Below are 115343 nucleotides of genomic sequence, written 5' to 3'. Positions count from 1 at the left end.
GACGAAGCGCAGACGCTCGACGTGCTCGCTGCGGTGGAAGGTTCGCTCACGGTCACGCTGTGGGGCGCGCAAGCCGATACGCCGGCCAATCGCGCGCTCGCCGTTGCTGCGCAACGTATCGCAGGTCGTGTGCTGTTTGGCGGCGTGCCAACGGGCGTCGCCGTGTGCGATGCGCAGCAGCACGGCGGCCCGTGGCCCGCTTCGACGCAGCCGCAAACCACCTCGGTCGGCTATGCGGCGATCGAGCGCTTCCTGCGCCCCGTAGCGTTGCAGGATGCGCCGCAGTGGGCGATTGCCGCGACGAGCGGAACGGCAGCGGCATAAGACGCCACGCGCACGATTGAAGCGGTAAAAAAGCGGAGACCGGATTGCGAATCCGGTCTCCGCTTTTCACTTTCAGCCTTGAGACTTTATCTTCCGAGCGACGCCGCCCCTTTTTTAGTGAATCTGGCGATCAAACCGCCATGCACAGGTACTTGATGACGAGATAGTCATCAATGCCGTAGTGCGACCCTTCCCTGCCCAGGCCCGATTGCTTCACGCCGCCAAACGGCGCCACCTCGTTCGAGATCAATCCGGTATTGATGCCCACCATGCCGTATTCGAGTTGCTCGGCCACGCGCCAGATGCGGCCGATATCGCGGCTGTAGAAGTAGGCGGCGAGTCCGAACTCCGTGTCGTTAGCGAATTTCACGACTTCTTCGTCGCTCGAGAAACGGAACAGCGGCGCGAGCGGGCCGAACGTCTCCTCTCTCGCGACATCCATTTGCGCGGTGACGCCGGTCAGCACCGTGGGCTCGAAAAAGCCGTGGCCGAGCGCGTGACGCGTTCCGCCCGTGGCGAGCGTCGCGCCTTTACCCACCGCATCGGCGATATGCGCTTCGACCTTCCTGACCGCCGCCTCGTCGATGAGCGGTCCCAGCGTGACGCCGCCCTCCGTGCCATGGCCGACCTTCAGCCCCTTCACGGCCGTCGCCAGCTTCGCGGCGAACGCGTCATAAACCCGCTCGTGCACGTAGAAGCGATTCGTGCAGACGCACGTTTGCCCGTTGTTGCGGTACTTCGAGGCGATGGCGCCTTCCACCGCGGCGTCGAGATCGGCGTCGTCAAACACGATGAAGGGCGCGTTGCCGCCGAGTTCGAGCGTCACCTTTTTCACCGTGGGCGCGCTTTGCGCCATCAGCAATCGCCCCACCCCCGTCGAACCGGTAAACGACAGCTTGCGAACCACAGGACTGCTGGTCATCGCGCCGCCAATCGCCTTGGGGTCACCGGTGACGATGTTGAGCACGCCCCGGGGCACGCCGGCGCGCTCCGCCAGCACCGCGAGCGCCAGTGCGGAGAACGGCGTGGCTTCCGCGGGCTTCACGACGATCGGGCAGCCTGCCGCGAGCGCCGGGCCCACCTTGCGGGTGATCATGGCCGTGGGGAAATTCCACGGCGTGATGGCGGCGCAAACCCCGATCGGCTCCTTGATGACCACGAGCCGCTTGTCCGACGCAGGCGTGGCGAGCGTGTCGCCCGCCACACGCTTGCCTTCCTCGGCGAACCATTCGATGAACGACGCGCCGTAGGCAATTTCGCCTTTCGCTTCCGCGAGCGGCTTGCCCTGTTCCGCGGTCAGGATCAGCGCGAGGTCATCGGCGTGCTCGATCATCAGTTCGTACCAGCGGCGCATCACGAACGCCCGCTCCTTTGCCGTGCGCGCTCGCCATGCTGGCCACGCGGCATCGGCCGCCTCGATGGCCCGCGCCGTTTCGGCCTCTCCCATCAAAGGAACGCTGCCGAGCGGCGCGCCCGTTGCCGGGTCGAACACGTCGAAACTCGCGCCCGAGTCCGCGGGGCACCATTGCCCGTCGATATAAGCTTGATGGCGCAACAGCGCCGCGTCCTTCAACAGGGTCTTCAATTCCACGTGACTTTCCTTCGATGCAAAAAATTCGGGTTGATGCCGCGCTCCGCCAGAAGCAAATCGCTCCGGCAGAGCGCGCTAACAATCAGTACCGCCAGGCGCTGCTATCCCGCCTGACGCCACGACGCATGCTCGTGCCCTTCCGCCAGCAGATTGCGGGCGATCTCGGCCACTCTGTCCACATGCGCGATCGCGGCTGCGCGTGCAGCGGCCGCGTTTCCGGCCTGAATGGCGCGGAGGATCCGGTGCATTTCATCGACGGCCTGGCGGCCGCGGTCGTCGGAAGCGATCGTCAGCGCTCTCAAGCGGTTGATACGCGCCGTCAACGACTGCACGATTTCCCAGGCCACGCGCTTTTGACCGGCAACGAACATGCGCTCGTAGAAGGCCGTCGTGAGCGCCCTCACGGCCGGATGGTCCTGCGCTTCGAAGGCCGCCTGAATCCGATCGATGAAGGCAGCGAGATCCGCGACGGTGCGCTCGTCGGCATGCTGCGCGCACGCCATGGCGGCTTCGCCTTCGAGCAGCGCGCGTATTTCGTAGATCTCTGCCGCCGTCTCGAAGTCGAGCACGGCGACGATCGGCCCCTGGTTCGGAATTGAGTCGACCAGACCCTCCGTTTCCAGATGCCGCAAAACCTCTCGCACCACGGTGCGGCTCACGCCGAGAATCTCGCACAGCGAGCGCTCGACCAGCCGCTCGCCTGGATGAAAATGCGCCTCCAGAATGGCCGTGCGCATTTTTTCGAGTGCGAGTTCCCGCAACGTGGCCGTGGGGCGTTCGACCCGCAGCGATGGCAGTGCGTCATTCATGACAGCCGCCGTCAAGCTTGCGCGAACAGGCGCACGTCGCGCACGTCCCAGTCGACGAGCGCCTGCGTGCCGATCATGATGCCGCCATCGTGGCGATGCGCCACCGGCATGCGGATCGAGATCTCCTGCTGCCACGGCGTGGCCACCGCGTAGTGCATGGCGTCGCCGAGATAGGTGACGTCGCGCACGGTCACGGGCAAACCCGTCGTGCCGTTTGCGCCCTGCAGCGCGCTGAGACGCATCTGCTCCGGGCGGATCATCAGCGTGCCGTCGTCGCCGGCGCTGAGTGCCGGATTGAAGGCGTCCGACGCGATCTCATGGCCGTTGGGGAACACGCCGTTCATGCGGCCTTCGCTATTCTTCGTCACCTTCACGGGCAGAAAATTCGAATTGCCGATGAAGCTCGCGACAAAGCGCGAAGCCGGGTTCGCGTAAAGCTCCTCGCCCGTGCCGACCTGCTCGATGCGGCCTTTGTTGAACACGGCGATGCGGTCGGAAAGGCGCAGCGCTTCCTCCTGGTCGTGCGTGACATAGAGAATCGTCACGCCCGTTTCCTGGTGAATGCGGCGCAATTCGAGCTGGATTTCCTCGCGCAGCTTCTTGTCGAGCGCGGAGAGCGGTTCGTCCATCAGCAACACGGGCGGATCGTAGGCCAGCGCGCGCGCAATCGCCACGCGTTGCTGTTGCCCGCCCGAGAGCTGCGCGGGCATGCGGTCGCGGCACTCGGACAGATGCACGAGCTTGAGCATCTTCTCCACTTTCGCCTTGACTTCGGCTTCAGGGCGGCGGCGTACGCGCAGCGGAAACGCTACGTTCTCGCCCACCGTGAGATGCGGAAAGAGCGTATAGCGCTGAAACACCATGCCGATGTTGCGCTTGTTAGGCGCTACCGCCAGCAGCGGCTTGCCGTCGAGCAGCACGCGCCCGTCCGTCGGCTCCTGGAAGCCCGCGACGATATAGAGCGTCGTGCTCTTGCCCGACCCCGACGGTCCGAGGAAGGTCATGAATTCGCCCTTGCGCACATCGAGCGACACCTGATCGATGGCGACGACGTCGTCGTAGGTCTTGCGCAGGCGCTGGATTTGCAGGAATGCAGTCATGGCTTGTTTACCTCGATTAGCGGCCGCGGCGCACTACGGCGCCCGCCAGCATCAATAACGTTGTCAACGCGACGAGCAGCGAAGACGCCGCGGCAACGACAGGCGTGAGATCCTGGCGCAGCGTGGACCAGATCCGCACGGGCAGCGTCTGCAGCGTCGGGCTCGACATGAAGATGGACACGACCACCTCGTCCCACGAAGCGAGGAACGAAAAGATCGCCGCGGCGTAGAGACCGAGCCGGATGGCCGGCAACGTCACCTTCAGCTTCACCATGAACGGCGAGGCGCCGCAAATGAGCGCCGCGTCTTCCAGCGACGTGTCGAAGCTCACGAGCGAATTGCTGATCGAGATGATCGAGAACGGCAAGGCGATGATCAGGTGGCCGATCACGAAGCCCGACATCGTGCCGTTCATGCCGATGCGCAGAACGAACGCATAGAGCGCGACGGCGAGCACCACGACCGGCAGCACCATCGGCGTGATGAAGAAGGCCTGCACCGCGCTGCGCCCGCGAAACTTGCCGCGTACGAGCGCAAGCGAAGCGAGAAAGCCGATTGAGACGGACAGCACCGTGACGATCACGGCGAGCTTCGCGCTCGTGAGCAGCGAGTCGATCCAGCCCGGATCGGTGAAGAGCTGCCGGTACCACTCGAGCGTCCAGCCCGGCGGCGGAAAAATGAGCCACTGCGAGTCGCCGAACGAGAGCGCGACGATAAAGACAATCGGCAGCAGGAGAAAGAGCGCGACGGCGCCGCCCACGGCCAGCAACATCCAGCGCAGCGCGCCCAGACGATCGAAATCGAGCAACATGTCAGCGCCCTCCGAGACTTGCGCGTGCATGGCGCGTGAAGCGCAGTTGCAGCGCGTAGAGCGAGAGCGTCACGGCGAGCAGCACGAAGGCGGCGGCGCCGGCGAGGCCCCAGTTCAAGAGTTCCTGTACGAGCTGTGCAATCAGTTCCGCGAGCATCATGTACGAGGGGCCGCCCAGCAGCGCGGGCGTGACGAAGTAGCCCAGCGCCATCACGAACACCATGAGCGCGCCCGAGGCGACGCCCGGCATGGCGAGCGGCACGAGAATGCGCCAGAAGGCCTGCCAGCGGCTCGCACCACACACGGCGGCGGCGCGCAGCGTCGAAGGGTCGATGCTGCGCAGCGTGGCGTGCAACGGCATCACGAGAAACGGCAGCATGATGTAAGTCATGCCGATCGTCACGCCAGTGAGGTTGTTGACGAGCGAGAGCGGCTCATGGATCGCGCCGATCGCCATCAACATGCGGTTGATCGGTCCCGTTTCCTGCAGCAACACCATCCACGCGAAGGTTCGTGCGAGCAGGTTGGTCCACATCGACAGCAGCAGGATCGCGAAGAACACGGCGCTGACCTTGCGCGGCGCGATGGCGAGCAGCCACGCCATCGGAAAGCCCACGAGCAGCGTGACGAGCGTCACGACCGTCGCCACGAGAAACGTATTGCCGAACACGCGCAAATACGTGGTCGAGCCGAGCAGCTGCTGGTAGTTGTGCAGGCCAGGTGTCGGCTCCAGCACGCTGCGCAGCAGCAGCGAGAGTACCGGCAGCAGGAAGAAGATCACGAGCAGCAGCATGGCGGGCGCCAGCAGCCGCATGCTGCGCCAGTCGCGCCGTTTGCGCGTGGCCGCCGCGGCTGGTTGTGCGACGGTACTCAATACGTTGGGCATGATGTTTCCTTTTGAACCGGTCAGCGACGTCGGGTCTGGCTTACTTCGATTGCCACGCGTACCAGCGCTTCGCAATCGCATCGCGGTTCTCGGCCCAGTACTTCATGTCGAGATTGATCTGCGATGCCTTGTATTGATCGGGCAGCGTCTTCGCCATGGCCGGCGACATCAGCGCGGCCGACTTCACGTTGATCGGCGCGTAACCCGTATCGGCCGCGAATTTGGCCTGGGCCTGCGGGCTCGTCGCTGCGGCGAGATACTTCATCGCCGCGTCGCGGTGCTTCGCGCCCTTCGGGATCACGAGCATGTCGGCGGCGGTGAGGTTCTCATTCCACGAAATGCCGACGGGCACGCCGGTTTGCGCGAGCGCGTGCAGGCGGCCGTTCCAGAACATGCCGATCGGCGCCTCGCCCGAAGCGAGCAGCTGCTGCGACTGCGCGCCGCCGCTCCACCACACGATGTCGCTCTTGATCGTGTCGAGCTTCTTGAACGCGCGGTCGAGGTCGAGCGGATAGAGCTTGTTCGGCGGCACGCCGTCGGCGAGCAGCGCGATTTCGAGCACGCCCGGCGCCGACCACTTGTAGAACGTGCGCTTGCCGGGGAAGCGTTTGGTGTCGAAGAGATCCGCCCACGTTTGCGGCTGTGCGCCCGTGTACTTCGCCTTGTTGTAGCCGAGCACGAACGAGTAGTAGAAGCTGCCCACTGCGCCCGGCGACGCGAAGCGCGGGTCCAGCTCGTCCTTCTTCACCACCGAATAGTCGATCGGCTCGATCAGCCCGGCCTTCTGCGCGGCATAGGCGAAGTCGCCCTCCACATCCACGACGTCCCAGCTCACGTTGCCGCTGTCGACCATCGCCTTGAGCTTGCCGTAGTCGGTCGGGCCGTCCATCAGCACGGTGATGCCGCTCGCCTGCGTGAACGGCTGCGCCCAGTCCTTCTGTTGCGACGATTGCGTGGTGCCGCCCCAGCTCGTGAAGACGATGGGGTCCGCGGCCAGTGCGGGTGCTGCTGCGAGTGTCGCTGCGCACGCAACGAACATCGGCGCGATAAACGAGGTGCTTCTGCTGCTCATGGCTATCTCCGGGGATACGGTGGGTTGTCGCTTCGTCAGGCCGGCTGCGGGAAGACGCGCCGGCTTCTTCATGGTTGTCTTCTGTTTCGTGCTGTCAATGCGCGAGGGCGAGCGGCTGCACCGTGCCGGCTTCGCTGTCGCCCACGTAAATGCCGAACGCGTCCTGCTTGCGTTCGCGCACGTAGCGTTCGAGCATCGAGCGCACGGCATCGTCGCTCACTTCGTCCCAGGGGATCTGCGAGAGCGGCACGATGCGGATGCTGCTGTCGAGCCAGGGCGAGCCGTTGTGGATCACGCGGCCGCGGTAATAGATGTGCTCGCCCGGCCCTTTGCCGCTGCCGTCTTCGAACACGGCGAACAGAAAGTCGAGATGCGCGCGCAGGCCGAGTTTCGCGAGCACGCCGCGCAGGCTCCCCGCGTCGCTTGCCGGTTCGAGCTTGACGCCCGTTGGCAACGCGACGCCATCGGGCGTGTCGATGAGCACGAGACCGTCGCGGTGCTCGAGAATCGCGCCCACTTTCGCGCGCACACCGGCTGCGGCCAGCGCGTCCTGCGAGAGGCTGAAGTTCACGTACGCGCCGCGGCAGTAGCCAAGCGGCGTCGAACTCGTTTGCACGAAGTCCACCACGCGGCCGATCAGGATGATGTGGTCGCCCGCGTCCACGACTCCGTGCGTCGTGCAGTCGAAGCTCGCCGCCGCGCCGTCCATCACGGGCGCACCGGTTTTGCGCGTGCTCCAGGGCACTTGCGCAAACTTGTCCGCGGCCTTTGAAGCGAACACGCCCGAAACCGGCTGCTGGTCTTCGGCGAGCACGCTCACGGCGAAGCGGCGCGTTTGCGAGAACCCCGCATAGCTCGACGCCGTCTTCGCGATGCACACCAGAATGAGCGGCGGGTCGAGCGACACCGAGGTGAACGAGTTGGCCGTGAAGCCGCGCGGCGACCCGTCGGGCTGGATCGTCGTGACGACGGTCACGCCCGTCACGAACGCGCCCAGCGCGCGGCGAAATTCGGCGATATCGAAAGCCGGTTGCGCGGGGTGGGCAGTCATCAGCTCAGCCATGGCGTTCTCCTGTGTTTGCGGCGGTATTGGCCGCATGCGTTGCCGACGCAACGGCCAGGAACGCGAGCAGGCTTGCGTTGACGCGTTCCGGGTCGGTGACGTTCATCATGTGGCGCGCGTTCGCAATGACTTCCGCGCGGGCGCGGGGCGCGACAGCCGCCATCGCGTGCGACATCTGCCCGCTCGAATTCGGATCGCACTCGCCAGTGAGGAAGAGCGCGGGCACCTCCAGATTCGCGAGACGCCCCACGTGCGCGGCGTCGGAAGATGCGAAAAGACGGTAGGTGCGCGCGTAGCCCACGGGATCGACGGCAAGCAGCAGCGCACGCACCGCCTGCGCCGCCTGGGTCAGATGCCCCGGAATCGGGTCGCCGAACCAGCGCGAAAGCGTCGCGTCCACGCCGCTCGCGGCAGGCGCGTCGCCGAGACTGGCTGCGCGCGTCATCACCGCTTCGCGCTGCGCCGGCGTGCGGTCGTAGACCGCGTTCAGCGCGACCACGCTCAACGTGCGCGGCGCATTGAGCAGCGCGAATTCGAGCGCGACGAGCGCGCCCATCGAATGCCCCACCACATGTGCGCGCTCGACCTGGATGGCGTCGAGCAGCGACTCGAGCTGCGCCGCGTATTCGTCGAGCGTGGGCTGGGCGCTCGGCAGCGCGCTCTCGCCGTGACCCAGCATGTCGTAGGCGACGACACGAAACGATTCGGACAACGCATCGATCTGCGGCGCCCACACGCTCTGGTTCATGCCCACGCCATGGATCAGCACCACGGTTTCGCACGCAGCGCTCGATTGCGGCCCGTACACGCTGTAGCAGGTGCCCGCGGTTTGACCGCGCTGAGCGCGCGAGACGGCACGTTCTGGGGCGAAATCAGACTTCATGGAATTCAGGCTCCATCCGACGATTCGGGCGATGCGGAAAGTCGCCGGAGATCGTGTTCGATGAGATTATGGTATGCCATCTTATGGCCCACAACAATGCATTGCGTATTATGGAATACCATGAGATCACCCGCGGGCGCGCTGGCATGGTTTAGGCGGCGCCCGATCGACCTGAATGAACAGACAAAAGAAAAGGCCGCCGGCGTGTGCCGGCGGCCTTTTTAGACTGGCAAGCTAGCTAAGGCGTCAGGCGTCGCCGAGCCCCTCGTTCTGCTGGGCGAGCGCCGAGAGCGCCAGTTCGGAGACCCGCTTGATATGCGCGATCGACGCCGCCGAGGCCGCTTCGCCGTCGCGCCGCTCGATCGCGTCGAGCAGCAGGTTCATCTCGCGGTTGGAGTCGCCGCCGCGCCCCGGCATCGCGATGGTCAAGGCGCGCAAGCGGTTGATGCGCGCGTTGAGCGTCTTGACGACCGTGAGCGACACCTGCTTGTTGGCGGCTTCGAACAGCGTTTCATAGAAGCGCTCGGTGTGCTCCACCACGCGCGGCAGATCGCGCTTTTCGAACGCGTCCTCGATGATCGCGCGGACCGCGCGCAGCTGCTGCACGACTTCGGGCGTGGCGTTCTCGGCGCAGGCCCGGGCGGCGTTGGCTTCGAGCAGCCCGCGCAACTCGTAGATCTCGCCCACTTGCGCGGGATCGAGCCGCGCCACGATCGGCCCCTGGCGCGCGACGATCTCGACCAGCCCTTCGGTCTCGAGATGGCGGAGGACCTCGCGCACCACCGTGCGGCTCACGCCAAGCTCGTCGCACAGCGTGCGTTCGACGAGCCGCGTGCCCGGCCGGAAATACCCCTGGACTATCGCGCCGCGCAGTTTGTCGAGCGTGAGCTCACGCAGGGTCTTGGCATTGCGATCGATTTTGAGGTCTTGCATAGGCGGCAACAGGAGATGGACGAAAGCCCGCGCACAAGGGCGCGGACATGGAATGCCATATTATGACGCAACTGACGTCCAGCTTTCCTTCTGCCTGCGCTTTCGCCCCGCTTTTACGACCAGCCGCACGGCCTGGTCAGCCCGTCAGCCCCTCGACGATCGTGACCTGCGCCACGCAATGCCCATCGCGCTTCGCCTTGGCCGCCTGATATTCCGGCGAGCGGTAGCAGTCGAGCGCCGTTTGCATGTCGGCGAACTGGATCACGACGTGTCGCGCGAACGACTCGCCTTCCAGCACCTGCGCTGCGCCTCCCCGCGCGAGAAAGACGGCGCCGAACTTCTTGAACGCCAGCGGTGCGATGTCCGTGTAGTCCTTGTATTTCACGGGATCCAGCACGGTGACATGGGCGATCCAGTATGCAGTCATCTCTCCTCCTCGTTTTTCATCGTCGGATTCATCCAGAAAAAGCGGCAATCCCTTGGCAGACGCGGCTCACCGTGAGCCATCGGGTTAACACTCATGGCATGCCGTAACATGGTATACCACAATGCTTCACACAATCAACGTACGAAGGAAGTTGCCATGAGCCTGATTCGCAAATCCATCCTCCATGTCGAGAACGTTTTCGTAGACGGCGACAAGGCCGCAGCGAAGCCGCTGAAGATGATCGGCGCAGTCGCAGTGATCAAGAATCCGTGGGCGGGCCGCGGTTATGTGGAAGATCTCTCGCCCGAGATTCGCGCACTCGCGCCGCAACTGAGCGAGCACCTCACGAAGCTCATCATCGACGAGGCCGGTTCGGGCGAAGCCGTCGAAGCATTCGGCAAGAGCGCCATCGTGGGTCTTTCGGGCGAACTGGAGCATGCGTCCGCCCTCATCCACACGCTGCACTTTGGCAATACCTATCGCTCGGCTGTGGGCGCGAAGTCGTATCTCGCGTTCAACAACACGCGCGGCCCGGCCAATGCGCCGCTGCTCATCCCGATGATGGACAAGAACGACGAAGGCCGCCGCTCGCACTACCTCACGCTCCAGTTCTCGATTGCCGATGCACCGGCCGCCGACGAACTCGTCATCGCCATTGGCGCCGCAACGGGTGGCCGTCCGCATCACCGCATTGGCGATCGCTACCAGGACCTCGCAGAGCTCGGAAATGACGTCAAGAACCCTGCAGCTGTCAAATAAGCGCGTCGCGCACTATCTGGAGCAGGGCGCGGGCGAACCACTCGTCCTGATTCACGGCGTGGGCATGCAGGCGAGCGCGTGGTATCCGCAGATCGAAGACCTCTCGGCCGAATTCCGTGTGATCTCGGTCGACATGCCGGGCCACGGTCGAAGCGATGCGCTCGAGGCGGGCGCCGGTTTGCCGCAGTTCGTTGAGTGGGCGACGCGTTTCATCGAAGCGCTGAATGTCGGCCCCGTCAATCTGGCGGGACACTCGATGGGTTCGCTGATCGCGGCCGGGGTCGCGGTCACGCGCCCCGATCGGGTCAAGCGTGTGGCAGTCCTGAACGGTGTGTACCGGCGCACCGGGCAGGCGCGCGAAGCCGTGCTGCAGCGTGCCGCCGAGCTGCGCTCGGGCACCATCGACGTGGATACGCCGCTGCGGCGCTGGTTCAACGCCGGGGAAGCGCAGCAAGTCGCGGCGCAAAAGGTCGAGTCGTGGCTGAAGTCGGTGAACCTTGCGGGCTATGCCGCGGCCTATACGGCGTTTGCGGGTGGCGACGAAGTGTATGCCGACGGCTGGCACACGATTCGCTGCCCTGCCCTCGTCCTGACTGGCTCCGACGATCCGAACTCGACGCCGGAGATGGCAAGGCAGATGGCGCAAGCCGCGCACAACGGCACGGCCGTGGTGATCGAAAACGAGCGCCACATGGTGAACCTCACTGCGCCTGACGAAGTCAATCGCGCGCTGCGGGCCTGGTTGCAAACGGAGCCGCAGGCCGAAAACCACGAAGTGGAAGTGTGAAATGAGCCAAGACACGAGCCAGGTAGTTAACCCGCAAGCCGCGAAGATCAACACGCGCGAGCTGCGCGACGCGTTCGGCGCGTTCATGACGGGTGTGACGATCGTGACGACCGCAACGGACGACGGCAAGCCGCTCGGCTTCACCGCCAATTCGTTTTCGTCCGTTTCGCTCGACCCCGCTCTGCTGCTGGTGAGCATTGCGAAGACGTCGAGCAATTACCAGACGTTTTCCACCGCGGGCCACTTCGCCATCAACATCCTCGCGGAAGGCCAAAAAGAGTTGTCCAACACGTTCGCGCGGCCAAGCGACGATCGCTTCGCCAACGTGAACTGGCAATTGAGCGCCAAGCGCAACCCGCTCATCAGCGATGTGAGCGCCTGGTTCGACTGCACGACGCACGCCGTGATCGACGCGGGCGACCACGCGCTCATCGTCGGCCGGGTCGAGGCGTTTCATTCCGCGGGATTCGCGGGCCTCGGCTACTACCGGGGCGGTTATTTCACGCCGGCCAAGGTATCGGCGGAGGTCATCGCGGGGCCGAAGGTCATCGTGAGCGCGATCATCGCGCGCGAGGACAAGGTGCTCCTCGTGAAGACCGCCGACGGCAAATGGGGACTGCCTTCGAAGGAGATCGGCAAGGAAGGCGCCGACAAGGCGCTTGCCGAGATCTTCACGAAGTACCAGCCCGACGCATCGGCAAGCTTCATTTATTCGGTCTACAACAATACCGAAACCCATTACCAGTACATCTCGTTCCTGTGTAGCGCACCGGACGAACTCGCCGGCGCGGGCGACGCTTCGGCCCAATTCGTCAGCCTGGAAGACGTGCAAACGCAAGCGTTCCAGGACGGCGCACTCGCCAGCATGCTCCAACGCTACCGCAAGGAAAGCGAATTGAAGAGCTACGGGATGTACTTCGGCGACCATAGCAACGGCACAGTCCGCCCGCTTCATTCCTGAAAGGTTCCATCATGCGATTTTCGCTTTTCGTTCACATGGAGCGCGTCTCCGACCAGACCAGTCAAAAGCAGCTGTATGACGAAATGGTCGAACTGTGCCAGATCGCCGATCGCGGCGGCATGCACGCCGTCTGGACCGGCGAGCACCACGGCATGGACTTCACGATCGCGCCGAATCCGTTCCTCAACCTCGTCGACCTCGCCAACAAGACGAAGCACGTGAGGCTCGGCACGGGCACGGTCATTGCACCGTTCTGGCATCCGATCAAGCTCGCCGGCGAAGCCGCGATGACCGACATCATCACGAATGGCCGTCTGGATCTGGGCATCGCGCGAGGCGCGTACTCGTTCGAATACGAACGCCTGATGCCGGGGCTCGACGCGTGGGGCGCTGGCCAGCGCATGCGCGAACTCATTCCGGCCGTGAAAAAGCTATGGGAAGGCGATTACGCGCACGAAGGCGAATTCTGGAAATTCCCCTCGACCACGTCGTCGCCATTGCCGCTGCAGCGCCCGCATCCGCCGATCTGGGTGGCCGCGCGCGACCCGAACAGCCACGAATTCGCCGTGTCCAACGGTTGCAACGTGCAGGTCACGCCGCTGCATTTCGGCGACGAAGAGGTCGAGAAGCTCGTCGGCCACTTCAACGCCGCTTGCGAGAAGTTCAGCAACGTGCCGCGCCCGCAAATCATGTTGCTGCGCCACACGTACGTGGCGAGCAGCGAGGACGACGCGCAGATCGCGGCCGACGAGGTGAACACGTTCTACAACTACTTCGGCGCGTGGTTCAAGAACGAGCGGCCCGTGAGCCGCGGCATGATCAAGCCGCTCACGAAGGAAGAGATGGCCGCTCACCCGTTCTACACGCCCGAGGCGATGCGCAGGAACAACGTCATCGGCACGCCCGAGGAAGTGATCGGGCGCCTGCGGGCCTACGAGAAACTCGGCTTCGACGAGTACTCGTTCTGGATCGATACCGGCATGAGCTTCGAGCGCAAGAAGGCGTCGCTCGAGCGCATGATCAACGACGTCATGCCTGCATTCAGGTAAGGGGCGGATTCCATGGATTTTCATTTTCAGCTGTATATCGACGGCCAGTTCGAACCGGGCGCCGCGACGTTCGACAGCGTGAACCCGGCCACGGGCAACGTGTGGGCGCAAATGCCCGAAGCGCGCACGGAGCAGGTCAACCGTGCCGTCGAGGCGGCCAACCGCGCGCTGACCGATTCCGCGTGGGCCGGCCTCACCGCCTCGGCGCGCGGCAAGCTGCTGCACAAGCTGGCCGGGCTCGTCGAAAAGGCTGCGCCGCGACTCGCTGAAATTGAAACGAACGACACCGGCAAGATCATTCGCGAGACGTCGAGCCAGATCGCTTATGTGGCCGAGTACTACCGCTACTACGCCGGGATCGCCGACAAGATCGAAGGGAGCCACGTTCCCGTCGACAAGCCGGACATGCAGGTGTGGCTCGAACGGCAGCCCGTCGGCGTGGTCGCGGCCATCGTCCCATGGAACAGCCAGTTGTTCCTTTCCGCCGTGAAGGTCGGGCCGGCGCTCGCCGCCGGTTGCACGGTCGTGCTGAAGGCTTCCGAAGAGGCGCCCGGCCCGCTGCTTGAATTCGCGAGGCTCGTGCACGAGGCAGGATTTCCGCCGGGCGTCGTCAACGTAATCACCGGCTTCGGGCCGGAATGCGGCGCGGTGCTCAGCAGCCATCCCAAGGTCGACAAGGTGGCCTTCACGGGCGGCCCTGAAACCGCGCGGCATATCGTCAGGAACACCTCGAACAATCTCGCGAAGGTCTCGCTGGAACTGGGCGGCAAGTCGCCGTTCATCGTGTTCGCCGATACCGATATCCAGAGCGCGGTGAATGCGCAAGTCGCAGCGATTTTCGCGGCAAGCGGCCAAAGCTGCGTGGCGGGCTCGCGTCTCTTGATCGAGGCATCCGTCAAGGACCGGTTCCTCGAGTTGCTCGTCGAGCGCGTCTCGCGCATTCGCGTGGGCTCGCCCAACGAGATGACGACGGAATACGGGCCGCTCTGCACCGAAAGACAACTGCGCACCATCGAGAAGATCGTCGCGAGTTCCGTGAGCCAGGGGGCCAAGGTGGTCGCTGGCGGCAAGGCGCTGGAGCGCGACGGCTACTACTACGCGCCCACGATTCTGGACTGCACGGGCGTGAGCAACGCGGACAGCATCACGACGGAGCTTTTCGGACCAGTGCTTTCGGTGGATACGTTCTCTTCCGAACAGGAAGCCATCGAGAAGGCGAATAGCACCGCCTACGGACTCGCCGCGGGCATCTTCACCACCAACCTCACCCGCGCGCATCGCGTTTCGCGCCGTGTGCGCTCGGGGATCGTCTGGATCAACACCTATCGGGCGGTTTCGCCGCTCGTGCCGTTCGGCGGGTTCGGGCTTTCCGGGCACGGTCGCGAGGGCGGCATGGCTGCCGCGCTCGAATACACGACGACGAAATCCGTGTGGCTGCGCACTTCGGACGAGCCGATCAGCGATCCGTTCGTGATGCGCTGATCCGTTCCGCTGTACCGATTCAAAGCCACTTCAAAGCCGCTTCAAAGCCGTTCAAGGCGATGCCGCGCCACCTTCGTGGCGCGGCTCGGCCTGTGCAATAACGATGGAGACACTATGAAAAACCCGGCGAACGACAACAGCGTTCTGACCATTGAAAGCAACTCGATCGAGTATGTCGCTGCCGAGAATCGGCATGGCAAGCCAGTCGATCTGTTCACGTTGTGGTTCTGCACGAATGTCGCGCCGCTTGCCGTGATATCCGGCGCGACTTCGGTCCTGGTCTTTCACCTCGACGTGATGAGCGCGATTCTCGCCATCGTCGCCGGGCAATTCTTCGGCGCCATTTTCCACGCCCTCACCTCTGCGCAAGGCCCGCTCGTCGGCGTGCCGCAGATGATTCAAAGCCGCGCGCAATTCGGCCGCTATGGGTCGCTGCTCGTGGTCAGTTTCACCACGCTGATCTATCTCGGCTTCTTCGTCTCGAACATCATCCTCGCGGGCAAGACGCTCCACACCGCTGCGCCTGTGGTGCCTGTTCCGGTGGGCACCGTGCTCGGCGCGATTCTCGCGACGCTCGTCGGCGTAATCGGCTATCACTTCATCCACCGCTTCAACAAGGTGGGCGCGTGGTTCATGGGCGGCGCGCTGCTGATCGGCATGATCATGATGGCGCCCGGCCTCAGCGCTGAAATCTTGCAGCAGGGCCATTTCGACGTCTCGAACTGGTTCGCGATGTTCGGGCTTTGCGCCGTCTGGCAAATCAGCTTCGCGCCTTACACGTCCGATTATTCGCGCTACCTGCCAACCTCGGCGGGCTTTGCAAAGACCTTCGCGTTCACGTATTTCGGCACCTCACTCGGCACGATCTTTGCGTTTCTCTTCGGCGTGCTCGCGGTCAGCACCGGTCATTCCACCGACGCCATGCAAGCCATCCGCACGCAAACGGGCATGTTCGGCTATGTGCTGATCTTCCTCTTTCTGGTCAACATCATTGGCCACAACGGCATGAATCTGTACGGCGGGGTGTTGTCCTTCATTACCGCCGCGCAGACCTTCCGTCCCGACTGGGTGCCGGGCCGCACCGTGCGCATCGTCTTTTCGAGCGTACTGCTGGTCGCCTCTACCGTCACTGCGTTGTGGGCCTCAAGCAATTTCATCGCGATCTTCCTGACGGCGATCTTCGCCATGCGCATCGTGCTCGCGCCCTGGATAGCGATCAATCTGGTCGACTTCTATCTGATCAACCACCGGCGCTATCGCGTCGCGGAAATCGTGAGCAGCCACGGCGGCGTGTACGGGTCCTTCAATTTCAAGGCCATCGCCATTTACCTCTTCGGTATCGCCGTTCAGGTGCCGTTCATGGCAGAAAGCTTTTTCCACGGCCCGCTGGCGTCGATCGTCGGCGGTGCCGATGTTTCGTGGATGGTTGGCCTCGTCGCGACTGCGCTGACCTACTACGTGTTCGCTTCGAAGGACGGTTCGCGTTCGTCCCAGCGGTCGCCGGCAGGGGCCGCGGTTTCTGAGTGAAATGCGCCGCAGACGCGCAAAACGAAAAGGAAGAGCCGCGGCTCTTCCTTTCGCCCTGCGCGTGACTCATACCCGTCAGTCGTAAAGCACCGCTGCGATCTTCGGGTCGCTCATATTGGTCTTGTCGTACCAGTAAAAGCCCGTGTCGATTTTCTTGGGCAGCGTTTCGCCCTTCAACGCCTTCGCCGCGGAATCGACAACGCACTTGCCGATGCCGACCGGGTTCTGCGTAATCGCGCCCGCCATCAGGCCGGACATGATGGCCTCCTTTTGCTCCTTGCCCGAGTCGAAGCCGATCAGCACCAGCTTCTTGCCCGACTCCTTCACGCCGATCGCCGCGCCTTCCGCCGAGCCTTCATTGGCGCCGAAAATGCCCTTGAGGTTCGGGTTCGCCTGAATCATGGCCTTGGCGATTTCCGCCGACTTCAGGTGGTCGCCCGCGCCGTACTGCACGGAAACGATCTTGATGCCCGGGTGCTTCGTCTTCATCTCGTTGAGGAAGCCGTCACGCCGGTCGATACCCGTGCGGCTCGTCTGGTCATGCACGATCACAGCGACTTCGCCGGAATTGCCGATCATCTCCGCCATCTTGTCGGCGGCGAGCGCGGCGGCGGCGAGGTTGTCCGTGGCGCAGGTCGTGAGCGGAATATCGCTGTCGACGCCGGAGTCGAACGCGATCACAGGGATCTTGCTGGACTGCGCGCGTTTGAGCAGCGGAACGGCGGCCTTGCTGTCGAGCGCGGCGATGCCGAGCGCCTGTGGCTTCTTGGCGAGCGCCGCCGAAAGCATGTCGATCTGCTTGTCGACCATGGCCTCGGTTTCAGGGCCTTCGAACGTGATCCTGACGTTGTTCGCCTTCGCCGACTGTTCCGCGCCGGATTTCACGGCTTGCCAGAACTGATGCTGGAAGCCCTTCGAAATGACCGGAATGTAGGGTTCCTCAGCATATGTCAAGCTCGACGCGCCCACGAGCGCACCCACTCCGACTACGGCACTGATCAGTTTTCTTTTCAACATGACATTTCTCCTCCTAAGGTGGGCCATAGACCTCCAGCCGTTGAGGGAGCCTTGTTTTACTCCCCGTTCTTTCCGTGCTCCTTCCGTCTCCACTTAACTCTTTTTGCGGCGCAAGATATCCGCGTAAACCGCGAGGATGATGATGAGACCCGTCACCACGATCTGCCATTCCTGCGCGACCGACATGATGCGCAGGCCGTTGGTCAGCACGCTCATGATGAACGCGCCGATGATGGTGCCGAGTATCGTGCCCGAGCCGCCGCTCAGCGACGTGCCGCCGATCACCACGGCCGCGATGGCTTCCAGCTCGTAGCCCTGACCAAGCGCCGGTTGCGCCGAGTTCAGGCGCGAAGCAATCAAGAGCCCTGCAATGCCGCAAATCGCGCCGCCGAGGCCATAAATCGCAATCTTCCAGCGATCGACATTCACGCCGGAAAGGCGCACGGCCTCCTCATTGCTGCCGAGCGCGAACGTATAGCGCCCGAGCGCGGTGCGGTTCAGCGTGATCGAACTCACAATCGCGAGCACGAACAGAATCAGCACGGCGTTCGGAATGGGCACGCTGGGCAGCAAATAGCCGATCAGCGAGTCCTGCGAAATCATGTAGAAGTTTTCGGTGTCGGTGAAATAGATCGGCTTGTCGGAAGAGACGACAAGCGAGAGCCCCTTGAGCAGCAGCATCATGCCGAGCGTGGCGATGAACGGCGGGATTTTCATCTTCGCCGTGAGCGTGCCCGACACGGTTCCGCACACCGCCCCCGTGCCGATGGCGGCGAGCACGCCGATCCACATCGGCAAATGCCAATAGGTCAGAAATACGCCGCAAATCACGGCAGTAAAGGTCATCAAGGTGCCGACCGACAAATCGATGCCGCCCGTGATGATGACGAACGTGCTGGCAATGGCGAGCACGCCGTTCACGGCGGTTGCCTGCAGAATGCCGAGGATATTGTCCATCTGCATGAATGCGGGCGAAGCGAAGCTGAAAAAGATCAGCAGCAGGATCAGGCTGGCGAACGCGAGCATTTTCTGCAGCGCAGTGGGCGAGAAAATGCGCGCCTTCAGGCCGGACGACCGTTTCTGGTCGGCCAGCGCCGCAGTATCCGATTGCATAGTCATGGGTTCGACCTCTTGAGGCTCATGCCGCTTGCAGGGTTTCGCGCTGGGTCGCGAGATGCATGATGCGCTCCTGGGTCGCCTCGCTGGCGGAGAGTTCGCCAGTGATACGGCCTTCGCACATCACTACGATCCGGTCGCTCATACGCAGGATTTCCGGAAGTTCCGACGAGATCATCACGATCGCCTTGCCTTGCTCGGCCAGCGCGCGCAACAGCTTGTAGATCTCGCTTTTCGCGCCGACGTCGATGCCGCGCGTGGGCTCGTCGAAGAAAAGCACATCGCAATCGCGCTCCAGCCACTTCGCAACGACGATCTTCTGCTGGTTGCCGCCCGAAAGCAGACGCACCGGCTGCGTGGCGGAAGGCGTGCGGATGGCGAGCAGACTGATGAAATGCGCCGCCGTCTTGCGGATCTGCATGCGGCGCAGAAACAGGTTCAGCGAGAGGAATTTGCCGAGATTGGACATCACGATGTTCGATTCGACGTCCATGCCGGTCGCGAGACCAAAGCGCTTGCGGTCCTCGGAGAGATATCCGATGCTGTGCGCGACCGCATCGCTCGGCGTCTTGATCGAGGCCTTCGCGCCTTTCACGAAGATGTCGCCGGATTCGACCGGGTCCGCGCCGAACACGGCGCGCGCGACCTCGGTGCGGCCCGCGCCCATGAGTCCCGCAAAGCCCAGTATTTCGCCTTTGCGCAACGCAAAGCTCACGTCCCTCACGAGCGGGCCCGCGTTCAGATGCTTCACTTCGAGCGCGACTTCGCCCTGGTGCGCCGGACCCTGATACGGTGCGACATCGGCGAGCGTTCTGCCGACCATCATGCCGATGATGGCCTGCACGCTCGTATCGGCGGCGGCGACGGTGGCGACGTACTCGCCATCGCGCAGCACGGTGACGCGATCGGCAATCTGCTTGAGCTCATCCATTTTGTGCGAGATGTAGATGATCCCAACGCCGCGCTCTTTCAACTGGTGAATGATGCGGAAAAGCTCGGCGATTTCTGCGTCGTTGAGCGCGGAAGTCGGCTCGTCCATGATGAGCACGCGCGAATCGAACGACAGGGCCTTGGCGATCTCGACCATCTGCTGGCTTGCGACCGTGAGCGAGCCGACCACGGTGCGCGGGTCGAGCTGCACGTGCATGCGGGCGAGAATCGCGCGTGCCTGCGCATTGAGTTTGTCTTCGTCGAGAAAGAGCCCGAGACGCCCGCGCGGTTCGCGGCCGATGAACATGTTCTGCGCGACGGTCAGATGATTCATCAGCTGGAGTTCCTGATGAATGATGCCGACGCCCACGGCCTGGGCCTCGCCCGGACTCGCGAACGCTACGGGTTGGCCATCGTAGAGAATGTCACCCGAGTCGCGCGTATACACGCCCGCGAGAATCTTCATCAAGGTCGACTTGCCCGCGCCGTTCTCTCCCATCAGCGCGTGCACCTCGCCTGCCATGAGCTCGAATTGCACTTCGTGAAGCGCTCTCACACCGGGGAAACTCTTGCTCAGCTTGTTGACGGAGATGAGCGGCGTCATGGCGCTGATCCGCGAAGAAAAGCCAGACACATTACCGGGGCCCCTTGATTGCGTGCGCGGCGTGGCTTGCAGCGCTGCACGGAGGTGGTTGGAGTACGGGCGTTGCTCGACGTAAGACGAAAGCGCTTAAGGTGCAAAGAGATCCGGCCGCTCTTTCGCGGACCGGCGCAATTCCTCGATCACCTGATCGAGATGGTCGTGCATCGCTTTTGCCGCTGCGTCGGCACGGCCGGCGCGAATGGCCTCGAAAATCCGTTCGTGCTCGTCGAGCGTGTGCACGAGACGCTCGGGACTTGCCAGCAATTGCCTCGCGCGATCCAGCGCGTTGCGCGACACCGCGACGATCTCTTTCACACGCGGCAGGTTCACCGCGTCGAGCAGGATTTCATGAAACGCCAGATCGAGCTCATGAAACACGAGACGCTGGCCATTCCCGGCGACCTTGCGCTGCTCGTCGAGATTGGCCGCCAGTGCGTCGATCGTGGCGCTGTCCTTCATGCGCGCGACACCGCGCACAGTTTCGACTTCGAGCGCGCTGCGAATGAACAGATGCTGGCGGATATCGTCGAGCGCGATCGGTTTGACGCGCGTGCCGCGCTGCGGCAAAACCTCGACGAGCCCCGCATGCGCGAGCTTCGCCAGCGCGGCGGAAACCGGAAAACGCGACACGCCCATGCGTTCGCAGACCGCCATCTTGTCGATCATCATTCCGGGTTCCAGCGCGAGCGTCACGATCGCTTCTCTCAGCGCGTGCTCGACGGCATCGGTCAGGCTGCCGCGCTCGCCGCCCCTAATCTTTTGCAGTGCGACATAAGGATTGCCGGCGACACTCGCCACTTCGGATGAAGAGTTCACGGCGCGCTTGATTTTGAGAAGACATGCTAGCATGCTAGGTAGCAGATTCAGCGTTGTCAACGCGTGCAAACGCCTGGTTTTCCCCTACCCGAAAGCCGTCCCTTCCAGAGGGAGTTCGAATGACCACGATCAGCAGGCTGTCCGTTCGCGATATCCGCTTTCCCACTTCGCGTTCGCTCGACGGTTCCGACGCCATGAACGCCGCGCCGGACTATTCCGCGACTTACGTGACGCTCGAAACCGATTCCCCAGACAAATTCACAGGGCACGGCCTCACGTTCACCATCGGGCGTGGCAATGAAATCTGCGTGACGGCGGTCAATGCGCTGGCGCCACTCATCGTCGGCAAGCGGCTCGAAGACATAACCGCGAACATGGGCGCATTCTGGCGCGCATTTACTTCGGATAGCCAATTACGCTGGATCGGCCCGGACAAGGGTGCGATTCATCTGGCTACGGCGGCAGTCGTCAATGCGGTGTGGGATCTGTGGGCCAAATCGGTTGGCAAGCCCGTATGGAAACTGCTTGCGGACATGAGCCCCGAAGAACTCGTGCGCTGCCTCGATTTTCGCTACGTGACCGATGCGATCACACCGTATGAAGCGTTGGCCATCCTGCACCGCCACGCGAAGACCAAGGGCGCGCGCGAAGCGGAAATGCTCGCGCAGGGCTATCCCGCCTATACGACCTCGGCTGGCTGGCTGGGCTACGACGACGACAAGATCCGGCGCCTCGCGCGGGAAGGCGTCGCGCTGGGCTGGACGCATTTCAAGCAGAAAGTGGGCGGAAATCTCGACGAAGACGTGCGGCGCGCACGCATACTGCGCGAGGAAATCGGCGAGAACCTGAAGCTGATGATGGACGCCAACCAGGTGTGGGACGTGGACGAAGCGGTGGTGAACATGCGGCGGCTCGCGGAGTTCGATCCGTGGTGGATCGAGGAGCCGACGAGCCCAGACGATGTTCTCGGCCACGCGGAGATTCGCCGGCGTTTGGGGTCGATTGGGGTGGCCACGGGCGAGCACTGTCACAATCGTGTGATGTTCAAACAGTTGCTGCAGGCGCAGGCGATCGATTTCTGTCAGGTCGATGCCTGTCGGTTAGGTGGGCTCAACGAAGTGATCGTCGTGTTGCTGATGGCGGCGAAGTTCGGTGTGCCAGTTTGTCCGCATGCGGGTGGCGTTGGGCTTTGCGAGTATGTGCAGCATATTTCGCTGTTCGATTATTTGTGTGTTTCGGCTTCGCTCGAGAATCGCGTGCTCGAGTATGTCGATCATTTGCATGAGCATTTTGTTGATCCTGTTGTGATTCGGAATGGGCGGTATATGCCGCCTCAGTGGCCTGGTTATAGCATTGAGATGATTGCGGAATCTCTGGATAAGTATCATTTCCCTGCGGGGGAGGCCTGGCGGGGTTAGTGGTCGCTTTGGCCTTTCCTTGTTTTCGTGTCGGTCTGCCTGGGTTGCCCCTGTGCGGGGCGGCACCTACTTTCTTTGCAGCGGCAAAGAAAGTAGGCAAAGAAAGCCGCTTAAACCGCTAGTGTCTGCCACGGTTCACATCTCGCCGTAAATGGTGAATGGCTCCGGAGCGTCTGTCACCTCGCGCCTTTAAAGTGAGTGACAAGGCGCTCATCCCTCCGGCGGCGCTGCGCGCGCCGTGGGGCATAACCCAAAACAGTTGGTGCGCGTGCATTCTCGCGAATCCTGATTCCTCCCATTGGGTTTCCCTTGCAGACCCGACCGCAGCGCGCGTAGCGAGCAGCGGGATGCATGACTGCCTTGTCACTCACTTTGGTGGTGCGAGGTGACAGACGCTCCGGAGCCATTAACCATTTACGGCGAGATGTGAACCGTGGCAGGCATTAGCGGTGTGAGCGGCTTTCTTTGCCTCCTTTCTTTGCCGCGGCAAAGAAAGGAGGTGCCGCCCCGCACAGGGGCAACACTGGCAGACCGACACGAAAACAAGCATGCCCAGTCGGTGTTAACAGGAGCCCAAAAGAACCACTACACATCCCCGCGCTCGGGCAGCAACCCAAGCGCCGCCCCCAACGCCCTGCCCCGTTCACCGGCCATCAGCTCAGCGAGCAGTTCGGGCAACGGCTTCCCACCCCAGTCAAGCGCCCGCTTGAGCATATAAGGCACAGGACTATGCGGCTCATAGCGCATGAGGTACTCCGCAACAATAGCGAGCAACCGATACGCCTCATCGCGCGACTGAGGTGCATCCAGTCTCCTCGGCCCAGCGGGCTCCAGCACCGCGCCAGCCGCAGCAACCTGACCCGCTGCCGGTTCGACCACCGCCTGTTCCTGAATCGATGCAGCCTCAACCATCGGTACATCCTCCCACTCGGGATGCGTCGTGAGCCAGTCGCGCAACACGCTCTCCATGCGCTCCAGCGTCTCCAGTAGCGCTCCGAACGACGGCGCCTCCGCGCCGAGCCGCTGCGTGCACCACGAATCGAGTTTCGCGATGGGCGCGCGAGCCGCGCGCAGCGCCTGCAACTCGTCGCGCAACGCGGCAGGCTCCGCCGCATGCGCGGCCTGTGCCAATGCCTGCGCGACGCGTGCAGCCTCCTCGCGCTTCGCGGCCGGCACATCTTTGCGGTCTTTCAGCGCAACCGCTTCGCGCTGCGCGCCCTGCCAGCGCGCAAGCGTCAGCGCTGATCCGTCAGGCCCCGCGCACAACGCAATCCGGCCGCCGAGCAAGGTCGGATACTGCTGGGCCACCCACGCGAGCGGCGCAGCACGAAAGCCCAGGTCGCCGTCGCGCGGCAACGGATGAATGTCGTCCCAATAGCGCGCACACAATTCGCTCAGCAAGACGAAGCAATCCGGCAATGCAACACATCCATATCGATACAGCCAGCTCTCGCCCAGCCATGCGGCAAGCGTCAAATCCTTGCTACGGCGGGCCAGGAGGTCCTCGCAGCCCGCTTCGACGGCGGCCCAGTCGGCGACCTTGAGCGTGGTTTGCCAAATGCCCGCGGGCAATGCCGGATCGTCCTCGCGTCGCGCCGCCTTGATCGCGTCGAACGCGGCGTCATGCAGGAGCGAGACACCGGCTGGCGCGCCGCCCGGTATCGGTTGAACGAGTGCTTCGATGTCGAATGCCGGGTTCATCCGCGCCCCGCCTGTGTGCTCGACGGATACGGTCCATAGGTGACCGCAGGGGTGCCGTATGCGCTGTAGCCCGGCGCCGCGTACGGCAGGTCGGGCCACGCGAGCGCCGTTTTCGATGCACCCGTCATGCCCACACGCATGAACATCCGCGCGGTTTGGGTGCCGCCGTTACGATCGCGCACCGGCACGCTCAGCACCATACGCGCGTTGCCCGCCCCCGCGCCGGTATCCACGCCGTCGTCGGGCACCGCGTGCAGGCGCACGAGGCGCAATAGCGACCACGTGTCGTTTGCCGCCCATGTGGCCGCTTCGCCGTCGACCGAGAGCGTCGGCTGCGAGGCGTCCTGCATGGGCCGCCACGGACCGTCCTTCGCCCAGCGCAGGCTCAGCGCGGCGGGCTGGCCCGGCGCCCAGCGCAGCGGCGTGCCCGCCGTGGCGGGCCAGGCGAGCGTCTGGCTGCCGCTCGCGAGCGACCACTGGATGACCTGGTCCGCACCGGCTTCGTCGGCGCGATCGATGCGCCAATCCACCGCCACGTCCACGCCCACGAGCGCCCCGTCCGCACCGCGCGCCACCAGCGCGTCGAGCCAGGGCTTCGCGCGCGCGAGCTTCGCCAGAAACTGCTGCGCGCCCGCTTGCGGGCCGCCGCTCGCGGCCGCGGCGCTCATGCCGCGTTGCGCGTCCGCGAGCTTCGCGTCGAGCAGCGCGACGAAGGCCGCCGTCTGCCGCAGGTCGGCGGCCTGCGCGTTCGCATCCGCGGAAAACGGGAAGCGGCCCGCCAGGTAGCGAGCAAAATAGTTGCGCAGCTGTTCGTAGGCCTCCCCACCAGTGCCAATCTGCAGCCGGTAGCAGCGCTCGCGCGCGGACGAGACGAGCCGCATGCCCGCGCTCGCGACGATGTCGCCCGAGCCCGGCACGTCCACCTGCGCAAGCGAGGCGCTACACGTGTCGAGGTCCATCTTGTCGAGCTGATTGGAGATGATCGACGGCACTGCCACCAGCGCGCTCGCCGGGCTGCGCGCGCGGTATTGCGCGAGGTCCGCGAAGAGCGCCTTCCAGCGCGCCACGAGCCGTGCGTCCGCGGTGGAGAGAGGCGGGTTCTGCGTGGTCAGCCAGTCCAGTGCGCTCGACGCGAGCGTGGCCGTGTCCGCCACCGCACTCGACTGCGCGGCAAGGTAAGTTTGCAGCGCTTCGGGCGTGGCGGCGCCGAATGCGCGCATCGATCCGCCGGCGTTGCCGTTCCACGCCGAGAAGTCGCCGCGCAGCGGTCGAAACGGTTCGAGCGATTGCAGCTGGACATCGGTCGAGCGCAGCACGTCCAGCGCGGCGTCGCTCACGCGCAGGGCGACCGCTTGCGCGAGATCGGCGCGGCCGAGCGAGTCGAACGCTTCCACGAGATCGGTCGCGTTCTTGCGCAGCGTGTCGAAGGACGCGCCCTGCGTTGGCGGCGCGTAGGCGACGTTGCGCGCCCCGCCCGCCGATGTTGCCGCCGTTGCAACTGGTGCCGAAAGCGCGGCCACCATGCTGTGCACGGTCGCGTTGCCCGCCGCGGCGAGCAGCGCGCCGCGCCACGCTTCCGGCGCCTGCGCGAGAAGGCCGGCGGAGTATTGCTTGTAGGCGGGCAGGATCGCCAGCGCGCGCTGCGCCGAGTCGGCATCCACGCCGCGGATTTCGGCCGTCGCGTTGCCCTCGCCCGCGACGAACGACTGGCCGAGCAGCGTGCGCAACGCGTCGCGCAGCGGCAGCAGGTCCGAAGCCAGTTGCAGCCCTGTGGTGGGATTGGAGGCCAGCACGCCAGGCAGGTTGCCGCTCGCGAGCCAGCGCGCCGCGAACGCGCTTTGTTCGCTCTGTTCGTGCTCCAGCACGCTCGCCACGGGCGTCGCGCCGATCAGGCGCAGCCCCTTTGCGGTGTCGAAGGTCGCCGTGAGTCCCGGCACGAGTTCCTGGCCGTGCGTGCCCGCCCAGCCGTGGTCCGCGGTGTCGACCTGGATCGCGAGCGTGTCGATGCGCGTGGCCAGCTCGGAGAGCGAAGCGGTGGTGGGCACAGCGCCGGGCGCCTTGAGATCGGCGAGCATGGCCTGGATCTGCGCCGCGTTCGTCGTGAGCGAGGAGTCCTGATAAATGTCGTCGAACCAGCGGTCGAAGGTCTCCTCGAAGCACACGCTCGCACGCGCTTGCGCGGCGCGCGCCTCGGTGCCGTCGAACGACAGTTGGCCGCCTTCCACCGCGGTCGCGCGCACGGCGTCGTCCAGCCCCGCGCGGTCGGCCACATGATCGGGCGAAAAGCTCACGCCCACCGCGCCGCGCATGAGCTGAGCGAGCATCACGGTGTTGCCCGAATCGCGTTCCACCAGTTCGTTGTAGTTCGTGATCAGCCGCTCGGTCTGCGCCGCGTTCGTGACGAGCCGTGTGCCCTGTGTGTATTCGGGCAGGTCCTGGGGACGCCGCGCGGCGGCCGCGAGGCTCGCGTTGTCGCCCGACCCGGCGGCGCCGTCACAGTTCAGATCGGCGAGACGGCTGACGAGCCGCGCGCGCAGCGGCGTGAACACGAGCCCGCTCAGCACGTGGTATTGCGCGTCGTCGAGCCGGCGCCGCAGGCCGAAATACGAAAGCGGCATGAACGGCGTAGCGAGCTGCCAGCGCGGCACCTTGACGAAGGCGTTCGCGGCGCTGCCCAGCGCGTTCGCCGCCGCCGTTTCGCTCGTGCTCGCGCCCGCTTCGTGCCAGGCGACGCTGGCGAGAGCGAGCGCGTCGTAGCTGCTCGCGAGCGAGCGTGCGTCGCTGCGCACGTGCCAGGTGGTGATGCCCAGGCCCACGCACCAGCACACGCCCAGCGCGATCGCGCCGAACGTGGCGATACGGTAGCGCCGCATGCGCAGCGCGAGCACGCGCGGAATGGCGAGCGCGAGTCCCTGCCCCGGCATCAGCAGGTCGTGCCAGAGACGCGACGCGAACGCCGGCGCCGCCGCCGCGCGCGCCTCCCTGCGCGCCGCGGTCGTGATGGCGGGCTCCTCGCGCTCCTGCGCCTGCGGCATCGCACCTACGCACCAGATGCCGCGCAGGAGCGGCGCGGTGCCGTCCGCAGCGCCGCGCAAGGTGGGCTCGATGTGCTCGCGCAACGGTTCGCGCAGGGTGTCGATCCGCTGCGGCAGCAGGAATACGTCGCCGTCCAGCGCGCCGTCCAGCGTGCCCATTTCGGTGACCGTCGCCGCGAGCGCGCGGCTCATGTCGGCGAAGGCTTCATCCACCCACGCGGGTTCGAAGGCGCGCCGCGGCGCATACGGCGAGGCCCAGCCCAGCGGCGTTTCGATGCGCTCGCGGCGCAGCCTGGCCGCGAGCGCATCGAAGCCCGGCAGCGCGTCGCAGCCCGTGACCACCACGTAGAGCGGCAGCATCTGACCCAGTTGACGCTGCAGTGCGAGCACCGTGCGCGAGGCTTCGAGCGCCGCGTCGGTGTCCGCGCGCGCGGTCCCGTTTTCGTCGATGAGCGTATCGAGCGCGATCACCCACACGAGCGCGTCGAGCGGTCGGCCCGGCCGGTTGCGCAGCAGGCCGCGCAGCAAACGCCCGCCGGTCGAGCCGCGCCGGCGCTCGGCGGCCGCACGCGCGCCGAGCGACTCGCCTGGCTCCGCGATCAGAATGCCTTCGGCGTCGTGCCAGAGCCTGCCGAACCACGCCGGCTCGCCAACGGGCGTGAGGCGCCAGCTGAGCGCCAGCGCGTCGAGCGCAGCGGGTGCTCCGGTTGCCAGCACGCGCGGCACCGAGTACGGATCGCGCACGCCCATCGCGTTGTGCGCCGTGCGCATCATCGCGGAGAAGTTGCGCAGCGGTCTGCGTTCGTCGCGCCCGCGCACCCAGCGCACGACGAGCCCGGCCGCGAGCCCCACGATCAACAGCGCGATGAGGACGATCAGGACGACTATGAGTGTGGTCGTCATGGCCGTGCTCCGCGTGGCGTGGCGTCCGGGCTGTCTTCGCTGGCTTCGTCGGCGTTCTGTGCGCTCACCGTGACGATGCGCCGTGCCGCGAGCGCGAGCGTGGCACGAGGCGTCGTCGAGACCGTCGGCGCCGCGGGTGTGTCCTGAGTTTGCGCCATGGCCTGAACGTCGGTGGGCGGAGCCAGTGGCCGCAGTCTGCGCACCGCCCGTGCGCGCGGCAGCACCATGCCCGTGGTGCTCGTATGGTTCACCTGCGCCGGACGCCCTTGCGCCAACGACACCGTTTCGAACTGTTCGAGCGATGGCCGCACGGGCGCCGTCGCATAGAGCCACAGCAGCTGCGACATGCCGAGCAGCGCCGCGAATCCGCCACCCACGAACAGGGCGAGGCGTGCGCGGTCTGGAAACATCTGCGTGAGCGGACGAGTTTCGCGCGGCGCCAGCGCGGCGCGTTCGAGCGGCGCGCCAAGCCGGTCCGGCTCGGGGTCGCGCTGCATGGCGAACGCGAACAGCGCGTGGCGCAACTGGTCGTGACGCAAGGCGCCCGCCTCGCCGCGCAGGCGGCCGCGAAAGCCTAACGTGAGGCAGGCGAGATAGACGTTGGCAAGATCGCGCTGCGCCGGATCGCGTTGCGCGAGCAAGGTTTCGATGGCGGCCGGAATGCGCTCGCCCGCCGCACGCGTGCCGAAAATGCGTGCTTCGAGCGGATACGTTTCCCACGCGCTCGCGCCATTCCACGCCGAAAACAGCAGCAATTCGTCGAGCAGCGCGACATAGGCGTACTGCGCGGCGGCAATGTCCGCTTCGCCTGCCGCGCCGGTCCAGGCCATCGCGTCGCGCGCGAGCTTACGTGTGGCGGACTGCAACTGCGTGGCGAGCGCGTCGGCATCGCGCTGGGGATCGGCGGGCGTCTCTGTGCTCGCGGCGTTCGCCGCGCTGGCTGCATTCGCCGCCTGTGCGACCGCGCGCAGGCGCGCGTTCTCCGCGAACGCGAACGCCACGACGAACGCGCGCATGAGCGGCAGGCGCTCGTCGCTCGGGTCGCTGGCATCAAACATGATCGGCTCCCGCCTGGCGTGCGTCGTCGGCGGCGTCGCCAGTGGGCGTGAAGAGTTGCACAGCCCAGGGCGCGCGCCCCGGCACGGTCGTGCGGACCTCGATGCACAACGGCTGCGCGCGGTCGAACCACGCGTCCTCCACGGCCACCGCGAAGAGCGTCGTGTCGTCGCCCGTGGCGTACGCTGCGCGCTCTTCGCGCGCGAGCCGCCGCCGCGCGAGGCCGCGCATGCGTTGCCGCGCGAGCGTGGGCACATAGGGCCGTGATGCGACGACGGCATGATCGAGCCACATGCTCGCGTCGTGCTCGCCCGCGTCGGGCGGCATGCGCAAGCCGATCACGAGCTCGCGCGCCACGTTGCCGCCGCTTTCGAACGGCGGCGCGATCCAGAAGCTGCCGCCCTCCTCGGTGAACGCGCGCACGCGATATCCCTGGCGGATCGTCGCGAGCGCTTCGTCGGCCCATTGGAGCAGCGGATCGAACGACGCGAGCAGCGCCATGTAATCGAACGTCGCGAATGCGGGCACGCCGCGCGCGGGACGCAGCGCCGCGAGCGCGCCCGTCATGCCGGCAACGACGCGATACAGTTCGGTGGGATGCGCGATGCCGGTGACGAGCGTCGCCTCCACTTCGGGCAGCCGGCTCCAGAGCGCGCAAAGCTGGCGCTCGATCTGGGCCGCGTCGTCGCGCTCTTCCGCGCGTTGCGCCGCCTGCAAACGCCCGGCGAGGAACACGCATTTTTCGCGCACGCGCAGCAGCAGTTGCATCACGCGTTGACCGAGCACCGAGTCGGCGCGCACGAACGGACACGGCGGCGCGTAGTCCGCAATCGCGACGCCGCCGCCCTGCTGCCTCACGCGCATGAGCGGCAAGCGGTCGAATTCGTGACGGCCGAGATCCGTCATGAGGTGCAGGCGCGGCGTCCAGGTCGTGATCGAAGCCGGCTCGCCGCCCGAGACAAGATCGGGAACGTCCGGACTCTCGCGCTGGGTGTAGCGCCCGGCCTGCGGATCGAGTTGCCCGCCGCGATACAGGGGCGGCACCGCGAGATAGATCGTGACCTCCTCGTCCGGTGCGCTGAATGCGTGGCTCACGTCGATCTCCAGCACGGGATCGTGCGGCGTATGGCGAATGGCGAGGCCATCGGCCAGAATCGCCTCCAGCGCGCTGATGCGCACGAGCCCCTGGGCGAGCCCCGCGGCGTCGTGCTCCAGCGCGAGCACGCCCCAGTAATGCGCGCGCGCGGCGCCGGCGAGCAAGGCCGCGTGCCCCGCCGCGTGCAGCGCCTGGGTCTGGAAGTGCTGCGGCAGCAAGGGCATGCCGTCGAACCAGCAGACCGGATCGGGAAACGAAGTTCGCATGATGTGTTTGCTTTCTATTGCTAAACGTTTCGTCGTTCAGTGTTGCCGCGGCGTCGTGCGACACCGTCGTGCGACACCGTTGCGTCACACAGTCTCGTTGCTCAATGCGCGGCCTGCACGCTCAGATCCTGGTCGCCGAGCAGCAGCAGCGCGTGAGCGGGCCCCGTGTCGAGCCTCACGCGGTGCGCGCCCGGTGTCTGGTAGTCAGCAAATACCACCACGCCTGCGCCCCGCTTGCCGCCGAACGGAAACGGCGCCGCCGCGATCTGCTGGCCCGGCACGACTTCGAACGACACGACCGTGATGTCCTCGGGATGATCGCGGCGCCATTGATCGCGCTGCGCGAACCACTTCGCCGAAGGCAGGCCGAGCAATGCGTCGAGCAGTTGCGGGTTGCGCACGAGCACGGCGTCCACGGCAATGGGCGTGTCCTGATTCGCTTGAGTGGAAACGGCAATCGCCAGGGTATCTACCTGTACCTTGGGCAGCGACGAGCACGCCGCGAGCCCCTGCGCGAGCGCGAACGCCAGCGTGGCGGCACGCCAGCCGTACGGCTTCGCGGCGCGCGACGCGCCGGCGAATAACGTGGTGATCACTGCGCAATCCCCATTGTGTGCGCCGCCTCTTGTCCGCGATGCCTCCTGCCCGCGCGCAGGAGAATTCATGCTAGTTCGTATTTCTAATCAAGACGCATGTTCCGCTGCGCAAGCTGTTTCGCGCGTAGTCTACAAGCGCCCCGCGCGTCATTGCAATAACGATTTTTTAATCGATCAATTCAAAAACAATGCGTAAATAAACTTGAAAGGAAATAAGTCTATGCGCCGTAAATATACTTTGAAATTCCGCGTTTACTGTCCTAAAGTCCTGACCGTCTATCTTCACGACGTGCGCGACGAAGGAAAAGGTGAAGCCGCACGCAGCGCGAACGCTTGACGCCGTGAATGCTCTCGTCTGACGAATCCGGGGCATGCTTTAGCTGTGTTTTTTCTGAAGGACCGGGAATGCACCTGGCAATCGTTTAATTACGTTTTGCGGGGCATTGTCGTCTTAAAGAAAACGCATCGTGAAAAGGGCAGATTGACGACAAACGCGCATCTCTCCCGTTACACAATGCAATAGAAGAACGACCGCCACCGAGGTGACCATGGCCGACAGTACCCAGCACTGGTTCGAACGGAACCGACCGCCGCGTGTTCAGATCACGTACGACGTCGAAACAGGCAATGCCATCGAAAAGCGCGAGCTGCCGCTCGTCGTGGGCATTCTTGCCGACCTGTCCGGCAAGCCTGTCGAGCCGTTGCCGAAAATGACGGAGCGCCGCTTCGTCGACATCGACCGCGACAATTTCAACGACGTGATGAAGTCGATCGGGCCGCGCGTGACGCTGCAGGTCGACAACACGCTCGCCGCCGACGGCAGCAAGGTCAACGTCGAGCTGAAGTTCGAGCATATCGACGACTTCGATCCCGTGAGCATCGTTCAGCAGATCGGTCCGCTCAAGCAGCTCTACGACGCGCGGCTGCGCCTGCGCGACCTCCTCACCAAGCTCGACGGCAACGACGAGCTGGACAAGCTCCTCCAGGAAGTGGTGCATGACCCGAAGGGGTTGAGCGAAATCCGTTCGGCGCACCCGCAGGACACGCCGACTGCGCAGCTGCCGCCGCCAGTGGGCGACGCCGCTGCACCCGCCAGCCCTTCCAGTGACACGCCGGCCAGCTAAGCCCAACGCGAGGAGACGATCATGTCCGACATTCAGGCCGCCGCGACCGCGCAGGCGGGTACGGTCACGCTGCTCGACCGCATCGTGCACGAAGGACGCATGGCGCAATACGAGGAGCAGCAGCAGCATGCGCGCGAGCTGCTCGCCGAGTTCGCGCTGCAGGTGCTCGACAAGAACATGACCATCAGCCGCGACACGGTGGCGATGATCAACGATCACATCCGCAAGATCGACGAGCTGATCAGCGAGCAGCTCAACGAGGTACTGCACCATCCCGACATGCAGGCGCTGGAGTCGTCGTGGCGCGGGCTGCACTTTCTGGTGAAAGGCTCTGAAACGGGCACGCGCCTGAAACTGCGCCTCCTGAACGCTTCGAAGAAAGACCTGCAGAACGATCTGGAGAAGGCCATCGACGTCGACACGAGCGCGCTCTTCAAGAAGATCTACGAAGAGGAATACGGCACGTTCGGCGGTTTTCCGTTCAGCGTGCTGGTGGGCGACTACTACTTCACGCGCCAGACGCCCGACGTGAGCCTGCTCGAAAAGCTCGCCTCGGTGGCCGCCGCCGCACACGCGCCGTTCATTTCGGCCGCGCACCCGCAGCTGTTCGACATGTCGAGCTTCACGGAGCTAGGCGTGCCGCGCGATCTCTCCAAGGTCTTCGAGACGATCGACATGGCCCGCTGGCGCGAATTCCGCAAGAGCGAAGACTCGCGCTATGTCGCGCTCACACTCCCGCACATCCTGATGCGTCGTCCTTATCATCCGGACAGCAATCCGGTGGAGGGCATGAACTTCTTCGAGGACGTCGACGGCACCGACCACTCGAAGTATCTCTGGGGCAACTCCGCCTTCGCCCTGGCGCAACGCATCACCAACGCGTTCGCGCAGTACAGCTGGTGCGCCGCAATTCGCGGCGTGGAAGGCGGTGGCGCGGTCGAGCGCTTGCCGGATCACATTTTCCAGACGGCTTCGGGCGACAAGGCGATGAAGTGCCCCACGGAAGTGGCGATCACCGACCGCCGCGAAAAGGAGCTCGACTCGCTCGGCTTCATTGCGCTCGTGCACAAGAAGAACGAAGGGTTCGCGGTGTTCTTCGGCGGCCAGACCGCCTGCAAGCCAGCGCTCTACAACACGCCCGAGGCCACGGCGAACGCGCGCATTTCGGCCATGCTGCCGTATATCCTCGCGGCGTCGCGCTTTGCGCACTACATCAAGGCGATCATGCGCGACAAGGTCGGCAGCTTCATGACGCGCGAAAACGTGCGCAGCTATCTCAACACGTGGATTGCCGACTACGTGCTCGTGAACGACAACGCGCCGCAGGAAATCAAGGCCCAGTATCCGCTGCGCGAGGCGCGCGTGGACGTGACCGATGTGCCGGGCAAACCCGGCGCGTACCGCGCGACGGTGTTCCTGCGGCCGCACTTCCAGCTCGAGGAACTCACTGCCTCGATCCGGCTCGTGGCGACGCTGCCGCCGCCGGCGGCCGCCTGATCCACCGGCAAAGAAAGCGATTCGATGAAGAGACGACGGCCAGGCGGCGCATGAGCGCCCCTGGTCCCTGAACGCGCCCGGCGCCGCGCACGCGGCCCGCGTAGTTCTTTACTGCTTCGGGAGCAGCAAATCATGGATTCGATCATTCTCGACCTGGGCGGCGACATCAAAGGCGAGTGCACGCTGGAAGGCTATACCGACAAGATCGAGTTGATGTCGTACAGCCACAACGTGGCGATGCAGGTCACCAACGACGTCAGCAACTCGGAGCGCACGTCGGGCAAGCCCCATCTCGGCGAATTCACCGTGACGAAGTTCGTTGACGTCGCCACGCCCACGCTCAACGAATATTGCTGCTCCGGCAAAGCCATCGCGAGCGCGACCGTCGTGGTGGGCCGCAACGCCGCCGAAAGCGACGGCAAGATCATGCCGTTCATCACCTATACGCTGAACAACGTCGTGCTGAGCAACGTGAGCGTGTCGGGCGGCGCGGGTGGCAAGCCCGTGGAAACGCTCTCGCTGAACTTCACGAAGATCAAGTGGGAACTCACCGCGCAGAAGGACGACGCCACCAAGGAAGGCACGGCGGCCACGACGTGGGACCTGGCCGCGAACAAGGTCGTGAAGGCGGCAAGCTAGCGCGCACCGCCTATGGCGAACGTCCGCGCCTTCATCGCCATCGCGCCCATGCCGCTCTTCGAGCGGCTGGCCGACGACGCGCCTTTCGACGCGCATGAGTCCGTTGACGAGCTCGCCGCGCGCACGCTGGACGCGGCCGGCTTGCGCGCGTCGGTCCGCGCGGAGTTACTGCGCCTTCTCAACACGCGCCGCGGCGCGCCGCGCATGCCGCGCGCGCCGGACGTCCTGCTCTACGGCCTGCCCGACTGGAGCGGTCAAAGCGCGGCTCGCGCGGAAGACCGGGCGGTGATTGAGCGTGAGGTGGCCGAAGCCATCCGCGCGTTCGAGCCGCGCCTTCGCGACCCGCGCGTGAAAATCGAAGCGGACGCTGCCGCGCCATGGCGGCTGTGCCTGCGCATTCAGGGAACGCTGCGCGGCAGCGACGGCGTGGAGCACGTCGTCACCTACGTCGCCGGGCAGGACGGCGAAACGCAGTCCATCGGGATCATCGATGAACGACTCGCTTGATGCGCAACTGCTCGACTACTACCAGCGGGAGCTGACTTATCTGCGCCGCGCGAGCGAAGGCTTTGCGCAGCGGTATCCGAAGATCGCCCGGCGGCTCGAACTCGGCCCCGGCGAGAGCGCCGACCCAAACGTCGAACGTCTGATCGAAAGCTTCGCGGTGCTGACCGCTCGCATCCAGCGCACGCTCGACGACGAATACACCACGCTCACGGACGGACTGCTCGAACAGTTCTATCCCTACGCGTCGCGACCCGTGCCTTCCATGACGATCGTGCAGTTCGAGCCGGACCCTACGCAAGGTAGCATCGCCGCAGGGTATCGCGTGCCGCGCGACACGCCTCTCATGCACGTGGATGCGAGCGGCGCGACGGTCTACTGGCGCACGAGCAGCGACGTCACGCTCTGGCCGATCACCCTCGCCGCGGCCCAGTTGCTCGACGCCGAGGAAGCCCAGGCGCTCACCGGCAATGCGTCGCTGCAATCGGCGCTGCGGCTCACGTTGCGGGGCATCGGGCCGCACAAGCTGGGCACGTTGCCGATCGAGCGCTTGCGCGTGCGCCTCACGGGGTCGCCCGTCACCTCCGCCGCGCTCTACGACCTGCTCGGCGCGCACAGCGCCGCCACCTGGCTGCAGACGCCAGAGGGTACCTTGCACGCGCAACGCGGGCTGCCGTCCCCGGTCGGCTTCGATGAAGAAAACGCGCTCCTGCCGCTCGAAGACGGCGCGCATCCGGCCTGCCGTCTGCTGGTCGAGTACTTCGCATTCCCCGAGAAGTTCGCGTTCTTCGATCTGCCGTTCAAGCCGCCCGCCAATGCACTCGACAGCGTCGATCTCGTGATCGGCTTCACGGCGGCTCCGCGCGGGCGCTTCACGTTGCATACGCACGATATCCAGCTCGGCTGCGCACCCGCGCTCAATTTGTTCGCGCGCACTTCCGAACCCTTGCGGCCCGACGGCACGGCGCGCGAAATGCGCGTGAGTCCCGACGCGCACCGCGAATCGAGCACCGAGATCTACGCCGTGCGCAACGTGCGCGCCGTGGCGGGCCGCACGGTGACGGACGTGCCGCCCTGGTACGGCTCGATGCACGGCGCGGATTCGGCTGTCTACTGGTACGCGCGGCGCGTGAGCGGCCTGCATCCGTCGCGCCCCGGCAGCGACGTCATGCTCACGTTCGTCGATACGCGCTTCAATCCCGCCGCGCCCGCGACGCGCACGCTCACCGCGGACCTGCTGTGCACCAATCGCCATCTGGCGCACCGGCTCGCGCCGGGCGCCGCGCTGTCGTTCGAAGTGCCGGGCCCGGTGGCGAGCGTGCGCATTGCACATCGGCCCACGCCGCAGATCGTGGCCGCACTCGACGGCACGTCGCGCTGGCGCCTCGTGTCGCAGCTCGTCCTCAATCACACGTCGATCGTGGAAGGCCCGCAGGCGCTGCAGTCGCTGCGCGAAATGCTCATGCTCCACAATCTCGGCGCACATGCCCCCTCGCAGCGCCAGATCGCGGGACTTCTGGCCGTGTCGAGCGAACCCATCGTCGCGCATGTCGGGACGGACCGCTGGCGCGGGTGGCGCAACGGACTCGGCGTGCGTATCGAACTCGACGAAGCGAGCTTTGTGGGCGCGAGCACCGTGCTCTTTTCCGGCGTGCTTGCGCAATTCTTCTCGCTCTATGCGAGCGTCAACCGTTTCGTACAGACCTCGCTCGTGCGCGACGGTCGGGAGATCCGCACATGGCGGCCGACGATGGGCAGCCCGCTCGTTCTCTGACGCAGCGGCTGTTCGACGAACCGCACGCGTTCGAATTCACGCAGGCGGTGCGTCTGCTCGAGTTGTTGCAGCCGCACGCGCAGCCGCTCGGCACCGGGCTCGACCCCGGCCAGGAAGCACTCGCGTTGAGCGGCAATCTTTCTCCCGCGTTTCCGGCGAGCGCGCTCGGGCCATTGCGGCGCGGCTTGCCGCGCTCGCTCGCTTTTGCGCCCCAGCCGGGCGAAGAACCATCCGCAGCATCCGTCCATGCGGGACCGCCCCAGCTGCAGGTCAACGCGTTCGCGCTGGGCGGCCCGAACGGCCCGCTGCCCGGTGCATGGCAGGAATGGCTGCAGGACCGTCTGCGCCGCAAGGACCGCTCGGCAGCGGCGTTTCTCGACATCTTCCAGCACCGGCTGCTGGCGCTGCTGTATCGTGCGCAGCGCAAGTACCGCAGCGCCGAGCCGCTGCCCGCCACGGCGCAGCGTTCAGCCGACGTCGTGCTGCGCGCGCTGACGGGCAACGCCTCGCTGAATTCGCGCGCCTCGTACAACCGCGTGGCGCAAGAAGCGCCAGCGCCGCCCGAGCCGCTCGACCTGCGCGCCGTGCTGGCGCGCGCGGGGCTCTTCGCGAACCGCCGGCGTTCGCTTGCGGGCTTCGACGTCATGGTGCTCCATCATTTCCGCGTGCACGTGCGCTCCACGCCATTCGCGGGCGGCTGGCGCACGCTGCCCCCGGCGAGCCGCACGGCGATCGGCTCCGGCGGGCGCAACCGGCGGCTCGGCCAGGATGCCGTTGCGGGCACGAGGATCTGGGACGAACACCAGGGCATACGCGTGCGGCTCGGTCCGCTCAGGCGTGAGCAGTACGAAGCATTCCTGCCGGGCGCGCCTGCCCACGAAGCGCTGCATTCGCTGGCCGCCGAGTGGTTCGGCGCCGAACTGAAGGTGCATCTCGAACTGCAGCTCGCCGCAGGCGAATTGCCGCGCGCGCGCCTCTCGCGGCGCGCGCCGCTGAGGCTCGGCTGGACCGCCTGGGCCGGCGCGGCGGAATCGGCGCCCGCGCGCCTCACGCGCCTTGCGCCCGACGACATACAGGGGCGTACCGGGCCGTGACGCTCGATCTCAAGACGCTCGTTGCGCGCCTCGAGCGCGAGCCGCGCGAAGCCCTCGAACGCGCCGCGCAGCAATGCCTGCGCGAAACGCATTTCGTGGTCGAACTCGAGCACTGGCTGCTCGCGCTCGCCGAACCCGAGGGCGGCGATTTCGCGTGCGTGCTGCCGCACTTCGGCGTGGACCGCGCCGCGCTCAGCGCCGAGATCCGCATGGCGATCGCGCGCTTCAAGCGCGGCAACACGGGCATGCCGTCGTTCTCGCCTGACCTGCTCGTGTGGCTCCAGGACGCCCTCGTACAATCCACCGTCGTGCTCCAGCAGCCGCGCGTGCGCGCGGCGACGCTGCTCATCGCCCTGCTCGAGAACGACGCGCTGCGCGCACGCGCCGTGCATGGGGCACCCACGCTGCTGCGCGTGGCGAGCGCCGCGCTGCGTGCCAATTTCTCCGATTGGCTCGCACCGATCGAAGCGGGCGCATCGCTTGCGCCGCTGACTCCGGTCGCCCCCCTCGAACCGGCCATAGACGACGCGACCCTTCCCGCGTTCGCGAGTGCGCTTGAGTCCGCTACGCCATCACCCGCCCTGCTCGACCAATACACGCTCGATCTCACCGCCGAAGCACGGGCCGGCCGCATCGACCCGATCGTCGGACGCAATGCGGAGATTCGCCAGACGCTCGACATCCTGTTGCGGCGGCGGCAGAACAACCCCTTGCTCGTGGGCGCGCCGGGCGTGGGCAAAACGGCCGTGGTCGAAGGTCTCGCGCTGCGCATCGCGGCGGGCGACGTGCCGCCGCCGCTTGCCGAGGTCTCGCTGCGCATGCTCGACCTCGCGCTGCTGCAGGCGGGCGCGGGCTTGAAAGGCGAGTTCGAGCGGCGCCTGCGCGCGGTGATCGACGAGGCGCGGCATTCGCCACGGCCCGTGGTGCTCTTCATCGACGAGGCGCATACGATGATCGGCGCAGGCGGCGCGGAAGGCGGCAGCGACGCCGCAAACCTGCTCAAGCCTGCGCTTGCGCGCGGCGAGCTGCGCACCATCGCGGCCACGACGTGGCTCGAATACAAGAAGTACTTCGAGCGCGACCCCGCACTCGCGCGGCGCTTCCAGCTCGTGCAGATCGAAGCGCCCGACGAGCCCACGGCCATCGCCATGCTGCGCGCGCTCGCGCAAAAGTTCGAGGCGCATCACAACGTGACGATCCTCGACGCCGCCATCGTCGACGCGGTGAAACTCTCGCATCGGTACATCTCCGCGCGCCAGTTGCCCGACAAGGCGATCGCCGTGCTCGACACCGCGTGCGCGCGCGTGGCGCTCGCGCAGCACGACACGCCGCCACAACTCGAAGCCGCCAGGCACCGGCAGCGCGCGCTCGACGACGAACTGCTGCGCCTGCGCACGGAAACGGTGCTCGGCGCGAACCACACGCAGCGCCTTGCCACGCTCGAAGCCGAACATGCGCACAACGCCACGCTCGTCGAGACGCTGGAGGCGCGCTGGCGTGACGAGGCGGCTGCCGTGCGCGAGATTCTCGCGGTACGCGCGCGCCTGGCCGCGCTCGACGCAGCGCCTCTCGATGCATTCAACCGCGGCGCGCAAGAGCCGCCAGATAGCGCGGACGCGAGCGAGAACGAAAACGAGAACAGCGAGGTCGCCGATCCGCGCGAAGACCTCGCCGCCGAGCTGGCGCGCCTCGAAAGCGGCCTCGAAGCGATTCGCGACGACGATCCCATGGTGCCGGTTTGCGTGGACTCGAAAACCATCGCCGCCGTGATCGCGAGCTGGACCGGCATTCCCGTGGGCAAGATGCTCGCCGACGAAGCCCACGCCGTGCGCACGCTCAAGGGCCGTCTCGCGCAGCGCATCGTCGGGCAAGACGCAGCGCTCGACCGCATCGCCATGCGCATCCAGGCGTGGCGCGCGGGACTCGCCGACCCGTTGCGCCCGGTAGGCGTCTTCCTGCTCGTGGGCCCGACGGGCGTGGGCAAGACCGAGACGGCCTATGCCCTTGCGGATGCGCTCTACGGCGGCGAGCGCAATCTCATCGTGATCGACCTCGCCGCGTATCAGGAAGCACACGCCGTCTCGCAGCTGCGCGGCGCGCCTCCGGGCTACGTGGGCTATGCGAGTGGCGGCCAGCTCACAGAAGCGGTGCGTAGGCGTCCTTATAGCGTGGTCCTGCTCGACGAAATCGAAAAAGCGCATGTCGACGTGCTCGAAGCGTTCTACAACGTCTTCGACAAGGGTGTAATGGAAGACGGCACCGGGCTTGTGGTGGATTTTCGCAACACGGTGATCCTCGCCACCAGCAACGTGGGCGCCGAGCTGCTGCTCAATACGCCCGCCGCAACGCTTGCCACCGACGCCTTTGCGCGGCGGCTGCACGATGAACTGCTGCACGCGTTTCGTCCGGCGTTCCTCGCGCGCATGACCGCCGTGCCTTATGCCGCGCTCGACGACACGGTGCTGCGCGCCATCATCGAAAAGAAGCTCGAACAACTGCGCATGCGCTACCGCGACGCGACGGGCAAACAGTTCGCCTTCGACAGCAGAATCATCGACGCCGTGCTTGCGCGCTGCCGCGCCGCGGGCGGTGCGCGCGAGATCGACAATGTGCTCATGAACGAGCTGGTCGGCACGCTCGCGCAGTGGGCGCTCGAATGACGACGCGCGGGACCCGCCACACCGCATTTCACTCAACATACTCCTCGCGATGAACCGCCCCATTTCCGCCGACACCGATGCGCGCATCAGCCTCACCGGCGACGCGTTCAGCACGCTCTTTCCCGCCCGCTTCGATGCGCGCGAGGCGCTGGATGCACCCACCACGCTGACGCTGCACGCCCACGGCGGATTGCCGCCGCCCGCCCCCTCGGGCATGACGGGCAACCATGCAACGCTCTCGCTCGCGTGGGGCGAGTCGCCTCGGCTCATCGACGCCGTTTGCACGCGCGCCGCGCAGTTGCCCTCGACGATAGACGCCAGCCACTTCACCCTGGAGCTGCGTTCGTGGTTGTGGCTGCTCACGCTCTCGCGAAACAACCGGATATTTCAGGGCAAAAACGCCCAGGAGATCATCCAGGCCGTATTCGGGGGGCACAGCTTGACGGACTACTCCTTCTCCATCACGGGCACGCCGGCTACGCGCGAATGGTGCGTGCAGTACGCGGAGTCCGACCTCGCGTTCGTGAGCCGCCTTTGCGAAGAGGAAGGCTGGTTCTATTTCTTCCGGCACGATACGGGCAGCCACACGCTCGTCATTGCCGACAGTAACGACGCCTTCACGCCCCTGCCCGGCGACGCGACACTGCATTACACGGGCGGCACGAGCGGCGCGCGAGAATCGACGCAGATCGTCCACTGCGAGGTCGTCGAAGAGACGGCCACCGGTCTCTTCTCGCATACCGACTACGCGTGGGAGACGCCGACCGCGCAACTTTATTCGCAGGCACAGGCGGCATCGAACGGACACAGCGTCTACGAATATCCGGGGCGCTACGCCACCAGCGGCGATGGCTCCACGCTCTCCAAGCACCGTGTGGACGCGCTGCGTGCGCCTACACGGATCCTCATTGGCGAAAGCGATTGCCGCGCGCTCGCGCCGGGCTGCCGCTTTACGCTGGCAGATCACGAATCGAGCGACGCCAATATCGAATGGGTCGTGCGCAGCGTGATTCACGAAGCCGATCACAACCGCTATCGCAACCGTTTCGAAGCGTTTCCGTTCGCGACGACCTGGCGGCCCGCGCGGACGACGCCGCGCACTTTCATGCCGACGCAGACCGCGACGGTGGTGGGCAAGAGCGGCGAGGAATTGTGGACGGATCAGTACGGCCGCGTAAAGGTTCAGTTTCACTGGGACCGCGATGGCCAGAACGACGAACAGAGTTCGTGCTGGATTCGCGTGGCGCAGCCCTGGGCGAGCAAGCGCTTTGGCATGCAGTTCATGCCGCGTGTCGGTGACGAGGTCGTGGTGACCTTCATCGACGGCGATCCGGACCGGCCGCTCATCACGGGCAGCGTCTACAACGGCGCGAATCTGCCGCCCTATACGTTGCCCGACAACCAGACGCAGTCCGGCATCAAGACGAATACCTCCAAAGGCGGCAACGGCTTCAACGAACTGCGCTTCGAAGACAAGCAGGACAGCGAGGAAATCTTCCTGCAGGCGCAAAAGGACCTCAACGCCAAGGTGCTCAACGACGCCACGTGGACCATAGACCACAACGAAACGAGCACGATCAAGAACGACCGCGCGCATACGATCAAGGAAGGCAACGATACCCTCACGGTCGAACAGGGCAACCGCAGCACGACGGTCAAGACCGGCGACGAAACCGTCGACATCAAAGGCGCACGCACCGTGAAAGCCGGCGGCAACGAGACGCGCACGGTGGGCGGCAATCTCGATCAAACAGTGACCGGTAACATGACGCTGACCGTGGACGGCAACCTCACCATCAAGGTGAGCGGCACGCTAACGCTGCAAAGCACGGGAAATCTCACGGCGAAGAGCGACGCGTCGCTTACCAATCAGGCCGGCGTGTCGCTCACGAATCAGGCCGGGACGTCGCTGACCAACAAGTCGGATGGCACGCTTTCGAACGAGGCGCAGAGCGTGACGAACAAGGGCGCCGTGCAGCAGACGGTGGACGGCGGCGGCATGCTGGTGGTCAAGGGCGGCATAGTGAAGATCAATTGAGGCGAGCATGGAGACGATTCAGCCGGTCACGATAGAACGCGACGACACGCGCATTGAAGGGGCGACGCTGGGCGGCGCGCTACACGGACCCGTGCGCATCGAGACGGAAGGACGTCCCGTTGCGATGATTCGTTATACGAATGGCGTGCTCAGCGGCCCGGCCACCTATTTCTATCCAGAGGGTAACCTCTCGGCGCAGGTGCAGTATGCGAGCGGCAAGCTCGACGGCAAGGCGCTTTTTTACTACCCCGATGGGAAGATCCAGCGCGAGGCGCACTACGCCAACGGCGTGCTGCACGGCGTTTCGCGCACCTGGTTGGCCGACGGCACGCTGCTCGAAGAAGCGCATTACCGCAACGGCAAGCTCCATGGTGTCCTGCAGCGCTTCCATCCAAATGGCTGCCTGGCGCTGCGGCAACCGTTCAACGCTGGAAAGCCGCTCGAAGCTGCGAAACGCTATACCGATGACCGCCGCCCGCTAGCGGCGGACGGCAAACCGCTGCCGCGCTGGAAGCAATGGTGGCAATCGCTCGCGAATCCGTCTTCCGCTTGATTCGGGCGCACGCAACACATAAGGAGACACACGATGACCAGTCCGCAAGTCTGCGCCGGCGCCACACTGCAATGCTCGTTTGGCGGCGCGCCGGGCACGCTCAACGTTCTCCCCGTCAATCGCGTGCTCGTGAGCGGTGTGCCCGCCGCGACGATTGCGGACTCGATTCCGATCGCCAATGTCACGCCGTTCGCGCTGTGCCAAAGCCCGGCGAACCCTACGGTGATCGCCGCGACTGCTGCGGCACTGGGCGTGTTCACGCCCATGCCCTGCGTTCCGGCTACACCGTCGCCCTGGATTCCCGGCGGTGCGCCAACTGTGACGCTCGGTGCGATGCCCGCTCTGGATGCTCAGGCAACGCTCGTTTGTATTTGGGGCGGCGTGATCAAGGTGGTTCAGCCGGGGCAGGTAACTACGCTTGTGCCGTAGCCATTGCTACTTTTTTTTGAAATGCTGCAACGAATAGCGTGGAGCTTGCAGATGTTTAATTACATAAGCTCACAACACTCTGGCAAGCGCCAGTGCGAATTCTTCATAAAGCGCTTCACTGGAAAATTGTTCCCACAACCAGTAGCAAACGCCGAATTCGTTTACCTATACTCGTTTGACTCTGCAAGGCAGCCCCATTTTCCGGACACCAACAAAAACGGAGCGTGAAATGCGAGGAGCGATGCTTAAGACGGGTTTGGTACTGCTGACTTTCCTTTTGTCGAGTGCCAGTGTCGTCGTGCAGGCGGGATCGACATGCAGCGGGTTGAGCTGCTTTTTCCGCGGCCAGCTAGTCGAGCAGAGAACGAGCTTGCGCCTGAGCGCAGGTGACTTCACCAAGCTGCTGGGGACGAACGCAACCGGTCAGCAATTGCTGCAGATTGCCGGCACGCCGCGCTGCGACATCGAAATCAAGTACTTCCGCTACCTCACGATAGGCGGCGCGGGCGAACCCACGATGTCCAGCGCCGCGCTGATGATCCCTGGCGGCGGCGCGTCCTGTACGGGGCCGCGCCCCCTCATGCTGTACGCACACGGCACCACGACCTACCGCAACTACAACATCGCCGACATCACGCAAACGGACCCGGCCAACGGTGACGGCGCAGGCGAAGGCATTGCCGTGGCGGCGATCTACGCGGCTCAAGGGTATCTCGTCGTGGCGAGCAACTATGCCGGCTATTCGGGCTCCCCCTTGCCGTACCACCCTTATCTGAACGGCGACCAGCAATCGGCCGATGTGATCGATTCGTTGCGCGCGGCTCGCTTCGCCATGACGCTTCCCGACCCGGCAAACAAGACGCGTGAGAACGGCAAGCTGTTCGTCACTGGTTACTCGCAGGGCGGTTACGTGGCGCTCGCCACACACCGCGCGCTGCAGGCAGCCGGCATCAACGTCACCGCCTCCGCGCCCGGCTCGGGTCCCTATGCGCTCGGCGCCATGGCCGACGCACTGGTCCAGGGCGAGGTCGACCTCGGCTCGACGATCTTTACCGTGCTGGTGACCACGAGCTACCAGCATGCGTATGGCAACATCTATCGCAAACCAGGCGACTTTTTCGAAGCGGCCTACGCCCCTGGCATAGAGAACCTGCTGCCGAGCGTCACGTCCATGGACACGTTGTTCGCTAAAGGCAAACTGCCCGCAACGCAGCTCTTCAGCAGCACGCCGCCTGCGCCACAGTTCGCCTCATTGACGCCGCCTCTTGCGCCGCCGCTGGCGCCCGCCGAATTGACGCCGCTATTTGCGTTGGGATTCGGCACCGCGAATCTCGTGCGCAACACTTATCGTTTGAGCATGCTCGAAGACGCCATCGCCAATCCGGATGGCGCCTTTCCCACGCCGACCGCCGCGATGGCCACCGCTGCCAGTCCGGCCCAGCCGCTACGGCAGGCGTTCAGGCGCAACGATCTGCGTAACTGGGTGCCGCGCTCGCCCGTGCTGCTATGCGGCGGCCACCTCGACCCGACCGTGTTCTTTTTCAATGCGGCGATCGAGCAGGCCTACTGGAAGAACGCCAACGTCGCGCCGGGCCTGACGAGCGTGCTCGACGTCGATTCCGCGCGGGGCGCGAACGATCCGTTTGCCGCGGTGAAGACGGGTTTCGCCCAGACCAAGGCGGCGGTCGCCGCGCAGGCGGTTCAGGCGGGTGCAACGGATGGTGGCATGTCTGCCGTCCTTCAGGCCTACCACGCCGACATCGTCGCGCCGTTCTGCATGGTCGCGGCGCGCGGGTTCTTCGGCAATTTTTGATTGGCGGCCGCGATCGAGCCCGCAAGTCAGCAATCGCAGCGGAGATTTTCAAATGCCATTACACGTCACCACGAAAGCCACGTTAATTGTAGCGCGCAAATTGATCGAGAACGCGATCAAGGGCAATCCGGCGTTCAAGCCTTATAAGGGCGAGCATGGCCAGGCATCCTGGTTTCTGATTGAGGGCAACCCGCATACCGGTGTAGCAAATCAGGGTAAAGACGTTGTCATCCATGCGGAAATCGATGAGGCGTTTGTCCAGAAAGATGAGACGCTGGTTCAAGATCAAATCGCCGAGATCAATCGTAACAATGAAGGCATGGTAAATTCGCGTCCAAAGGAATTCGATCTTGCCGTATGGAATGCAATTGGAAGAATCTGTTCCGCGCGCACCAAGGCCACCAATTTGAAGGTGCCTAAATGTAAGCTTTCAGCCAATCCAGGCCGGTTTCTCGTCTTGCCACCGGCTGTTTCACATGCGTTGCATATCGACTTCTCAAGATTCGATAGTGACAATCTGACTTTGTTTTCCGCCGAGAGATTCTCTTACGAAGCCTATAAAAGGGAACGTGAAGAATACGAAAGCCAAAAGGATGCGCGTCTCGACCGGGTAATCACGCTTTGGATTGGACCGTACCGGGGGCCAGCAGATCAGGCAGCCAAACACATCGATCCCGTCTATGCAGCAGTCAAGAAAGACGTGGGAAGCCCGGAGATCGAGGAAAAATTTTACTATCGAATTTTCAATTTCAAGAAAAGCGGCTGGGGTGAGCAGCCCACCGAACAGATAGACGGCTACTACCGTGCTGTTAGCCTTACCTATCCGAGTTACCGTGAAGCTAGAAACGCTTTCAAGCGCATCCTGTCGAACCATAGTCAAAACGCCAAGGTCCATTGCTTTGCGGGTACGAATTGGCATGACTCGAAAAAGCACGAAACCGTTTCAGTCTCCGGCGTTAAATATAGTGGTGCCGTTGAGGCCGACATTCTTGGCGAGACCTATACCAACTTTTAGTCGAGAGCTGCTTGACATATTTCTTCATCGGTCCCTCAGACCAGACATAGGGCGCTTGCAGCCGACAAGCCGCCATGCGCCCCTTTCCATGGGCTAGACGGCCTTGCACGCCTCATGCAGCACATTGAGCCTGAGCGTTCGACGGCACCAGCGACCCGAAGCGGCACGAAGGCGCTTGACCCGACTACCGTAGTCACCTTCACGATCGATACCGTGTTCAACAAACAGGGTATCGATCGAGATGGAAACGACCCGCGATCTCAGTGACGACGCCTTCCTCGAAGCCTTTCTCGCCTGCCGGTTGCCACCGGCTGCGTTCAATCATCGCAATCATCTGCGCGTGGCGTGGATACACTTGCAGCGTTTCCCTCTGGACGAGGCGATCGAGCGCACCTGTGCCGGTATCGCGCGATACGCCACGCATCTCGGCGCGCCGGGCCGGTTCCACCGTACAATCACGGAGGCGCTGATCCGGCTCATGGCGCATGCGGGCGCATCGGATCCATTGCACTCGTTCGATGAGTTTCTCGCACACGCACCGGCCTTTTCCAGCGATTGCCGCGCGCTTGTCGCCGCGTACTATTCGCCCGACAAGCTGAGCCGGCCCGAAGCGCGCGTGTTCTTTCTCTCACCCGATAGACTTCCTTTGCCGTCATGACACGTCTCACTCGTCTCACTTTAGGGCGACTGGCACGCGAGGCGGGACTTTCGCGTTCCTCGCTGCTGCACTACGAAGCGCTAGGCTTGCTCGTGCCGGTCGCACGCAGCACCGCGGGGTACCGGCTCTACGATGAGACGCAACGCGAGCGTCTACGCACAATCTGTGCGTACCGGGCCGCCGGGTTGCCACTAGCCGCAATACGCGACGTCCTCGCGAACGAAGCAGACGCAGCCGCCCAGATCCTTGAAACGCATTTGATGGTGTTGACGGAGGAAATCGCGCGTCTCAAGCAGCGTCAGAATGCGATCGCCACGTTGCTCGCGCAACCATTGTTTCGTCGGCGAGGAAAGAAGCGCGGCAAAGGCTCATGGGTTGCGTTGCTGCGCAGCGCCGGCTTCGACGAAGCGGAGATGGACAGGTGGCATGCAGAGTTCGAGGCTGAAAACCCCGACTCGCACGCAGCGTTTCTGGCTTCGCTTGGACTCGAACGGGAAGAGGTGAAGGCAATCCGCCGACGCGCGAAACTCACAGGCAACCCACCCTCCCGGCATGTGGCCTCGTGAAGGTCATTGAGCGTCAAAGCCCCGAATGTGCGCCACCGCACGTTCTCGCGCGACTCTGGCGCACGTCTTTATGTTTGCCCACCTACTCTGCAGCAACCGGCCTCACTTCCCAACCTCGCCAGCCAGGAGACGTCCATTCCATGCACGAAACAAGCGATATTGTTCGCGCGTTTATCGAGGAAGTCCTGAATCAAGGGCAGATCGACGCCGCGGAGCGGTTTTTCTGGGAGGACATGGTCGAGCAGGTGCCGTTCCCCGGCCAGGGTCCCGGTATCGAGGGCCTCAAGGATGTCGTGCGAGGGATGCGAGCCGCGTTCCCTGACATGCACTGGCGCGTCGAGGAACAACTCACCGAGGGAGACCGCGTGCTGACCCGCTTCGAGTGGACGGGCACGCACAGGGGAACGTTCCTCGGCGTGGACGCAACGGGGCGCTCCGTCAAGGTATGGGGTATGGTCATCGACCGCTTTCAGGACGCCAGGATCAAGGAAACCCGCCTCATCATGGACACGCTCGGGCTGATGATCCAGCTAGGCGCGGTTCCTCCACCGGGCCAGTGAAACCGCGAAAACCGGGTTGGTCCTGCGACCCGCCGCAGGCGCCAACCCAACATGCGGCCCTCACCGCTCGCTACAGGGACAGCTTGCACGCCTCATGCAGCGAAGTGAGCCTGCGTACCGGCTCCGCCACGTACGGGTTGCTCTCGTCCCATGCGTAGCCCGCCAGAACCGAGCTAATCATCCGACGGATCAAGGGCGTCTGGCGCGGGTAGTAAATGATGTCCTGCAGCTCGCCGGTGTACCAGCGCTCGACGAATGCGCGGAACGTATCGATACCCTTGCGCAGCGGCACGTCGTATTCAGCGTGCCAGTCCACGGCCGCGCCGCCGAGCGCGCGCTCGAGCACCTTCACGGCCAGGTGCGCCGAACGCAGCGCAATGGTGACACCCGAAGAAAACACCGGATCGAGAAACTCGCCTGCGTTGCCGAGCAACGCGAACCCGGGCCCATGCAATCGTTCGACGTTGGCCGAATAGCCGCCGATCTGGTTCACGGGCATGAGAAATGGCGCGTCGCCGATCAGGCAGTTCAACGTCGGCTCCTCGCGAATGAGCGCGCGCAGCCGCGCCTCGCGTTCCGCTTGCGGCACGTCCAGGAAAGCGGCATCGGCAACACAGCCCACCGACGAGCGGCCGCCCGCGAGCGGGATCATCCAGAACCACACGTCGCGGTGCTCGGGGTGCGTCGCGATGCAAATCTTGTTGCGATCGAAGGCGTCCAGCGGCAGCCCGTCACGCACATGACTGAAGATCGCGGCACGCGTCGGCAGACCGGTTGGCGCCTCCAGCTTCAGGAGGCGCGGCAGCACGCGGCCGAAGCCGCTCGCGTCGAGCACGAAACGCGCGTGCACTTCATAGCGCGCCTGGTGTTCGTCGATCACCTCCAGCACCGGCGCGTCGCCCGTGCGCATGCCCGTCACCGTGTGGCCGAAGCGCACTTCGGCGCCCTGCTGCGCGGCGCAGCCGATCAATAGCTCGTCGAACTTCGCGCGCTCCACCTGGTACGTCGTGCCCCAGCCCGCCGTATGCTTGTCGCGGAAGTCGTACGACGATACCTCGTCGCGCCACACGAAATGCGCGCCATTCTTGTACTGAAAGCCGGCCTCCACCACGGCCTGCAGCATGCCGGCCTCTTCGAGATACGCCATGCTTTGCGGCAAGAGGCTCTCGCCGATCGAGAAGCGCGGGAAATGCTGGCGCTCCAGCACGAGCACCGAGCGGCCGGCCTTGCGCAACAAGGCGGCAGCGACCGCGCCCGAGGGGCCCGCGCCGATGATCGCCACGTCGACGGCTTCGCGTCGCGCGGCTGGGGTCGTAACGGCTTCTCCAATGCTCTTTTCCATAGTCCTATTCCTTCTCTTTCTGACGCGCTCTGTTACGTCCTGTCACGTCCTGTTACGTCTTGTAGGCCCAATGCAAGCGCACTGCGCTGCGCGAAACCGTGATTCTGACACCCCTCGCCCCGCCCTTGCATTTACAATGCCCATTCTCGTCCACGACCGCATTCGCAACGGATAAAAAAAATATGTCGGTTTCCGAATCAAATTACGTCCCGTTCGTACCGGAAACGGCCTTCGGCATCTGGTTTCTCCGCACCCATACGTGGGAGCACCACGTGCTGCGCGTGGCGATCAACGACCTCAAGCACCTCGTGGACGTGCCTTTGCCCGACGCGCCCGAAATCGTCGATGTCGGATGCGGCCAGGGCAAGTCGTTCCGCCTGCTGGCCGAGGCTTTCCGCCCGCGCCGCATCGTCGGGATCGACTATCACGAGGCGTCGCTCGAACTGGCGGCGCGCGCCGCGCGCACCTGCCAGGACAAATTGCAGACGTCAACCGCGTTCGAGCTGCTGCACGGCGACTGCGCGAGCCTGCCGCTACCCACGGCCAGCGCGGACATCGTCTTCTGCCACCAGACGTTCCATCATCTCGTCGAGCAGGAACGCGCGCTCGCGGAGTTCCACCGCGTGCTCAAGCCGGGCGGCGTGCTGCTGTTCGCCGAATCCACCGAGGCTTACATCCGCTCGTGGGTCATCCGCCTGCTATTCCGCCATCCGATGCACGTGCAAAAGAGCGCCAATGGCTACCTCGAGATGATCCGCACGGCGGGTTTCCGCTTTTCGGAGCGCAATGTTTCGCTGCCCTATCTGTGGTGGAGCCGTGCAGCGGATTTCGGTCTCTTCGAGCGCCTCGGCATGCATCATCCCAAGCCTGGGAAGCGGCGCGAAACCCTGGTCAACGTAGCCGCCGTCAAGCCGGCATGAAGGCGGCGTGAGGCGGGTCGCCCGACGCCGCCTGCTGCGGGTTACTTGCCGCCCTTGAGCGTCACCACGTCGCCGACGAGCGCCACGCCGGCGATCATTGCGCCCGCGCCACACGTGAATTCGGTGGCGCTCTCGCGCAGTTCGTTCTTGTAGTTGCTCTTGATGTTGATGATCGCGTTGCCGCCTTCCTTGCGCGCGCGTTCCTGCAACTCGGCCACGGCCGAAAGGAACACGTGCTGGCACGCCGCTTCGTCGCTCTTGCCGAGTGCATTCGTCTTCTTGTTCGTGGAGAACTGGCCCAGCGTTTTCTTCACCGCCGGATGCGGTTGGCCCGCAAAGTACAACGCGATGTCGTCGCTCACCTTGCCGGGCTCGCTCTGGAGCGCCACATCCACGGAATAGGTGTCGACGGTATTGCGTGCGTAGGCTTGCGACGTCGCAAAGGCCGCGCACAGCGCGGCAAACATCCACAGTTTCTTCATTGCCTTTCTCCGTTGGTTCAGTTCGTTTGCAGCACCACGAGGTCACCCGTGACGGCGATGGCCGCCGCGCTCGGACTCACGCCGCAGGTGTATTCGGTGGCCGACCCGGTTTCGGTGCCGTGAAAGCGCGTGGTCACGTTGATGACGGCGTTGGCGCCCTTGTTGTGGGCATCCGCGCGCAGCTTGTCGAGCGCGGTCGCGAGCGCCTTGTTGCAGGTAGCCTCGGCGCCGTCGGTCGCGCGGGCGACACGCAGGGAATGCGAGGCGTCACCCACGTGACGCACCACTTCCGGATGCGGTTGCGCACCGAAATACACGGCGATTTTCGCGGCGGGGTCCGCGCTGGACGCGGCCTTGGCCGTCGAGAGGGAAGCCGCGGGCTGGATCGGCAGCGTGAGGCGCTCCGATCCGCAAGCGGCCAACGTCAGGCTGACGATCGCGGCCGTGCTCAGCGTGAGGTAAGTCTTTTTCATTGGAATCCTCATTATCTTCAGGGTTGCCCGAAACCTCAGACCGCATTCCAGGCGCGAAACACCAGGCTCGCGCAACTGCCGCCGAACCCGAATGAAACCGACATCGCCGTCTCGATGCGCGCATCGCGCGTTTCCCGCACGAGCGGCATGCCGGCCGCCGCCGCATCGAGCGCTTCGATGCCCACGGCGCCGGCAATCCGGCGATCGCGCATCATCAGCAAGGTGTAGATGGCTTCGTGCGCACCGCATGCGCCGAGCGGATGGCCGCTGAGCGCCTTCGTCGAGGAGAAAGCAGGGATCTCGCCGCCAAACACGGCGCGCAGCGCGAGCAGTTCCTCGATATCGCCCGAGGGCGTCGAAGGCGCATGGGTGTTGATGTAGTCCGGGCGGCAGCCGGCCTCACCGAGCGCCTCGCGCATCGCACGCGCAATGCCGCCCGCCTGCGGCGCGACCATATGCGCGCCGTCGGTGCCTTGGCCGTAGCCGGTCAGCTCGGCGTAGGTGCGCGCGTTGCGTGCCTGCGCATGGGCGAGCGATTCGAGCACGAGGATGCCTGCGCCCGAGCCGATCACAAAGCCGTCACGCCGCGCGTCATAGGGCCTCGACGCCCGTTCCGGCGTGTCGTTGAAGCCGCGCGAAAGTGCGCCCATCGCGTCGAACATCAGCGTCATGTTGTCGTGCAAGCCTTCGGCGCCGCCCGCGAGCACGATGTCCTGGCGGCCCGTCTGGATCAGCTGCATGGCCTGGCCGATTGCGAGTGCCGAAGTCGTGCACGCCGACGAAGGCGAATACGTGACGCCTTCCAATCCGAACACGTGCGCAAGATTCGCCGATGTCGTGCTGCTCATCGCCTGCGGCACCGTATAGGGCGGCACGCGGTCGATGCCGCGCGCGTTCGCGCTTGCCATGGCCGTGTCGTAGGCGGACATCGTGCCGACGCCCGAGCCCACCACCGCGCCGGCCCGAGGCGTGCGCAGCGCGTGCGCGTCGAGCTGCGCATCGGCGATCGCGCTGCGCGCGGCGTGGCAGGCAAAGCGCGCCGTGTCGCCCATGAAGCGTTCGGCTTTGCGCCCGAACGGCGCTTCGCCGTCCACCGAAGCCACGCCCGCCACCTGGCTCGCGAAGCCGCGTTCGCGCCACGCCTGAACGCGCGTGATGCCGCCCCGCCCGTCGCGCAATCGCGAGGAAACGCCGTCGAGCGTATTGCCGAGGCACGAGACGATGCCCATACCCGTCACGACGACGCGCTGCAACCCGCCCGCTGATAACGATGTCGGCATGCTCAACGCGCGCGCCGGAAGATTAGCGACGTGTTCACGCCGCCAAACGCGAAGTTGTTGCTCATCACGTATTCGGCGTCTATCGTGCGCGGCTCGCCCAGGATGTAGTCGAGCGGCGCGCAGGCCGGATCGACCTCGGTCAGGTTGAGCGTGGGCGCGTACCAGTTGCGTTTCATCATCTCGATCGTCCACCAGGCCTCGATCGCGCCACAAGCACCGAGCGTATGGCCGATATAGCTCTTGAGTGAGCTGATCGGCATGCGCGCGCCGAAGGTCGCCGCCGTGGCCTGGCTTTCGGCCACGTCGCCGCGATCCGTGGAGGTGCCGTGCGCATTCACATACGCGATCGCCTCGGGGGCCAACCGCGCGTCGGCGAGCGCCTGGCGCATCGCGACCGCCATCGTCGCCGCCGTGGGCTGCGTGATATGGGCGCCGTCCGAATTGCAGCCGAAGCCGACCACTTCCGCATGAATGCGCGCGCCGCGCGCCACGGCATGCTCGTATTCCTCGAGTACGAGCGTAGCCGCGCCCTCGCCCACCACGAGGCCGTCGCGTGCGGCATCGAACGGACGCGGCGTGAGTTGCGGCTCGTCGTTGCGCGTGCTCGTGGCGTAGAGCATGTCGAACACGGCCACGCCGGGCCCCGAGAGCTCCTCGGCACCGCCCGCGAGCATCAGCGTCTGCTTGCCATTCGCGATCATCTCGTAGGCGTAGCCAATGGCCTGGCTGCCCGACGCACACGCGCACGACGTCGGCACGATGCGCCCCTTGAGGTCCCAGAAGAGGCTCACGTTCACGGCCGTGGTGTGCGGCATCATCTGCACGTAGCTGTTCGACGTCACGTCGCTCATCGAGCCCGTTTCGAGCATCTTGCCGAACGCGCGCACCGGCTCGACCGATCCGGCCGATGAGCCGTACGCCACGCCCATGCGGCCGTCCTTGATCGACGCGTCGTCGAGCAGGCCCGCGTCCGCCAGCGCGTGTTCGCTCGCGCGCACCGCGTAGAGCGAGACCGGGCCCATCGAACGCGTTTTCTTGCGCGGGTAATGTTCAGGTGTATTGAACGCCGGCAGCGGGCACGCAAGGCGTGTATGCAGCGACTCGATATAGTCCCAGTCGTGCACGCGCTTGACGGCGTTGACGCCGCCCTTGAGCGCGGCTTCGACCTGCTCCCACTGATCGCCGAGCGCGGTCACGCCGCCCATGCCGGTAATGACGACGCGTTTCATCAGACCATCCCGCCGTTGACGCCGATGACCTGGCGCGTGACATAAGACGCCGCGTCGGACATCAGGAAGCCGACCACGGCCGCAACTTCGGCGGGCTGTCCCACGCGATTCATCGGCACGGCCTTGAGCGCGTGCTCGAGCCGCACGTCGTCGAGCATGCCCGTATCGACGAGCCCGGGCGCGACGCTGTTGACCGTGATGTTGCGCGTGGCCAGCTCCACCGCGAGCGCTTTCGTCGCACCGATCAGTCCGGCCTTGGCGGCGCTGTAATTGACCTGACCGCGATTGCCCGTCACGCCCGACACCGAGGCCACCGTCACGATCCGGCCGCCCTTGCGCGCACGTACCATCGGCATGACGAGCGGATGCACGACGTTGTAGAACGCGTCGAGGCCCGTTTCGAGCACGATGTCCCAGTCTTCGTCGGTCAGTGCGGGGAACGCTGCGTCGCGCGTCACGCCCGCGCAGCAGACGATGCCGTAGTAGGCGCCGTGCGCCGCCACGTCTTCTTCGAGCGCCGCGCGGCATGCGGTGCGGTCGCGCACGTCGAACTGCAGCACGCTGGCCGCGCCGCCCTGTGCGACGATGCCAGCCGTGACGGCATCCGCTTCGTTGCGGCCCGTGCGGCAATGCACGGTGACGGCAAAGCCGTCCGCGGCGAGATGATAGGCGATCGCGCGACCAATGCCGCGGCTCGCGCCGGTGACGAGAACACGACGGCTCATGATCTGGAATTTTCCTCGATGAAAGTCTGAAAATCGCGCGGCTGATACACCTTAATGGTTGCCTCAGCCAATAGTTTGCCATCCTGACTGACGGTGCAGCCGTACGCGCCGTGGCCTTCCTCGCTGCGCAGCACTTCGTTGACCGTAATGCTGAGCGGCGTGCCGCTTGCGAACGCGCCTTGCGCCGCCTCATAGCGGCGCGTGCCGAGCAGCACGCCCGGGCGGGCAGGCTTGCCATCGCGCATCGACAACAGGCCGACGTGGGCCGCGATCGCCTGCGCCATCAGTTCGATGCCGATCCACGCGGGCATCGCGCCCTGCTCGTCGGCATACCAGGCATCGGCGCGCACGCTGGCAAGCGCCGTGAGCGATTCGTCGCTGCAGGCGGCGACCGAGTCGAGCAGCAGCATCGTGCCACGGTGCGGGATGATCGCCTCGATCGGCGGGAATGTGTCCGTCGATGAGGAAAGAAGGGAATTCATGGCCTCGATCACCGTCCGAGTATGAGTGAAACGTTGCTGCCGCCAAACGCGAATGAGTTACTCATCACGTATTGGCGCACGCCGTTGCGCGGCAAATACCGCACGTCTTCAACCAGGTCGAGCGAGGGCAGCGCCGGGTCGGCTTCGCCGTCCCACAGATGGCGCGGCAGCGCGACGTCGTCGCGAGCGAGCGTGAGCCACGCGAGTCCCAGTTCGCTCGCGCCCGCCGCGCCGAGGGTATGCCCCGTGAGCGGCTTCGTGCCGCTCGCGGCCACGCCGTCGGGAAACACGCGCGCCATGAGATGCGCTTCCATCTGGTCGTTCTTGATCGTGGCGGTTGCGTGCAGGTTGACGTAGCCGATCGCGGCCGCACCGATGCCCGCGTCGGCGAGCGCGGCACGCAATGCGAGTTCGCCGCCCGCGCCCTGTGGGTCGGGTGCGGAAATATGATGGGCGTCGCTCGACTCGCCCGCGCCCGCGAGCATCACCGGCCCTTCCTCGCGGCTCATCAGGAACACCGCCGCGCCCTCGCCGATGTTGATGCCGCGACGCTGCGCGCTCATCGGGTTGGTTCGTACGGGGCTCGTCGATTCGAGCGAGGCGAAACCTTGCAGCGTGAGTTCGCAAAGCGAATCGACGCCGCCCACGACGACGGCATCGCACAGGTTCGCGCACAGCAGACGGCGCGCGGCGACGAACGCCTTGGCGCTCGAGGTGCATGCCGTGGAGATCGTGTACGCCGGGCCGCGTAGGTCGAGCGCCGCGGCGGCGAACGGCGCAGCCGTGCCGATCTCCATCTGGCGGTAGTCGAACGTCGAAGCGGCTTCTTGCTGCGCAGGCTGGGTGAACGTCATTTCCGCGGCGCTGATGCCCGACGTGCTCGTACCGAGCACGACGCCGATACGGCCCGCGCCAAAGCGTTCGCGTGCGGCTTCGATCGCGGCCCGGATCTGCGCCAGCGCGGCAAGCAGAAGCCGGTTGTTGCGGCAGTCGTAGCAGGCGAGCGATGCGGGCGGCGCAACGTCGAGCGGCGCGTTCACGCTCCCCACGAACGCCGTGCCGGTGCAGGTCGCGATCGGCCCCATGCCGGGCGCTTCGCCGCGCCCGAGCGCTGCGACGATCGCAGCCACGTCGTCGCCGAGCGCGTTGACCATGCCGAGCGCGTGCAAATAGACAGGGGGCGCCATTAGGCCTTTCTCCGTTGATTCGTGGGCATGCCGATCGGCGCGAGCATGACGGACACCATGATGCCGAGCGACAGTGTGGCGCCGAAGCTCTTGAGCGCGGGCATGGAACTCATGCCGAGCATGCCGAACGAGAGCAACGTGGTCGCGGCGGATAGCAGCACACCCGTCCATACCGCGCCGCGATCGGTGGCAGCGCGCATCGCGCCTTCGCGCAGAAAGACGGCATAGTTCGCACCCACGCCGAGCACGAGCATCAGCGCCAGCATGTTGAAGAGATTGATGCGCACGTGCGCATAGCCGAAAGCGGCGAGCGTGACGCCGATGGCGAGCCACACCGGCAGTGCAACCGAGATGGCGCCGCGCCAGCCGTAGCGGAACATCAGCAGCGCGAGCACGAGCGTAAGCGCGCCCGCGAGCCAGATCGCACCGTCCTGCCGATACACGCCGAACAGCCGCGATACGCTCGCCGCCTTGTCGACGAAGCTCACACCGCGCAGCGCATGCGCGACGTCGAGAAGCGCGGGCGCGTTCGCAGCGGACACGCTCTGCGGAATCACGATCGCGGCGAATGCACCGGGCGTGCTCACGGAACGCCCGAGCCACAGGTGGCGGAACGGCTGCGACCAGGGTTCGGCAAGCCAGTCGTCCACGTGCAGCACGGAAGCGCCCGAATGCGCCCAGGCATCGAGCCACGTTTGCGCCACCTCGTCACGAAAGCCCGCGGCGCCCAGCAGCGTGCGCAAGGCGGTGGGATCGGCGAACACATGCGCGCCGAGCAACGCGCGATCGGCCCGCTGCCGCGCTTCGGAGGGCACGAACGACGTCACCGACTGCCAGCCGCTCAGCGCAGACGCGCCCGTGAGCGTGCCGAGCCGCGCGCACAACGCCTCGGTGCGCTCGAGCACGGCCTCGGGCGACGTGCCGCGCACGACGAAGAACTGCGCGCTGTTGTCCGCCCCCACCGCGCTCGACACCACGCGCTCCTGCGCAACGAGCGCCGGGTCCCGCTGGATCAGCAGATGAATGTCGTCGTCGCTTCGCAGTTGCAGCCAGCCCGGCACGGCGATGACCACCAGTGCAAGCGCGACGCCCCATGCGCGCCGCCCGCCGATCAGCGCCTGCCATTTCGCGAGCGAGGCCGCGGCCACCGCGAAAAGCGTTCGGGGACTGCGGCGCGCGGGCTGCGTCATGAGGCTCGGCAGCAGCCAGATGACGGAAGCGAAAGCGGTGAAGATGCCGACGATGGCGAAGCAGGCGATCTGCCTGAGCGCCGGAAACGGCGCAAACGTCAGAATGGCGTAGCCAAGCAGGCTCGTACTGAGCGCCACCGTGAGCGCGGGCAGCACTTCGCGCGCGCCGCGCCGCGAATCCCATCCGTGCCGCGCGCCGAGGTAGACGACGAAGTACTGAATGGAGTAATCGACCGCCTCGCCGATCAGGCTCGCGCCGAACACGAGCGTCAGCAGATGCAGCTTGCCGAAGACGAGCATGGTGGCCGCGAGCGCGCACACGATGCCGAGTGCCGTGGAAACGAAACCCAGCAGGATCAGCCGCGGCGAGCGGAAGATCCAGAGCATGAGCAGCGCGATGCCTACCGCCGAAACGATGCCGATCAGATGCACGTCGCGCTCCGAGGCGCGGCGCGCAGACTCGGCATAGAACACGGCGCCCGTGCGCGCGACGGTCACATCGGGCCATGAAGCCTTGAGCGCGGCCTCGCCGTGTGCGACGGCAAGCAGCACGCCTCGCTGAACATCGGATTCGTAGGCTGATCCAGGCAGCGTGCCGATAACGAGCACGCTCGTGGTGTTACCGCGGTGCGCAACGAGGAGACTGTCTTCGATGGTGAGATTCGATGCCGCGAGCGGCAGCCCCGCGAGCCAGTGCTGAAGCCAGCCGAAGGGATCGTCGGCAAGCGACGTTGCGAGACCCGCGTCCGGCAGTCCATAGAGGCGCTCGGCGAGCGCGCCGCGCAGCGTTTCGGTGCTCCCGGAGGCAATCACACGGTCTTGCGCCGTGAGCAGGCCAAAGCGGTACGGCAGGTAGAAGCGCGTAATGCGGCCGAGGTCGAACGGCGGGACTTGCGCCGTCACCGAAGCGAACGCGTGACTCGCGCCCAGCACCGCGCCCAGTCGCTGCGCCGCGGCTTTCGCGTGCGCCGCGTCGCTGCTCGACACCAGCAGCACGGCGCGGTTGCCGAGCGCGCTCGCAAGCTGGTCCACGGCCTCTTCGGCCACGGGGTCGGCCTCGGTTGCCGGCAGCAGCGCGAGCAGGTTCGTCTGCAGGGGCGTCGGTCCCGCAAAGCGCCAGGCGCAATACAGCGCCGCCGCGAGGGCCAGCAGCAGCCACGCGGCGCGCAGCGTCCACTGCCGCCACGGCTGGGTTGCGGTGCGAAGCTCAGAGGAACTCACTACGGCGTTCCGAAAAGCTTCTGGTCGGTGGGCGCCAGTTCGGACACCTGCGCGCTGCCGCTAAAGTCGTACTGCGTGACGTCGCCGTTGGCGAACGTGATGCGCAAGCTGTGCAGGAAGTCGCCGCCTTCCATCTCGATGCCGCGCAGCGCCTGTGCGATCTGCGGCTGGCGCGGCACGAGGTGCATCTGCCATTGCGAAGGCGTCCCGCGCGCCGCCACGTCGAATTGCGAGTACAGCCCGCTCAGGTCGCCGCCGAGCATCGCCCGCATCATCTTCGCGATCTCCGCCGCACCGCGCGCGCCCTGTGCAGCGCTGCTCTGGATGCGCTGGCCGGTCGCATCGATCACGGTGACACCGCTGTCGCGCATGATCCACGTTTTCCTGTACGGCGTCTCGACCTGCCAGATCACGCCGCGCTCGCGAAAGAACAGCAGCGAGCCCGTGCTGACGAGCGGGGCTTTCATCGCGGCAAGCGTCTGCGTTTGCGTGAAATGCGCACGCACGCCATTCGCGCGCGCGAGACGCGACGCGATCTGCGAGACGAGTGCCGCGTCGCCGGCGTTCGCGCTTGTACTCACGTTCACAAGCGCCGTCGCGGCCAGCGCCGGAGTCCACATCGACTGAAGCGCAATCAGTGCGGCAACGGCCGCGCATCGTTTCAACGCGCCCATGCACGCTCCAGCTTTTCGAGCACGACAGGCGGCGAGACGAACTGCAGTTCCTGCGTGGCGGCATTCACGGCGACCTGGATCGTGTAGCCCTTCGTGAGCCGCGTGCGCGAATCGCGATCGTAGATTTCGTAGCTGATTTTCAGGCGATTTTCGTACTCGAGCAGGTGTGCGCAGACCTCGAGCTGCTGCCCGTAAACGGCGGGCCGCACATACTTCAAATGCGCTTCGACCACGGGCCACACGTAGCCCGAGGCCTGCATCTCGCGATAGTCGTAGTCGAACTTGCGCAGCAGCGCCGCGCGGCCGAATTCGAAGTACTTCAGATAGTGGCCGTGCCAGCAGACGTTCATCGCGTCCACGTCATGGAACGGCACTTCCACGTTCGCGCTCGCGCTCAACACCGGCACGAGCTTGCGTGATTCGCTCATGGCCTGACCTCCGCGTTCTGCGCCAGGAAGTCGCCTGTTGCGATTCGCTCCGTCATGGCGCGCAGTTCGCGTTCGAGCGCGCGGTCCTCGTCGACGAATGGCGACGTCGCGGCCACGTCTTCCATGAACGCGGCAAGCGGCTCGGGAATCACGATCGCGGCGTTGCCGCGCAGCCGCAGGCGCGCGGCCTGCACGGTGGCGAGCGCGTGGGCGGCCGCGACCTGCTCGGTGAGTTGCAGCACGCGCAAACAGTCGCGCGCCGCGATCGTCCCCATGCTCACCTTGTCCTGGTTGTGCGCCTCCGTCGAGCGGGAGAACACGCTCGCGGGCATCGTGTGCTTGAGCGCCTCCGCCGTCCACGCCGACGACGAAATCTGCACGGCCTTGAAGCCGTGATTGATCGGCGCACGCGCACTCGTCGCGCCCGTGAGATTGCGCGGCAGGCCGTTGTTGAACTTATCGTCGACGAGTAAGGCGAGTTGCCGGTCCATCAGATCGGCAAGATTCGCCACGGCCGTCTTGAGGCCGTCCATGGCGAACGCGATATGGCCGCCGTAGAAGTTGCCGCCGTGCAGCACGCGCTCGCCGTCGGGATCGATCAGCGGATTGTCGTTGGCGCTGTTCAGCTCGTTCTCTATGTCGCGGCGCATCCACGCGAGCGCGTCGTTCGCCACGCCGATCACGTGCGGCGCGCAGCGGATCGAATAGCGGTCCTGCAAGCGGTGTCCCGGCGTGTCCGGACGGCCGGCCAGATCGGCGCGGATCCATGCCGCCGCTTCGCCCTGCCCGGCGTGCGGCTTGGCCTCGAAAATGAACGCGTCGAAATGCGCGGCGCGCCCGTCGAGCGCCACCGTGGCGAGCGCGGTGAGCCGCGCGGCCAGGCGCGCGAGCTGCGCCGCCCGCGTGAACGCGAGACAGGCGAGGCCCGTCATGACCGCCGTGCCGTTCATCAGCGCGAGGCCTTCCTTGGGCGCGAGCGTGAGCGGTTCGCGGCCTAGCGCGAGCCACGCGTCGCGCGCCTCGCACGGCGCGCCGCGAAACTGCACGGCGCGCTCGCCGACCAGCGCCGCCGCGACATACGAAAGCGGCGTGAGGTCGCCGCTTGCGCCCACCGAGCCTTCGGCGGGAATACGCGGCAACACGCGATGATTGATGAGATCGGCAAGGCGTTCGAGCAGCACCGGGCGCACGCCCGAAAGCCCGAACGCCAGCGAATTCAGACGCGCGGCGATCACGGCGAGCGCCGAGGCGTCGTCGAGATACTCGCCCATACCGCAACCGTGATAGCGCGTGAGCTGCAGCGGCAGGGCCTCGACGAGCGCCATCGGCACGTCGACGACGCAGGCGTCGCCGTAGCCCGTATTGACGCCGTACACGGTCGCACCGGCTTCGAGATGGCGGCGCAGAAACGCCGCCCCGCGCGCGATGCGTTCGCGCCAGGCCGGGTCGTCGTTGAGCCGCACGGCGGCGCCGCCGCGCGCTACCGCCACGACGTCCTCGATCGTCAAATGGCGGCCGCCGAATACCACGGCATCCGCTTTGACGTCGGCATCCTTCAGGTCAGTTTCGGCCATCCGCACCCCCACTGGGGCGCGCCCAGAAATCGTAGAAGTTGAACCATTGGTAAGGCGCCTTGCGGCAATAGTGTTCGAGGCGCGACGCAAAGCGCTGCGCCCATGCCGCTATATGCTCGGCGCGGCCCCGCCGCGGCAGATCGATGCGCTCGGCAAACGGCTCGAAGTAGAGCCGATAGCCCGCGCGCTCTTTCAGGCAGAACAGCAGATAAACGGGGCACGCGAGCGCATGCGCCAATACATAGGGCCCCTGAGCAAACGCGGCTGTCTCGCCGAGGAATCGCGCTTCGGTGGTACGGCCGGTTTCGCGCGCGGGCGTGCGGTCGCCGACGATGACGAGCAGCTCGCCGCGCTCGATGCGCTCCTGCATCATCAGCGCCGTTTGCGGGCCGAAGTCGCTCACCGGCACGAGATGCTGCGCGAAATCGTGATGTGCGGAAGCCAGCACGCTGTTGAAGCGTTTCGCGTGCTCCGTGTAGACGATGGCCGTCACCTTGGTTTGCGCGCCGCGCACGGCCAACGCGCGCGCCATTTCGAGGTTGCCGTGGTGCGAGCCGATCACGAGCGCGCCGCGGCCGCTCGCGATCAACGCGTCGAACGCGCGCGGGTCGTCGATCTCCACGTCGGTCTGATCGACGCGGCCTGTCCAGGCAGCCAGCTTGTCGAAGCCCGATTGCGCGAACGAGAGCATATGGCGGTAGGCCGTGAACCAGCCGGGGCGCGGCGTCTCGCGTTCCGGCGAACACTGCTGCAGCCGGTCGAAATAGCGCCGCGAGGCGTCGCGCGCCGAGCGGCCCGTGACCAGGAAGTAAGCGACGATAGGGTGCAGCCAGAGTGCGGTGAAGCGCCGCCCGAACAGGCCGCAGCTCCAGGCGAGCAACGCCATGCCGAGCCGGCTGCCGCGTTCGGCGGTGCGCCACCACGGGTCGTTGCCATCGCCCGCAGCCGCGCGCCGCGGCAGGACCTTGTGCGCGAGCAGCAGCGGCAGACGTGCGAGCATGCCCGCGACGAGCCGCGTATGGCTGCGGCTGATGCGCACGTTGTCCCACAGCACGTCGAAATGCGAGACGCCATCGGCCGCGTAGGTGACGGCGGTCGGAATCGAGACGAACGTCACGCGCCGCCAGTGCAGGCGCACGAGAATCTCGATGTCGAAGTCCATGCGTTCGGGCAGCTTCACGCTGTCGATCAGCGCACACGCGAGGCCGAGCGGATAGAGGCGGAAGCCGCACATCGAATCGCGAATCGTGAACGAGAGCGTCTCGATCCAGACCCACACATGGGTCAGATAGCGCCCGTAGAGACGCGCTTTCGGCACGCTCTCGTCGTAGACGGGCTGGCCGATCACGACCGCGCGCGGATTCGCCTGCGCGGCGGCGAGAAAGCGCGGGACGTCCGCGGCGTCGTGCTGCCCGTCCGCGTCGATCTGCAGCGCGTGCGTATAGCCCGCGTCGCGCGCGGCGCGCAGCCCCGCCATCACCGCCGCGCCCTTGCCGCCGTTCACGGGCAGGCGCCGCAGCGTGAGCTTGCCGGCGTAGCGCCGCGCGAGGTCCGCCAGCACCTGCTGCGTGGCGTCGTCGCTGCCGTCGTCCACGACGATGAGCGGCAGGCCGTGGACGATCAGGTTCGCCACGGTGCCGCCGATCGCGTCCTTGTGGTTGTAGATCGGAATGACGATACAGGCCGCGAGGCTCATGCGGGCTCCCTGTATACGAAGGCGCCGGACGCGCAGTCGCGTTCGCCGACGCGCCACGCGAACGCTACGCGCCGGCGCGCGGCGTCGTGCTTGAGCACGAGCTTGAGCAGCGCACCCGGCGCTACCGGCATGGTGAATTTCAGTTGATCGATCGAGGCGAGCGCACGCACGCCGGGCACCCAGTCGCGTGCGAACCGCATCGCCCAGTCGACCTGCACGACACCAGGCAGAATCGGCAGGCCCGGAAAGTGGCCGGCGAAATGAACGAGCGCGTGCGGCACGCGCAGTTCGAATGTCCGCCCTTCCGCGTCGTCCCATTGCGCGAGCAGCTCGAACCCTTCTTCGCTGGCCGCGAACGCGCGGGCGACTGCCTGCGCCTGAATCTTGCCGTGCGAGTCGACTGGCAGCGCGCAGTGAATGCGCCAGTGGCGCGGCAGAACGACTGCGTCGAACCAGGCGGCGAGATGGCGGCGCAACGCCTTGAGGAGCAGAACGCGGCCATCGCGGCGCAGCGTATCGCGGCCCTCTGCGGTGAGCACCACGAGCGCGCCAATGCGCTCGCGCGAGCCGCCTTCGAGCAGCACGTTTCTCACTTCCGCGACGCCGGGATGCAGCAGCAGCTTGCTCTCCATCTCGCTGAGCGACACACGCTTGCCGTCGAGCTTGACCACGCGGTCGAGACGCCCTTGCAGCACGAAGCGGCCGTACTCGTCGAACGCGGCCTTGTCGTCGGTGCGATGCCAGCCGTCGTGGCCGAGGTGCGGCGAGCGCACTTCGAGCGCGCCGCCCTGTTCCGCTGCGCCCGCGCGCGCGGCGATGCCCGGCATGGGCGTCCACGCTTGCATTTCGTTTTGTCTGCGCCAGGCGATGCCGCCCGTCTCCGTGCTGCCGTAGATCTCCAGCGGCGCGGCACCGAACGTGGCGGCGTATTGCTGCGCCGTGTCGAGCGGCAGCGGGCCGCCCGACGAGAAGAACGCGCGCGGCTGCGGACCGAGCGTCGCAAACCCCGGCAGATCGGGCCAGCGCGAGAGCTGCGCAGGCGTCGAGACGACAACGGTCGCGCCGCACTGCGCCGAACATTCGGCAATCCGCGCCTGCAATTGCGCCGGGTCGGCACAGGTCGCGCGGGCGAACGGCCTTCCCGCGGCCAGTGGCCAGAAGACGCGGAACAGCAGCCCGTAGATGTGGTGATGGGGCACGCTCGCGAGCACGGCCGCGTCGCCCAGCAGCGCGCCCCACGCGGCTTCCAGCGTATGCACCTCGGCGTCGAACTGCGCGAGCGTCTTGTGTACGGGCTTCGGCGTGCCGGTGCTGCCGGACGTGAAGAGCGTGAGCATCGCATTCGCGTCGATCGCCATGCCGGGGTCGACGGGCTGAACCGCAGCCGTATCGGCACACCACCCGGCAAGCTCGTTTTCGTCCAGCACCGCGTCGTACGCGTCGCTCAGTTCGGCGAGATAGCCCGGCGTCGCGTTCGCCGGAATCACGGGCACCTTGCCGGCCACAAGCAGTCCGAACAAAGCACAGGCGAACAGATACGGGTCGTCGCTCCATAGCGCGAAGCGCAGGCCCGGCCGCGTGCGCAGGCGCGCGGCCATGCCCAGCGCATGCGCACGGAACGTAGCGAATTCCGTCACGTTCGCGCCATCGACGCAAACCACGCTACGCGGCTCGCGGCGACGCGTCACGAGAAGCTCGTGCAATGCGATCACACCGCCTCCCGTCGCGCAGCACGCGGCAGCATGATCCATTTGCGCCAGGCGAACTCGCCAGCGAGCAGCGCGCCGATGATCCCGTAGGCGAGCGCGCCGTTGTAGAGCGACCAGGCGCGAGCGGACCAGGCGAGCGCCGTCCAGGCGGAAAACAGGCTGTTCAAAGCGAAAAAGCCACACCAGAGCTGCGTGACGCGGCGCGTATAGCGCACGATGTGCGCGGGCGGATCGGCATAGGTCAGACGCGCGAATTTTTCGACCATCGACGGACCCTTCACGAGGGTCGCGCCGAATGCGACGAGCAGGCCGAGATTCACGAGCGAAGGATACAGGCGCATGAGCCCTTCGCTATTGGTGATCACGATGGCCACCGAGGCGACATTGAGCATGACGGCCACGGCCCAGTCCACCGGCGTGAGCTTGCGCAGCGTTGCGGCGAGCGCGCCCGTGCCTGCCACACGCTGCATCCAGAGCAACACGAGCAGCAACAAGCCCACGAAACGCGGCGAATCCCAGCGCCACGCGCACAGGATCACGACCGGGTAGGCGAGACCAGCTAGCAGTTTCCACTTGCTGCGCGCCCGGCTGCCTGCCACGTTGCTTTCACCTGCAGCGGCAGGCTCAGCCGGGCCGTGCCCGCGAAGAACGGTCACGAATGGCCTCAAGCCTGGGTCACGAGCAGCGACTCGACCGCGGCGATCACGTCGCCCACCGTGCGCACCTGCTTGAACTCTTCGGGCTTGATGCGGCGGCCCGTCATTTCCTGGAGTTTGATGGCCAGATCGACGGCGTCGATGCTGTCCAGATCCAGTTCCTCGAACAGGTGCGCCTCCGGCGTGACGCGTGCCGGATCGATATCGAAGTTCTCGTGAAAGATCTCGCGGATACGGTCGAGAATTTCAGCTTCGTTCATGATTCAATCCCCTTTCCCTGCAGTGGCTTCCAGCGCCTCGTTTTCGTTTGCGTGGCCCGCGACGAGCGCCGCGAGCGTGTTGATCGACCGGAAGTAGCCGCGCACGTTTTCGTCGTCGGCGTTGATGGTCAGTTGATAGCGCTGGCGCAGCACGATGCCGATCTCCAGCGCGTCGATCGAGTCGAGCCCCACGCCGTCGGTGTCGAACAGCGGCGCGTCGTCGTCGATATCGGCGGGCGTGAGATGCTCGAGATCGAGCGCCTCGATCAGGAGCCGCTTAATTTCCAGTTTTAAAGTATCCATAGTCAAACAGGTGCTGTGTGATTTGCGCCTCGATGGTGCGCGTGACGTTGCGCGCGGCGAGTGCGGAAGGCATGTCGCGCGGCGCGAGCGGCTGGACGCCGATGGGCGCCAGCACGTTCACGGTCATGCGGAAGGGTCGCTGCGGAACGTGATACCAGCGCATCTGCTTGGTGAAGGCGGGCGGATCGCAGTGCATGAGCACGGGCAGAACCGGCGCGCCGGCCTCGAGCGCCGTATGCGCGAAGCCGCGCGAGAACGCGTGCAGGCGATTCGGCGCGGGGCTGCGCGAGCCTTCGGGAAAAATGATCATGCTGTAGCCGTTCGCCAGCTGGCGCGCGCAGTCCTGCACGAAGCCTGCGGGATCGGCATTGCTCACGTACTCGGCCGCCCGCACGATGCCCCAGAAGCACGGGTTGCGCCAGTGCGCGTTCTTCACGACGCAACAGGCGGAAGGCGTGAGCGCGAGCAGCACGACCACGTCGAGGTAGGTGGGATGGTTCGCGACAACGATGGCAGGGGCGCCCGAGCGCAGCGCCTTCGCGCCGGCCACGTCGAGCTTCATGACGCCGGCGCGCTGCAAGGCGGCCACGAGCGAGCGGAAAAACCAGTGAATGACGGTGGTGACCGCGCGTTGCCGCGAAGCACGATGCGGCCAGACCGACGCGAGCGGAAACACGATCACCGAGAACAGCAGCCCGCATGCGCTGAACAACGCGACGCTGAAGCCGGTAGCGAAGAGCCGCCAGCCGTAATCAAGCCGAGCCGACATGCCAGCTCCATTGCCATGTGCCGCCGCTGCCCTGCCACGCGGCGCTTGCGCCGCCGCTCAGGCAGTGATGCAGCGCTTCGCTTTGCGTAGCGAATGCGCGTGCCGGCGCGGCCGAGGCCTGCTTGTTTTCCGTGATGGAGCACGCGAGCCGGCCTTGCGCAGCCTCGCTCGCATCGAGCAGCAGCGCGAAGGCGCCGCGCTGCACTTCCTGCTCGACCGCGCCGTAGCGGGCGTCAGCAGGTTCGTCGGCGTAGACGACCAATACCGGGCTGCCGGGGTCTTCGGCATGCAGCGCATGGCCTTCGAGCAGCGCGTAGCCCAGCGTTTGCGCGCCTGCCGAGAGGGCCGTAGCCGGCGAACGGTCGCCCCGCACGATACCGAATAGCCCCGTCATCGCATTGAGCACGGAAAGGCTGAACGCGTTCGGCGAAACGGGCTTGTGTGCCTCGATGTCGCGCAGAATGTCCGTCGTGCGGCGCAACTCGCCGTGCCGCGATGCGAAAACCACGCGTGTCCGGGTTTGCGCATCGACGCAGTCGCCCGCCACCTTCAGCGCCATCCGCGAAAGCGCGCTCAGCCGGCGGCGCATCATCGGATCGACGAACGCAACCTCAGGCAGACTTTCCGATGCGGAAGACCAGAAGGACCAACGCGCCACGGGCATGGTCCACGACAAATCAGGCATAGGGGTTGACGATAACGGCGGCCGCAGCGTGCGGGCTCTCGGCCCCGAACGGCGTATGTTTATTCTTCCTCGGCCCGCAAATATTCTGGACAGAGTTCTCGTGCGTACTTTAACGGCGTGATTCGCGGATTATTTAGGGCGAACCATGAAATATTTCGAAATGATTTGTTACGCATCAATAGATGCATTGAAATCAATAATTTAAGCGTGCGACGCAAGCGCGCATCTGCCAAAGCAAATGCCGCTCTCAATGTGACGAATATGGGCCGATGGTTTAGCGCTCCGGACCCGGATGAAATAGGCATATACCGGCGTAAGCCGTAGAATGCGGGCGCCGCGGGGCAGTTTTAGTCACTGGCTGCCATAACGCCCTACAGTCTGCTTTCAATAATCCGAACCCCTATTCCCCGGCCACCCTCATGCTTTCCATTTCCACCATCGGGCTGATGGTCTCGGGCTGTGCGATCGTGCTGCTCATGCCGGGGCCGACCAACACGCTGCTCGCCGCCGCCGGTTTGCGGCAGGGTCTGCGGCGCTCCGCGCATCTGACCGTCGCCGAACTGGCCGGCTACCTGGTGTCGATTACCGTCTGGGGGCTGTGCTTCACTCATGCGTCGAATTCACTGAGCTGGCTGCCGAAGGTGCTGCGAGTGGCCAGCAGCCTCTATCTGGCGTGGCTCGCCTTGCGCCTTTGGCTCACGGCAAACTCGATCGAAACGTCGGCCAGGGGCGTGGTCAGCACGCGCACGCTGTTCAGCGCCACGGTGCTCAATCCCAAGGCCATTTTGTTCGCCGGCTCGATTTTTCCGCCCGCGGCGTTCGCGAGCGTCATCACGTGGCTCCAGGCCATGGCGATCTTCGCGGTCTTGCTGATTCCCATTGGCCTCACATGGATCGCCATCGGCGCCGCGCCGCGCAACGGCCGGGCGCCGTTCATTCGTCCCGCGTTCTTCCAGCGCTGCGCGTCCGTCGTGGTGGGTGCCTTCTCCGTGTCGCTCATGTGGGCGCTCGCGCACTGACGCTAGCGGGTCATTCCCGGGCTCGCGCGACTTGCGGCGGAACGAGTTCGGCAACGCTGAACCAGCGGCTGCCAGCCGCTCCGGCCAGGCGCTGCAGCGTCTCGGCGTCGTTCACACAGCATTCCACCGGAAAGGACTTCGCCGCGTAGGCGGCTAGCCAGAGGGTCCGCATCACGCCATCCGTGAATGCAACGTGCGGCACAGCGGCGCTCGCCGGGCAACTGACTTCGGCAAGCGGCACGGGGTCTTCTTCGCCGAAACTGAAACCCTCGGCCGCCAGTTCGAAGCGCGGGTCGGCACGCCACGTCTGCGGATTGCCGTTTGCGAGCCCGGCGTGCTCGCCGCACGGGTCGTCCCGCCAGAGCCTCAAGAAGCGCGCGCAGTCCACTTCGACCACGGCCCGTTCCTCGTTGCCGTAATTCGAGCGGCTCACCGACAGATACACGTCGGCGACCGATGTACGCACGCGAAAAAGCGCGGCACGCTGCCCGTTCAACGCCCACGCCTGCAGACCCAGGTAACTCTCCATCTCCGCTCCAGATTAGCCGCAGCCCCATGCTTGCCGGAGAAAAAAGCGGCGGATAGCAGGAATGCGACAGCCATCGGGGCAAAGGTGACCTTCTTCATGTTGGCGTCGCGTGGGCGCCAGGTTGGCGTATTCATTCTCGCGAAACAGCGCGTGGGTTCTATGTGCCGCACGCGGATTGGTGGCTTACTTGCGCCATCAAGCCAGCGCCCCGGCACGAACCGCAAGCTGCAGCGGGCGCATTACGACACGAGGAGAACGCGCATGCCCACCGAAGACCCGCAGCACCGCTACGTGCTCACGCTGTCCTGCCCCGCCGCTGCCGGGCAGGTTGCCGCGGTCGCCGGCTTTCTCGACGCCCACCGCGGCTATATCGATGAGCTCACGGTCTTCGACGACGACATCAGCACGCGCTTCTTCCTGCGCTGCGTCTTTCACGAGGTCGTGCAGGCCGGCGCGGGCGAGCGCTTCGATCTGGCGGATCTGCGGGACGAGTTCGCGAGCGTCGCGCGCAAGCACGAAATGACCTGGGCCATTCACGACCTGCGGGTGCGTCCCAAAGTGCTCATCATGGTGTCGAAGCTCGAGCACTGCCTTGCCGACCTGCTGTTTCGCTGGCGCATGGGCGAGCTGCAGATGGACATTGCGGGCATTGCCTCGAATCACCGCGATTTCGAACCGCTCGCCAGGCAGCACGACCTGCCGTTTCACTACCTCCCCGTCACACCTGAAACGCGACGTGAACAGGAAGCCGCCATCCTCGACCTGTTCGATTCGACCGGTTCGGAACTGCTGATTCTCGCGCGCTACATGCAGATTCTTTCCGACGAAACGAGCCGGAAGCTGGCCGGCCGCGCCATCAACATCCACCATTCCTTCCTGCCCGGCTTCAAGGGCGCGCGCCCCTATCATCAGGCGCACGTGCGCGGGGTCAAGCTGATCGGCGCAACCGCGCACTTCGTCACCGACGATCTCGACGAAGGCCCGATCATCGAGCAGGAAGTGCAGCGCGTCGACCACTCGCTGAACCCCGAGCGTCTGCTGGCTGTGGGGCGCGACGTCGAATGCGTGACGCTCGCGCGCGCCGTGCGGGTATTTCTCGAGCGCCGGGTCTTCATCAACGACGGCCGCACCGTCGTGCTGTGAGCAAGCGTATGGGCGTTCACGCCGCCATGCTGTAGCGGCGCTGCGCCTGCGCCACCAGCGCCGCGAACGCGTCCTCGCTCATCCTGCTCGCCACGCGCTCTGCATAGTCGTGATGCCGACGCGCGAGCGCCGCGCCCACGCAACGCGCCTGCAGATAACGCAGCAGCCCGATACGCCCGTGTCCGCGCGCCATGCTCTGCTCCAGCAGGGCGAGCGCGGCTTCGGCGTCGCCGTGACAGGCGCGTTTGTTGAGTTCGACGGTTTCGGTGCGCGGCATGAAAACAGGCCTCGTGGATGGGTGCGGCGTGGGCCGTGTGCCCGCTAAAGAGTTGACCAAAGCGGCGGCGGCGCCGCTAGAACGAACGCGCCAGGGCGGCGGAACCGCCCCGCCATGCGGCGTGTATTCCGTGAAATTTTCGCTTTTGCGAAGATCGATGGCGGAAAACGACAAGCGCCTCGGGGCCATATCGGGGAAGCTTGGCTGAAACCGCATCGCCGCTATCCTGAGCCTCCATGTCCGACACACTCGCCACCGCCGTTTCCTTCGACGCCGCTCCCAAGGAGCGCATCCGTTTCGGCATCGTGCTGCTGCCGAACTTCACGCTGACCGCGTTCTCGGGTTTCGTCGACATGCTGCGTCTGTCCGCCGACGAAGGCGACTACAGCAAGCCGGTGCGCTGCTCGTGGCGCGTGATCGGCGAAACGCTTGCGCCCGTGCGTGCGAGTTGCGGCATTCAGATCGCGCCTTGGGAGACCTTTGCCGACGCCGAACCGGTCGACTATCTCGTGGTCGTGGGCGGACTGCTGCACTCCGGCCCGCACGCAAGCGAAGCCACGTTGCAGTCCATCCGCCGCGCGGCCAGCGGCGAGACGACGGTCGTCGGGATCTGCACGGGCGTTTTCGCGCTGATGCGCGCCGGCGTGCTCGACGGTCATCGCATTTGCGTGAGCTGGTTCCACTATTGGGACTTCATCGAGCGCTTCCCCAACGTCAATGCCGACGCCATCGTCGCCGACCGCCTGTTCGCGATCGACCGGCGCCGCATTACCTGCTCGGGCGGCCGCGCGTCGATCGACGTCGCCGCCGCCATCTTGCTGCGCCACTTCGATCACGCGACCGTGCAGAAGGCCCTGCGCATTTTGTTGGTCGGCGAAATGCAAAAGGGCAATGCGCCGCAGCCTCACCCGCCCGGCCTCGAGCCCGCCACGCACCCGAAGGTCAAGCGTGCCGTACTGTTGATGGAGCAGCAGGTTGGCCGCAACGTGCCGCTGGAAGAACTGGCCTGCAAGCTGAACCTCTCGCCACGGCAGCTCGAACGCCTCTTCAAGGCGGAAACGGGGAAGAGTCCGCGTGCATTCGCCAATGCGTTGCGTCTGCGGACAGCCGCCTGGCTACTCACGAGCTCGGATCGCACCGTTGCCGATATTGCTTCGAGTTGTGGGTTTTCGGATGCTTCGCATCTGGGGCGTGAGTTTCGTAAGCAGTTCGGGGTGCCGCCTGTTATGTTTCGTGCGCAACGCAGTGGGCAGGATGCCGTGCAGTTGGCGGATCTCGATGCGCTATTGCGGAGTGGTGCTGCGCTTGCTGAGGGGGAGGTTGCTGTTGGCGGTTCGTTGCATTGATGTTTGGTGGCCGGTTGGCCGGTTGGCTGGTTTGGCCTTTCCTTGTTTTCGCGTCGGTATGCAGGTGTTGCCCCTGTGCGGGGCGGCACCTCCATACCGATGCGAAAACAAGAAAACCCCAAAAAAACGGCCAAAAGCCATAACCAAAAACCAAACCCTCACTCCACTCCACGCCGCTCATGGCTAGGCGCATGCCCAAACTGCACCCGATACGCCTTACTAAAATGGCAAGGTGAATTAAACCCACAAACAGCCGTCACACGAGAAATCGAAGTATCAGTGGTCCGCAACAGCTCCCGCGCCCGCTTAAGCCGCAACGTCAGGTAATAATGCGTCGGCGAAACGTTCAAATAAGCCTTGAACATCCGCTGCAAATGCCGCTGCGAAAGCCGAACGAGCCGCGCGAGTTCCTCAAGCGACAGCGGCTCCTTGATATTCGCCTCCATCAACCGCACGACCTCCACCAGCTCCGCACGCGAAAATCCCACACGCGCATCCACGGGTATAGGCTGCAGATCGGTCGAGCCGCGAATCCGTTCGAGAATGAACTGTTCGGATACCTTGGCAGCCAGACTTTGCCCAAGGCGCGCACCAACGAGTTCGAGCATCAAATCGAGCGGCGCGGTGCCACCCGTGCAAGTAAGGCGGTCGCGATCGACCACAAACAGCTCGTCGGCGAAACGCACGCGCGGAAACTCTTCGTGCAGGACCGTGAGATCCTCCCAATGCACGGCGCAGCGATAGCCGTCCAGCAGCCCGCTCGCCATCAGCGCGTAAGCACCGGTGCAGATGCCGCCCAGCGGCACGCCCTGCTGCGCCACCATGCCGAGCGTCGCGCGCACGCCTTCGCTCATGATCTCGCGTATGCGTATGCCGCCACACACGATCAGCACGTCGGGCAGGCACGCCGGGTCGAGCGCCTGCGCGGGGCGCACCGCGATGCCGTTGCTTGCGCGGGCCGGTGCACCGTCGAGCGAGTAGATCGACCAGCGGTAATGCTCCGCGCGCCCCACGTAGTTCGCCATGCGCAGAACCTCGACCGCACTGGAAAACGCGATCATCGAAAAATTCTGCAACGTCAGGAAACCGAAATGTCTGAGAGACGATGCCGTGCGCGTCTCGGGCTCGGGCTCGGGCTCGGCGATGTCGATCGTCACATTGCGCTCCTCGGGTACCGCGGTTGATCGTGTTATTTCAACGCTTACGCCTCTACGACCGCGGGACGCACGCGCATCAGTTGCTTGAGTCCCGAGAACAGCGGCGCTTTCACGGCGCCCGGCGCCCGGCCAAAGCTTTCAGTGATGCGGTCGAGGATGATGGCGAGCAGCACGACGGAAAGTCCGCTTTCGAAACCAAGGCCAATATCCAGCCGCTGAATACTCGCGAGCACGTCGTTGCCGAGTCCGCCTGCGCCCACCATCGAAGCGATGATGACCATCGAAAGCGCCATCATGATGGTCTGGTTCACGCCTTGCATGATCGACGGCAGCGCATTGGGAAATTGCACCTTGTACAGCAACTGCCACGGCGTGCAGCCGAACGCCTGCCCTGCTTCGACGATCTCGCGGTTCACGTGCTTGATGCCGAGGCTCGTAAGGCGAACGGCGGGCGGCATGGCGAAGATCACGGTGGAGAGAATGCCGGGCACGCGGCCGAGACCAAACAGCATCGCGGCAGGGATCAGATAGACGAAGGCGGGCATGGTCTGCATCAGGTCGAGAATGGGCCGCACGATGGTGTGCACGACCTTGCTCTTCGCCGTCCAGATGCCAAGCGGAATGCCGATCACGAGGCTGATCACCGTTGACGAGAGTGTGAGGCCGAGCGTCACGACGGTTTGATCCCAGAAGCCCGTAGCGTAGATCAGCAATAGCGAGCAAGTTGCGAAGATCGCGAAGCGCCAGCCCACGCGCCACAAGCCGATTGCGATGAAGAGCGCCATGAGCGCCCACATGGGGATGGCCTGCAAGCCGTGTTCGACAAGGGCGGCGAAACTCTCGATTGCCTTGCCCACGGCGTCGAAGCTATTGGCGTCGTGGTCGAGCAAATAGTGAACCGACTGATCGACCCACTGGCCGACGGGAATGATCTCAGACATGGGCACCTCGATTACGCGTAATGACCTTCAGAACGGCGGCCTGATCGATGGAGCCGCAATAACGGCCCTCGTCGTCGACCACGGGCAGCGCCGTCGTGTTCGCGCACACGCGCGAGACCACCTGCTCCAGCGGCGTGCCAAGCGTGATGCATTCGACTTTCTTCAGCGCTGGCTGCGCGGCGCCGATCGCATCGCGCATGACACAGCCGCTGACGCGGCGCTGCGCGTCCAGCACGAACGCGTAATCGGCGCTGCCGTTGAGCGACGAGGCCACGCTCTTCGCGTCGAGCGAGCGAATGAGCGGCACGGCTTCGCACTGCATGAGGTCGCCTGCGGTGAGATAGCGGCTCGTGTCCACTCCATCGAAGAACGCACGCACGTAGTCATCGGCAGGATTGCTGATGATTTCCTGTGGCGTGCCGATCTGCACGATGCGTCCGCCTTCCATGATCGCGATTCGGCTGCCGATGCGCAGCGCCTCTTCGAGGTCGTGCGAAACGAACATGATCGTGCGGCGCTGCTCCTTTTGCAGTTGCAGCAGCACGTTCTGCATTTCCTTGCGCTTGAGCGGATCGAGCGCGGAGAACGCTTCGTCCATGATCATGAGCGAGGGATTCACCGCGAGCGCGCGAGCGAGGCCCACGCGTTGCTGCATGCCGCCCGAAAGCTCGGCGGGCAGCTTCTGTGCAAACGGCGCGAGGCCGACCTGCTCGAGCACGGCCAGTGCGCGCCGCTCGCGCTCCTTGCGGCCCAGGCCCGCCACTTCGAGGCCGAACGCGGCATTCGCAAGCACGCTGCGCTGCGGCATGAGCGCGAACGACTGGAACACCATGCTCATGTCGGTGCGGCGCAGCGAGACCAGTTCCGAGCGCCGCACGGCCGCGATATCACGCCCGTCGATGATGACCTTGCCGGCCGTGGGCTCCACGAGCCGGTTGATAAGCCGGATCAGCGTGGACTTGCCTGAGCCGGACAGGCCCATCAGCACGAAAATCTCGCCCTCGTGCACCTCGAACGAGGCATTGTTCACACCAAGCACATAGCCGGTCCTGGCGAACAGCTCGTCTTTCGTCGCGCCCTTCGCGAGCAGCTCACGTGCAAGCTTCGGGTTGGGCCCGAACACCTTGCATAATCCATCGACCACGATCTTGGGGGATTTCATCGACTCCGTCTCCTCGAACGGCAGGCGCCGGCCCGCACGGTATGTCTACATGGTTGCCAGAAAAAACCCTGTCGGGATGGCGAATTGCGACAGACGCTTACGCAAAAGCGACACGGCGCCGCATCGGAAACGTCACATGCTGCATATGCACAATCGCGCCGCGCGCGGCCCGTCATGGGCACTGATCTGACGGTGCCGCGGCGGGCCCCTGCCGTTTTTTTACCTGCGATTACTGCGTGGCCGCCCACGCGTTCACCCGGTCACCATGCGCGGCGATCCACGTGTCGGCGGCGGCGTCGGGCTTCTCACCGTTCTGGATCGCGAGCATCACGCTGTCGATCTCACCCGGCTTCCACTGAAAGTTCTTCAGGAACGTCACCACCTGCGGGGCCTTCTTTTCGAGCTCGGGGTTAGCCACGTTGTCCACGTGCTCGGCCGCACCGTACACGTTCTTCGGATCGTCGAGGAAGCGCAGCTTGTACTTGGCGAACATCCAGTGCGGCGTCCAGCCCGTGACGATCACAGGTTTCTTCGAACCCACCGAGCGCGCCAGCTCGGCCGTCATCGCGCTACCCGAACTCGGCATCACGCTGTAGTTGAGGTCGTATTGCTTGACGGCCTCGTCGGTCTTGCGCATCACGCCCGCACCGGCGTCGATGCCGACGATGCGTCCGCCGAACGCCGACTTGTCCGCGTTGAGATCGGTGATGCTCTTCGCGCTCACGTAGTCGGGCACCACGAGGCCGATCTTCGCGCCGGTGAAGTTAGTGCCGAGGTCGACCACCTTGTCCTTGAATTGCGCCCAGTACGCGCCCTGCGTCACCGGCAGCCAGGCGGAAAGCGTCGCGTCGAGGTCGCCGCGCGCTACGCCCTGCCACATGATGCCCGCGGCCACGGGCACGAGCTGCACCGGATAACCATAGCGTTTCTCGATGATGCGCGCGGCCACGTTGGACGTCGCGACGCTGTCGTCCCAGCCTTCGACATAACCGATCTTCAAGGTCGGCTTGCCGTCGGCAAACGCCGGGGCACTCAAGCTCACCACCGCCGATAACACACCGGTCCAAAAGAGTTTTCCAGCCTGCTTCATGGTCGATCTCCTGTGATATGGGCAAGCGCCCCGTGCCTATGCAGATTCGCCCGCCACAATCTGCCGCTAACGTCGATTTACGACGTGTTCTTGTCGTTGCGCGACGCGCGCGCTATTTGTCGACGACGAGGTCGGACAGCGGCTTCGAGCAGCACAGCAGCGCCATGCCCTGATCGATCTCGCGCTGGCGTATACCGCCGCTGTGTTTCATCTCCACCTGCCCGGAAACGAGCTTGACCTTGCAGGTTCCGCACATGCCCTGGCTGCACGAAGAAGCCAGGCGCACGCCGGCCTGGCGCGCGGCATCGAGCACGGTTTGTTGTGCACCGCATTGAATCTCGCGGCGGCTCTTCGCGAAGGTGATCTTGAAGCTGGCGGTTTCGACCGACGAATCCGCCGGGGGCTGTTCCACCGGCGCCTCGGCTTCCGCCGTAAGCGTTTCGAATGAAAAACTCTCTTCGTGGTAGCGTTCGCGCGCGAAGCCCGCTTCGTCGAGCAGATCGCGCACGGCTTTCATATAGGGGGCGGGCCCGCAGGTGAAGATTTCGCGCTCCATGAAGTCCGGGGCAATCAACTTCAGGAGCGGCAGCGAGAGAAAACCGGTCACGCCGGACCAGTCGGTGCGCGCGCCCACCCTTTCACACACGAACGACGTGCGGAAATTCGCGCGGCTCGAAGCGATCAGTTCCAGCTCGCGCGCGAAGATGATGTCGTCGGGCGTGCGGGCGCTGTGCACGAAAACAATATCGCGGTCCTCCGCGAGATCGTGATGCGCGCGGCTCATCGACATCAGTGGCGTAACGCCGGAGCCTGCGGAAAGAAACAGATACTTCGGCGCGGGGTGGCGCGCACACGTGAATTCGCCGGCCGGCCCGAGCACGCGCAGCGATACGCCCGGCCGCAGGTTGTCGTGCAGCCAGTTCGACACCTTGCCGCCCGGCACGCGCTTGACGGTAATGGAAAGGGTATGCGGCCGTGCGGGCGACGACGAAATCGTATAGCACCGGTTGATGGCCTCTCCGTCGATCTCGAGTTCGAGCGTGAGGAACTGCCCCGGCTCGAACGAGAACGTGCGGCCCTGCGGCGAGCGCAGGAAAAAGCTCTTCACATCGTGCGTTTCCTGCCATACGTGGCAGCACACGAGGGTTTCCTCGACCTCGCTCGTCCACCGCTCGGGCAGCGCGCCCCAGAACGCCGGGCGCGTCACCCGGCTGTCGCTGGCGTCGAGTGGATTGAATTGGGCCGCGTCTCGCATCATGTCAAACTCCGCTCTCATTGCTTTACGCGTGTGTGTTATGCGCCAATCTGCCGGGCGAGGCGGCCGATATACCAGGCCGAGAACTTTTCGACGAGTCCTTCCGTGTACGGCGAATACGGACCCGGTTCATACGCGCTGCTCGCCGCGCCGCGCTGCGAATACTCCACGAGCGTGCGGTCCTGATTGTTGGTCGCGTTCCACACGGCGGTGAGGTTCTCCACGTCGTAATCGATGCCTTCGCGCGCGTCCTTGTGAACGAGCCAGCGCGTGCGCACGAGCGTTTCGCCGGCGGAAAGCGGAATCACGGAAAACGACACGATGTGATCGCTCATGAAGTGATGCCACGAATTCGGCTGCGTCCAGAACGAGAGGCCGCCGAGATCGGCCGTGCGAAACTCGCCGAGCAGCTTCTTCGAGGCGACCTTCGCGTCCAGCGTTTGCGACTCGCCGCCGCGGTCGAGCGGCAGGCGCTGCGTGCGAAAACCCGTAACGTCCAGCAGTTTTTCGATTTCGACCGACGGCAGGTCCATCGCTTCCCACTGCCTCGCGCGCTCGTTGCAGGTGCGCTCGAACGCGTCCATGCCTTCCGCGTTGGCGTCCGTGCGCGCGTAGCCAAAGCCGTATTCGTAGAGCGAAATCGTCAGCTCAGGATGATTCGCCACGCAGTGGTAGCACTCGCGATTGTTTTCCATCACGAGCTTCCAGTTGCCCTTCTCGATGATGTCGACCTGGGCGGCGACCTTGCAGCCCGCCAGGTCGTGCGGCAGCAAATAAGGCTCCATCTCGGCGCGCATGAGCGCGAAGTCGGCGGGCGGTTCTTCGGCGAGACACACGAAGATCAGGCCCGCGAGATTTTCCACATGCACGTTCTTGAGACTGTGCTTGCAGCGGTCGAACTGCTCGCCCATGTGCTCGGCGAACATCAGCGCGCCAGTCAGGTTGTAGGTCCAGCTGTGATACGGGCAAACGATATTGCCCACCGATCCCTTCTCTTCGTTGCACAGGCGCGCGCCGCGGTGGCGGCAGACGTTGTGGAACGCGCGCACCTGCATGTCGTCGTCGCGCACGATCAGGATCGAGTCGCCCGCCAGATTGACGGTCACGTAGTCGCCCGGCTCGGGAATTTCCGCTTCCGTGGCGACCTCGATCCAGTGTTGCCGGAAAATCGTCTCCATATCGAGCGCGAAAATCTCCTCGCTCAGGTAGAAAGGCGCCTCCAGGCTGTAACCCGCTTGGCGGCGCTCGATCAGCGCGCGAATCTCTGCCGTTACTTTCATGTGTGCTCCGGATTTTTCATCCCAGTTCGTTGCCGACAGGCCAGCAAAATCAGTAATCGATGAGTTGATGCTCCCGCAAATACGCAAGGATCACTTGTGCTTTTTCGACCGAACTCCCTTCAATTACGACGTTGCCGCCCCGGCTTTCGGTCGTGGTCGCCGAAAGCATGCGCGCGTGGCCTGAGCGCTTCTCCGCAGCGGCGAGCCGCACGGGTTTACGCTCGATCGGGCCGACCGTCCATGCGGCCGCTTCGGTGGATTCGGCGGCGCTCACGCGTGTTGCGCTCGCGGGCCGCACCGCGCCTGCGCGCAGCCGCGCATAGGCGTAACGGGGCTGGGCGTTCGCGAGCGGATGCACGGCGATCACCGCGGGCAGCGCCGTCTGCGCGCGACGGCGCAGACCCTTGGGCAGAAACTGCCGCACCACGGCGGCGCGCGTGGCGCCGTCCACGTCGATATCCACCGCGCCGCCCACGATCGGCACGCCCAGCGCAGCCGCCACACGGTACGGCAGCATGCCGCTGTCGTGCGCGCCCTCGGCGCGCGTGCCGGTCAGCACGAGGTCGTAGCCACGCACGCGCTCGGCGAGCACGCGCGCCGCGTCACTGGATGGCGCGCAGCCCAGCACCTCCACTTCGTGCGCGCCTAGCGCGAGGTATTCGGCGAGCGCGGGATCGGCGGCGTCGCCTGCGTGCAGCACGTCCAGACGCGCGTGATGCCGCTCGGCCAGCGTGCGCGCGAGGTCGAGCGCTAGCGCGTCGTTGCGGCTATAACGCGGCGCGCCGCTCACGGGGTGACGCCCCACCGAAACGAGCACCGCAATGCGCTCGATGCCACCTTGAGGATCATGGCGTGCGTTCATGCGGCGACTCCTGCGGAATGCGTTTCGTCACGGACGGCGCTCGCCCCGCCACGCTTTGCGCGTGCGGTTTGCACCTGCTCGATCAGCGCGGCGATCGTGCCTTGCGCGTCGCCGACCACGGTTAAATTGGCGCGCTTCGCAATCGGCGCGCTGCCGTCGAGATTCACGGCAATCACATGGCGGCAGTCCTTGATGCCCTGCAAGTGCTGCACGGCGCCCGAAATGCCGAACGCGATATACACGCTAGCCTCGACCGTCTTGCCCGTTGCGCCCACCTGCTTGTCACGCGTGAAGTGACCGTTGTCCACCGCCACGCGGCTCGCGCCGATTGCCGCGCCGAATGCGCCTGCGAGCCGTCCGAACGCGGCAATGTCCGTTACACCGTTGCCCGCCGAGACGATGAAATCGGCTTCTTCTAGCGCGACCTGGGCGGCGTCGATGGATTCAAGGCCGAGGTCCTTGTATGGCGACGCGAGGTCGGTAGCCGGCCGGATGAAATCGCCCGCGAGGCGGTCGCCCGCGCCGACGAAAGGCAGCTTCGCCTCGACAGCGCCCGGCGCGAGCAGGATCACGTCGGGCAGCGAGCGCGCGGCCCACGCACGCTTCGCCTGTTCATACACGCCCACATGCTTCGCATCGATCTCGACTACATGGGTCGCCACGCTCGCACCGGCGGCGGCCGCATAGCGGCGGCCGAGGTCGCCGTCGCCGCTGGCGTTGTCGGGCAGGAACACGTGCTTCGGCGAGAGCGCCGCCGCGCAGGCCTGCAGCGCGCGCAACTCGATCTCCGGCGCGAACGTGCGGCGCTCGAATCCCGGCAGTTCGATCAGCTTGTCCACGCCGAGCGCCCCGGCATCGTCCTTCAGCTCACCGAACACGAGCAGCGCGACTTCGGTTTGCGCATCGGCCAGCAGCGCGGCGGCGGCAATGGCCTGGCACGCGTGATCGTCGAGTGCGCCGCGTTCGGCGTGTGCGACCACGAGCAGATGATGATTCGGATGGCTAACCACGCGGCGTGGCTTCGCTGCGCCTTCGTGCGCATGCTGCGTGAGCCATTGCGCATCGCTCGCGTCCGCGCTGCCGGCTTCGCCCAGCGTGATGCGCTTGAGGCCCGCCGCCGTGACGACGAAAGGGCGGCGCGGATCGATTCGTTTGAGGGTATTCATCGATTCACTCCAGCGAAGCGGCCACGAGTTCGGCCACGTCGAGCACGTCGGGGCGCGGGCCCACTACGCCTTCGAGCATCGCCGTGCACTGCGGGCAGGCCACGGCGACCACGTCGGCATTCACTGCGCGCGCGTCGGCGATGCGGATGTCGGGAATGCGCTGTTTGCCGGGGATATCGGTGAGCGGCGCACCGCCGCCACCGCCACAGCAGCGTGCGCGCATGCCGTGGCGATCCATCTCCACGACCTTGATGCCGATGGTCTTGAGCAGCTTGCGTGGCGCTTCGGTCTCGCCGTTGTAGCGGCCCAGATAGCAGGGATCGTGATACGTCGTGCGCTTTTCGGCGAGCGCCTGCACGGCCTTGGGCGCGATGCGTCCGGTCTCGGCGAGTTCCGCGAGATAGGTCGTGTGATGCAGCACTTCGTAACGTCCGCCAAGCGCGCGGTACTCATTGCGCAGGCTGTGCATGACGTGCGGATCGGCGGTGACGATGCGCGCGAAGTTCAGCGTGGCGAGCGTCATCATCATCTGCCTCGCCATGTGCTGGAACGTCGCTTCGTCGCCGAGGCGGCGCGCCACGTCGCCCGTGTCGGTTTCTTGCGCGCCGAGCACCGCGTAGTTCACGCCCGCCTTGTTGAGCACCTTCACGAGCGCGCGCAGCGTGCGCTGATAGCGCATGTCGAACGCGCCCTCGCCCGCCACCACGAGTATGTCCACGCGCTTGCCCGGTTGCGCCACGGGCGCGTTGAGATCGACCGACCAGTCGTAACGCGCCGCCTTGTCGTAGCCGCCCGCCGTGCCAGTTTCGCGCAGGTTTGCCAGCACTTCCGGGCCTTTGCCCGGCACCTCGCCGTGCACCAGCGTCTGGTTGCGACGCATATCGACGATGGCATCCACGTGCTCGATCAGCATCGGGCACTCTTGCACGCAGGCGCGGCAGGTGGTGCAGGACCACAGCGTTTGCGCTTCGATCAGGCTTGACACGATCGGGCCGTTCGGCGCGCCGCCATGCTGGCCGACCTTGATGCCCGGCGTGGGGCTGCCCGCATAGGCCGCATCGGTGCCGCCCGCCATGCCGACGACGAGATCCTGAATCAGCTTCTTGGGGTTGAGCGGCTGGCCCGAAGCGAACGCGGGGCACGCGGCCTCGCATTTGCCGCACTGCACGCAGGCGTCGAAGCTCAGCAGCTGGTTCCAGCGAAACTCGACGGGTTTCGCCACGCCATAGTCCTGCTTCTCTTCGATGTCGGGGAGCTTCAGCGCCGTGGGGGGCGTAGCCGTGCCGTTGCCGGTCCAGCCCTCGCGCGTCGCTGAAAAGCGCTCCTGGCGCGGATGGAACGCGAGGTGCAACAGCCCCGCCACGGCATGCTTCATCGGGCCGCCGCGCGCCGCGCCGAACGTCATTGCGAACGCGCCCACGGCGATCAGCACCGCGCAAAGCACCGCGAAGCCGCCCGACATGGCGCCCGCCGGTACGACCGTGAAGAGCGCCACGCCCAGCGCGAACGAACCGAGCAGCCACGGCAGCGTATTCCAGGGCCCGCGCGAGAGGCGCGCCGGCACCGCTTTCGCGTGACGGCGGCGCCACACGAACACCACGCCGATCAGCATGGCGAGCGCCGCGAGAAAGATCAGTTTGTCGAGCCACGGCGAATAGATCGCGAAACCGTAGTTGATGAACACGAGCGCGAGCGCCGCGATGGCGCCGCCCGCGGTGGCGACGTGCGTTTTGGCGATGTACGGGTCGCGCGCCACCACATGGTGCAGATCGACGAAATAACGCTTCGGGATACTGAACAGCTTGCCGACGCCCACGGAGCCGGGCGCAGCGGCGCGCCCCACCCGCCAGAAGGCGGCCCGCTTCGCGACCGCGAACGCGAGCCCCGCCATCGACACCCACAGCAGCGCGGTAATGAGCCAGGTCGGATTCATGGTTCAGAAGTCCTTGGCGAGCCGCAGCGCGTCGTAAATCGCGCCGTGAATGTTGTGCAAGGAGATGCAGTCGCCCACGCGGAAGAGCAGGAAGCGGCCATTGCCGAGTTCTTCGGCAAGGCACGGCTGCGCCTCGGCTGCGAAGAGCTTGTGCACGTCCACCTGCCCGCGATTGACCGATTCGGGCTTGATCGCCCAGTACAAGGCGTCGTTCGGCGTACTGCCGTTTTCGATCACCACCTGATCGACGGCGCGCTCTTCCTGTTCCTCCGTGTACTCGTTGCGCAGTACGGCGATCTTCTTGCCGTCTTCTTCGTACACCCGGTCGAGCCAGTAATTCGGCGTGTGAATCACCCCTTGCGCATAGAGGCGGCGATAGAAGATCGGGAACGTGGTGCCGCCCACGTCGTCGGCGACCTTCACGTCGGGCGTCACGATCTCGACCTTCGAGCCACGGCTCGAAATGAAATCGGCAACGCCTGCGCCCGCATGCGTGCTCACGCCGTCGTAGACGAGCACGTTCTGCTTCGGCTCGACCTTGCCGCTCAGGATGTCCCACGCGCTTACGGCGAGCCCCTCTTCCACGCCCCAGGCCGGAACCTGCTGCGTGAAGCTCGACCCGCCCGTGGCGAGCACGATGATGTCTGGCTTTTCCGCGAGAATGGTCTTCTCGTCGGCCGTCACGCCAAGGCGACGATCCACGCCAAGGCGCTTCGTCTCCATGTCGAACCAGCGCACGATGCCCGCCATCTGTTCGCGCTGCGGCGCTTTTGCAGCCAGCAGAATCTGGCCGCCCACGGCGTCGTTCTTCTCGAACAGCACGACATCATGGCCGCGCAGCCGCGCCACGCGTGCAGCCTCGAGGCCCGCTGGGCCCGCGCCGACCACCACGACCTTGCGCTTCGGGCCGCGCGATTTTTCGACCACGTGCGGCATAGTCGCTTCGCGCGACGTTGCGGCGTTCTGCACGCACAGCACGTCGAGCCCGTTGTACTGGCGGTCGATGCAATAGTTCGCGCCCACGCACTGTTTGATCTCGTCCTCGCGGCCGTCGCGAATCTTGATGACCATGTGCGGGTCGGCGATCTGCGCGCGCGTCATGCCCACGAGATCGACCATGCCGCTCGCGAGCAGACGCTCGGCCTGGCCCGCGTCGCGAATGCTCTGCGCGTGCATGACCGGCAGCTTGACCACCGACTTGATGCCTGCCGCGAGATGCACGAAGGGCTCCGGCGGCAGCGCCATGGGCGGCATGCAGTTCGCGAGCGTGTTGTGCGTATCCGCGCCGGAGCCGATCACGCCGAGATAGTCGATGAGCCCCGTTTCCGACATCGCCTGCGCGATTTCCTTTAGCTGCTCGTGATCGAGGCCGTCTTCGTGGAATTCGTCGCCGCACATGCGCAGGCCGACGCAAAAGTCCTTGCCCACCGCTTTGCGGACGGCCTTGAGCACTTCCACACCGAAACGCAGGCGGTTTTCGAGCGAGCCGCCCCATTCGTCGGTGCGAAAGTTCGTGCGTGGGCTCCAGAACTGGTCGATCAGATGCTGGTGCGCGGCGGAGATTTCGATGCCATCCATGCCCGCGTCCTTCACGCGCTTTGCAGCCGCCGCAAAGTCGCCGATGATGCGGCGGATCTCCTCCACTTCGATGATCTTCGCGTTGCCGCGGTGCACGGGCTCGCGTACGCCCGAAGGCGACATCAAATGCGGCCAATGCTCGCCGTGAAAGGCGGAGCGGCGGCCCATGTGCGTGGCCTGGATCATGATCTTCGCGCCGTGGCGGTGCATGGCCTCGGCCAGACGCGCGAGCGGATCGATGATCTTGTCCGTGGCGAGATTCACCGACTTCCACCAGCCTTGGGGACTATCGATCGACACCGGGCTCGACCCGCCGCATACGGCCAGGCCCACGCCGCCCTTGGCCTTTTCCTCGTAATAGCGGATATAGCGGTCGCCCGGCAAGCCGCCCGGCTCCGCGTAGACCTCGGCGTGGGCCGTGCTGACGATGCGGTTGCGCAGCGTGAGCTGATTGAGCGTCAAGGGTTTGAACAGATTGGGGTAGCGCATCGCAGACGACCTCTGGCGTTCGTGTCTTTCGGTGTGACCTGTATTGCGGGGGGGCGCGCGGCCGTTCAGGCGGCGATCGGCGAGACTTCGAATACGCAGTGCGCGTGGCCCTCGGCGGCGCATTGCACTTCTTTCGATTGCGAACGCGGCGCGTTTTTTCCGCCTTCCGTGGTGTCGTTCACCCAGTCCATCGCGCCCGCGAACCAGCCCGCGAACATGTAGCAAAGCTTGCCTTCCTTGCCCGGTTGCGCCAGCACGAACGACGAATGACGCAATTCGATCTTCGCGCGCGCGGTGGCCGGGTCGGCCTCGCGTATTGTGAAGAGGCCCCAGCCGCGCTGCGAAAGACGCTTCAGGTAATGTTCGAACACGGCCATACCGGCAATGCCGTGCTTTTCGGCTTCCTTCGCGCACCAGTGATAGGCCGACTTGTAGCCGGCCTTGTAGAGAATCTCGGCGTACACATCACAGCCCAACGCCTCTTCCACGGCGGTGTGATTGTTGGTGAAGAAGTGACGCGGCACGTACAGCATCGGCAGCGCGTCCGTGGTCCAGACGCCGGTGGCGGGGTCGACATCGATCGGCAGTTGCGGTTGCATTTCGTGGGGCTCCAATGACTCAGTTAGCAATTTTATTCAGGGTTTCTAATTACTAGAGTTGGCCTTTCCACGCTGCATGGTCAGGCCTCGCGGTCAACCGCCCCAGACTTCACCGAACACGCGCATCCAGTTCTCGCCCATGACCTTCCTGATGCGCGTCTCGCTCCAGCCGGCTTTTTGCATGGCGGCGGTAAGATTCGGAAATTCGCCGATCGTGCGGATGCCTTCCGGGTTCACGACCTTGCCGAAATTCGTGAGGCGGCGATAACGGCCCTTGTCGTGCGTGATCCAGTCGAAGAACTCGGTGCTGTAGCCTTGCGTGAAATCCGTGCCAATGCCCACGCGGTCCTCGCCGATCAGATCGACAACGTATTCGATCGCTTCGAGATAGTCCTCGACGGTCGAATCCGGGCCTTTCTTGAGGAACGGCGCGAACATCGTCACGCCCACGAAGCCGTTCGCATCGGCAATTTCCTTCAACTGCTCGTCCGTCTTGTTGCGCGGGTGCTCCTTGAGACCCGACGGACAGCAGTGCGAATACGTCACCGGCTTCTTCGAGCAGGCAATCGCATCCGATGAAGTCTTTCCGCCCACATGCGAAAGATCGACCAGAATGCCCACGCGGTTCATTTCCTGGATCACTTCGCGACCGTAGCCGGAGAGGCCGCCGTCCGGCTCATAACAGCCCGTGCCCACGAGGTTCTGCGTGTTGTAGCAAAGCTGCACGACATTCACGCCGAGTTCCTTGAACACCTCGATATAGCCCAGGTTGTCCTCGAAGGCATACGAGTTCTGGAAGCCGAAGATAATGCCCGTCCTGTTCTCTTTCTTCGCCCGCAGAATGTCGTCGGTCGTGCGCACGAGCGTGAGGATTTCGCTGTACTCGCGAATCTGCTGCTTCATCTGCGCAATGTTGTCCACGGTCTTCTGGAAGTCTTCCCACACAGAAACCGTGCAGTTGACGGCGGTGACGCCGCCCTTGCGCATGTCTTCGAACACCGAGCGCTCGAACTTCGAAATGTTCAGGCCGTCGATGATGATGCTGTTGTCATGCAGAGTGCTCATTAGCCGCTCCGAAACGCTCGAATGAAATTGAAAGTCGGTGGTGTGTAGAATCAGGCTTGCGTGTAGATCGGAAAGCGCTCGCACAGCGCGAAGATCTCGCGGCGCACGCGCTGCTCGGTGGCGGCGTCGCCTTCCGGATGCGCGCGCAGCGCGTCGAACACTTCGAGAATCAGGCGGCCGATCTTGCGGAATTCGTCCACGCCGAAGCCGCGCGTCGTGCCCGCGGGCGTGCCGAGGCGAATGCCCGAGGTGACCGTGGGCTTTTCGGCGTCGAACGGAATGCCGTTCTTGTTGCAGGTGATGCCGGCGCGCTCCAGCGCCTGCTCGACCTGATTGCCCTTCAGGCCCTTGGGCCGCAGATCGACGAGCAGCAGATGGTTGTCGGTGCCGCCCGTCACGAGGTCCACGCCGCCCGCCTTCAGCACCTCACCCAGCGCCTTCGCATTAGCGAGCACGCTGTCGATATAGGTCTTGAAGCTGGCTTCGAGCGCTTCGCCGAACGCGACCGCCTTGCCCGCGATCACGTGCATGAGCGGGCCGCCCTGGAGGCCGGGGAACACAGCCGAGTTGATCTTCTTCGCGATCTCCTCGTCGTTGGTCAGCACGAAGCCGCCGCGCGGGCCGCGCAGCGTCTTGTGCGTGGTGGAGGTGACGACGTGCGCGTGCTCGACGGGGTTCTGATGACGCCCCGCCGCGATGATGCCCGCGATATGCGCCATATCCACCATCAGCTTCGCGCCGACCGAGTCGGCGATGGCGCGAAAGCGCGCGAAGTCGAGTGCGCGCGGATACGCGGAAAAGCCCGCGATGATGAGGCTGGGCTTGTGCTGCTGCGCGAGTTCTTCGACCTGATCGTAATCAATCAGCATGGTTTCGCGGTTCACGCCGTACTGCACGGCGTTGAACCACTTGCCGGACAGCGCCGGCTTGGCGCCATGCGTGAGGTGGCCGCCCGCGTCGAGCGACATGCCGAGCACCGTGTCGCCCGGCTTGGCGAGCGCGAGCATGACCGAGCCGTTGGCCTGTGCGCCCGAATGCGGCTGCACGTTGGCGAAACCGGCGTTGAACAGTTGCTTGATGCGGCTGATGGCAAGCGCTTCCACCTCGTCGGCGAACTCGCAGCCGCCGTAATAACGCTTGCCCGGATAACCTTCCGCGTACTTGTTGGTCAGCACCGAGCCTTGGGCTTCGAGCACGGCGCGCGACACGATGTTTTCCGACGCGATCATTTCGACCTGCGACTGCTGCCGCTCGAGTTCTTTCAGGATGCTGCTGCGAACTGCGGAATCGCGCTGCGCCAGCGTTTGCGAAAAGAAAGGTTGAGTGTTCGACATAGGGCTTCCGTGACGATGAATGAAGGACTTCCTGCAATGCTGGAGGCCCCGTCGCGACTGGTTTTGCAGCGGCTGTGAACCCGCTTGACCGGCTTGGGACCGACGCTTCTATTCTTGTCGTTCGAATTGGCGCTCAACGTCGAAATTCAGACGCGTTCTTTTCCTTTTCCGCCATCCGCGTCCATTTTTCACAAGTGGCTCCGCTTGGCGCCCGCTAACGGTGCGCCGTGCCCCATGTTTCCCAATCCGAATTATTTATCGTGCATCGCAGTGCACCAATCCCGCACCCTCGTCCTTTTTCCCGCGTCCGGGCTTTTTTGTCCAGATGACTCAGGGTTTTGCCGCATGGCACACTGGACCCGCCAAACTCGAAAATTGCGGTAGCGTAGCCAGCCCCCCGGCCTCATCGGGCCTCCACTGGGCACCAGGCTACCGATCACAAGGAATCGTCCCCCATGCTGCCGGATCGCACAGCGTCGTTTGCGCACTTCGCGTTCATGCCGCTGCCCGACTTCACGATGATCGCGTTCACGAACGCGATCGAAGTCCTTCGTATGGCTAACTACCTGAGCGGACAGCCGCTTTACAGGTGGTCGATCATCAGCCCGGAGGGCGGCCAGGTCGCGTCGAGCAACGGGCTTTCCATCGACACCGGCCCGGCCGAATGTGTGGGGCAGCCCGATATCGTGTTCGTCTGCGGCGGCATCGATGTGCAGCGGGCCACCACGCCCGCCCATCTCGCCGCGCTGCGCCGCTTCGCGCGTATGGGTGTCGCGCTGGGCAGCCTGTGCACGGGGACCTATGCGCTGGCGAAGTCTGGGCTGCTGGCTGGGTATGCTTGCGCGATCCATTGGGAAAACATGTCGGCGCTGAAGGAGGAGTTTCCTTCGACGCGTTTTCTCAAGGAGCTCTTCGTCATCGACCGCGACCGCGTGACGTGCACCGGCGGCGTCGCGCCGCTTGACATGATGCTGCACCTCATCACAGCGCGTGTGGGCACCGCGCGTGTGACGCAGATCGCCGAGCAGTTCGTTGTCGAGCATGTACGCGATACGTCTGCCCAGCAGCGCATGCCGCTCGTCGCGCGGCTCGGTTCGGCGAACAAGTCACTCTTCGAAGTGATCTCGCTCATGGAGAACAATATCGAAGAGCCGCTTTCGCGCGAAGAACTCGCGCGTCTTGCGAATATGTCACAGCGGCAATTGCAGCGGCTCTTTCATGAGCATCTCGGCATGACGCCGACACATTACTATTTGACGCTGCGCTTGCGTCGTGCGCGTGAGTTGCTGTTGCAGACCGATATGTCGATTATGCAGATTACGATGGCTTGCGGGTTTCAGTCGGCTTGTCACTTTAGCAAGAGCTATCGGGATGCTTTTGGGAGTGCGCCTACTGGGGAACGGCGCAAGCGTGTTGCGCCACTTTCTGGGGTGGATTCGCCTGGTGCGGCTGTTGTTGTGCCTGCACCTGTTCATGTTTGAAACCTGGTTTCGCGCTGGTCTGCTAGCGTTGCCCCTGTGCGGGGCGGCACCTACTTTTCTTTGCCGCGGCAAAGAAAAGTAGGCAAAAGAAAGCCGCTCAAACCGCTAATGCCTGCCACAGTTCACATCTCGCCGTAAATGGTGAATGGCTCCGGAGCGTCTGTCGCCACTCGCTCCCAAACGGAGTGACAAGGCGCTAATCCTTCCGGCGGCGCTCCGCGCGCCGAAGGGCAGAATCCAAAACCGTTGGGCCGCGTGCATTCTCGCGAAGCCTGGCAACGCCCCCTGGTTTTCCATGCAGACCCGACCGCCGCGCGCGTAGCGAGCAGCGGGATGCATGACTGCCTTGTCACTCACTTTGGTGGTGCGAGGTGACAGACGCTCCGGAGCCATTCACCATTAATGGTGCGAGGTGAACGGTGGCAGGCGCTGGCGGTGTGAGCGGCTTTCTTTGCCTCCTTTCTTTGCCGCTGCAAAGAAAGGAGGTGCCGCCCCGCACAGGGGCAACGCCTGCATACCGACGCGAAAACAAGGCAACCCAAAAAAACGGCCAAAAGCCAAAACCAAAAACCAAAAACCAAACCTATGCCGCCAACAACCCATGCGGATCAATCACAAACTTCCGCGGCGCGCCCCCATCAAATTTCTTGTAGCCCTCAGGGGCTTCATCAAGCGAAATAACCGACACATTAACGATCTTGGCGATCGGCAGTCGGTCGAACAAAATCGCCTGCATGAGGTTGCGGTTGTACTTGAGCACGGGCGTCTGCCCCGTATGGAACGTATGCGACTTGGCCCAGCCAAGGCCGAAGCGGATGCTCAAACTGCCGTGCTGCGCGGCCACGTCGCGTGCGCCCGGATCGTCGGTCACGTACAGCCCCGGAATGCCGATCATGCCCGCAGGCCGAGTGATTTCCATCAGCGAATTGAGCACCGTGGCCGGCGCTTCTTCCGAGTGACCTGAAGCGCCATGCCCGTGCGCTTCGAAGCCCACGCAATCCACGGCGCAATCGATTTCCGGCTTGCCGAGTATCTGTTCGATCTGCTCGCCGAGCGTCGCGTCTTTCGAAAGATCGACCACTTCGAAGCCCATTGCCTTCGCATGCGCGAGACGCTCGGCATTGATGTCGCCGACGATCGTGCAGGCCGCGCCGAGCAAGCGCGCCGAAGCCGCAGCCGCCATCCCCACCGGACCCGCGCCCGCGATATAGACGGTCGATCCCGGCTTCACGCCCGCCGTGACCGCGCCGTGATAGCCCGTCGGCAGAATGTCGGAGAGGCACGTGAGATCGCGGATCTTCGACATGGCCTGGTCGCGGTCCGGAAACTTCAGCAGGTTGAAATCGGCATACGGCACGAGCACGTATTCGGCCTGGCCGCCAATCCAGCCGCCCATGTCGACGTAGCCGTAAGCGCCGCCCGCGCGCGACGGATTCACGTTCAGGCAAACGCCGGTGTGCTGCTCGCGGCACATCGCACAGCGCCCGCAAGCCACGTTGAACGGCACGGAAACGAGGTCGCCAATCTTCAGCGTTTCGACGTCGTTGCCCACCTCCACCACTTCGCCGGTGATTTCGTGGCCCAGCACGAGACCGACTTGCGCCGTCGTGCGACCGCGCACCATATGCTGGTCCGAGCCGCAGATATTCGTGCTGACCACCTTCAGAATGACACCATGGCCGATCGAGCGCCCGCTCGGATCGACCATCTTCGGATACGCGATCTTCTGCACCTCGACCTTGCCCGGCCCTTGATACACGACGCCTCGATTTCCGCTCATCTCGCTGTCTCCTGTTCGATGCAGCTCGCAATGCTGCTCACTAGATGGCGCTGCCTCGCGCGGACTCCGCGCAAGTCAACGATGCTTCGAGCGTAGCCTGAGCGCCACATCCGACGATGTGCAAAAAGCGACGCGCCCTTGCTTTGCGCCGACATCGGGCTACGCGTCCTGCCTGCTATGGCTGCCCGCCCCCGTCAGCCCGTATCCATTGCCGATAGTCGGCGCGTGTCCAATCGAGCGCCACGCCCACGCGCCGCGTGCCCGGCCGGATCTTCGGCTTGTGCACCGCGAGCCTGAGCGTTTCCAGCGCGGGCCATTCGCGAAACGAGAACGCCGCCATGTCCGCCACCAGCGTTTCGAGCAGCCGCGTGTGCGGCTTGCGCCCGAGAAAGTCGGCAAGGCGCGTGCAATAGCCGTCGTAGTCGATCCAGTCGCCCGCTTCACCCGTCGCGTTCTTTTCGCGCGGCATGCAGCGGTAACCGAGTTGCGCGTCGATCACGAGTGGCTGCGGGGAGCCGTGCTCGTGCGGATAGATGCCGATGCGCGCCGGCACGCTCAACGCTTCGACGAATACGCTCCAGCCGCGCCCGCGCGACTCGTCGTGAGCGCCGAGCGCACCGATTGCGCCCAGCGCGCCGAGCGCCGGCTCGAACGCTGCATCGACGATCTTCATGGCGCGACCGACGCTGCGGCGTCGACCATGATGCGGCAGAAATAATCGGCGAAACTGCGGCGCACGACGATCTCGAAGCGGTCCTCACCCGTGGGAATCAGCACGATCGAAGCCTTGAAATACACGCTCTGCGCGCATTGACCGGGCTTGAAGAGGCGCGGATGCAGGTCGAGCGGGCAGCCGCGCGAGAGCACGTCGCGTGCTCGCGTGCCTTCGATCTCGATCACCGTGTTGCCGCTGCCGATGTCCACGGCCGCCGCATAGGCGTCGCCGAGCACGGCGGTGAGCTTCGCTTCGAGCATGCCGGTTTGCACAGGCGCGAGTGAGCGCACGAGCCATTCGTCGGGTCCGAGCCAAAGCGTGTCGTAATGGTCGCTGCGCGCGACGGTGTTCGGCGCAGCGGGCGGCTCGCAGCCCACGACGCTGGCGAACGCCGCGACGAACGCCGGATCGCTCAGTTCGCCGCGCACGTTCACGAGGTCGCGGAACGGCAATTCGCGCATGGCGAACGCTTTCGAGGCGCGTCCCTCCTGCGCCTTGACCAGGTCCGCTGCGCCTACGAGCGGCGACTCCAGGCGCACGCCGACGACGCGCTCCGCGACCGGCAGGGGGTCTTTCGTTTCATTCAACATGCTGACGCACTCCTTCCGTGTCGTAGAAAATCGGGCTCGCGATCTGCGCGCTCACGCGCCGGCCATCGGCCATGGGAATCACCACGCGTTCGCCCATCTTGTTCAAGCCGCCCTTCACGACCGCAAGCGCAATGGAACGCTGCAGGATCGGGCTGTAGTAGCTCGACGTCACGTGGCCGATCATCGGCGTCGTGCCGTCGGAGCGCGCCTGCGCATCGGGCGCGATGATCTGGCCGCCTTCGGGCAGAACATACTGGGCTTCATCGGTCAGCAGTCCGACGAACTGCTTGCGGTTCTCCTTGGCCGTGTCCGAGCGCTTGAGCGAGCGGCGGCCGAGGAAGTCCTTCGTCTGCGAGACGAGACCGCCCATGCCGAGGTCGAAAGGCGTGACCGAGCCGTCCGTGTCCTGGCCCACGATGATGTAGCCCTTCTCCGCGCGAAGTACGTGCATCGTTTCCGTGCCGTACGGCGTGATGTCGAACTCGGCGCCGGCTTCCATCAGCGCTTCCCATACGGCGCGGCCTGCATTGGCCGGCACGTTCACTTCATAGGCCAGCTCGCCCGAAAAGCTGATACGCATGACGCGCGACTTCACGCCTGCGACGGTGCCGTTGCGATACGACATGAACGGGAACGCGGCGTTGTCGAAGTCGATGTCCTTGCACACCTTCTGCAGCACCTTGCGACTCTTCGGGCCGACCACGGCGAAGGTCGCCCAGTGATCGGTGACGGAAGCGAGACGCACCTTCATGTCGGGCCACTCGGTCTGCAGCCAGCGTTCGAGCCACGTGAGCACGCGCGCCGCGCCGCCCGTGGTGGTCGTCATCATGTAGTGCTGCTCGCCGAGGCGCACCGTCACGCCGTCGTCGAACACCATGCCGTTTTCGTCGAGCATCAGGCCATAACGGCACTTGCCCACTTCGAGCTTGAGCCACGGGTTCGTATAGACCCAGTTGAGCAGCTTCGCGGCGTCGGGCCCCTGGATGTCGATCTTGCCCAGCGTGGAAGCATCGAGAATGCCGACGCTGTTGCGCACCGCGAGACACTCGCGCTTCACGGCCGCGTGCAGATTCTCCCCGCTCTTCGGGTAGTACCACGGGCGCTTCCAGTTGCCCACGTCCTCGAATTCCGCGCCATGCTGCACGTGCCACTCGTGAATGCAGGTCTTGCGGATCGGGTCGAGCATGTCGCCCAATTCGCGCCCCGCGAACGTGCCGAACGTGACGGGCGTGTAGTTCGGGCGGAACGTCGTCGTGCCCGTTTCGGGAATCGTCTTGCCGAGCGCGCTGGCGAGAATCGCCATGCCGTTGATATTGCCGAGCTTGCCCTGGTCGGTGCCGAAGCCCATGGCCGTGTAGCGCTTCACGTGCTCGACCGACTCGAAGCCTTCGCGCGCGGCGAGCAGAATGTCCGCTGCCGATACGTCGTTCTGGAAGTCGACGAATTGCTTCGGCCCGCGCGCCGCATCCTTGCGGCTGCCCACGAGCCACAGCGCCTGCAGCGGCGTTTCCTCGACCTCGGCGGCCCTGGGCACAGCGGGCCGCTTGATCGGCAAGCCGAGCGACTTCGCCGCGTCGATGCCGCCGTCCACACCCTGCGTGAGCGCGCGGGCAAGGCCGAATTCGCCCACCGCCGCGCCGACGCTCACTTCCTCCTGCACGCGCTTGCCCGGCATGAAGCACGCCTTCGCGTCGCTCCAGTGCGCCTTGCCGCCCGACTGCGCGAAGAGGTGCAGTACCGGGCTGAAGCCGCCCGACACGGCAACGAGATCGCATGCGAGCGTGGCCTGCTGCGCGCCGGCTTGCCCGTTCGTGTAGCCCACCACATCGACTGAACTCACGCGCTGCTTGCCGTGCGCACAGTTGATGGCGGCGTTGTACATCATCTTCACGCCCTGGCGGCGCGCGGCGGCCTGCAATGCGCCATTGCCCTGCGTACGCGCATCGACGACCGTAACGGTCGCGCCGCATGCCTTCAGGTCGAGCGCACAACGGTAGCCCGCGTCGTTGTTCGTGAACACGACCGCATTGCGGCCCGGCAACACGCCATAGCGATGGATATAAGTCGATACCGCCGAGGCCTGCATGATGCCCGGCAGATCGTTGTTGCCGAACACGATGGGACGCTCATGCGCACCCGTCGCGAGAATCACGCGTTTGGCGCGGATTTTCCACAACAGCTCGCGCGTCCCCTGGCGCGTGGACACCGGCAGATGCTCCGTCAAACGCTGCGTAACGGTCACGAGATTGTGATCCTGATAGCCGAAAGCCGTGCTGCGCGACAGGATCTTCACGTCGGGCATCTGCTTGAGTTCGGCTTCGATCTTCTCGACCCAGTGGAGCGCGGGACGGCCATCGATATCGGCCTTGCACGACAGCAGGCTGCCGCCCAGTTCACGCTGGTCGTCCACCAGAATCACGCGTGCGCCGGTTGCGCCCGCCGTATGCGCGGCCGCGAGACCGGCGGGGCCGCCGCCGACCACGAGAACGTCGCAATGCGCGAAGCACTTGTCGTAGCGGTCGGCGTCGCGCACTTCGGGCGCCTTGCCGAGACCCGCGGCGTCGCGAATCTTTTCCTCGTATTTCGGCCACCATTTGCGCGGCCACATGAAGGTCTTGTAGTAGAAGCCCGCCGGCAGAAAGCGCGAAAACTTCTGGTTGATCGCCATGCGATCGTTTTCGAGGCTAGGCTCGGCGTTCACGCTCGTCGCGATGAGCCCCTGATACAACTCGACTTCGGTCGCGCGCGCATTGGGCACCGTATACGCGCCGCGCTCGAGTTGCACGATGGCGTTCGGCTCGGCCACGTCCGCCGTCATGATGCCGCGCGGGCGGTGGTACTTGAAGCTGCGCGCGACGAAATGCACGTCGTTGGCGAGCAGCGCCGAGGCGAGCGTGTCGCCCTGGAAGCCCTGATACGTGCGGCCGTTGAACGTGAAGTTCAGCGGAATCGCGCGGTTCACGCGCCCACCGGCGCCAAGGCGGTTCTTCTGGCTCATCGCTGCGTGCTCCCTTGCTTGTTGCCTTGCGCCTCATCTGCTGCGCCGAAGGTCTCGTAACACTGAATCTCGTAGGTGACGGTGTCGCGCGTCGCCTTGAACCAGCGGCGGCAACCCTGCGCGTGCAGCCACTGCTCCTTGTGCACGCCGCGCGGGTTGTGACGCATGAAGAGGTAGTCGCCCCATTCCTCGTCGGTGAGTTTGTCGGTCTCGAGCGGGCGCGCGATGTCGGCTTCTCCGCCGCACGTGAACTCGACTTCGGCGCGGGGACCGCACCACGGGCATTCGATCAGCAACATGTTGTGGTCTCTCTTTAGTGCGCGACAGCGGCTGCGCCGTGTTCGTCGATCAGATGGCCGGTATAGAAACGGTCCAGCGAGAACGGCGCGTTGAGCGGATGCGGTTCGTCCTTGGCAATGGTGTGCGCGAACACCCAGCCCGAGCCCGGCGTCGCCTTGAAGCCGCCGGTGCCCCAGCCGCAGTTGAAATAGAGACCCTTCACATCGGTCTTGCTGATGATCGGGCAGGCGTCCGGCGAAACGTCGACAATGCCGCCCCACTGCCGGTTCATGCGCACGCGCGAGAACACCGGGAACATTTCGACGATGGCCTGCAGCGTGCCCTCGATGATGTGGAAGCTGCCGCGCTGGCCAAAACCGGTGTACTGGTCCACGCCCGCGCCGATCACGAGATCGCCCTTGTCGGACTGGCTGATATAGGCGTGCACTGCGTTCGACATGATGACGGTGTTCACGACCGGCTTGATCGGCTCCGACACCAGCGCCTGCAGCGGGTGGCTTTCCAGCGGCAGGCGCACGCCGGCCATGTCCGCGAGCGTCGTGGTGTTGCCCGCCGCCACCACGGCGACCTTCTTCGCCTTGATGAAACCCTTCGACGTATCCACACCGGTCACGCGCGCGCCGTCGCGGCGAATGCCCGTCACCTGGCAGTTCTGGATGATGTCCACACCGTGCTGGTCCGCGCCGCGCGCGAAGCCCCATGCCACGGCGTCGTGGCGCGCCACGCCCGCACGGCGCTGGATCGAGGCGCCCAGCACGGGGTAACGGCTGTTCAGGTTGATGGTCGGCTCGATTTCCTTGATCTGCCCGGGCGTGAGGAATTCCGCGTCCACGCCGTTCAGGCGGTTCGCATTCACACGGCGCTCGGTGTCGCGCACGTCCTGCAGCGTGTGCGCGAGATTCATCACGCCGCGCTGGCTGAACATCACGTTGTAGTTGAGGTCCTGCGAGAGCCCTTCCCAGAGCTTCATCGCCTTTTCATAGAGCGCCGCCGACTCGTCCCACAGATAGTTCGAACGCACGATGGTCGTGTTGCGCGCCGTATTGCCGCCGCCGATCCAGCCTTTCTCCAGGATCGCGACGTTCTTCACGCCGTGCTCTTTCGCGAGGTAATAGGCCGTTGCGAGACCATGCCCGCCGCCGCCGACGATCACCACGTCGTACTCCTTCTTCGGCTCCGGGCTTCTCCACTGCCGCTCCCAGTTCTCGTGATACGACAACCCGTTGCGGAACAGACTGAATATCGAATAGCGGCTCATCTCGCAGACCCCTTGTTGCGCGTTACCATTAGCTTCCGTTAGCACTCGATGACGTTCACGGCGAGACCACCGCGCGACGTCTCCTTGTATTTCGTCTTCATATCGGCACCCGTTTCGCGCATCGTCTTGATGACGTTGTCGAGCGTGACGTAATGCTCGCCGTTGCCCTTGAGCGCCATGCGCGCGGCGTTGAGTGCCTTGATCGCGCCCATCGCGTTGCGCTCGATGCAGGGAATCTGCACGAGCCCGCCCACCGGGTCGCAGGTCATGCCGAGGTTGTGCTCCATGCCGATTTCGGCGGCGTTCTCCACCTGGCCCGGCGTGCCGCCCATGACGGCAGCAAGCGCCGCAGCGGCCATCGAGCACGCCACGCCCACTTCGCCCTGACAGCCCACTTCCGCACCCGAGATCGACGCCGTTTCCTTGTAGATGATGCCGATGGCCGCGGCCGTGAGCAGGAAGTTGGCAATGCCGTCTTCGTTTGCGCCCGCCACGAACTTCACGTAGTAGTGCAGCACCGCGGGAATCACGCCCGCCGCGCCGTTCGTGGGCGCCGTGACGACGCGGCCGCCCGCCGCGTTCTCTTCGTTCACGGCCATGGCGTAGAGATTGACCCAGTCGAGCATCGAAAGCGGATCGCGCAGCGACTCCTCGGAGCGCGAACGCAGATGCACCGAGAGATCGGCGGCGCGGCGCTTCACATGCATCGGGCCGGGCAGCTCGCCATGCATCTTGCAGCCGCGCTCCACGCAGGCGGCCATCGCGCGCCAGATCACGAGCAGCCCTTCGCGCACTTCCTCCGGCGAGCGTGCCGCGCACTCGTTCGCGAAGGTGACTTCGGCGATCGAGCGGCCGCTCTCCTTGCACACGCGCAGCAGGTCGTCGCCGGTGCGGAACGGATACGGCACCTCGCGTCCGCTGCGCACGCCGTTCACGCGGTCGCCGTCGCGGTTCACGACAAAACCGCCGCCCACCGAGTAGTACTCTTTTTCGACGAGCAGCTGCCCGTTTTCGTCGAAGGCCTGGAAACGCATGCCGTTCGGGTGGAGCGTGTTCGCGCCGCCCATCGTCTTGCGAAAGAAGCCGATGCACTCCTTTTCGTCGAAGCGGATGGTCTGCTTGCCGAGCAGCACGAGCGACTTCTCGCGGCGCATGGCGGCGAGGCGCGGCTCGATCTGGTCGGGATCGACCGAGTCGGGCAAGTTGCCTTCGAGGCCGAGCAGCACGGCCTTGTCGGTGCCGTGGCCCTTGCCCGTCGCGCCGAGCGAGCCATACAGCTCGACTTTGACGCGGCGCACAAAGGCGAGCAGATTGGCGTCCTCGATATGGGACGCGAAGCGGCACGCGGCAACCATCGGGCCGACCGTATGCGAGCTGGACGGACCGATTCCGATCTTGAACAGGTCGAAAACGCTGACGTTCATCTGACTTCCCTTCGCGCTGAGCGCATGGATGAGCTTGGATGCAAGTAGACCAAAGAGGCCATGGCAGCCGATAGAACAAAAACGCCATCGCCGTTGGACGGCCTCGCCAGCCAGGGTTTCGGGCGACGCCGGCGGACGTTTCGCCAGCGTTTAACCGGGGGTTTTCCCGAAGTTTTGCGGCGGAAAAACACCCGCCTGCCCGCTCAGAACGAATGCCGCAAGCCAACGCGCACGTCGGCCTGCGTCGTGGTGGAAGACGGCGTGAAGCTGTAGCCGATCACCGCGTCCACCCCCTGCGAGGCCTTGAGCCAGTCGCCCGAGAGATAGACGTCCGTGGTCTTCGAAAGCAGGTAATGCAGGCCCGCCGAAAGCTGGTTCCAGTGGTGGCCGTCGAAGTGGGTGTACTGATACCCGCCCGCCACGCTGAACGCGGGCGTCACCTGCCAGTTGGCGCCGCCTTCGCCCACCTGCATGTGCTCGCTCTCGCCGAATGCCTTGATCTGCGTGTACGTGAAAGCGCCCATGAGCGTGACGTCGCCGATGGCGTAGCTCGCGCCCGCGCCGAAGGTGGCCTGCTTGTCCACGGGGAACGGCGTCTCCGAATAGAGCGAACTCACCGCTCCGGTGGCCGGATCGACGCTGACGGTCGGCCTGCCAAAGAACGTGCGCACGCCGATCATGTTGTACGGGTCGAACGCGTAGATGCCCGATGGGTTGTTCAGCTGTGTATAGGCGGTGCCGATCGCGAACGGGCCGTTCTGGTACTGCGCGCCTACGCTCCAGGCGCTGCCGGTGTGGAAGTCGCCGGGCGTGTTGCTGAACGAGTACATGCCGCCGAACTGGAATCCGCCGAACGTGTTCGACATGAACTTCACGGCGTTCGGCAGATGGTCGCCGTTCATGCGGTCGAAGTCGCCCTGGTTGATTGCGTAGCCGCTCGCCCATGCCGTGACGTTGTAGAGGTAGACGAACTCCTGTGTCATATCGGCCTGATTGCCGAACGTGAGCGTTCCCCAATCGTTCTGGAGTCCGACATAAGCGAGGCGGCCGAAAAGCGAGCCGCCGTTGGCGATCTGTCCGTTGCCGAGGTGAAAGCCGCTCTCCAGCTGGAACACGGCCTTCAACCCGCCGCCGAGATCCTCGGTGCCCTTGAGGCCCCAGCGGTTTGCCTGCGCAATGCCATCGTCGAATTTCACTTGATGCGAGCCGCCCGCATTGCTCACGTAGGTCACGCCCGCGTCGATGATCCCGTACAGGGTGACGCTGCTTTGGGCATGGCTCGCGGTCGAGACAGCGCTCAATGTCACCGCGATGCCGCTCAGTGCCACCGCATTCAGTTTTCTCATGGTGTCGGGTCTCTCTGGTCTGGCGATACAGGTTGTCGGGCCGCGCCGGCAACGCGTGACGCCTTGCGCGGTGGATCAAAACGTACAAGTCCAAATCTCGCCCGACTTGCGCAGACACGACACGCGCTGGCGCTAACGCGACACGCCAGCCACAGAAAAACCCCTGCAAAACAGGCGAAATCCGTTATCCGGCGGGCCTCGCGAGGGGTTCCGGCGATGCGATCATCGGTAATCCGACGCGGACTTTGTAAAATCCGCCGATCCCGCCATTTCTACGTTTTTATTGATTGAACATTCAATAAAAAATACCTAGAGTGGAAACCTCCCCGAATCGCCCGGAATGACCATGCCCAAGATCGGAATGCGCGACGTGCGCCGCGCGCAACTCATCGACGCCACCCTGCAATCGATCGACGAGTCGGGTCTCTCCGGCACGACGCTCGCCACCGTCGCGCAGCATGCGAAGATTTCGACTGGCATTGTCAGTCACTATTTCGGCGGTAAGGACGGTCTGCTCGAAGCCACCATGCGCCACGTGCTGCACGACCTCTGGGAGGCCACGCTACGGCGTCGTCTCGCAGCGAAAGACGAGCCGCGCGCGCGCTTGCGCGCCATCGTCGCGGCCAATTTCGACGTCTCGCAGGTGAACGCACCCGTCATGAAGACGTGGCTCGCGTTCTGGGCCGAGAGCATGCATCAGCCCGCGCTGCGCCGGCTGCAGCGCGTCAACACGCGGCGGCTCCATTCGAACCTCTGCGCGGAATTCGAAAAGGTGCTGCCGGGCGCCGCGGCCCGGCGCGCCGCAAGCGGACTCGCCGCCTTGATCGACGGCCTCTGGCTGCGCGGGGCACTCACGGGCGAACCGTTCGACACGAAGGCCGCGCTGCGCGTGGCCAACGACTACATCGACCTGCTGCTCGAAGCGCGCGCCAAGCCGCGCTCAGGCAAGTCGGCCAAATAACCCGGCCTGGAGCCAATCGATGCCCCTCTTTCCCCTGCAACGCCTCTTCATCGACGGCACCTATACCGACGCCACCAGCGGCGAAACATTCGACACCTACGATCCCGCCTCCTGCACGCGGCTCGCCACGGTGCAGCACGCGAGCGCCGCCGATATCGACCGCGCCGTGCAGTCGGCCCGTAACGGCCAGCGCGTCTGGGCCGCCATGACGGCCATGCAGCGCTCGCGCGTGCTGCGGCGCGCGGTCGAGTTGCTGCGTGAGCGCAACGACGAACTCGCGGCGCTCGAAACGAGCGACACGGGCAAGCCCATCGCCGAAACGCGCAGTGTGGACATCGCCACCGGCGCCGACGTGATCGAGTACTACGCGGGACTCGCACCCGCGCTCGAAGGCCAGCAGATTCCGCTGCGCGAAAGCTCGTTCGTCTACACGCGGCGCGAGCCGCTGGGCGTCACGGCGGGCATTGGCGCATGGAACTATCCGCTGCAGATCGCCTGCTGGAAATCGGCGCCCGCGCTTGCCGCCGGCAATGCGATGAACTTCAAGCCGAGCGAGATCACTCCGCTTTCGGCCTCGAAGCTCGCCGAGATCTATATCGAGGCGGGCGTGCCGCCCGGCGTGTTCAACGTGGTCCATGGCGACGGCCGCGTCGGCGCCATGCTGAGCCTGCATCCCGGCATCGAGAAGATTTCGTTTACGGGCGGCGTCGAAACGGGCAAAAAGGTCATGGCGGCCGCGGGCGGCTCCACGCTCAAGGAAGTCACGATGGAACTGGGCGGTAAGTCGCCGCTCATCGTCTTCGAAGACGCCGACCTCGAGCGCGCCGCCGACATCGCAGTGACCGCCAACTTCTTTAGCGCCGGCCAGGTCTGCACCAACGGCACGCGCGTGTTCGTCCATCAATCGGTGATTGCCGCGTTCGAGGCGCGGGTGCTCGAACGCGTGAAGCGCATCCGCGTGGGCAACCCCACCGATCCCGCCACCAACTTCGGCCCTCTCGCCAGCGCCGCGCAGCTCGACAAGGTGCTCGGCTTTATCGAAAGCGGCAAGCGCGAAGGCGCGCGGCTGCTCGCGGGCGGCGCGCGCCTCACGAAGGGCGATTTCGCGCGCGGCCAGTACGTGCAGCCCACTGTGTTCTCCGGTTGCCGCGACGACATGCGCATCGTGCAGGAGGAAATCTTCGGCCCGGTGATGAGCATTCTCGCCTTCGCCAACGAAGCCGAAGTCATCGCACGCGCCAACGAATCGCTTTACGGCCTGGCCGCCGGCGTCGTGACCGAAAATCTCTCGCGCGCGCACCGCGTGATTCATCGGCTCGAAGCCGGCATCTGCTGGATCAACACGTGGGGCGAGTCGCCTGCCGAAATGCCCGTGGGCGGCTACAAGCAGTCGGGCGTCGGCCGCGAAAACGGCATCACCACGCTCGAGCATTACACGCGCATCAAATCCGTCCAGGTGGAACTGGGACCGTATCAGCCCGTTTTCTGAGGGAGTCCTGCATGGCAGCGCAAGAATACGACTACATCATCATCGGCGCGGGATCGGCGGGCAACGTGCTTGCCGCGCGCCTCACCGAAGATCGCGACGCGACCGTGCTGCTACTCGAAGCGGGCGGCCCCGACTACCGCTTCGATTTCCGCACGCAGATGCCCGCGGCGCTCGCCTACCCGTTGCAGGGCCGCCGCTACAACTGGGCCTACGAAACCGATCCCGAGCCGCACATGAACAACCGGCGCATGGAATGCGGCCGCGGCAAGGGGCTGGGCGGGTCGTCGCTCATCAACGGCATGTGCTACATCCGCGGCAATGCGCTCGACTACGACGGCTGGGCCGAGCGCAAGGGGCTTGAAGACTGGAGCTATCTGGACTGCCTGCCCTATTTCCGCAAGGCTGAAACGCGCGACATCGGCGCGAACGACTATCACGGCGGCGAAGGTCCCGTTCATGTGACGACGAGCAAGCCGGGCGTGAACCCGCTGTTCGAGGCCATGATCGAGGCGGGCGTGCAGGCGGGCTATGCGCGCACCGACGACCTCAACGGCTACCGCCAGGAAGGCTTCGGGCCGATGGACCGCACCGTGACGGCCAAAGGCCGGCGCGCGAGCACCGCACGAGGCTATCTGGATCAGGCCAGGCATCGGCCCAACATCGATATCGTCACGCACGCCGTGACGGACCGCATTCTGTTCAGCGGCAAGCGGGCGTGTGGCGTGGTCTTTCTCGACGGGCCCGCACGCGTGACCCGCTACGCGCGCCGCGAAGTGCTGCTGTGTGCGGGCGCGATCGCCTCGCCGCAGATCCTGCAGCGCTCGGGTGTCGGCCCCGGTGCGTGGCTGCGCGAGCTCGACATTCCCGTTTTGCTCGATCTGCCGGGCGTCGGGCAGAATCTTCAGGACCACCTGGAAATGTACATGCAGTACGAGTGCAAGGAGCCGGTCTCGCTTTACCCTGCGCTCCTCATGCGCAATCAACCGGCTATTGGCCTTGAATGGATGCTGCGCGGCACCGGCATTGGCGCAAGCAATCATTTCGAGGCGGGCGGCTTCATTCGCACGCGCGACGACGATCCGTGGCCGAACCTTCAGTATCACTTTCTGCCCGTTGCGATCAATTACAACGGCAGCAATGCGATCAAGATGCACGGCTTTCAGGCGCACGTGGGCTCGATGCGCTCGCCGAGCCGCGGGCGCGTGAAGCTGCGCTCGCGCGATCCGCGCCAGCATCCGTCGATTCTCTTCAACTACATGGCCGAGGCGCTCGACTGGCGCGAGTTCCGCGACGCGATCCGCGTCACCCGAGAAATCCTTGCACAGCCCGCGCTTGACCGGTTTCGCGGACGCGAGTTGAGCCCCGGTGCGGCGCTCAAGACCGACGCCGAGATCGATGCTTTCGTGCGCAACCGCGCGGAAACGGCCTATCACCCGTCGTGTTCGTGTGCGATGGGCTACGACGACATGGCCGTGGTGGACAGCGAAGGCCGCGTGCATGGACTCGATGGCCTGCGCGTGGTGGACGCGTCGATCATGCCGCGCATCACCACCGGCAACCTCAATGCGCCGACCATCATGATCGCGGAGAAGATCGCGGACCGCATACGCGGGCATGAGGCGCTTGCGCGATCGCGGGCGCCGTATTTCGTGGCGAATGGGACGCCGGCGCGGGGGGCGCGTTTTTCCGCGGCGGAAGGTACGTCGCGCAGGGAGAAAGTACGCGCATAGCGTGACGCTTTAAGCAACGCCGACGGGCCAGAGCCGGCGCGCAGGATCTGCGCGCCGGCTCACGTTCTCCACCAGATGATGGACGCGAAAACGCACCGCAATCTTTAGGCTTAGGGAGCGGAGCGTTTATCTGCGGCGCATCAGGAGATCGAGCATGGCCGTCTATAGCTGGGCCCCAGGCGCGGCCGGGGATTTTGCGTCTGCGGCAAACTGGACCGTCAACGGTGTAGCCGCGACGCAGCCGCCTGGGCCGAACGACGTTGCGAGCATCGATGGCGTCGGCGTCGTGGTGACCGGTGGCGGGACCGTACAACGGCTGAAGTTCTACGGGAGCGCCACCGTATCGGGTCTCTTGACGGCGACTTATGGCGTGCAAGCCAACCAGGTGCTGACGCTCGACCCAGGCGCGGTCCTGACCACACCGAGGCTTGGCTTGCCCATAGACGGCAGCCACGGGGGCACCTGCGCGCTAACGGTCGGCAAGCAAGCCGCTGTCGCGATCACGCCGTTCCATTCGGTGGACAATTACGGAATCCTGATCGGTGACGCCGGGCCTCCGTCCGCCGCGTTGGTGGTTCAAGGCGCGGGGGCTGTCGTCGATGGCGGCAATCAGCCGATTGCGGTCGGGCAAGGCAGCTCCGGCACGCTGACCATTGCCGATGGCGGCACCGTCACCGCAGGCAATGGCGACCCACTCGCCTATCCCTGGGCACTCGTCGTCGGCAATCATGCCGAGGGGACCGTGAGCGTCTCGGAGGCGACCCTCACCACGCGCGGCCAGATCATCGTCGGCCGCCAGGCCAACGGCACGCTCACCATCGGAGGCTGCAGCGTCGTTGCCGCCAGCGATCTGTATATCGGCTGGACGCCGCAAACTCACGTGAGCGGCAAAGTGTCGATTTCGGGCCCACGCGCGCGGCTTGTCGTCGAAGGCGCCTTGGGCGTTGGCGCTGCGCTGGGAACAGGTTCCCTCGATGTGGCGGCCCACGCTATCGTATCGGCAGGCTTGGGCGTCAACGTCAGTGCGACCGGCACATTGACGCTCGATCACGGACAAATCGACACGGCCGCGCTCGGCGTGGACAAGGGCGGCACATTGTCCGGCAGTGGCCGGGTGACTGCGCCCATGGGTTTCGAAAACAACGGCGGGACTATCACGGCAAACGGGCCGCTGATTTTGGTGGGAGACCTAAGCAACGACGGTACGATCAACGCCGACGCTGGCAGCGAACTCGTATGTGCGGGTTCGCTGGGGGGCGCTGGGACGATTGCGCTCGACGCGGGCGCCGTCGTATCGGTTGCGGCGGTGGCAAGCTCGCAAACCATCAGGTTCGCCAGCAACACGGGCAAGCTGGTTCTGCTCAACCCCGGGGCCTTCGCTGGCGTGATAGCGGGCTTCGTGAAGGGCGACGTCATCAAGCTGCACGCTCCCGCTACGCAAGGTACGTTCGTATCCGGTCTCGTCAACGGCCTCACCGGCGGGGTGCTGACGCTCGAGGACGCGCACAGCAACCCGGTCGCGCAATTGAGCATGATTGGCTCGTATGCAACCGCCGATTTCACGGTCACGTTGGGCGTCATCAAGCATCATTGATGCAGCGTGCGATCAATTACGCGAAAAGCGCGCCAAAAAAAACGCGGCACCACGCGAGCAACCCGCCCGCTCGATGCCGCCAACACTGAAGCCCACTCAGACCGATGCGGCCAGCCAATGCGAAACCGCAATCGTCAGCGCGGCCGCAACGAGGGCGCCATAAGGCGCAAGACTGAACCACCGGCTGCGCACTGGCACGCTCACTTCCATATCGAGCGCACTGCCCGCCGGAAACCGCCCGCGATCCTGCCAGTAATGCCGGAAAGCAAACACCGGCACGATCAGCAGCATGGCAATGATGCCATCGCGCAGCGTCCCCTCGCCTTGCAGATTGGCGCCCGCGCCCACGAACACGAGATTCGCATAGCCGCATAGTGCACCCAGCGCGAGCAGCCACGTCGGGCAACGAAATGGTCGCGCCCACGCGCCACGATCCATGCGATGAATCCAGCCCGACTGAAGGTTCAGGAAAACGAACAACATGTAGCAGACGTTCGAGATCGACAGCACCGTCATATAGTCCGACATCGCGAGCAGGATGAGATTGAAACCGAGATCGGTCCACATCGCCGCCGTCGGCGCGCCGTGCTCGTTCACGCGCGAGAGGTAACGCGGCAGCCAGCCGTCCACCGAAGCTTGATAGAGCGTGCGCGACGAACCCATCATCGACGTCATCACGATCAGCAAGATGGAGAGCATCAGCATCACCACCACGGCGTTGCCCACCCAGGCGCCGCCGCCCACCATCGCGGCCATCGCGGCGCCCACACCGGTGCCGTCGCCAATGCGCGGATCGAGCATCATCGCCGTGCCCAGTGAGCCCTGAAACGCGAGCGGAACGAGCGTCATCACGACGAGGCAAAGCGCGCCCGACCAGAATATCGCCCGCGCCGTATCGCGCCGCGGGTCGCGAAACTCGCGCGTATAGCACACCGCCGTTTCGAAGCCGTACGATGCCCATCCCGCCATGAACATCGCGCCCAGCGCCATGACCACGCCCTGCCCGTTCCATGTGCCGAAGACCGCCGCGCTGAGATTGCCGTGCGCGTCGTGCCCGAGCGGCAGCAGCGGAAAGAGATGCTTTGCGGGAACATCGCCCGTGATGAAGGGCACGAGGCCGACGATCAAAAGCGGCGTGAGCGAAGCGATACCGAGAATCTTCTGCGTTTTCGCGGCCTTCGAAGCGCCGCTGTGCTGAAGCCGGAATGTGATCAGCAGGAACGCCGCGGCGATCAGGAACGTGGCGTTGATGCGCAGCGTGAGACCCGGCTTGATGAAGTCCAGGTTGGCGAGCGTCCAGTGCCACTGCAGGATCGCCGCTTCGGGCGCGAACAGCGTGGCGAGCGCGTAGTTCGCGGCGAGTCCGCAGCCCAGAGCCAGCATGGGCGACCACGCGAGCCAGTTACACCACACGGAAACCGGCGCGATCATCTTGTTGTAGCGGACCCAGCCGATTGCTCCGTACACCGAAGCACCGCCCGACTTGTGCGGAAAGAGCCCTGAAATCTCAGCATAAGTGGCGCTTTGCACGAGGCCCATCGTGATCGACGCGATCCAGATGGCCCAGGCCGGCTGGCCGATGGTCGCGCAAACGCCGCCGATCGTGAACAGCACGCCCGCGGGCACGCCGCTCGTCACCCAGAACGCATCTTTCCATGTGAGGCCGCGCTGCAGCGCATGGCCATGACCGCCTCGTGCGGCGCTCTCCTCTGCGCCATGGGTACCGATTCCTGCTTGCTCCATCTGCCTCCTCCTCTTTTGAACGCTAATCAACCAAAATTGCCGCGCAAATAGGGATGTACCGCAGGGGTGTCCGCGGCTCTCACCGCGGACAACGGCGCGTCAGTGCACGCCCAGCGAGGCGCGCACGGCAGGCAGGCCCGGCTTGCCGTCCAGCGTGGTCACGCCGGCGAGCCAGTTGTCGAGCACCTGCGGGTTGCTGCGCAGCCAGTCGGCGGCGGCCTTGTTGGGGTCCTGCTTGTTGGCGATCGGCACCATCAAATGGTTCTCGATGGCGGTCGTGAACTGCAGGTTGGACACGAACTTGGCCACGTTCGGGCAGCGCGCCGCATAGTCGGGCGGTTCTGCGGTCAGCACGCGCGCCGCGCCATAGTCAGGCCCGAACACCGCATCGCCGCCGGAGAGATAGTCGATCTTCATCTGCACGTTCATGGGATGCGGCTCCCACCCGAGGAACACGATCCATTGCTTCTCGCGCACGGCGCGGTTCACCTGCACGAGCATCCCCGCCTCGCTCGATTCGACGAGCTTGAATTTGCCGAGCCCATACTGGTTCGCGCCGATCATCTTCTGGATCAGCGCGTTGCCGTCGTTGCCGGGTTCGATGCCGTAGATGCGCCCTTGCAGCTTGTCCGCGTATTTCGCAATGTCCTGGAACGATTTGAGGCCGCCCTGGTAGACGTAATCGGGAACGGCAAGCGTATATTTCGCGCCCGTGAGATTCGGCGTCGAGAGCACCTTGATCGAGCCCGACTTCGCGAAAGGCTCGATGATCGGGTCCATGGTCGGCGACCAGTAGCCGAGGAACACATCGATCTGCTTGCTCTTGAGCCCTGCAAACGTGATCGGCACCGAAGCGATCGTTTTCGTCGGCGCATAGCCAAGCGCGCCGAGAATCGTCGATGCCACGCCCGTGGTCGCCGCGATATCGGTCCAGCCCACGTCGGCAAAGCGCACGTCCTTGCACGCGGCGGGATCGGCCGCATAGGCGCTGGTGCAGAGGATCGCGGCGCACGCGAGCGCGCCTGTCTTAAGCAGGGGGAATCGGCACATCGTCATCTCCTCAGGAATCGAACTGCGTCGCAGGGTCATGAAGTCTCATGACACATGGTTGTCCGGCAAAAAGCGGACTAACGTAGCAATTGCGACGAGCAATTGCGCAGAAGCGACAAGCGATTCCAGCGAGCGCCGATGAACAGCGGCTTTAAGTTAATTGAACGATCAATATACGAACTTGCGCGGCGTTCCTTTCATTTTCAAAACGTAATCAGGCCGGCACACGCGTCCATTGCCGCAAGCTCGCGTGCGCCGGGCGGCGTCAGCCTCGCACACGGGGCTGTTGCCAGACCGGGTCGCGCGCGAAATCAACAAAGGATTTCAGGTAATCGACCACGGCGTCGCCTTCCCGCGTGCCGAGAAAGATCTGCTTCGCGATGCCCTGCTTGCCGAGCTTCGCGATCGCGAGCGGCATGCGGTCTGCGTATTCTTCCGCGAGCCAGCGCGGCAACGCGGCCACGCCGCGATGGCTCGCGACCATCTGCAGCATGATGTCGGTCGTTTCGATCGTCTTGTGACGGCGCGGCGTGATGCTTGCGGGCCGCAGAAACTGGTTGTAGATATCGAGCCGATCGGTATCCACGGGATACGTGATGAGCGTTTCGTCGACGAGCTGCTCGGGCTTCACGTAGCGCACGTTCGCGAGCCGATGGTTTTCCGCGACCACCAGCACCTGTTCGTAGTCGAACACCGGATCGAAACGCAGTCCGGGCCGGTTGAGCGGATCGGGCGTCACCAGCACGTCGATGTCATAGCCGATCAACGCGCCGATGCCGCCAAACTGAAAACGCTGCTTCACGTCCACGTCGACGTCGGGCCAGCGCGCCAGGTACGGCGAGACCACCTTGAGCAGCCACTGGTAGCACGGGGCGCATTCCATGCCGATGCGCAACGTGCCGCGCTCGCCCGCGGCGTACTGCTTCATGCGCTCTTCCGCGAGTTCGAACTGGGGCAAGAGGCGTTCGGCCAACGAGAGCAGATATTGCCCGGCCTGCGTCAGCCGCAGGCTGCGCCCCTCGCGGTCCCAGATTTGCGTACCGAGCTGCTGCTCGATCTTCTTGACCGTATGGCTCAACGCTGATTGCGTGAGGAAAAGCGACTCCGCCGCTGCGGTGAGCGAGCCTTGGCGGGCGACTTCGCGGACGATGACTAGATGAACGCGTTCGAGCATAAAAAAGGAGAACCCCGCGCCAGGCTGGCGACAGATGAAGAAAATTAATGGATGGATGAAATAATGCCATTTTTCTTCATCGTCGGATACCTCTATGATCGCAGCCACCCTGGATCGTTTTCAGAACTTTCATTTCGGACGGCACCGCACATGGTCACCACGCACAATCTCGGCTTTCCGCGCATCGGCGCGAAACGCGAACTCAAATTCGGTCTGGAACGCTACTGGAAGGGCGAATCCTCGCGCGACGAACTGAAGGCGCTCGGCGCGCAACTGCGCGCGCGCCACTGGGAAAACCAGAAGGATCTCGACCTCGTGCCCGCCGGCGACTTCGCGTTCTACGACCAGGTGCTCGACATGAGCTTCACGCTCGGCAACCTGCCCGAGCGCATGCAGGGCTTCCACGGCGACAAGCTCGACAACTACTTCCGCGTGGCGCGTGGCCGCTCGGCGGCAGGCGCCGAGGACCATGCCGCTTGCTGCGGCGGCGTCGCGGCCGGCGAAATGACGAAGTGGTTCGACACGAACTATCACTACATCGTCCCCGAATTCACGGCCGACACGCAGTTCAACCTCGACACCTCGCGTCTTTCCGAGCAACTGCGCGAAGCCCGCGAACTGGGCGTGAAGGCCAAGCCGGTGATCATCGGGCCGCTCACTTACCTGTGGCTCGGCAAGGCCAAGGACGACTCGGACAAGCTGGCGCTGCTGCCGCGCATCATGCCCGTGTACCGCGCGCTGCTCGACTACTTCCGCGTGATGGACGTCGAGTGGGTGCAGATCGACGAGCCGATTCTCGTGACGGAACTCGATCCGGCATGGCGCGCCGCGTTTGCAACGGCGTATGAAGGGTTCGAGCTACGCAGCGTCAAGCTGCTGCTGGCCACTTACTTCGGCCAACTGCAGGACAATCTCGACCTCGCGTGCTCGCTGTCCGTCGACGGTCTGCATGTCGACGCGATCAACGCTCGCGCAGAAGTCGCGCTGGCCGCGCAAAAGCTGCCGGCCCAGAGCGTGCTTTCGGTGGGCGCGATCAACGGCCGCAACATCTGGAAGACGGACCTGAACGCCACGCTCGACTGGCTCGAGCCGCTCGCGAAGCAACTGGGCGAGCGCCTCTGGATCGCGCCGTCGTGCTCACTGCTGCACGTGCCGGTGGATCTCGCGAGCGAAGAGAAGCTCGACGCTGAAATCCGTTCGTGGCTCGCGTTCGCGCTGCAAAAGCTCGACGAAGTGAAGGTGCTCGCCACGGCGCTGAATGCCGGTCGCGACAAGGTCGCAGCCGTTCTCGCGGCGAACGCCGCCGCCGTTCAGGCGCGCCGCCAGTCGCCGCGTGTGAACAACTCCGCAGTGAAGGCCGCGATCGCCCGCATCGACGCGCAGCTCGGCAATCGTCAGCACGCCTACGCCGAGCGCGCCGCGAAGCAGGCCGCACGCCTGAAGCTGCCCGCGTTCCCGACCACCACGATCGGCTCGTTCCCGCAAACGGCGGAAATCCGCCAGGCGCGCAGTCAGTTCAAGAGCGGCGCGCTCGACAACGCGGGCTACCATGCCGCCATGCGCGCCGAAATCGAGCGCAGCGTGCGTGAGCAGGAGCAACTGGGTCTCGACGTGCTCGTGCACGGCGAAGCCGAGCGCAACGACATGGTCGAATACTTCGGCGAGCAGCTCGACGGCTACGCGTTCAGCCAGTTCGGCTGGGTGCAGTCGTACGGCTCGCGCTGCGTGAAGCCGCCCATTCTGTTCGGCGACATCAGCCGCCCGAAGGCGATGACGGTGGAGTGGATCACCTATGCGCAGTCGCTCACGAACAAGCCCATGAAGGGCATGCTCACCGGCCCCGTGACGATTCTCAACTGGTCCTTCGTGCGTGACGACCAGCCGCGTTCGGTCTCGTGCTACCAGCTCGCGCTCGCCATTCGCGAAGAAGTGCTCGACCTGGAAAAGACCGGCGTGGGCGTGATCCAGATCGACGAGGCCGCGCTGCGCGAAGGTCTGCCGCTGCGCCGCGCGCAGTGGGGCGAGTATCTGCGCTGGGCCGTCGAGTCGTTCCGCATCACGGCGAACGGCGTGGAAGACGAAACGCAGATCCACACCCACATGTGCTATTCGGAGTTCAACGACATCATCGCGTCGATCGCCGATATGGATGCGGACGTCATTACGATCGAGACCTCGCGCTCGGACATGGAACTGCTCGACGCGTTCGACAACTTCAAGTATCCGAACGAAATCGGGCCCGGCGTATACGACATTCACTCGCCGAACATCCCGACCGAAGCGCACATCGTGCAGCTGATGCAGAAGGCCGCCGGGCGCATTCCGGCAGAACGCCTGTGGGTCAACCCGGACTGCGGTCTGAAGACGCGTCAGTGGGCCGAGGTGATTCCGGCGCTGACCAACATGGTCGCTGCCGCCAAGGCGTTGCGCAGCCAGGTGCAATAAGGCGCCGAAGCGCACGCCCGTTAGCCCGCTAGCCCGTTAGCGAGTCGTGTCATGCGCCCCGAGCCTGTCTCGGGGCGCGTCAGTTTTCAACCCAATCAAGTTGCTTACGCAACCATTACCGCAAATCGCGCCGCAAGATCTTCCCCGTGGCCGTCTTCGGTAATTCGTCGCGGAACTCGACGACGCGCGGGTATTTGTACGCAGCCATGCGCGCCTTGCAGAACGCGATCAGTTCCGCTGCGTCGGCCACCTCACCCGCACGCAGGCTCACCACCGCTTTCACGGTCTCGCCGCGCAACGCATCGACCGTCGCCGCCACGTTATTCCAGTAGCCGGGCACGACCATCGGTCCGCGGCAGACGATCTCACCCGTTTCACCGGGCGCGAGCATGTGCCCATCATCGTCGACGATCGCCGCTTCGGCGCCCGGCACGGGCACGCCCATGGCCAGCGCGCCGCTGCGCGGATCGACGGGCGCCGTCCGCGCGAGCGGCACCATGTGCGCGGGCGAATTCGTTTCAGTGAGCCCATACGCGCCGTGGATCACGTGGCCGAACTTCGTGCTAAACGCCTCCACCACACTGGGCGCGATGGGCGCGCCGCCCGAATAGATCTTCGTGAGCGTCGCGAGTTGCTCGCGGGTCGCATCGGCGTGATGCAGCAGCGCGATGAACACGGTGATCGCGCCAATCGTGAATTCCGCGCGGTGTTCCTCGATGGCGTCGAGCGTGGCCGCCGGGTCGAAGCGATAAGTGAGGATGAGCGGTGCCCGCGCAATCCACGCCGCGCCGATGTGGCCAACCAGGCCGGTAATGTGAAAGAGCGGCGCCACGCCGAGTATCGGGCCGCCTTCGCGCAGGCCGCAGAAATCGCGGTAGGTCTGCGAGTTGAACGCGAAGTTGCCGTGCGTGCAGATCGCGCCTTTCGGGCGGCCGCTCGTGCCCGAGGTATAGACGAGCATGGCGGCGTCGCTCGCCGCCAGCGCGACCGGCGGCGGCTTGCGCCCTGGCTGCACGGCCTGCGCTGCCTGCAAAAGATCGCGTGCGTCCTCGCCTGCCCCGCTTGGCTCGCGCTGTGCACCGAACACGCGTGGATCGTCGCGTGTTTGCAGCGCACGCGCGCGCGTCGTGAGTACGCGCGGCGCGGCTTTGCCTTCGGCTTCGATACTCGCCATCACTTCGCGAACGACTTCGCCTTCGAGCGCGGCGTCGCAGATCAGCACGCGCGTTTGCGAATCGTCGAGCAACAGTCTCAGTTCGCGCGCGCGGTTCATCGGATTGACCGGCACCATCACGGCGCCCGCCTTCCAGATGCCGAGCAAGGCCATCACGAACTGCGGCACGTTCTGCAGATAGAGCGCCACACGGTCGCCGCGCTGCACGCCTTCGTCCAGCAGCAAGCAGGCGATGCGGTCGCTCCATGCGTCGAGCGCCTGCCAGTCGAGCCTGCCGTCGAAGTAAAGCAGCGCGCTTTCGTGCGGCGCGCGAGCGAGCGCCGCCGCGAACATGTCGAGACCGTTCGTATAGTCCTGGCGAGGATTCGGCTCGATCCCGGCGTCGTATAGCGCGCGCCAGGGAAAGCGTTCGTAGGCGTTCACGTTGGTCTCCTCAAGCTGCGTCCGCGGACTGGCCCACCGTACTGCGCGCCATGAACCAGTAGAACAGCGCCGCGCAGGCTGCGATCGCGCCGCCCATGATGAACGCCAGCGAATACGATCCCGTGCGGTCGACGATAAAGCCCGCCACGACCGGCGAGAACGCCCCGCCGAAATAGCCGCCGAAGTTCTGGATCGCGCTCACGGAAGCGACCATCGAAGACGGGGCGATGTCCGCCGCGAGCGCCCACGCGTTGCCGATGGTGGCGGCGATGAACGCCAGCCCCAGCGTCATCAGCGCGACGCTCGCGCCTATCGTGCCGGCGAGTGGCAGCGCCGCCGCGCACACGCCCGCGCCAATGGCGCCCACCACGATCAGCATGCGCTTGGCGACCATGGGCGAAGCCACGCGGCGATCCACGAGTTTCTTCGCGATCCAGCCCGCGACGATCTCGCCCACCGCGCCGCCGAACCACGGAATGCTCGCGTAGATGCCCAGTTGTGCGAACGAAATATGAAAGCGATCGAGCAGATAAAGCGGCAGGAACACGAGGAAGATATTCCACAGCCAGATCGCACAGAAGTAGCCGAAGATCATGCCCCACACGCTGCGCGAGGCGAATAGCGCGCGCCAGCGAATGGGCGCGGTGGTGAGCGAGCGCTCGTGGCCGCCGCCGCCCGCTTCGACATACGCAAATTCCTCGCGCGTGAGCCGCTTGCTTTGCGCGGGGTTGCGATAGAGAAACAGGAACAGCACGGCGAAAACGATGCCGATGGCGCCAGTCACGTGAAAGAGCGAGCGCCAGCCGAACGCGATCATCAACGCAACGAGCACGGCGGGCGCGAGCGCGGGCCCCCACTTCGACGACGAATCCCAGATGCCGGTGGCGAAGCCGCGCTCCTTGGCGGGAAACCACGCGGCCGTGATCTTCGCGGAGGTCGGCCAGCACGGCGCCTCGCCCACGGCGAGCAGCACGCGCATGACGATGAGGCCCGAGATCGAGCCGACCACGCCGGTGAGCCACGTCGCCACGCTCCACCAGATCATGCCCACTGCATAGGCGCGCTTCGCGCCGAAGCGGTCGATGATCCAGCCTGCCGGCAACTGCATCACGGCGTAGGTCCAGGCGAACACGGTGCCCAGCAGGCCGACCTGCGTGCGCGTGAGGCCGAGGTCGTGAATCATGCCGGGCGCGGCGATCGCGAGATTCGCGCGATCGAGGTAGTTGATGATGCCGCCGAACAGCAGCCAGATCAGCACGCGCCAGCGAAAATTCGCGGCGGCAGTCGATTTTGTGGTGGATGCGGTTGCAACCAGCTCGTCGTCCATCCTGTCTCCTCCTCGTTGGCCTACGTTTTTTTGCATGTGCTGATGCGCAAGCTCGTGAGACTCAAACCGCGTTCGTGCCCAGATCGTGGGACTTTTCGCTGTAGCAACAACGATAGCGCGAGGGACATTGTGCGCCGGTTGACGCGAATGGAAAACGCCGTATTTGCATAAACGCATGACGTCGATGTGAATATGCGGATCGTTATTTCTGTCGCATGCTTTCTTACCAACCGTTACACAAGCGAAGCAATCGTTTCACCTGAACGGCGAGCAACTTCATAGAATTCCCCAGACCGTTGAGCAGCAAGGCGCCACGCCACAACGGTCCCGCGCAGAGCCGCACGGAAAGCCGCATTACGCAAGGCCCTGCGCGTGCAATCGATACCAACTACGCAGAAAGGAGTTCACATGACTCGCCTCTCGCTTGCCTCGCTCATCGCGGCTTCGGCCGCCAGCCTTTGCGCCGTTACGCTGAGCGCCCATGCGCAGACCCCCGCGCCTTCCGCGGCTTCTGCCTCGACTTCGGCCGCACCCGGCAAGCTTCACGAAGCCGACAAGGCCTTCATCGCGGACGGCACGCAAACCGTCGCCACGCAGCGCGATGCCGCGCGCATTGCCGACTCGCGCTCGACCGATCGCGAAGTGAAGGCCTTTGCGGAAAAACTGGTGGCCGACTATTCGAAGCTGTCCGACTCGATGCGCGCGGCGAGCCCGCGCGGCGTGGACGTGCCGCGCAACGACCCGGATGCGGCGGTGATCAGCAGCATCAACGATCTGCGCGGCGCGGACTTCGACAAGACGTATATCGAGCAGGTCGCGCTGGCCGGCCAGCAGAAGACGCTCTCGGCGT

99 protein-coding genes and 1 pseudogene (2 of these 100 running past the window's edge) are annotated in these 115343 nt (G+C 64.9%); 34 read left to right on the top strand and 66 right to left on the bottom strand.

Annotated elements, in window-relative coordinates; translation table 11 throughout:
• Window positions 1–324, top strand: the 3' end of a protein-coding gene (locus M3A49_RS09540) for an aldehyde dehydrogenase (NADP(+)) (protein WP_266228471.1). 1122 nt of this gene lie to the left of the window's left edge; 324 of the gene's 1446 nt are visible here — the last part of the coding sequence; its start codon lies off the left edge, out of view; its stop codon occupies window positions 322–324.
• 130 nt (window positions 325–454) lie between these two features.
• On the opposite strand, the gene M3A49_RS09535 is transcribed toward M3A49_RS09540, so the two are convergent.
• The 10 genes from M3A49_RS09535 to M3A49_RS09490 all read right to left on the bottom strand — a co-directional run bounded on the left by M3A49_RS09535 (window position 455) and on the right by M3A49_RS09490 (window position 9899).
• A complete protein-coding gene (locus tag M3A49_RS09535) occupies window positions 455–1915 on the bottom strand; it encodes an NAD-dependent succinate-semialdehyde dehydrogenase (protein ID WP_266228470.1) in 1461 nt (486 codons plus the stop codon).
• Window positions 1916–2016: 101 nt separating this feature from the next.
• Complete coding sequence (locus M3A49_RS09530; protein WP_266228469.1) at window positions 2017–2724, bottom strand: GntR family transcriptional regulator; 708 nt, start codon at window positions 2722–2724, stop codon at window positions 2017–2019.
• A gap of 11 nt (window positions 2725–2735) precedes the next feature.
• The gene (locus M3A49_RS09525; RefSeq protein ID WP_266228468.1) at window positions 2736–3824 is read right to left on the bottom strand and encodes an ABC transporter ATP-binding protein; all 1089 of its coding nucleotides are present in this window, start codon (window positions 3822–3824) and stop codon (window positions 2736–2738) included.
• A 16-nt stretch (window positions 3825–3840) separates the two neighbouring features.
• Window positions 3841–4635 carry an ABC transporter permease gene (locus M3A49_RS09520; protein WP_266228467.1) on the bottom strand — a complete coding sequence of 265 codons (795 nt, stop codon included), beginning with the start codon at window positions 4633–4635 and terminating at the stop codon, window positions 3841–3843.
• A 1-nt stretch (window position 4636) separates the two neighbouring features.
• A complete protein-coding gene (locus M3A49_RS09515; RefSeq protein WP_266228466.1) occupies window positions 4637–5521 on the bottom strand; it encodes an ABC transporter permease in 885 nt (294 codons plus the stop codon).
• A 40-nt stretch (window positions 5522–5561) separates the two neighbouring features.
• Entirely contained in the window at window positions 5562–6593 is a 1032-nt protein-coding gene (locus M3A49_RS09510; RefSeq protein WP_254354723.1) for an ABC transporter substrate-binding protein, read from the bottom strand.
• A gap of 94 nt (window positions 6594–6687) precedes the next feature.
• Window positions 6688–7656 carry a flavin reductase gene (locus M3A49_RS09505; RefSeq protein ID WP_266228465.1) on the bottom strand — a complete coding sequence of 323 codons (969 nt, stop codon included), beginning with the start codon at window positions 7654–7656 and terminating at the stop codon, window positions 6688–6690.
• Complete coding sequence (locus tag M3A49_RS09500) at window positions 7649–8539, bottom strand: alpha/beta fold hydrolase (RefSeq protein ID WP_266228464.1); 891 nt, start codon at window positions 8537–8539, stop codon at window positions 7649–7651. The genes M3A49_RS09505 and M3A49_RS09500 overlap by 8 nt, the downstream gene beginning before the upstream one ends.
• Before the next feature lie 246 nt (window positions 8540–8785).
• Window positions 8786–9472 carry a GntR family transcriptional regulator gene (locus M3A49_RS09495; protein ID WP_266228463.1) on the bottom strand — a complete coding sequence of 229 codons (687 nt, stop codon included), beginning with the start codon at window positions 9470–9472 and terminating at the stop codon, window positions 8786–8788.
• Window positions 9473–9608: 136 nt separating this feature from the next.
• Window positions 9609–9899, bottom strand: coding sequence for a DUF1330 domain-containing protein (locus M3A49_RS09490; RefSeq protein ID WP_266228462.1), 291 nt, complete (start codon window positions 9897–9899; stop codon window positions 9609–9611).
• Window positions 9900–10055: 156 nt separating this feature from the next.
• Here M3A49_RS09490 and M3A49_RS09485 point away from each other — a divergent pair, with 156 nt between their 5' ends.
• The 6 genes from M3A49_RS09485 (at window position 10056) to M3A49_RS09460 (ending at window position 16464) form a co-directional block, all read left to right on the top strand.
• The gene (locus M3A49_RS09485; RefSeq protein ID WP_254354728.1) at window positions 10056–10658 is read left to right on the top strand and encodes an amino acid synthesis family protein; all 603 of its coding nucleotides are present in this window, start codon (window positions 10056–10058) and stop codon (window positions 10656–10658) included.
• The gene (locus M3A49_RS09480) at window positions 10627–11445 is read left to right on the top strand and encodes an alpha/beta fold hydrolase (RefSeq protein ID WP_266228461.1); all 819 of its coding nucleotides are present in this window, start codon (window positions 10627–10629) and stop codon (window positions 11443–11445) included. The genes M3A49_RS09485 and M3A49_RS09480 overlap by 32 nt, the downstream gene beginning before the upstream one ends.
• 1 nt (window position 11446) lies before the next feature.
• On the top strand, window positions 11447–12406 hold the full coding sequence (locus M3A49_RS09475; RefSeq protein ID WP_266228460.1) for a flavin reductase: 960 nt from the start codon (window positions 11447–11449) through the stop codon (window positions 12404–12406).
• Window positions 12407–12417: 11 nt separating this feature from the next.
• Complete coding sequence (locus tag M3A49_RS09470; protein ID WP_028203720.1) at window positions 12418–13455, top strand: LLM class flavin-dependent oxidoreductase; 1038 nt, start codon at window positions 12418–12420, stop codon at window positions 13453–13455.
• A gap of 12 nt (window positions 13456–13467) precedes the next feature.
• Window positions 13468–14937: an aldehyde dehydrogenase gene (locus M3A49_RS09465; RefSeq protein ID WP_266228459.1), complete on the top strand. Its 1470-nt coding sequence runs from the start codon at window positions 13468–13470 to the stop codon at window positions 14935–14937.
• A 114-nt stretch (window positions 14938–15051) separates the two neighbouring features.
• On the top strand, window positions 15052–16464 hold the full coding sequence (locus tag M3A49_RS09460) for a purine-cytosine permease family protein (RefSeq protein ID WP_266228458.1): 1413 nt from the start codon (window positions 15052–15054) through the stop codon (window positions 16462–16464).
• Between the two features lie 75 nt (window positions 16465–16539).
• On the opposite strand, the gene M3A49_RS09455 is transcribed toward M3A49_RS09460, so the two are convergent.
• From M3A49_RS09455 to M3A49_RS09440, 4 genes are all read right to left on the bottom strand, one after another.
• Window positions 16540–17481, bottom strand: a complete 942-nt coding sequence (locus tag M3A49_RS09455; RefSeq protein WP_266228457.1) for an ABC transporter substrate-binding protein — start codon at window positions 17479–17481, stop codon at window positions 16540–16542.
• 93 nt (window positions 17482–17574) lie between these two features.
• Entirely contained in the window at window positions 17575–18600 is a 1026-nt protein-coding gene (locus M3A49_RS09450) for an ABC transporter permease (RefSeq protein ID WP_266228456.1), read from the bottom strand.
• A gap of 19 nt (window positions 18601–18619) precedes the next feature.
• On the bottom strand, window positions 18620–20131 hold the full coding sequence (locus M3A49_RS09445; RefSeq protein ID WP_266228455.1) for a sugar ABC transporter ATP-binding protein: 1512 nt from the start codon (window positions 20129–20131) through the stop codon (window positions 18620–18622).
• Between the two features lie 126 nt (window positions 20132–20257).
• Complete coding sequence (locus M3A49_RS09440; RefSeq protein WP_254354736.1) at window positions 20258–21019, bottom strand: GntR family transcriptional regulator; 762 nt, start codon at window positions 21017–21019, stop codon at window positions 20258–20260.
• 86 nt (window positions 21020–21105) lie between these two features.
• Here M3A49_RS09440 and M3A49_RS09435 point away from each other — a divergent pair, with 86 nt between their 5' ends.
• Window positions 21106–22404: an L-fuconate dehydratase gene (locus M3A49_RS09435; protein WP_266228454.1), complete on the top strand. Its 1299-nt coding sequence runs from the start codon at window positions 21106–21108 to the stop codon at window positions 22402–22404.
• A 585-nt stretch (window positions 22405–22989) separates the two neighbouring features.
• Here the strand turns inward: M3A49_RS09435 and tssA are convergent.
• From tssA to M3A49_RS09410, 5 genes are all read right to left on the bottom strand, one after another.
• Complete coding sequence (gene tssA / locus M3A49_RS09430; protein ID WP_266228453.1) at window positions 22990–24105, bottom strand: type VI secretion system protein TssA; 1116 nt, start codon at window positions 24103–24105, stop codon at window positions 22990–22992.
• Window positions 24102–28043: a type VI secretion system protein gene (locus M3A49_RS09425; protein ID WP_266228452.1), complete on the bottom strand. Its 3942-nt coding sequence runs from the start codon at window positions 28041–28043 to the stop codon at window positions 24102–24104. Before M3A49_RS09425 ends, tssA begins: the two co-directional genes overlap by 4 nt.
• Window positions 28040–29101 (bottom strand): DotU family type IV/VI secretion system protein, encoded by a 1062-nt coding sequence (locus M3A49_RS09420; protein WP_266228451.1) that lies wholly within the window; start codon window positions 29099–29101, stop codon window positions 28040–28042. Before M3A49_RS09420 ends, M3A49_RS09425 begins: the two co-directional genes overlap by 4 nt.
• Window positions 29094–30461, bottom strand: a complete 1368-nt coding sequence (gene tssK / locus M3A49_RS09415; protein WP_266228450.1) for a type VI secretion system baseplate subunit TssK — start codon at window positions 30459–30461, stop codon at window positions 29094–29096. Before tssK ends, M3A49_RS09420 begins: the two co-directional genes overlap by 8 nt.
• Window positions 30462–30562: 101 nt before the next feature.
• Window positions 30563–31057 (bottom strand): hypothetical protein, encoded by a 495-nt coding sequence (locus tag M3A49_RS09410; protein ID WP_051482029.1) that lies wholly within the window; start codon window positions 31055–31057, stop codon window positions 30563–30565.
• A gap of 548 nt (window positions 31058–31605) precedes the next feature.
• Between M3A49_RS09410 and tssB the strand changes: the two genes are divergently transcribed.
• The 15 genes from tssB to M3A49_RS09335 all read left to right on the top strand — a co-directional run bounded on the left by tssB (window position 31606) and on the right by M3A49_RS09335 (window position 47981).
• Entirely contained in the window at window positions 31606–32181 is a 576-nt protein-coding gene (gene tssB / locus M3A49_RS09405) for a type VI secretion system contractile sheath small subunit (RefSeq protein WP_266228449.1), read from the top strand.
• A 21-nt stretch (window positions 32182–32202) separates the two neighbouring features.
• The gene (tssC, locus tag M3A49_RS09400; RefSeq protein WP_266228448.1) at window positions 32203–33678 is read left to right on the top strand and encodes a type VI secretion system contractile sheath large subunit; all 1476 of its coding nucleotides are present in this window, start codon (window positions 32203–32205) and stop codon (window positions 33676–33678) included.
• A 132-nt stretch (window positions 33679–33810) separates the two neighbouring features.
• Window positions 33811–34317, top strand: a complete 507-nt coding sequence (locus M3A49_RS09395) for an Hcp family type VI secretion system effector (RefSeq protein WP_028208509.1) — start codon at window positions 33811–33813, stop codon at window positions 34315–34317.
• Between the two features lie 12 nt (window positions 34318–34329).
• Window positions 34330–34824: a type VI secretion system baseplate subunit TssE gene (tssE, locus tag M3A49_RS09390; protein ID WP_254357683.1), complete on the top strand. Its 495-nt coding sequence runs from the start codon at window positions 34330–34332 to the stop codon at window positions 34822–34824.
• Window positions 34808–36595: a type VI secretion system baseplate subunit TssF gene (tssF, locus tag M3A49_RS09385; protein ID WP_266228447.1), complete on the top strand. Its 1788-nt coding sequence runs from the start codon at window positions 34808–34810 to the stop codon at window positions 36593–36595. The genes tssE and tssF overlap by 17 nt, the downstream gene beginning before the upstream one ends.
• Window positions 36559–37689: a type VI secretion system baseplate subunit TssG gene (gene tssG, locus M3A49_RS09380; protein ID WP_254357681.1), complete on the top strand. Its 1131-nt coding sequence runs from the start codon at window positions 36559–36561 to the stop codon at window positions 37687–37689. The genes tssF and tssG overlap by 37 nt, the downstream gene beginning before the upstream one ends.
• Complete coding sequence (gene tssH / locus M3A49_RS09375; RefSeq protein ID WP_266228446.1) at window positions 37686–40349, top strand: type VI secretion system ATPase TssH; 2664 nt, start codon at window positions 37686–37688, stop codon at window positions 40347–40349. The genes tssG and tssH overlap by 4 nt, the downstream gene beginning before the upstream one ends.
• A 49-nt stretch (window positions 40350–40398) precedes the next feature.
• Window positions 40399–42387, top strand: a complete 1989-nt coding sequence (locus M3A49_RS09370; protein WP_266228445.1) for a type VI secretion system Vgr family protein — start codon at window positions 40399–40401, stop codon at window positions 42385–42387.
• 7 nt (window positions 42388–42394) lie between these two features.
• Entirely contained in the window at window positions 42395–42940 is a 546-nt protein-coding gene (locus tag M3A49_RS09365; RefSeq protein ID WP_266228444.1) for a toxin-antitoxin system YwqK family antitoxin, read from the top strand.
• Between the two features lie 33 nt (window positions 42941–42973).
• The gene (locus M3A49_RS09360) at window positions 42974–43369 is read left to right on the top strand and encodes a DUF4280 domain-containing protein (RefSeq protein WP_028208514.1); all 396 of its coding nucleotides are present in this window, start codon (window positions 42974–42976) and stop codon (window positions 43367–43369) included.
• A gap of 229 nt (window positions 43370–43598) precedes the next feature.
• Entirely contained in the window at window positions 43599–45182 is a 1584-nt protein-coding gene (locus tag M3A49_RS09355) for an alpha/beta hydrolase family protein (protein ID WP_416338941.1), read from the top strand.
• Between the two features lie 52 nt (window positions 45183–45234).
• Window positions 45235–46197 (top strand): hypothetical protein, encoded by a 963-nt coding sequence (locus M3A49_RS09350; protein ID WP_266228442.1) that lies wholly within the window; start codon window positions 45235–45237, stop codon window positions 46195–46197.
• Between the two features lie 241 nt (window positions 46198–46438).
• A complete protein-coding gene (locus M3A49_RS09345; RefSeq protein ID WP_266228441.1) occupies window positions 46439–46855 on the top strand; it encodes a hypothetical protein in 417 nt (138 codons plus the stop codon).
• Window positions 46852–47421: a MerR family transcriptional regulator gene (locus M3A49_RS09340; RefSeq protein ID WP_266228440.1), complete on the top strand. Its 570-nt coding sequence runs from the start codon at window positions 46852–46854 to the stop codon at window positions 47419–47421. The genes M3A49_RS09345 and M3A49_RS09340 overlap by 4 nt, the downstream gene beginning before the upstream one ends.
• 140 nt (window positions 47422–47561) lie before the next feature.
• Window positions 47562–47981 (top strand): ester cyclase, encoded by a 420-nt coding sequence (locus tag M3A49_RS09335; RefSeq protein WP_266228439.1) that lies wholly within the window; start codon window positions 47562–47564, stop codon window positions 47979–47981.
• A 70-nt stretch (window positions 47982–48051) separates the two neighbouring features.
• Here the strand turns inward: M3A49_RS09335 and M3A49_RS09330 are convergent, their stop codons facing one another.
• Entirely contained in the window at window positions 48052–49323 is a 1272-nt protein-coding gene (locus tag M3A49_RS09330) for an NAD(P)/FAD-dependent oxidoreductase (protein WP_266228438.1), read from the bottom strand.
• Between the two features lie 182 nt (window positions 49324–49505).
• Between M3A49_RS09330 and M3A49_RS09325 the strand changes: the two genes are divergently transcribed.
• Window positions 49506–50243, top strand: a complete 738-nt coding sequence (locus M3A49_RS09325) for a class I SAM-dependent methyltransferase (protein ID WP_266228437.1) — start codon at window positions 49506–49508, stop codon at window positions 50241–50243.
• 41 nt (window positions 50244–50284) lie between these two features.
• Here the strand turns inward: M3A49_RS09325 and M3A49_RS09320 are convergent, their stop codons facing one another.
• Genes M3A49_RS09320 through M3A49_RS09235 form a run of 18 tightly spaced genes read right to left on the bottom strand, consistent with a single transcriptional unit; the run spans window position 50285 to window position 67266 of the window.
• A complete protein-coding gene (locus tag M3A49_RS09320; protein ID WP_266228436.1) occupies window positions 50285–50725 on the bottom strand; it encodes an excinuclease ABC subunit A in 441 nt (146 codons plus the stop codon).
• A 17-nt stretch (window positions 50726–50742) separates the two neighbouring features.
• Window positions 50743–51198: a signal peptidase gene (locus M3A49_RS09315; protein ID WP_028208522.1), complete on the bottom strand. Its 456-nt coding sequence runs from the start codon at window positions 51196–51198 to the stop codon at window positions 50743–50745.
• Window positions 51199–51233: 35 nt separating this feature from the next.
• On the bottom strand, window positions 51234–52478 hold the full coding sequence (locus M3A49_RS09310) for a beta-ketoacyl synthase N-terminal-like domain-containing protein (protein WP_266228435.1): 1245 nt from the start codon (window positions 52476–52478) through the stop codon (window positions 51234–51236).
• 2 nt (window positions 52479–52480) lie between these two features.
• On the bottom strand, window positions 52481–53707 hold the full coding sequence (locus tag M3A49_RS09305; protein WP_254357668.1) for a beta-ketoacyl-ACP synthase: 1227 nt from the start codon (window positions 53705–53707) through the stop codon (window positions 52481–52483).
• The gene (locus M3A49_RS09300) at window positions 53707–54432 is read right to left on the bottom strand and encodes a 3-ketoacyl-ACP reductase FabG2 (protein ID WP_266228434.1); all 726 of its coding nucleotides are present in this window, start codon (window positions 54430–54432) and stop codon (window positions 53707–53709) included. The genes M3A49_RS09305 and M3A49_RS09300 overlap by 1 nt, the downstream gene beginning before the upstream one ends.
• Complete coding sequence (locus tag M3A49_RS09295; protein ID WP_266228433.1) at window positions 54429–54914, bottom strand: hotdog family protein; 486 nt, start codon at window positions 54912–54914, stop codon at window positions 54429–54431. Before M3A49_RS09295 ends, M3A49_RS09300 begins: the two co-directional genes overlap by 4 nt.
• Before the next feature lie 8 nt (window positions 54915–54922).
• Window positions 54923–56101, bottom strand: coding sequence for a beta-ketoacyl-[acyl-carrier-protein] synthase family protein (locus M3A49_RS09290; protein WP_266228432.1), 1179 nt, complete (start codon window positions 56099–56101; stop codon window positions 54923–54925).
• Entirely contained in the window at window positions 56101–58512 is a 2412-nt protein-coding gene (locus M3A49_RS09285) for an MMPL family transporter (RefSeq protein ID WP_266228431.1), read from the bottom strand. The genes M3A49_RS09290 and M3A49_RS09285 overlap by 1 nt, the downstream gene beginning before the upstream one ends.
• Window positions 58512–59186, bottom strand: a complete 675-nt coding sequence (locus M3A49_RS09280) for a LolA family protein (protein ID WP_266228430.1) — start codon at window positions 59184–59186, stop codon at window positions 58512–58514. The genes M3A49_RS09285 and M3A49_RS09280 overlap by 1 nt, the downstream gene beginning before the upstream one ends.
• The gene (locus M3A49_RS09275) at window positions 59174–59614 is read right to left on the bottom strand and encodes an acyl-CoA thioesterase (protein ID WP_266228429.1); all 441 of its coding nucleotides are present in this window, start codon (window positions 59612–59614) and stop codon (window positions 59174–59176) included. The genes M3A49_RS09280 and M3A49_RS09275 overlap by 13 nt, the downstream gene beginning before the upstream one ends.
• Window positions 59611–61188 carry an HAL/PAL/TAL family ammonia-lyase gene (locus M3A49_RS09270; protein ID WP_266228428.1) on the bottom strand — a complete coding sequence of 526 codons (1578 nt, stop codon included), beginning with the start codon at window positions 61186–61188 and terminating at the stop codon, window positions 59611–59613. Before M3A49_RS09270 ends, M3A49_RS09275 begins: the two co-directional genes overlap by 4 nt.
• A complete protein-coding gene (locus M3A49_RS09265) occupies window positions 61175–62884 on the bottom strand; it encodes a glycosyltransferase family 2 protein (RefSeq protein ID WP_266228427.1) in 1710 nt (569 codons plus the stop codon). Before M3A49_RS09265 ends, M3A49_RS09270 begins: the two co-directional genes overlap by 14 nt.
• A complete protein-coding gene (locus M3A49_RS09260) occupies window positions 62881–64596 on the bottom strand; it encodes an AMP-binding protein (protein WP_266228426.1) in 1716 nt (571 codons plus the stop codon). The genes M3A49_RS09265 and M3A49_RS09260 overlap by 4 nt, the downstream gene beginning before the upstream one ends.
• Window positions 64593–65249 carry a hypothetical protein gene (locus M3A49_RS09255; protein WP_416338940.1) on the bottom strand — a complete coding sequence of 219 codons (657 nt, stop codon included), beginning with the start codon at window positions 65247–65249 and terminating at the stop codon, window positions 64593–64595. Before M3A49_RS09255 ends, M3A49_RS09260 begins: the two co-directional genes overlap by 4 nt.
• An 8-nt stretch (window positions 65250–65257) precedes the next feature.
• A complete protein-coding gene (locus M3A49_RS09250) occupies window positions 65258–65509 on the bottom strand; it encodes an acyl carrier protein (protein WP_028208535.1) in 252 nt (83 codons plus the stop codon).
• 3 nt (window positions 65510–65512) lie between these two features.
• The gene (locus tag M3A49_RS09245) at window positions 65513–65812 is read right to left on the bottom strand and encodes a phosphopantetheine-binding protein (protein ID WP_028212563.1); all 300 of its coding nucleotides are present in this window, start codon (window positions 65810–65812) and stop codon (window positions 65513–65515) included.
• Entirely contained in the window at window positions 65787–66581 is a 795-nt protein-coding gene (locus tag M3A49_RS09240; RefSeq protein ID WP_266228425.1) for a lysophospholipid acyltransferase family protein, read from the bottom strand. The genes M3A49_RS09245 and M3A49_RS09240 overlap by 26 nt, the downstream gene beginning before the upstream one ends.
• Window positions 66565–67266, bottom strand: coding sequence for a beta-ketoacyl synthase chain length factor (locus tag M3A49_RS09235; RefSeq protein ID WP_266228424.1), 702 nt, complete (start codon window positions 67264–67266; stop codon window positions 66565–66567). The genes M3A49_RS09240 and M3A49_RS09235 overlap by 17 nt, the downstream gene beginning before the upstream one ends.
• 419 nt (window positions 67267–67685) lie before the next feature.
• Between M3A49_RS09235 and M3A49_RS09230 the strand changes: the two genes are divergently transcribed.
• Complete coding sequence (locus M3A49_RS09230; protein ID WP_266228423.1) at window positions 67686–68285, top strand: LysE family translocator; 600 nt, start codon at window positions 67686–67688, stop codon at window positions 68283–68285.
• A 10-nt stretch (window positions 68286–68295) separates the two neighbouring features.
• Here M3A49_RS09230 and M3A49_RS09225 read toward each other — a convergent pair whose 3' ends face one another.
• On the bottom strand, window positions 68296–68814 hold the full coding sequence (locus tag M3A49_RS09225) for a plasmid fertility inhibition factor family protein (protein WP_266228422.1): 519 nt from the start codon (window positions 68812–68814) through the stop codon (window positions 68296–68298).
• Window positions 68815–69075: 261 nt separating this feature from the next.
• Here M3A49_RS09225 and purU point away from each other — a divergent pair, with 261 nt between their 5' ends.
• Window positions 69076–69957 (top strand): formyltetrahydrofolate deformylase, encoded by an 882-nt coding sequence (purU, locus tag M3A49_RS09220; RefSeq protein ID WP_266228421.1) that lies wholly within the window; start codon window positions 69076–69078, stop codon window positions 69955–69957.
• A 16-nt stretch (window positions 69958–69973) separates the two neighbouring features.
• Here purU and M3A49_RS09215 read toward each other — a convergent pair whose 3' ends face one another.
• Entirely contained in the window at window positions 69974–70234 is a 261-nt protein-coding gene (locus M3A49_RS09215; RefSeq protein WP_266228420.1) for a hypothetical protein, read from the bottom strand.
• 236 nt (window positions 70235–70470) lie between these two features.
• Here M3A49_RS09215 and M3A49_RS09210 point away from each other — a divergent pair, with 236 nt between their 5' ends.
• Window positions 70471–71580, top strand: a complete 1110-nt coding sequence (locus M3A49_RS09210; RefSeq protein ID WP_266228419.1) for a GlxA family transcriptional regulator — start codon at window positions 70471–70473, stop codon at window positions 71578–71580.
• 158 nt (window positions 71581–71738) lie between these two features.
• On the opposite strand, the gene M3A49_RS09205 is transcribed toward M3A49_RS09210, so the two are convergent.
• The 13 genes and pseudogenes from M3A49_RS09205 to M3A49_RS09145 form a co-directional block, all read right to left on the bottom strand.
• Entirely contained in the window at window positions 71739–72731 is a 993-nt protein-coding gene (locus M3A49_RS09205; protein ID WP_266228505.1) for a GlxA family transcriptional regulator, read from the bottom strand.
• A gap of 50 nt (window positions 72732–72781) precedes the next feature.
• Window positions 72782–73678 carry a choline ABC transporter permease subunit gene (gene choW / locus M3A49_RS09200; RefSeq protein WP_266228418.1) on the bottom strand — a complete coding sequence of 299 codons (897 nt, stop codon included), beginning with the start codon at window positions 73676–73678 and terminating at the stop codon, window positions 72782–72784.
• A pseudogene (locus M3A49_RS09195) lies at window positions 73671–75067 on the bottom strand (quaternary amine ABC transporter ATP-binding protein); the annotation flags it as partial. The pseudogene M3A49_RS09195 and the gene choW, both read right to left, overlap by 8 nt.
• Before the next feature lie 2 nt (window positions 75068–75069).
• A complete protein-coding gene (locus M3A49_RS09190; protein ID WP_266228416.1) occupies window positions 75070–75930 on the bottom strand; it encodes a glycine betaine ABC transporter substrate-binding protein in 861 nt (286 codons plus the stop codon).
• Between the two features lie 112 nt (window positions 75931–76042).
• The gene (locus tag M3A49_RS09185; protein ID WP_254358415.1) at window positions 76043–77188 is read right to left on the bottom strand and encodes a hybrid-cluster NAD(P)-dependent oxidoreductase; all 1146 of its coding nucleotides are present in this window, start codon (window positions 77186–77188) and stop codon (window positions 76043–76045) included.
• A 35-nt stretch (window positions 77189–77223) separates the two neighbouring features.
• The gene (locus tag M3A49_RS09180; protein ID WP_266228415.1) at window positions 77224–78465 is read right to left on the bottom strand and encodes an aromatic ring-hydroxylating oxygenase subunit alpha; all 1242 of its coding nucleotides are present in this window, start codon (window positions 78463–78465) and stop codon (window positions 77224–77226) included.
• Window positions 78466–78514: 49 nt separating this feature from the next.
• Window positions 78515–79327, bottom strand: coding sequence for an electron transfer flavoprotein subunit beta/FixA family protein (locus tag M3A49_RS09175; RefSeq protein ID WP_266228414.1), 813 nt, complete (start codon window positions 79325–79327; stop codon window positions 78515–78517).
• Entirely contained in the window at window positions 79324–80493 is a 1170-nt protein-coding gene (locus M3A49_RS09170; protein WP_266228413.1) for an electron transfer flavoprotein subunit alpha/FixB family protein, read from the bottom strand. The genes M3A49_RS09175 and M3A49_RS09170 overlap by 4 nt, the downstream gene beginning before the upstream one ends.
• 4 nt (window positions 80494–80497) lie before the next feature.
• A complete protein-coding gene (locus M3A49_RS09165) occupies window positions 80498–82426 on the bottom strand; it encodes a (Fe-S)-binding protein (RefSeq protein WP_266228412.1) in 1929 nt (642 codons plus the stop codon).
• 3 nt (window positions 82427–82429) lie between these two features.
• Window positions 82430–84493, bottom strand: a complete 2064-nt coding sequence (locus M3A49_RS09160; protein ID WP_266228411.1) for an NADH:flavin oxidoreductase — start codon at window positions 84491–84493, stop codon at window positions 82430–82432.
• A 65-nt stretch (window positions 84494–84558) separates the two neighbouring features.
• The gene (locus M3A49_RS09155) at window positions 84559–85092 is read right to left on the bottom strand and encodes a DUF5943 domain-containing protein (protein WP_266228410.1); all 534 of its coding nucleotides are present in this window, start codon (window positions 85090–85092) and stop codon (window positions 84559–84561) included.
• A 93-nt stretch (window positions 85093–85185) separates the two neighbouring features.
• Window positions 85186–86157, bottom strand: coding sequence for a dipeptidase (locus M3A49_RS09150; protein WP_266228409.1), 972 nt, complete (start codon window positions 86155–86157; stop codon window positions 85186–85188).
• A gap of 50 nt (window positions 86158–86207) precedes the next feature.
• The gene (locus M3A49_RS09145) at window positions 86208–87491 is read right to left on the bottom strand and encodes a serine hydroxymethyltransferase (RefSeq protein WP_266228408.1); all 1284 of its coding nucleotides are present in this window, start codon (window positions 87489–87491) and stop codon (window positions 86208–86210) included.
• A 455-nt stretch (window positions 87492–87946) separates the two neighbouring features.
• Here M3A49_RS09145 and M3A49_RS09140 point away from each other — a divergent pair, with 455 nt between their 5' ends.
• Entirely contained in the window at window positions 87947–88972 is a 1026-nt protein-coding gene (locus M3A49_RS09140; RefSeq protein ID WP_266228407.1) for a GlxA family transcriptional regulator, read from the top strand.
• 583 nt (window positions 88973–89555) lie between these two features.
• Here M3A49_RS09140 and fdhA read toward each other — a convergent pair.
• The 8 genes from fdhA to M3A49_RS09100 form a co-directional block, all read right to left on the bottom strand.
• Entirely contained in the window at window positions 89556–90752 is a 1197-nt protein-coding gene (gene fdhA / locus M3A49_RS09135) for a formaldehyde dehydrogenase, glutathione-independent (RefSeq protein ID WP_028206297.1), read from the bottom strand.
• A 175-nt stretch (window positions 90753–90927) separates the two neighbouring features.
• The gene (locus M3A49_RS09130) at window positions 90928–91425 is read right to left on the bottom strand and encodes a dihydroneopterin aldolase (RefSeq protein WP_266228406.1); all 498 of its coding nucleotides are present in this window, start codon (window positions 91423–91425) and stop codon (window positions 90928–90930) included.
• Window positions 91422–92057, bottom strand: a complete 636-nt coding sequence (locus M3A49_RS09125; protein ID WP_266228405.1) for a sarcosine oxidase subunit gamma — start codon at window positions 92055–92057, stop codon at window positions 91422–91424. The genes M3A49_RS09130 and M3A49_RS09125 overlap by 4 nt, the downstream gene beginning before the upstream one ends.
• Window positions 92047–95055 carry a sarcosine oxidase subunit alpha family protein gene (locus M3A49_RS09120; RefSeq protein WP_266228404.1) on the bottom strand — a complete coding sequence of 1003 codons (3009 nt, stop codon included), beginning with the start codon at window positions 95053–95055 and terminating at the stop codon, window positions 92047–92049. The genes M3A49_RS09125 and M3A49_RS09120 overlap by 11 nt, the downstream gene beginning before the upstream one ends.
• Window positions 95052–95354 carry a sarcosine oxidase subunit delta gene (locus tag M3A49_RS09115; protein ID WP_266228403.1) on the bottom strand — a complete coding sequence of 101 codons (303 nt, stop codon included), beginning with the start codon at window positions 95352–95354 and terminating at the stop codon, window positions 95052–95054. Before M3A49_RS09115 ends, M3A49_RS09120 begins: the two co-directional genes overlap by 4 nt.
• A 14-nt stretch (window positions 95355–95368) precedes the next feature.
• The gene (locus tag M3A49_RS09110) at window positions 95369–96613 is read right to left on the bottom strand and encodes a sarcosine oxidase subunit beta family protein (RefSeq protein WP_266228402.1); all 1245 of its coding nucleotides are present in this window, start codon (window positions 96611–96613) and stop codon (window positions 95369–95371) included.
• Between the two features lie 38 nt (window positions 96614–96651).
• Window positions 96652–98037 carry an L-serine ammonia-lyase gene (locus M3A49_RS09105; protein WP_254357646.1) on the bottom strand — a complete coding sequence of 462 codons (1386 nt, stop codon included), beginning with the start codon at window positions 98035–98037 and terminating at the stop codon, window positions 96652–96654.
• Between the two features lie 203 nt (window positions 98038–98240).
• The gene (locus tag M3A49_RS09100; protein ID WP_266228401.1) at window positions 98241–99383 is read right to left on the bottom strand and encodes a porin; all 1143 of its coding nucleotides are present in this window, start codon (window positions 99381–99383) and stop codon (window positions 98241–98243) included.
• Between the two features lie 346 nt (window positions 99384–99729).
• Here M3A49_RS09100 and betI point away from each other — a divergent pair, with 346 nt between their 5' ends.
• From betI to M3A49_RS09080, 4 genes are all read left to right on the top strand, one after another.
• On the top strand, window positions 99730–100344 hold the full coding sequence (gene betI / locus M3A49_RS09095) for a transcriptional regulator BetI (RefSeq protein WP_266228399.1): 615 nt from the start codon (window positions 99730–99732) through the stop codon (window positions 100342–100344).
• Between the two features lie 19 nt (window positions 100345–100363).
• Window positions 100364–101833, top strand: coding sequence for a betaine-aldehyde dehydrogenase (gene betB / locus M3A49_RS09090; protein WP_266228398.1), 1470 nt, complete (start codon window positions 100364–100366; stop codon window positions 101831–101833).
• Between the two features lie 11 nt (window positions 101834–101844).
• Complete coding sequence (gene betA / locus M3A49_RS09085) at window positions 101845–103563, top strand: choline dehydrogenase (RefSeq protein WP_266228397.1); 1719 nt, start codon at window positions 101845–101847, stop codon at window positions 103561–103563.
• 154 nt (window positions 103564–103717) lie between these two features.
• The gene (locus M3A49_RS09080) at window positions 103718–105157 is read left to right on the top strand and encodes a hypothetical protein (RefSeq protein WP_266228396.1); all 1440 of its coding nucleotides are present in this window, start codon (window positions 103718–103720) and stop codon (window positions 105155–105157) included.
• Between the two features lie 96 nt (window positions 105158–105253).
• Here the strand turns inward: M3A49_RS09080 and M3A49_RS09075 are convergent, their stop codons facing one another.
• From M3A49_RS09075 to M3A49_RS09065, 3 genes are all read right to left on the bottom strand, one after another.
• Window positions 105254–106900, bottom strand: coding sequence for an APC family permease (locus M3A49_RS09075; protein ID WP_266228395.1), 1647 nt, complete (start codon window positions 106898–106900; stop codon window positions 105254–105256).
• A 99-nt stretch (window positions 106901–106999) separates the two neighbouring features.
• Window positions 107000–107950 (bottom strand): choline ABC transporter substrate-binding protein, encoded by a 951-nt coding sequence (locus M3A49_RS09070; RefSeq protein ID WP_266228394.1) that lies wholly within the window; start codon window positions 107948–107950, stop codon window positions 107000–107002.
• A 265-nt stretch (window positions 107951–108215) separates the two neighbouring features.
• Window positions 108216–109124, bottom strand: a complete 909-nt coding sequence (locus tag M3A49_RS09065) for a LysR family transcriptional regulator (protein ID WP_266228392.1) — start codon at window positions 109122–109124, stop codon at window positions 108216–108218.
• Between the two features lie 150 nt (window positions 109125–109274).
• Here M3A49_RS09065 and metE point away from each other — a divergent pair, with 150 nt between their 5' ends.
• Window positions 109275–111569: a 5-methyltetrahydropteroyltriglutamate--homocysteine S-methyltransferase gene (gene metE, locus M3A49_RS09060; protein WP_266228390.1), complete on the top strand. Its 2295-nt coding sequence runs from the start codon at window positions 109275–109277 to the stop codon at window positions 111567–111569.
• A gap of 115 nt (window positions 111570–111684) precedes the next feature.
• Here metE and M3A49_RS09055 read toward each other — a convergent pair whose 3' ends face one another.
• A complete protein-coding gene (locus tag M3A49_RS09055) occupies window positions 111685–113166 on the bottom strand; it encodes a class I adenylate-forming enzyme family protein (RefSeq protein WP_266228389.1) in 1482 nt (493 codons plus the stop codon).
• Between the two features lie 10 nt (window positions 113167–113176).
• Window positions 113177–114493, bottom strand: a complete 1317-nt coding sequence (locus tag M3A49_RS09050; protein ID WP_266228388.1) for an MFS transporter — start codon at window positions 114491–114493, stop codon at window positions 113177–113179.
• Between the two features lie 408 nt (window positions 114494–114901).
• On the opposite strand from M3A49_RS09050, the gene M3A49_RS09045 reads away from it, so the two are divergent.
• Window positions 114902–115343 carry the 5' portion of a DUF4142 domain-containing protein gene (locus M3A49_RS09045; RefSeq protein ID WP_028206315.1) on the top strand. 128 nt of this gene lie beyond the right edge of the window, so the window shows 442 of its 570 coding nt (coding positions 1–442); it begins with the start codon at window positions 114902–114904; the stop codon falls past the right edge of the window.

Origin of the sequence: Paraburkholderia sp. CNPSo 3076, from assembly GCF_026343935.1 — a bacterium.
Classification (GTDB): domain Bacteria; phylum Pseudomonadota; class Gammaproteobacteria; order Burkholderiales; family Burkholderiaceae; genus Paraburkholderia; species Paraburkholderia nodosa.
Note: the sequence above shows the minus strand (reverse complement) of the source record. Positions and strands in the feature narration are given on the sequence as shown.

Excerpts from the sequence above, each read along its gene's own strand:
- M3A49_RS09480 (WP_266228461.1), top strand. The coding sequence starts at position 10,627 with ATGACGTCAAGAACCCTGCAGCTGTCAAATAAGCGCGTCGCGCACTAT.
- M3A49_RS09165 (WP_266228412.1), bottom strand. The coding sequence starts at position 82,426 with ATGAATCCGACCTGGCTCATTACCGCGCTGCTGTGGGTGTCGATGGCG.
- M3A49_RS09150 (WP_266228409.1), bottom strand. The coding sequence starts at position 86,157 with ATGAGCACTCTGCATGACAACAGCATCATCATCGACGGCCTGAACATT.
- M3A49_RS09350 (WP_266228442.1), top strand. The coding sequence starts at position 45,235 with ATGCCATTACACGTCACCACGAAAGCCACGTTAATTGTAGCGCGCAAA.
- M3A49_RS09110 (WP_266228402.1), bottom strand. The coding sequence starts at position 96,613 with ATGAGCCGCTATTCGATATTCAGTCTGTTCCGCAACGGGTTGTCGTAT.
- M3A49_RS09310 (WP_266228435.1), bottom strand. The coding sequence starts at position 52,478 with ATGCCGACATCGTTATCAGCGGGCGGGTTGCAGCGCGTCGTCGTGACG.
- M3A49_RS09320 (WP_266228436.1), bottom strand. The coding sequence starts at position 50,725 with ATGAAGAAACTGTGGATGTTTGCCGCGCTGTGCGCGGCCTTTGCGACG.
- tssF (WP_266228447.1), top strand. The coding sequence starts at position 34,808 with ATGAACGACTCGCTTGATGCGCAACTGCTCGACTACTACCAGCGGGAG.
- M3A49_RS09080 (WP_266228396.1), top strand. The coding sequence starts at position 103,718 with ATGGCCGTCTATAGCTGGGCCCCAGGCGCGGCCGGGGATTTTGCGTCT.
- M3A49_RS09355 (WP_416338941.1), top strand. The coding sequence starts at position 43,599 with ATGCGAGGAGCGATGCTTAAGACGGGTTTGGTACTGCTGACTTTCCTT.
- M3A49_RS09370 (WP_266228445.1), top strand. The coding sequence starts at position 40,399 with ATGAACCGCCCCATTTCCGCCGACACCGATGCGCGCATCAGCCTCACC.
- M3A49_RS09495 (WP_266228463.1), bottom strand. The coding sequence starts at position 9,472 with ATGCAAGACCTCAAAATCGATCGCAATGCCAAGACCCTGCGTGAGCTC.
- M3A49_RS09295 (WP_266228433.1), bottom strand. The coding sequence starts at position 54,914 with ATGAATTCCCTTCTTTCCTCATCGACGGACACATTCCCGCCGATCGAG.
- M3A49_RS09180 (WP_266228415.1), bottom strand. The coding sequence starts at position 78,465 with ATGAAAGTAACGGCAGAGATTCGCGCGCTGATCGAGCGCCGCCAAGCG.
- M3A49_RS09050 (WP_266228388.1), bottom strand. The coding sequence starts at position 114,493 with ATGGACGACGAGCTGGTTGCAACCGCATCCACCACAAAATCGACTGCC.
- fdhA (WP_028206297.1), bottom strand. The coding sequence starts at position 90,752 with ATGAGCGGAAATCGAGGCGTCGTGTATCAAGGGCCGGGCAAGGTCGAG.
- M3A49_RS09300 (WP_266228434.1), bottom strand. The coding sequence starts at position 54,432 with ATGAGCCGTCGTGTTCTCGTCACCGGCGCGAGCCGCGGCATTGGTCGC.
- M3A49_RS09250 (WP_028208535.1), bottom strand. The coding sequence starts at position 65,509 with ATGAACGAAGCTGAAATTCTCGACCGTATCCGCGAGATCTTTCACGAG.
- M3A49_RS09360 (WP_028208514.1), top strand. The coding sequence starts at position 42,974 with ATGACCAGTCCGCAAGTCTGCGCCGGCGCCACACTGCAATGCTCGTTT.
- M3A49_RS09515 (WP_266228466.1), bottom strand. The coding sequence starts at position 5,521 with ATGCCCAACGTATTGAGTACCGTCGCACAACCAGCCGCGGCGGCCACG.
- M3A49_RS09475 (WP_266228460.1), top strand. The coding sequence starts at position 11,447 with ATGAGCCAAGACACGAGCCAGGTAGTTAACCCGCAAGCCGCGAAGATC.
- M3A49_RS09345 (WP_266228441.1), top strand. The coding sequence starts at position 46,439 with ATGGAAACGACCCGCGATCTCAGTGACGACGCCTTCCTCGAAGCCTTT.
- tssG (WP_254357681.1), top strand. The coding sequence starts at position 36,559 with ATGGCGGCCGACGATGGGCAGCCCGCTCGTTCTCTGACGCAGCGGCTG.
- M3A49_RS09395 (WP_028208509.1), top strand. The coding sequence starts at position 33,811 with ATGGATTCGATCATTCTCGACCTGGGCGGCGACATCAAAGGCGAGTGC.
- M3A49_RS09160 (WP_266228411.1), bottom strand. The coding sequence starts at position 84,493 with ATGCGCTACCCCAATCTGTTCAAACCCTTGACGCTCAATCAGCTCACG.
- M3A49_RS09215 (WP_266228420.1), bottom strand. The coding sequence starts at position 70,234 with ATGCCGCGCACCGAAACCGTCGAACTCAACAAACGCGCCTGTCACGGC.
- M3A49_RS09185 (WP_254358415.1), bottom strand. The coding sequence starts at position 77,188 with ATGATGCGAGACGCGGCCCAATTCAATCCACTCGACGCCAGCGACAGC.
- metE (WP_266228390.1), top strand. The coding sequence starts at position 109,275 with ATGGTCACCACGCACAATCTCGGCTTTCCGCGCATCGGCGCGAAACGC.
- M3A49_RS09190 (WP_266228416.1), bottom strand. The coding sequence starts at position 75,930 with ATGAAGCAGGCTGGAAAACTCTTTTGGACCGGTGTGTTATCGGCGGTG.
- M3A49_RS09490 (WP_266228462.1), bottom strand. The coding sequence starts at position 9,899 with ATGACTGCATACTGGATCGCCCATGTCACCGTGCTGGATCCCGTGAAA.
- M3A49_RS09470 (WP_028203720.1), top strand. The coding sequence starts at position 12,418 with ATGCGATTTTCGCTTTTCGTTCACATGGAGCGCGTCTCCGACCAGACC.
- M3A49_RS09340 (WP_266228440.1), top strand. The coding sequence starts at position 46,852 with ATGACACGTCTCACTCGTCTCACTTTAGGGCGACTGGCACGCGAGGCG.
- M3A49_RS09440 (WP_254354736.1), bottom strand. The coding sequence starts at position 21,019 with ATGCTAGCATGTCTTCTCAAAATCAAGCGCGCCGTGAACTCTTCATCC.
- M3A49_RS09335 (WP_266228439.1), top strand. The coding sequence starts at position 47,562 with ATGCACGAAACAAGCGATATTGTTCGCGCGTTTATCGAGGAAGTCCTG.
- M3A49_RS09130 (WP_266228406.1), bottom strand. The coding sequence starts at position 91,425 with ATGAAGATCGTCGATGCAGCGTTCGAGCCGGCGCTCGGCGCGCTGGGC.
- M3A49_RS09235 (WP_266228424.1), bottom strand. The coding sequence starts at position 67,266 with ATGCCTGATTTGTCGTGGACCATGCCCGTGGCGCGTTGGTCCTTCTGG.
- M3A49_RS09105 (WP_254357646.1), bottom strand. The coding sequence starts at position 98,037 with ATGAACGTCAGCGTTTTCGACCTGTTCAAGATCGGAATCGGTCCGTCC.
- M3A49_RS09485 (WP_254354728.1), top strand. The coding sequence starts at position 10,056 with ATGAGCCTGATTCGCAAATCCATCCTCCATGTCGAGAACGTTTTCGTA.
- M3A49_RS09225 (WP_266228422.1), bottom strand. The coding sequence starts at position 68,814 with ATGGAGAGTTACCTGGGTCTGCAGGCGTGGGCGTTGAACGGGCAGCGT.
- M3A49_RS09100 (WP_266228401.1), bottom strand. The coding sequence starts at position 99,383 with ATGAGAAAACTGAATGCGGTGGCACTGAGCGGCATCGCGGTGACATTG.
- M3A49_RS09140 (WP_266228407.1), top strand. The coding sequence starts at position 87,947 with ATGCTGCCGGATCGCACAGCGTCGTTTGCGCACTTCGCGTTCATGCCG.
- M3A49_RS09210 (WP_266228419.1), top strand. The coding sequence starts at position 70,471 with ATGTCCGACACACTCGCCACCGCCGTTTCCTTCGACGCCGCTCCCAAG.
- tssB (WP_266228449.1), top strand. The coding sequence starts at position 31,606 with ATGGCCGACAGTACCCAGCACTGGTTCGAACGGAACCGACCGCCGCGT.
- betI (WP_266228399.1), top strand. The coding sequence starts at position 99,730 with ATGCCCAAGATCGGAATGCGCGACGTGCGCCGCGCGCAACTCATCGAC.
- M3A49_RS09420 (WP_266228451.1), bottom strand. The coding sequence starts at position 29,101 with ATGTTTGATGCCAGCGACCCGAGCGACGAGCGCCTGCCGCTCATGCGC.
- M3A49_RS09290 (WP_266228432.1), bottom strand. The coding sequence starts at position 56,101 with ATGGCGCCCCCTGTCTATTTGCACGCGCTCGGCATGGTCAACGCGCTC.
- M3A49_RS09445 (WP_266228455.1), bottom strand. The coding sequence starts at position 20,131 with ATGACGCCGCTCATCTCCGTCAACAAGCTGAGCAAGAGTTTCCCCGGT.
- M3A49_RS09230 (WP_266228423.1), top strand. The coding sequence starts at position 67,686 with ATGCTTTCCATTTCCACCATCGGGCTGATGGTCTCGGGCTGTGCGATC.
- M3A49_RS09115 (WP_266228403.1), bottom strand. The coding sequence starts at position 95,354 with ATGTTGCTGATCGAATGCCCGTGGTGCGGTCCCCGCGCCGAAGTCGAG.
- M3A49_RS09520 (WP_266228467.1), bottom strand. The coding sequence starts at position 4,635 with ATGTTGCTCGATTTCGATCGTCTGGGCGCGCTGCGCTGGATGTTGCTG.
- M3A49_RS09120 (WP_266228404.1), bottom strand. The coding sequence starts at position 95,055 with ATGAGCCAGAAGAACCGCCTTGGCGCCGGTGGGCGCGTGAACCGCGCG.
- M3A49_RS09145 (WP_266228408.1), bottom strand. The coding sequence starts at position 87,491 with ATGTCGAACACTCAACCTTTCTTTTCGCAAACGCTGGCGCAGCGCGAT.
- tssE (WP_254357683.1), top strand. The coding sequence starts at position 34,330 with ATGGCGAACGTCCGCGCCTTCATCGCCATCGCGCCCATGCCGCTCTTC.
- M3A49_RS09435 (WP_266228454.1), top strand. The coding sequence starts at position 21,106 with ATGACCACGATCAGCAGGCTGTCCGTTCGCGATATCCGCTTTCCCACT.
- M3A49_RS09125 (WP_266228405.1), bottom strand. The coding sequence starts at position 92,057 with ATGTTGAATGAAACGAAAGACCCCCTGCCGGTCGCGGAGCGCGTCGTC.
- M3A49_RS09070 (WP_266228394.1), bottom strand. The coding sequence starts at position 107,950 with ATGTGCCGATTCCCCCTGCTTAAGACAGGCGCGCTCGCGTGCGCCGCG.
- M3A49_RS09265 (WP_266228427.1), bottom strand. The coding sequence starts at position 62,884 with ATGAGCCTCGCGGCCTGTATCGTCATTCCGATCTACAACCACAAGGAC.
- choW (WP_266228418.1), bottom strand. The coding sequence starts at position 73,678 with ATGTCTGAGATCATTCCCGTCGGCCAGTGGGTCGATCAGTCGGTTCAC.
- M3A49_RS09330 (WP_266228438.1), bottom strand. The coding sequence starts at position 49,323 with ATGGAAAAGAGCATTGGAGAAGCCGTTACGACCCCAGCCGCGCGACGC.
- M3A49_RS09305 (WP_254357668.1), bottom strand. The coding sequence starts at position 53,707 with ATGAAACGCGTCGTCATTACCGGCATGGGCGGCGTGACCGCGCTCGGC.
- betA (WP_266228397.1), top strand. The coding sequence starts at position 101,845 with ATGGCAGCGCAAGAATACGACTACATCATCATCGGCGCGGGATCGGCG.
- M3A49_RS09170 (WP_266228413.1), bottom strand. The coding sequence starts at position 80,493 with ATGAATACCCTCAAACGAATCGATCCGCGCCGCCCTTTCGTCGTCACG.
- M3A49_RS09505 (WP_266228465.1), bottom strand. The coding sequence starts at position 7,656 with ATGGCTGAGCTGATGACTGCCCACCCCGCGCAACCGGCTTTCGATATC.
- M3A49_RS09425 (WP_266228452.1), bottom strand. The coding sequence starts at position 28,043 with ATGACGACCACACTCATAGTCGTCCTGATCGTCCTCATCGCGCTGTTG.
- M3A49_RS09175 (WP_266228414.1), bottom strand. The coding sequence starts at position 79,327 with ATGAACGCACGCCATGATCCTCAAGGTGGCATCGAGCGCATTGCGGTG.
- M3A49_RS09450 (WP_266228456.1), bottom strand. The coding sequence starts at position 18,600 with ATGACTATGCAATCGGATACTGCGGCGCTGGCCGACCAGAAACGGTCG.
- M3A49_RS09245 (WP_028212563.1), bottom strand. The coding sequence starts at position 65,812 with ATGGATACTTTAAAACTGGAAATTAAGCGGCTCCTGATCGAGGCGCTC.
- M3A49_RS09065 (WP_266228392.1), bottom strand. The coding sequence starts at position 109,124 with ATGCTCGAACGCGTTCATCTAGTCATCGTCCGCGAAGTCGCCCGCCAA.
- M3A49_RS09510 (WP_254354723.1), bottom strand. The coding sequence starts at position 6,593 with ATGAGCAGCAGAAGCACCTCGTTTATCGCGCCGATGTTCGTTGCGTGC.
- M3A49_RS09500 (WP_266228464.1), bottom strand. The coding sequence starts at position 8,539 with ATGAAGTCTGATTTCGCCCCAGAACGTGCCGTCTCGCGCGCTCAGCGC.
- M3A49_RS09315 (WP_028208522.1), bottom strand. The coding sequence starts at position 51,198 with ATGAAAAAGACTTACCTCACGCTGAGCACGGCCGCGATCGTCAGCCTG.
- purU (WP_266228421.1), top strand. The coding sequence starts at position 69,076 with ATGCCCACCGAAGACCCGCAGCACCGCTACGTGCTCACGCTGTCCTGC.
- M3A49_RS09075 (WP_266228395.1), bottom strand. The coding sequence starts at position 106,900 with ATGGAGCAAGCAGGAATCGGTACCCATGGCGCAGAGGAGAGCGCCGCA.
- M3A49_RS09275 (WP_266228429.1), bottom strand. The coding sequence starts at position 59,614 with ATGAGCGAATCACGCAAGCTCGTGCCGGTGTTGAGCGCGAGCGCGAAC.
- M3A49_RS09155 (WP_266228410.1), bottom strand. The coding sequence starts at position 85,092 with ATGCAACCGCAACTGCCGATCGATGTCGACCCCGCCACCGGCGTCTGG.
- betB (WP_266228398.1), top strand. The coding sequence starts at position 100,364 with ATGCCCCTCTTTCCCCTGCAACGCCTCTTCATCGACGGCACCTATACC.
- M3A49_RS09325 (WP_266228437.1), top strand. The coding sequence starts at position 49,506 with ATGTCGGTTTCCGAATCAAATTACGTCCCGTTCGTACCGGAAACGGCC.
- M3A49_RS09365 (WP_266228444.1), top strand. The coding sequence starts at position 42,395 with ATGGAGACGATTCAGCCGGTCACGATAGAACGCGACGACACGCGCATT.
- tssA (WP_266228453.1), bottom strand. The coding sequence starts at position 24,105 with ATGAACCCGGCATTCGACATCGAAGCACTCGTTCAACCGATACCGGGC.
- M3A49_RS09530 (WP_266228469.1), bottom strand. The coding sequence starts at position 2,724 with ATGAATGACGCACTGCCATCGCTGCGGGTCGAACGCCCCACGGCCACG.
- M3A49_RS09280 (WP_266228430.1), bottom strand. The coding sequence starts at position 59,186 with ATGGGCGCGTTGAAACGATGCGCGGCCGTTGCCGCACTGATTGCGCTT.
- tssC (WP_266228448.1), top strand. The coding sequence starts at position 32,203 with ATGTCCGACATTCAGGCCGCCGCGACCGCGCAGGCGGGTACGGTCACG.
- M3A49_RS09465 (WP_266228459.1), top strand. The coding sequence starts at position 13,468 with ATGGATTTTCATTTTCAGCTGTATATCGACGGCCAGTTCGAACCGGGC.
- M3A49_RS09525 (WP_266228468.1), bottom strand. The coding sequence starts at position 3,824 with ATGACTGCATTCCTGCAAATCCAGCGCCTGCGCAAGACCTACGACGAC.
- M3A49_RS09240 (WP_266228425.1), bottom strand. The coding sequence starts at position 66,581 with ATGTCGGCTCGGCTTGATTACGGCTGGCGGCTCTTCGCTACCGGCTTC.
- M3A49_RS09270 (WP_266228428.1), bottom strand. The coding sequence starts at position 61,188 with ATGGCCGAAACTGACCTGAAGGATGCCGACGTCAAAGCGGATGCCGTG.
- M3A49_RS09455 (WP_266228457.1), bottom strand. The coding sequence starts at position 17,481 with ATGTTGAAAAGAAAACTGATCAGTGCCGTAGTCGGAGTGGGTGCGCTC.
- M3A49_RS09460 (WP_266228458.1), top strand. The coding sequence starts at position 15,052 with ATGAAAAACCCGGCGAACGACAACAGCGTTCTGACCATTGAAAGCAAC.
- tssK (WP_266228450.1), bottom strand. The coding sequence starts at position 30,461 with ATGCGAACTTCGTTTCCCGATCCGGTCTGCTGGTTCGACGGCATGCCC.